This window comes from Microbacterium sp. GXF0217, assembly GCF_054798195.1.
The window spans coordinates 457,551-571,566 of the sequence record NZ_JBSJZG010000003.1 but is presented as its reverse complement, the minus strand read 5'-3'; the positions used below and the strand labels follow the sequence as shown (position 1 = coordinate 571,566).

Sequence of the window (114,016 nt, the reverse complement as noted above, 5' to 3'; positions counted from 1 at the left end):
GGCGCTCGACTCGAGAGTGCTTCCGGCCTGCGACAGGCGCGTCCGCAGCGCCTCTCCCCCGCCGACCAGGCGCTCGAAGAGGCCTCGCAGTCGCTCCCACCCGGTGCGCCCTGTCGCCGACAGCACACCGGCACTCGGCAGGATGCCGCGCGGCAGCAGCGCATCGGGGACCACGTCGCGCACGTACGGCGCGATCCGGACGCTCAGTGACGCCGCGCGCCACCGCGGCAGAGCGCCGAGGACGAAGAGCACACCGGCGGCGAACAGGCCGCCGAGCAGCACCGCGATCGCGAGGTCGGTGATCACCATCATCCGAACCACCGCTTCGGCTCAGGGAGGCGTCCGACCCGCATCATGATCCGGAAGGCCACCACCGAGACCGCGGCACCGGCGACGATCACGAGCACGCCCTCCGGCGTGCCGTAGGCGTCAGCGCCCTCCGGGCGCATCACCAGCAGACCGAGGATGACCCAGGGCGCGACGACGCCGAGCACCGCGGCCCCGTGGATCCAGGACTGCCGGGCCTCGACCTCGCCGCGCAGGGCCGCGTCGGCCCGCACGGATGAGGACAGCGCCCGCAGCACACCGGTCAGATCGGTGCCGCCGACCTGACGCGCCATCCGCAGCGTCTCGATGATGCGGTCCGCGATCGGATCAGCCAGCGTCGCCTTCAACCGGTCGAGGCTGGTCTCGAAGCGTCCGGTCGCCCGCAGATCCCTGGCGAACACGGCGAACGCGGGGCGGACCGCGTGCGGCGCCGAGTCCGCGAGGCCCGCCACGGCATCCGGCAGGGACAGCCCCACCCTGATCGCGGCGATCAGCAGGTCGCAGACATCCGGCCAGAGCTGGCGGCGCGCCTTGCGCAGCCGCAGTCGCCGACCGCGCAGGTAGGTCACGGGAGCTGCGGCCGCTGCTCCCGCCGCGAGCACGGCGAGCGCCGCGAGCCCCGTGAGCAGCCAGACGACGGATGCCGCGACGGCGGCCACCGCGACCATCACGATCATGAGGGTCCGCGCGCGAACCCCGCCGAGTCCTGCCTCCTCGAGCAGCGCGGTGAGCGCATCCGTGCGCTGCCTGGGCTCGACCACGCGTTCTCGATGCGGCCAGAGCCACGGCGATGCGCACAGCAGCAGGCCGGCGGCGAGGACGGCTCCCATGAGCAGCGTCATGCGCCCGACTCCGCTCGGTAGACCGTCCGGGTGATGATGCGACCGTCGACGAGCTCACCGGTCGGGGCGATCACCTCGGCCACATGGCGCCGGCCCGCGGCATCCCGTGCGCAGTGCACGACGAGCGACACCGAGGACGCGATGGCGGGTGCGATGAAGGAGCGATCGATGTTGCGCCCGGCCAGCAACGGCAGGATCGAGAGCTTCTCGAGCGCCTCAGCGGCCGAGTTCGCGTGGATCGTCGCCGCACCTGGCACTCCGGTGTTCAACGCGAGCACGAGGTCGAGCGCCTCCGCGTCACGGACTTCGCCGATCACCAGACGGTCAGGGCGCATGCGCAGCGCCTCCTTCACGAGGCGGCGAAGAGTGATCTCACCCGTGCCCTCGAGGCTCGCCTGCCGCCCCTGCAGGGCGACGAGGTCCGGTCCTTCGACGGCGAGCTCGAACGTCTCCTCGGCGGTGACGATGCGCTGCATGTCGGAGCAGGCGGTCAGAAGGGCTCCCAGCAGCGTGGTTTTCCCCGCGTGCGTCGCACCCGACACGAGCACACTCCGGCCGTCGTGCATGGCAGAGCTGAGCATGTCTGCCACATCCGGAGGCATGGCTCCCTGGCGGACGAGGGCATCGAGCGTCCGGTGGCGCGGCAGGAACTTGCGGATGTTCACCGCCCAGCCTCCGCGGACCACATCGGCGATCACCACGTGCAGGCGCGAGCCGTCGGGAAGCGACGCATCGACGAACGGCTGACTGATGTCGACCCGGCGCCCCGTGGGCTGCAGCATCCGCTCCACGAGGTCGCGGAGCACCGCATCCGTGAGGCGCAGCGGAATCCGCTCGGCGACTCCGCCGCGAGCGACGTGCACCTGCTCGGTGCCATTGATCCAGATCTCCTCGATCTCCGGGTCCTCCAGCAGCGGCTGGAGCGGCCCGTATCCGTGCACCGAGGCGAGAACCTCCCGCACCAGAGCGATCTCGTCGTCCACCATCGCCTCACCGCGGGAAAGGGCGAGGTCGTTGTGACGACGCACCTCGGCCTGCGCGACGCGTCTGGTCTCGACGGGGTCGATCGAGGGATCGGTGCGCTCCGCACGCAGACGTCGACGCACGCGGTCTGCGACGACGGATGCGGGATGGCTCACGCGTGCATCCTCGCAGGATTCGGACGCCAGCCTAGGAAGTTATCCACAGGACTCGTCCCGGCCGCATCATCCGAACGGCTATCGCATCGCAGCGCGGTGGACGACGCGGGGTCATCACGCACCATCGAGAATCGGATCATCACCCGTCCTCCGGAGGTCCGTCATGCGCCGCAGACCACACCTGCTCGTCCTCGCGACGGCGGTCGCGCTCGCGCTCGTCGCGTGCAGCGCCCCGGTCACGACCGCCGAGCAGACACCCGCCGAGGAGACCGGCATGCCGGACAGAACCCCCGAGTTGCGCGACGTGGATGCGTCCCCGATCGCGGCCGCGTGGGCCGATGACGTCCCCCGAGCAGCGAGGCGATGCCGCCGCCGCGCAGACGCTTGCGACCGCCGTTACCTCGCCCGCTCCCACCGACCCGAATGCCGCGCTGCTCGCGGCATCCGGATCCGGAGATGCGGATGCCGCAGCCCTCGCCATCCGGGCCGGAGCCGATCTCGAGACGAGGGATGCCGACATGCGACGCACGCCCCTCATGCACGCCGTGCTGAACGATCACGTGGCGCTCGCCCGGCTGCTCGACGCGATGGGCGCCGACCCCGGCATCCGCGATGCGAACGGCCGCAGCGCACTCGATCACGCACGCGAGAGCGGCTTCGACGAGATCGCCCTGATCCTCGGCGGATGATTCCGGGAAACCAGGGGGGAATCCCCCGGATCCCCCGCCCCCGAGACGTCCGAAGCCCCGGCTAGACTGGCATCGCGCAGCGCGGGAGTGGTGAAACTGGCAGACACGCAGGATTTAGGTTCCTGTGCCTTCGGGCGTGTGGGTTCAAGTCCCACCTTCCGCACGCAGAGGGCGCTGTCGCGCGCTCGACCGCCGATCGGCTCACACGACGGGACATCATGCATCACATCGCGCTCATCCCCTGGCTCGACCCGGCGACCATCATCGGTGCGGCGGGCCCCTGGGCCCTGCTGGTCGTGTGCTTCATCATCTTCGCCGAGACGGGTCTGCTGGTCGGCTTTCTGCTGCCTGGGGACACCCTGCTGGTCATCGCGGGGCTGCTGTCGCACCCCCAGCCGTACGCCGCGAACGGCGTCTTCGGCATCAGCGTCTGGTGGGTGGCGCTGCTCATCGGCCTCGCGGCCTTCATCGGCGGCGAAGTCGGCTACCTCATCGGCCACAAGGGCGGTCCCGCGGTCTTCGAGCGCAAGGAATCCGGCCTGTTCAGCCGGAAGAACGTCGAGCGCACGAACGCGTTCTTCGAGCGCTACGGGGGTCTCACGATCATCTTGGCGCGCTTCGTACCGATCGTGCGCACATTCGCTCCCGTCGCCGCGGGCGTCGGACACATGCACAAGGGAAAGTACACCCTCTACAACCTCATCGGCGCGGTGCTCTGGGGCTTCGGGCTGACGATGTTCGGCTACGCCATCGGGTTCATCCCACCGGTCGCGAGGTTCGTCGAGCACTACATCGACCTGATCCTGCTGGCCGCCGTCGGCGGCACCGCGATCGTCACGCTGTGGCACTACTTCTCGGAACGTCGCAAGGTCCGCAAGGAGCTCGCCGCCGGCGGCGACCCCGAGGTCGACGCCTCAGAGGCCGCAGCGCTCACGCTCGACGCCGAGGTCTTCGACCGCGCCCCCGACTTGGACGGCGACGGCAAGCACTGACCGCGCTCACGAGGCTCAGCCCGCGTCGCGCTTCTTCGATCGCGACTTCTCGACGCTGGCGCGCAGCGCCTCCATGAGGTCGATGACCTCGCCGCCCTTCGCGGTCTCCTCGCCCTCCTCGCCGAACGTCTCCGCCACGTCGAATGTGTCGCCGGCCTCGATCTTGGCGTCGATGAGGGTGCGCAGCTCCGTCTGGTACTCGTCGACGAACGATTCAGGGTCGAAGTCGCTCGAGTAGCTGTCGACGAGGCTCGCCGAGAGCTCGAGCTCCTTCTTCGAGATCTTCACGTCCTCATCCAACGAGTCGAACGACGCCTCCCGCACCTCGTCCGCCCAGAGCAGCGTCTGCAGCACCAGCACATCACCGCGCACGCGGAGGGCGGCGAGCCGTGTCTTCTGACGCAGCGTGAACCGAACGATCGCCGTGCGGTCGGTCTGTTCCAGCGTCTTGCGCAGCAGCACGTACGCCTTCGGCGACTTCGAGTCCGGCTCGAGATAGTAGGCCTTGTCGAGGGTGAGCAGATCCACCTGCTCGATCGGCACGAACTCGACGACATCGATCTCGCGGCTGCGCTCGGCGGGGAGCGCATCGAGGTCGTCCTTGGTCAGCACCACGCGCTGCCCGTCGTCCTCGTAGGCGCGGTCGATGTTCTGGTACGGCACGACCTCGCCGCACACCTCGCAGGTCCGCTTGTAGCGGATGCGTCCACCGTCCTCATCGTGCACCTGGTGCAGCGGAACATCGTGGTCCTCGGTGGCCGAGTACACCTTCACCGGGACGTTCACGAGCCCGAACGTCAGGGCGCCTTTCCAGATCGACCTCATGACACCAGTGAACACCGCGAGCCCCGTCCGTGGCCAGAGGCTTGCGGCTACGATTTCGGCATGCCCAGCAACGCGCAGCTCGTCGAGGTCGACGGTCGGCGCGTGCGGTTGACGAACCTCGACAAGGTGATGTATCCCGCGACGGGGACCACCAAGGGCGAGGTCATCGCGTACTACACGGCGGTCGCGTCCCGCATGCTCCCGTTACTGTCCGGCCGCCCCGTCACCCGCAAGCGCTGGGTGGAGGGCGTCGGAACAGCGGATGCCCCGGCTGACGCCTTCTTCACCAAGCAGCTTGAGCAGGGCACGCCGGGCTGGGTGAGCCGGAGGACGATCGAGCACTCCGACGGCCCGAAGGACTATCCGCTGATCGAGGACCTGCCATCGCTGGTCTGGTTCGCCCAGATCGCGGCGATCGAGCTGCACGTCCCGCAGTGGCGCTTCACGCCGGACGAAGACCGCGGCAACCCGGACCGGCTCGTGATCGATCTCGATCCGGGGCCCGGTGCGGATCTCGCCGCCTGCGCGCATGTCGCCGGCCTCGCCCGCGCCATCCTGCAGGACATCGGTCTGGACCCGGTTCCGGTGACGAGCGGGAGCAAGGGCATCCATCTCTACGCACGTCTCGACGGTACGCAGACCAGCGATGCGGCATCCGCCCTGGCGAAGGAGCTCGCCAGGTCAATCGAAGCGGATCACCCCGACATCGCCACGAGCGTCATGGCGAAGGCCGCGCGCGACGGCAAGGTGTTCCTCGACTGGAGCCAGAACAGCGCATCCAAGACGACGATCTCACCGTATTCGCTGCGCGGACGCTCGCATCCGACCGTCGCCGCCCCGCGCACGTGGGACGAACTGTCCGCACCCGGGCTCCGCCATCTCGAGTTCGACGAGGTGCTCGATCGGATGGATGCCGGCATCGATCCGTTCGTCGGCTTCGGCCCAGTCGCATCGCCGCAGCACCTCGCACCGTACTTGTCCAAACGCACCGCGGGACGCACACCGGAGCCGATGCCGGAGCTGCACGCCGTGGCGCCGTCGCCCCCAGGAGCCCCGCCGCGGTTCGTGATCCAGGAACATCACGCGCGGCGGCTGCACTTCGATCTGCGCATCGAACGCGACGGCGTGCTGGTCAGCTGGGCGGTGCCCAAAGGCATCCCCGAGCTCGGCGAGCGCAATCATCTCGCCGTCATGACCGAGCCGCACCCGCTGGAGTATCTCGAGTTCCACGGTGAGATCCCCGCGGGCGAGTACGGTGCGGGGAGCATGACGATCTGGGACACCGGAACCGTCGAGATCGAGAAATGGCGCGACGACGAGGTGATCGCCGTCTTCCGCGGACGCGGCCCACTGGGGAACGCGCGGCTGGCGCTGATCCGCACCGACGGCAGCGGCGAGAAGTCCTCCTGGCTGCTGCACCGGATGAAGGATGCCGGGGCGACGGCGCCCCGGCATCCGGTCGTCGCCGCATCCCCCGTCGCGCATGCGGAGGCCGAACCCGGCCGCGTGCCGGAGCCCATGCTGGCCGAGACGGGGACTCCGGGGCTCGCTCGCGGTCTCGGCGATGCGTGGACCGAGATCAAGTGGGACGGCATCCGTGCCCTGGGGGTCTGGCGGAACGGCCGCCTGCGCCTGTATGCCCGCAGCGGAACGGACATCACCGCGCGCTACCCCGAGCTCACCGCGGACGGCGCCCCGCACTTCGCGGTGTCGGATGCCGTGGTCGACGGCGAGATCATCGCACTGGATGCGTCAGGGCGCCCGAGCTTCAGCCGTCTGCAGAACCGGATGCACCTGACGAAGCCGCGCGAGATCGAACGCGAGGTGGTCCGCACACCGATCGCGTACCAGCTGTTCGACCTGATCCGCCTGGACGGGCATGATCTGACCAGAACGCCGCTGCGGGATCGGAGGCGACTGCTCGAGACGCTCGCCGAGAGCGCCGACGGCCCCCTCGGGGTCCCGCCGGTGTTCGATGACCTCGACGCCGCCCTGCAGACCAGCGGCGAACTCGGGCTGGAGGGCGTCGTCGTGAAGGACGCCCGCTCGGCGTATCGGCCGGGCGCGCGATCCGGTTCCTGGTTGAAGATCAAGCACACCCGCGCGCAGGAGGTCGTGATCGCCGGCATCCGACCGGGGAAGGGCAACCGCGCGGGCAGCATCGGGTCCCTGCTGCTCGCCATTCCGCACGACGGCGGGCTGCGCTACGTCGGCCGCGTCGGCTCGGGGTTCACCGACCGCATCCTGACGGACCTGATGGCCCGGCTGGCTCCGCTGCGCGTCCCGGACAGCGGGATCGACGGCGTTCCCGCGCCGGATGCGTCGGATGCCGAGTGGGTCAGCCCTGAACTCGTCGGCGAAGTCGAGTTCGCGAACTGGACACCGGACGGCATCCTGCGGCACGCACGGTGGCGGGGGCTCAGGCCAGACAAACGCGTCGACGAGATCGTCGTCGAGTCCTGAATCAGGCGTGCGCCTGCTCGCACCGGGCGGCATCGTCCGGCTCGATCTGGAACGTCGAGTGCTCGACGTCGAAATGCTCGGCCAGGCAGCCCTGCAGCTCGGCGAGCAGCGCCCCGGAGCGCCCCTGCGCGACGATCTCCGGGGCCACGCTGATGTGCGCGGTGAACACGGGCGCCCCGCGCGTCAGCTGCCACACGTGCACGTCGTGCACGCCGGTGACGCCGTCGAACGCCTGCAGATGCGCGCGGATGTCGGCGACCGTCATGCCCTTCGGCGCCGACTCCGCAAGCACGGAGAACACCTCGCGCAGCAGCGTGACGGCGCGCGGGATGATCAGAGCGGCGATGAACAGCGACGCGATCGCGTCCGCCGGCATCCACCCGGTGACGAGGATCACCAGCGCGGCGACGATGACGGCGGCGGATCCGATGAGATCGCCCAGCACTTCGAGGTACGCGCCGCGGACATTGATGTTCGTCCGCTGCGCGGAGCTCAGCAGCCACATCGAGACGCCGTTGGCGACCAGACCGACGACGGCCACAGCCAGCATCAGTCCTCCGGCGACCTCGGCCTCACCGGGATCGAGCAGGCGCGAAACGCCCTCGACGGCCACGACGACGGCCAGGACGATGAGGATGACGGCATTGATCAGCGCTCCAAAGACCTCGGCCCGCTGATAGCCGAACGTGCGCCGGTCGTCAGCGGGTCGCGCGGCGACGGCACTGGCGACGAGTGCGATCACGAGCGCCGAGGCATCCGTGAACATGTGCGCGGCGTCCGCGAGCAGCGCGAGCGACCCCGTGAACACCGCCCCGACGACCTGCACGATCATGATCGCAGCCGTCAGGCACAGCGAGATCGTCAGGAGACGGCGGCTGCCTGCTCCACGGATCCCGGTGGGATGGGCGTGATCGTGCATGCCTCCAGCGTACGAGCGCCCACAGCCGTCAGCGGCGATTTCCCGCAGTCGGGAATGGTGACGATTCTCAGTAGCAGCCGCCGTCAGAGCGTCGCGAGCAGCGGGATCAGCGCGTCGAACGCACGCGCGCGGTGAGACTGCGACTGCTTCTCCTCGGCGCTGAACTCGCCGACCGTCCGCTGCGCGCCGTCCTGCCCATCCGGCACGAAGATCGGGTCGTACCCGAATCCTCCGGAACCCGATGCTGCGTGCGCGAGCCTTCCCGGCCACCTGCCCTCGACGATGTGCTCATCGCCGTCCGGTGTGACGAGCGCGATGGTCGACACGAACTGCGCGGCGCGGTGCTCGTCTGCGATGTCCGCGAGCTGGTCGAGGAGCAGATCGAGATTCGCCTGAGCATCCTTCTTCTGACCGGCCCAGTAGGCGGAGAATACGCCAGGGGATCCGCCGAGCACATCGACGCAGATCCCGGAGTCATCGGCGAGGGCAGCGAGACCGGTGTGCTGAGCCGCTGCTCTGGCCTTGATCAGCGCGTTCTCGGCGAAAGTGACGCCGTCCTCGACCGGCTCCGGTCCGTCGTAGCCGACGACCTCGAGATCGGGCCGCGTGCGCGCGACGATCTGGGCGAACTCCGCGACCTTGTGCGGATTGTGCGTGGCGAGGACGACGCGCACCGTCACTCCCCCGCGAGAGCCGTGAGCTGCCGGCTCTTCAAGTCCTCGCAGCCGGCGACGCCGAGCTCGAGCAGAGCGTCCAGCTCGCGCTTATCGAACGGAGCGCCCTCCGCGGTGCCCTGCACCTCGACGAAGAGCCCCCGGCCGGTCACGACGATGTTCATGTCCGTCTCGGCGCGGACGTCCTCCACGTAGGCGAGATCGAGCATGGGCTCGCCGTCGATGATCCCGACGGACACGGCCGAGACCGAATCGAGCAGCGGCTTGGCGTTCTTGGCGATGAACTTCTTCTCCCGCCCCCACTCGATCGCGTCGGCCAGCGCGACGTAGGCGCCCGTGATCGCCGCCGTGCGGGTGCCGCCGTCGGCCTGAAGCACGTCGCAGTCGATGACGATCGTGTTCTCGCCGAGCGCCTTGGTGTCGACCACGGCGCGCAGGGCGCGACCGATCAGGCGGGAGATCTCGTGCGTGCGTCCGCCGATGCGGCCCTTCACGCTCTCCCGATCGTTGCGGCTGTTGGTCGCCCGCGGGAGCATGGCGTACTCGGCCGTGACCCATCCCTTGCCCTTGCCGGTGAGCCACCGCGGGACGCCGTTGGTGAAGGATGCGGTGCACAGCACCTTCGTTCCGCCGAAGCTGATGAGCGCCGATCCTTCGGCATGACCGCTCCACCCCCGCTCGATCGTGATCTCGCGGAGCTGGTCCGTGGCGCGGCCGTCGGAGCGGACGATGTCAGACATGGGATTCCTTCGTCTCGAGGGATTGTGCTTCGGGAAGTGTGATGACGCCGGTCTGCACCAGTTGGACGTCGCGGACCTCGCGACCCATGAGCCGGTTCGCGAGCGCGGTGAACTCGTCGGCGGAATCGCCGGTCGCCTCGTAGACGTACGTGGCCACGGCATCCGAGGAGGCGAGCAGATCGCCGCGGACGAGCTGGCGGTACACGTCGGCGGCCGTCTCTTCGTCGCTGGAGACGAGCGACACGCCCTCTCCCATGACGTAGCCGATCGCGCCGCGCAGGAACGGATAGTGCGTGCAGCCGAGCACGAGGGTGTCGACGTCGGCCTCTCGCAGCGGTGCGAGGTAGTCCTCGGCCGTCGCGAGCACCTCAGGCGAGCCGGTGATGCCCGCCTCGACGAACTCGACGAACCGCGGGCACGCGGCGGTGAAGACCTCAAGACGCTCGTTGACCTCGAGCATGTCCTGGTATGCGCGGGATCCGATCGTGCCGACGGTTCCGATCACACCGATGCGTCCGTTGCGCGTGGTCGAAACGGCTCGACGCACGGCAGGGCCGATCACTTCGACCACCGGGACGTCGTAGCGCTCGCGAGCATCGCGCAGCATGGCGGAGGATGCCGTGTTGCACGCGATCACGAGCATCTTCACGCCCTGTTCGACGAGCGTGTCGAGCACCTCGAGACCGTAGCGGCGGACGTCGGCGATCGGCTTCGGACCGTACGGAGAGTGGGCCGTGTCGCCGATGTAGACGAACGATTCGCGGGGCAGCTGGGCACGGATGGCCCTGGCCACGGTGAGTCCGCCCACACCCGAGTCGAAGATTCCGATGGGCGCGTCGTTCATGACTCACCAGCCTACCGTCCTCCCGCCGGAGTCCTTCGTCCGCTCACTAAGCTGAGCGCATGACCTCGTCGACGGCGCTTCTGACCGACCGCTACGAACTCACCATGCTTGGCGCCGCGCTGCGCGACGGCACGGCTGCGCGCCCGTGTGTGTTCGAACTGTTCTCGCGGCGTCTGTCCGGTGGACGCCGTTTCGGCGTCGTCGCCGGGACGGGACGCCTGCTGTCGCTGCTGCGCGAGTTCCGCTTCGGCGACGAGGAGCTGCGCTTCCTGCGCGACGCACAGGTCGTGGATGCCGAGTCGCTGACGTATCTCGAGAACTACCGGTTCACGGGGTCCATCAGCGGCTACCGCGAGGGAGAGCTGTACTTCCCCGGGTCACCGATCCTCACGGTCGAGGGCAGCTTCGCGGATGCGGTCGTCCTCGAGACGCTGGCGCTGAGCGTGCTCAATCACGACTCGGCTGTCGCGACCGCCGCATCGCGGATGAGCATCGCCGCCGGTGACCGCCCGCTCGCGGAGATGGGCTCGCGCCGCGCCGCGGAGCAGTCCGCTGTGGCCGCCGCACGGGCCGCGTACATCGCCGGTTTCGGCTCCACCAGCAACCTCGAGGCCGGACGGCGGTGGGGCATCCCCACGATGGGCACCGCCGCGCACTCCTGGACGCTGCTGCATGAGACGGAGGAGGACGCGTTCCAGGCGCAGATCGCCAGCCTCGGAACCGACACGACTCTGCTCGTGGACACCTACGACATCCGCGCCGGAGTCGACACGGCGATCCGCGTCGCCGGCACCGGACTCGGCGGCGTGCGCATCGACTCCGGTGATCTGCCGATCGTCGCGGCCGAGGTACGCGCGCAGCTCGATGAGCTCGGCGCGACGGGCACGCGCATCACGGTGACGAGCGACCTCGACGAATACGCCATCGCCTCCCTCGCCGCCTCGCCGGTGGACGCGTACGGCGTCGGAACGTCGGTGGTCACCGGGTCGGGCTATCCGACCGCGAGCATGGTCTACAAGCTCGTCGCCCGACAGGATGCCGCGGGTGGGTGGATCGGCGTCGCGAAGGCGTCAGCCGACAAGGCGTCGCAGGGCGGTCGCAAGGCGGCGTTCCGCACGCTCACCGACGGAGTCGCGACCGCCGAGACGGTGGTCGTTTCGGATGGCTTCGAAGAGCTGGACACGCCAGCCGAGCACCCGGACTCCCGCCCCCTGCAGGTGCTGTTGGTCGAACGCGGCGAGATCGACGCCACGCACGAAGGAGTCGCGGGGACGGCGGCGGCTCGCGCGCATCACCTGCGCGTGCGCGAAGAGCTCCCGGTCAGGGCGCTGGCGCTCAGCAAGTCGGATCCGGCGATCCCGACGGTCCTGATCGACGCGGTCTAACCGACCATCGACTCGTAGATCTCCTTGCACGTGGGGCAGACCGGGAACTTCTCGGGGTCGCGCCCCGGCGTCCACTTCTTGCCGCACAGCGCACGCACCGGCTTGCCGGTGATCGCCGATTCGAGGATCTTGTCCTTCTTCACGTAGTGGCTGAAGCGCTCGTGGTCGCCCGGCTCGATGTTCTCCTGGTTCAGGAGCTCTTCGAGTTCGCGATCAAGCGTTGCCACGCCGCCCTGATCGGGGCTGTCCAGCGGAGTACTCATGGGCCGATTCTAGCCGGGAGCGCGACATCGCGGGCGGCGATCATGCCGTCTCGACGAACTCCATCAGCCGCTCGCCGCTGCGCTCGAAGATCCGCCCGCCGATCGCGGTGCCGATGAGCAGCACGCCGAGGCCAGTGCCGATGCCGGCCCAGAACGCCGTCCACGTGTGCGCATCGCCTTCGATGACGGCGAGCGAGAACAGCCAGACCGTGGGCGAGGCGAGCAGGATGGCGCCGACGAAGACGCCGGCCTGGCCGAATGCTCCACGGGATGCCCCGCGCTGAGGCTGCTGGAACGGGCTGTCCCCCGGACGCGAGACCGCGTAGGGCGCGATCACCGAGACGACGCTGGAGAGCCCGAGCCCGGCGAAGAACAGGCAGATGGCGAGACCGCTGAGCGGAAGCAGCAGCCGCCAGTCGCCGGTGAGTGCCAGGGTGACGGGCACGGCGACAGCGAGTGCCGGAACGGCGACGAGGAAGATCGGGATGAGCCGGCCGAATCGGTCCGGCAGGCCGCGGACGCCGCTGGCCACGTGCACCCAGAAGGCGGTCGAGTCGTAGGCGATGTCGTTGTGCGGCAGCCAGCCGAAGAACAGGGCCATCACCGGCACCGGCACCAGCACCGCCACCTCGAACGGCACGCCCGCGACGAGCAGCGGGAACACTGTGAGCACCCCGGCGATCGGAACGACGACGATGTTGACGATGTATCGTCGGTCGCGCAGCCAGTACACGAGGCTGCGTGCGGCGATCGCGCCGAAGGCGTTGGAGGGGAGCAATCCGAACCATCCGAGTCCGGCGCGCTCCCGTGCCGTGACCGGGCGCTCGGTCGTCGTGAGCAGGTGACGCACCAGCCAGGTCCAGGCCGCGGCGACGCCGGCGAGTGTGGCGGCCGCCACGATGCCGCTGATCCACGCCGCAGCCGTGTTGCCCGAGGCGAGCGCGAACATCAGGCCGAGCGGCGCAGCGACCGGGGTCGCTCCCACGATCGTCGTCGCCGAGTCGACCACCGCGGGAACCTGGCCATCCCACTCCAACGACGCGAGGAACACCGCGACGGGGAAGGCGATGACGACGACCGCGAGCGTGAACAGCGCGGTGAGTTCGCGCGAGCGCCGCTCGGGCAGCCAGAGGGCGCTGACCGCCATCCCGACGCGCGCAGCGAGCACGGTGGTCGCGAGTCCCAGGAGTCCGGTGACCACGGCTGCGTATGCCGGCACGCCGAGTCGGATGCCGACGATCACGACACAGGTCGTCACCGCCATGAGCGCGAACGAGGGAACGCTGATGAGAGAGGCGAGCGCGAGGAGCCACGGCATCCGCCGCTCGTCGACGCCGAAGACGGCGAACCGTCGTGGATCGAGCTGGTCGACGGCGCCGGTGAGCATCGGTCCGATGAGGAAGGCGAGGAACAAGGCGGCCCCGCCGAGCACGATCACGGCTCGCGCCACCGGTGTCGTCGCATCTCCGAGGCTGAGCACGGCGATGCAGACGATCACGGTGGCGGCCACGATCGCCAGCAGACCGATGATCGTCCGCACGGCATGGTGACCGCGGAGCGCACCGAGCAGCAGCGCGAGCCTCAGCCGGAGAACGTGTGCAACCACTCCAGGCCCTCCACCTCGCTGCTGGAACCGGCGAGTTCGACGAAACGCGACTCGAGGGTCTGACCGGCGCGGACCTCATCGACGGTTCCCTCGGCGAGGACCTCGCCGCCGACGATGATCGCGACTCGAGAGCAAACCCGTTCGACGAGGTCCATGCCGTGGCTGGAGAGGATGACCGTGCCTCCGTGCGCGACATAAGCACGGAGGATGTCGAGGATGACGCCGGACGAGACGGGGTCGACGGACTCGAACGGCTCATCGAGCACGAGCACGCGCGGCGAGTGGATCATGGCGCCGGCGAGCATGATCTTCTTCGTCATGCCGGCGGAGTAGTCGGAGACGACACGGCTGAGAGCGCCCGTGAGATCGAACGCCCGCGCGAGGTCGGCGGCGCGCTTCTCGATCACGCGCGCGTCGAGTCCGCGCAGCAGACCGTAGTAGTGCAGCAGCTGCCGCCCGGTGAGCCGATCGAAGGTCCGCAGGCGGTCAGGCAGGACGCCCATCACTCGCTTCGCGGCGAGCGGATCCGCCTTCTGATCGATGCCCGAGACGTACACCGTGCCGCCGTCGGAGCGCAGCAGACCCGTAATGATCGAGAGCGTGGTCGTCTTGCCGGCGCCGTTCGGACCGACGATGCCGTAGAACGACCCGGCAGGCACGGTGAGATCGATGCCGTTGACGGCGCGCTGGTCTCCGAAGTCCTTGGTGAGTCCCCGGACGCGCAGTGCATCGACCGCCGCAGGAGCGTCGATGTCGACGAGCGCCTCATCGACGTCGGACGCGGCGTCCGGTTCCGCCACGTCGTCGACGTCCGCGATCTCTTCCATCTGCTCGTCGACGGACTCCGCCTGAGCGGCCGGATCGGTGTCCTCTGCGACGCTCTCGAGGTCGGCTTCGGCTTCGGCTTCGGCTTCGGCTTCGGCTTCGGCTTCGGCTTCGGCTTCGGCTTCGGCTTCGGCTTCGGCTTCGGCTTCGGCTTCGGCAGCATCGTTCTCGGCAGCGGTCTCGTCCTTAGACGCCGCCTCGGTCTCGGAGCTGACCTCGTCTTCGAAGGCCGCGTCGGCCGTGTGCACCGAATCGATCTGCGACTCGGCCGTCTCTGGCTGTTCGACGACCACCGTGGGCTCGGCCTCGGCGGCTGCCTCGACGGCAGACTCGTCGTTCGGCGCATCGATGAAGGAGGAAGCCGACTCGGCATCCTCCGGCGCGTTCGTCGGCGTTGCCACGGCCGCAGGGGGCGTGACGGTCTCGGCAGCAGCGGCCGCCGAATGAGCGGCGACGGCGCGTGTCGCCGCGGTGCGCGGCTTCCGCGGCTTCGCGACGCGCTTCGCCGCCGGCTTGTTCACGGGTGCCGCTGTCGGCTCGCCCTGTTCGAGCACGCCGCCGACGTTCGGATCCGCCTGCGCGGACTGCGCTGCGGCCTCCTTCGCCGCGGCAGCCTTCTCGGCGGCGACCTTGGCCGCTGCCGTCTTGGCCGCTGCCGTCTTCGCAGCACTGCTGCGTGCGGCGGACGTCCGGGCAGCGGTCTTGGCGGCCGTCGCCTTCGCCGCCGCGGTCTTCGCCGCAGCCGTCTTCGCGGCATCGTTCGCCGTCGCCGACTTCGCGGCCGCCGCCTTCGATGCCGTCGCAGCATTCGCTGTGCGCGCCTTCACCGCGGCGGTCCTCGCCGCGGCATCCGGCGCAGTCTTGCGAGCCGGGCGCGCCTTCTTGGCCTGAGCCGTGGCGGTCGCCTCGTCCAGCTGGTCGTCAGGGGAAGGAGTCACTGTATTACGGTATCAACGGGGACCGACTTTGCCCGGTTCCAGCGCAACATTCGGCGGGATCCGTACCAGGCCAGGCGCAACCTGTGAACTGGGTGTGCACTCGGTCACGAAATGACAACGGCACCGGACCCGACCAGGGCCTTTGCAGGAGCCGTCGCTAGCATGAAGGCGGCACGAAGAGGTGTCGGGTCGGTGAACCGGCCGTGAACACAGATTCTTTTAGGAGCTTTCGTGACTCTTCAGACCGTTATTCTCGCAGCCGGCATGGGCTCGCGCCTCGGGCGCGCGCTGCCCAAGCCCCTCACCGAGCTGAGCGACGGCCGCACGATCATGCAGCAGCAGCACGAGAACATCCGTGCCGCGTTCGGCAAGGACGCACGCATCACCACGGTCGTCGGCTACCGCGCCGAGACGATCATCGAGGCGTTCCCGCAGGTCAACTACGTGCACAACGAGCGCTACGACGAGACCAACACGTCCAAGAGCCTGCTGCGCGCGCTGGGCGCCACCGGCCGCGGCGGAGTGCTGTGGATGAACGGCGACGTCGTCTTCGACCCGATGATCCTCGGCCGTGCTCTCGAGTACATCGAGCGCGACCAGTCGTTCGTCACCGTCAACACCTCCAAGGTGAGCGATGAAGAGGTGAAGTACACGGTCACGTCCGAGGGCTTCATCAAGGAGCTCTCCAAGACTGTCACGGGTGGTCTTGGCGAGGCCGTCGGCATCAACTACATCTCCTCCGCGCAAAAGAAGGCGTTCATGCGCCAGCTGCAGCGCGTCGAGGACCAGGACTACTTCGAGCGCGGCCTCGAACTGGCCATCGCCGAGGACGGTCTGCTGCTCGAACCGATGGACGTCTCTGACCTGTATGCGGTCGAGGTCGACTTCGCCGAGGACCTCGAGCGCGCGAACCTCTACGTCTGAGTTCTGCTCCGACACAGCGTCGAAAGCCCGGCACCTCGAGGTGCCGGGCTTTCGGCTTTCTCGCGGCATCGGTCCATAGGATCGGGACATGGCCGACAAGGTGCACAAGATCCATTCGCTCCCGGACGGCGCTCCATGGGACAAGGGCGTGCCGCCGGTGGGATCGACCGAGCATCCGTTCGCGATCCGCGGCATCGACAGGGTGCTCGCGATCCAGCGCCCGCTCGTGCTCGCGCACATCCGCAGCATCCGTCTGCGCAATCCGAACGCCATGCCGTCCGACATCATCCGGATGCTGGAGCAGCGGTATCTCGCGGCGGTGACGGCCGGCGGTGCGACGGTGGGTGCGACCGCCGTCGTGCCGGGCATCGGCACGGGCGTGACGCTGGCGCTGTCCGGGGTCGAGACTCTCGGGTTCGTCGAGTCGACGGCATTGTTCGCGCAGTCGGTCGCCGAGGTGCACGGCATCCCGATCGAGAATCCGGACCGAGCGCGGGCGCTTGTCATGACGCTGATGCTCGGCAAGGAGGGCGTCGATCTGCTGTCGCAGCTCGCAGGCCAGGCAGCAGGTCGCGGCGGCCCCCGATCGGCCTACTGGGGCGAAGTCGTGACGAAGTCGCTCCCCCGCGCAGCAGTCGGACCGATCGTCGATCGTCTGAAGACGATGTTCCTCAAGCACTTCGCCGCCGCCGGTGGTGCCTCCTTCCTCGGGAAGGCGCTGCCGTTCGGAATCGGCGCGGTGATCGGCGGGGCGGGCAACAACATCCTCGGCCGTCGTGTGCTGGTGACCTCGCGTCGCGCATTCGGTACGGCACCCGACCTCCTGCCGCCGGAGCTCGAACCGGTGACCGGTGCCGAACGGATCGAAACCCGGGTCGCCCGCGGCGCGCGCTATGCGGGGTCGGCTGTTGCGGCGGCAGCGGGAACGACCGCACGGGGCGTGGGATGGGCAGGCCGCCGGATGACCGAGATCGGCCGGTCTCGGCATGCGAAAGCGGATGCGCCGGCGATCGAGGCGGACACCGACCGCTAGGACCGGGCGTGTCGCACTCTCCCTGCACAGCAGCGGTGCCGTGCAGAGTTGTGCGCCGCTCGGGGCGCGCCGTCCGATGCACCCGTTTCGGCGTCGGATGCCGTTCGTACTGTCGACGGCATGTTGAGACCGATCGAACCCGCAGAACTCCCGCCTCCCGTCGCGTACCGCGTGCCCTGGACCATCGACAGAACGGATGCCGCGCACCCCGGCGTCACGAACGAATCACGCGCCCCCGCTGACTTCGTGCGCGTGTTCCATGCCGATGCCGACGGCGAGGAGCGCACTCAGCTGTGGGGCCAGGTGCTCTCGGGCGAGCGGGTCGAGTTGTGTCTGTGCGCCGCGGATCTCGACGAAGTGGTCGTGACCGTGGCCTGGTTCCGACAGGAAGACGGGCTGGAGTACGTCTGGCGGTTCGACACCTGATGACTGTGAGAGCTTCGTCCTCCTCCTTTGTTGCCGAGCTCGACGGCGAGCCGCTCGACGCCCGGTCCGCCCACGGAACCCGCCAAAGGATCGGCCGCCCCGTTGTGCGAGGCATCCAACGTCGGCCGGCCTGGCGCTACTAGGGTGGAATCCGTGACGGACACGCCTGACCTCTCCACGACCGCCGGCAAGATCGCCGACCTCCGAGCTCGATACAACGAAGCCGTAGTCGACGCCGAGACGAAGGCGAAGGAGAAGCAGCACGCCAAGGGCAAGATGACCGCCCGCGAGCGCATCGAACTCCTCGTCGACCCCGGCAGCTTCGTCGAACTCGACGAGTACGTCCGCCACCGCAGCACCGCCTTCGGGATGGACCGCAACCGCCCGTACGGCGATTCCGTCGTCACCGGCATCGGCACCATTCACGGCCGGACTGTCGCCGTGTACTCGCAGGACTTCACGACGTTCGGCGGTTCGCTCGGGGAGGTGTCCGGCGACAAGATCATCAAGGTCATGGAATTCGCCCTCACCAGCGGCATGCCCATCATCGGCATCCTCGACTCCGGCGGAGCACGCATCCAGGAGGGTGTGCTCGCGCTGAGCAAGTACGGCGAGATCTTCAAGATGAACACCCGGTCGTCCGGCGTCATCCCGCAGATCTCGATCATCATGGGACCGGCAGCCGGCGGCGCCGTCTACGGTCCGGCGCTCACCGACTTCGTCATCATGGTCGACAAGACCAGCCAGATGTTCGTCACCGGCCCTGACGTGATCAAGACCGTCACCGGCGAGGACGTCGGCATGGAAGAACTCGGCGGCGCACTCACCCACAACACCCGCTCCGGGGTCGCGCACTACCTCGCCCAGGACGAAGATGACGCGATCGACTACGCGCGCACCCTGCTCAGCTTCCTCCCGGACAACAACATGGCCGAGATCCCGGGCTACGAGAGCGAATTCGAGTGGGAGACCACGGATGCCGATCGCACCCTGAACACGATCATCCCCGACTCGCCGAACCAGCCGTACGACATCCACACGGTCATCGAGCACATCGTGGATGCCGGAGAGTTCATCGAAGTCCAGCCGCTGTTCGCCCCGAATATCGTCATCGGCTTCGGCCGCGTCGAGGGGCGCTCGGTCGGAATCATCGCGAATCAGCCCTCGCAGATGGCAGGGACACTCAACATCGAAGCCGGCGAGAAGGCCAGCCGCTTCGTCCGCTTCTGCGACGCGTTCTCGATTCCGATCGTCACGCTCGTCGACGTGCCTGGGTACCTTCCGGGCACCGACCAGGAGTGGACCGGCGTCATCCGCCGCGGCGCCAAGCTGATCTACGCCTATGCCGAGGCCACGGTGCCACTGGTCACCGTCATCCTGCGCAAGGCCTACGGCGGCGCGTACATCGTGATGGGGTCCAAGCAGCTCGGCGCAGACGTCAACCTCGCGTGGCCCACCGCCGAGATCGCGGTCATGGGCGGCCAGGGTGCCGTCAACATCCTCTACCGCGGAGAGATCAAGAAGGCCGAGGAGAACGGCGAGGACGTCGCGGCCGTCCGCACCCGCCTCGCGAACGAGTACACCTACAGCGTGACAAGCCCGTTCCTCGCGGCTGAGCGCGGCGAGATCGACGGCATCATCGAGCCGGCGAACACCCGCGTGTCGATCGCGAAGTCATTGCGCGCTCTGCGCGGCAAACGCGCCGAGCTGCCGCCGAAGAAGCACGGGAACATCCCGCTGTGAGCGAGACCGACAGGGCCAGGGCGATCGACATCGTCCGCGGTCACCCCACCGAAGAGGAACTCGCGGCGCTCATCGCCGTCATCAGCGACTCCTACGTGCATGAGACCGCGGGCGCCGTCGCGGAGGAACCGCGCGTCTCTGCCTGGCAGCGCACGCAGCGCCCGATGCGCAGGCCGCTGCGTCGCGACATCCCGTGGGGACGCTTCGCCGGCTGAGGTCGACGGAGCGTCGATCTGCTCGACGAGCGAGAGGCCGAGCGCTCAGCGACCGAGAATCGGTGCGCGGAACCGCAGCGTCACCAGCTGGAACGGCCGCAGCTCCAGCTCGACGGACGCCGAATCGGCGGCGCGCACCGCGGTAACCTCCAGCTCCCGCTCGAGCAGATCCGTCTCGATCACCGAGGCGAACCCGAATGCCGTCGACAGCGTCGCTGCAGCGCGCCCGCCGTGCGCTTCGTACAGCCGCACGATGACGTCGCCGCTGCGGTCCTCGGCGAGCTTGATCGACTCGACCACGACGGCATCCGATGACACCTCGACCAGCGGACCGACGGGACCAGCGCCCGTCAGCCGACGCACCGGCAGGTTCAGCCGGTATCCCTCGCGCACGGCATCCGCGATGCCGGCATCCGGTCGGATGCTGACCCGGAACGTGTGCTCGCCCTGATCCGCCTCCGGATCGGGGAACAGCGGCGCGCGCAGCAGGGACAGCCCCACCGACGTCGCGACGCCGCCGCCCTGACGCGGAACGCGGGTGATGTCGTGGCCGTAGGTCGCGTCATTCGCGATCGCGATGCCGAAGCCCGCTTCGCCCACATGCACCCAACGGTGCGCGACCGTCTCGAATCGCGCCGCATCCCATGACGTGTTCGCATGCGTCGGTCGATGCACGTGACCGAACTGGATCTCGCTCGTCGCACGCTCCGCGTGCACGTCGAGCGGGAACGAGAGCTTGAGCAGCTTCTGCCGTTCGCGCCAGTCCACGATGGTCTCGATGTCGAGCGCCCGCGCCCCCGGTTCGAGCATGAGAGTCTGCGTGATCCGCGATGCCCCCCATCCGCGGACCACGCAGACGACGGCGGCAGTGGGATGCGGCACAGCATCGATCGACACCACGTCGAGCACCTCATCGCCGTGACGGCGATAGTGCTCGTCGATGTCCCAGGCGTCCCACTGCGTCGGCGTGTCACGATGCACCCGGAGGAGGTTGCCCCGCTCCCCTGGTGCGATCGCTTCACGGCCGGTCGTGCGCACGACGAGCGACGTCAACAGACCCGATTCGTCGACGAGCGCCGTGAGGTGCTCGTTCGACAGCGCGAATCCGCTCGTCGTGCGCGCGACCGATGCGGGTGCCGGATCCCCCTCGGCTGCGGCGGCGACCCCCGACGCCGCCGCTCCCTCTCCGGCATACGGCCCCGCGTTCGCGACAAGCGCGGTCGTCCCCTCGCTGACGACCATCTCCAACGCCTGCGCGATGATGCTCTCGGTCGAGGCGAGCACCTCGGCGTAGCGACGTTCTGCCTCCCGGTGCACCCAGCCGATGGAGCTGCCGGGGAGGATGTCATGGAACTGCTGGAGCAGCACCGTCTCCCACGCCGCCTCCAGCTCGGCGTACGGATACTCGGCGCCGCGCAACGCGGCAGCCGTGGCCCACAGCTCTGCCTCCCGCAGCGCGTGCTCGCTGCGCCGATTGCCCCGCTTCGTGCGGGCCTGCGACGTGTACGTGCCGCGGTGGAACTCGAGGTACATCTCCCCCGTCCACACCGGCGGGTTCTCGTACTCGGCCTCCGCGGCCTCGAAGAAGCGCGCCGGACTCGACAGCGTCACCGTCGGCGATCCCTCGAGCGAACGCAGCCGCGCAGCAGCCGCCAGCATCTCCCTGTTCGGGCCGCCACCGCCGTCGCCGTAGCCGAACGGCACGAGCGAGGTGTTGGCACCGCCCTTGTCGGCGAACTGACGCTCGGCCCGCGCCAGCTCCTCGCCCGAGAGCACGGCGTTGTACGTGTCGACCGGGGGGAAGTGCGTGAAGATGCGCGATCCGTCGAGCCCTTCCCACCAGAACGTGTGGTGCGGCATCCGATTCGTCTCGTTCCAGGACAGCTTCTGCGTCAGCATCCACCGGGATCCCGCGGCCCTGGCGATCTGCGGGAGCGCCGCGGAGTAGCCGAACGAGTCCGGGAGCCACACGTCCTGCGGCTCGACGCCGAACTCCTCCAGGAAGAACCGCTTGCCCCGCACGAACTGTCGCACCAGCGACTCTCCGCCGGGAAGGTTCGTATCCGACTCGACCCACATCCCGCCGGCCGGAACGAATCGTTTCTGCGCGATCGCGGTGCGCATGCGCTCGTACAGCTCTGGCTGGAACTGCTTCATCCAGGCGTACTGCTGGGCCGAGGATGCCGCGAAGACGAACTCGTCATCGTTCTGCTGGAGGGCGAGGACGTTCGAGAACGTGCGCGCCACCTTCCGCTGCGTCTCGCGCACCGGCCACAGCCATGCGGAGTCGATGTGCGCGTGCCCGACCGCATGCACGCGATGCGCGGACGCGGATGCCGGCAGCCGCAGCGCCTCGGCGAGCACCGCTCGTCCATCGGATGCCGTGCCCGCCACATCATCGGGGTCGACGACGTCGACCATCCGTTCCAGAGCCCGAAGCACCCCGGCCCGGCGCGCCGACTCCGGTAGCTGCCCCCAGAGGGACAGCAGCACCTCGGCATCCTGGATCAGCTCCCAGACCGTCTCGTCGAGCACGCCGATGTCGGCCTGGCGCATCACGTAGTGCGGGGCTTCTCCGGCGGTCTCCCACTCGCCGAGCGGCGTCGGCTGGAAGTGCACGAACCCGCCGCCGACATCCGGATTCGCCGCAGCTTCGATGAAGAGCTCGACCGGCGCACCGGCGGCGGCATCGATCGGGACATGCGCGTTGCGCGGCTCGATGGCCTTGATGATCGAGCCGTCGGAACGGTACGCCGTGCCCTCCGCCTGAAAGCCCGGCTGCGCGGCGCTGAAGCCGAGGTCGACCACCAGTTCGGCGCGCTCGCCTGGCGAGGTCGTCGGAACGGTTCCCGTCACGCGCAGCCACGTGGTTCCCCACGGGCGACCCCACGGCGTGCCCACCTCGAACGGGCGGAACTCCTGCGCGACCGCCTCGGTGAACGGCACCGGCTCCCCCGGCGCGTCCCAGCTCTCCAGCGTCACGGGCGCGAATCGGCGGTAGCGGGCCGGGCCCAGCCGCTCCGCCAGGAAGCGGCGGACACGTGCTTCGATCAGGGTGGAGTTCTCGTGCATGGAAGGGCGTACTCCGATGAGAGCGGACCAGGGATGCAGATATTACATCGACTGGAATAAACGCTGTCAAGGAACCCGCCGACATCGGATCAGGACGATCCGCCCTCGAGCAGCAACGAGGACGCACGCGGTGAGAGCACGTCGGCGAGGATCACGCAGCCTGCGCCCACCGCCCCCACATCGGAGCCGACGACCGAGCCGGCGACGGGAAGCCCGCGGACGCCGCGAGTCGCGCTCTGCCGGTCGAGCAGAGCAGGAAGAACACGGAGATACACGCCGGAGAGGCGACTCCAGAACGGGCCGCCGAGCACGACCCGATCGACGTCCAGCATGTTCGTCAGCGTCGAGATCAGAACCGACAGGTGCCCTGCCGCTCGCTCGAGCACGGCGAGCGCAGCCGCATCCCCCTGCTCCGCCATCGCACACAATTGGGAGAGTCTCTCGTCGACTGATGCGGCGTCGCTGCCGATCCGGTCGTCCGCGAGAGCACCGGCGCGCTCCGCCTGCTCGACGATCGCCTGCGGCGTGCACACGACCTCGACGCACCCGCGCTGCCCGCAGCCGCACGGCGCACCGTTCGGGTCCACGATCACGTGACCGACTTCGCCGACGTTGCGCGACCGCCCGCGGACGACGTCGCCGTCCAGCACGAGCGCCGTGCCGATGCCCGTGCCCAGGTAGACGAAGAGCAGCGAGACATCCGGCGGGTCGTCACCGGTCCAGATCTCGGTGAACGCTGCGGCCGTGGTGTCCTTCTCCAGCACCACCGGCAGCCCGACGGCCTCGGCCAGCGCCGCGCGCAGCGGCACCCGGTGCCACTGATGCAGCTTCGGCGGATCGATGACCGTGCCGCGTTCGGCGTCGAGCGGTCCGGGTGCGGCGACGCCGACCCCGGCGATCGATGCGCGTGCGACGCCCGATCGCGCGATCAGATCCTCGATGGCCGCGGCCATCGAACGGATCACCTGCATCGGATCGTTCGGGGGCGTCCTGCGCACGCTGCGCCCGATCACGGCGCCGCTGAGATCGAGCAGCACCACGGTCGTCACCGCGGGATCCAGATGCACTCCGAGCGACAGCCGGCTGCGCGGGACGAGACGGAGGGTCGTCCGTGGCTTGCCCGGACCGTTGATAGTGCGCCCCGCCTCCTCGATGAGCCCCTCGTCCAGCAGCCGACGCGTGATGTTCGTGACGGTCTGCGCCGAGAGGCCGGTGGCATCGACGAGTTCGATCCGGCTGAGTCCCTCGCCGGAGCGGCGGATCGCCTCGAGGATGACCGATTGATTGAAATCGCCCATCTTCGGGAGGTTCGTTCCTCGCCGCAGCACGCCCATCGCACCATCATCACGCATCCGCGGTCGGATCAGGACCGAACCCACCGGAATCATGTCCCCCAAATGGCCTACAGACAGATTCTCCCCGGCGCGTCAGACTGTTACCGACGCTATGCGTTCGGTTGGTCTCTCTGCCCCAGGGTAGGCGGACGATGACCGGCCAACAGCGGACAGTTTTCGGGTAACTGTGCCGCACCTGGCGAGGGGCGGGCGAATACGCCGCCCCTCGCCTCTTCTCTCACTCGGCCGCGGTGCGCGGGATCTCATGCCAGAGCAGCACCGAGTCCTCGTCGGCCGAGTTGCCCGCCGCCGCGCGACCGACGACCGTCACGGCGACGTTCGGATCGTGCGCTGCCCGGATGATCACCCGCCCCTCGTCGACTCCGGTGAGCACACCGGCGAGTTCGTCGCGGATCTCACCGCGGCGCTGCTCGTCGATGCCGTCGAGACCGCCCTCGTCGAAGACGGTGACGGACGCCCCGCGGCGACGGGCTGCCTCGATGGCGGTGCGGACCGCCTCATTGAGCAGGCTCGCGCCACGGAGCTCGTCGCGCAACCGCCCCTCCGCCAGACGCGCCTCGAGCCGCTCCTCCGCGGTGAGGATACCGTGCGCGGCGACGGTGCGCGAGAGCACGGGCCCGGCGACTGCGAGGGCGTACTGGGTACGCAGCCGACGCTCGCGCTGGCGCACCTGCTGCGTGGCGTGCCAGGCCGACACGGCCCGCTGGATGCCGGCGAGGCGTTCGGTGTCGGCGACCGCTCGGTCCCAGAAGAGCACGAGCAGCTGCGCGACCACGACCCACATCATCGAACCAACGAGTCCCAGCTCCAGCGCCACGAACGGGCCGAGGAACGAGGATGCGGCGATCGCCAGCTCGCCGAGCACGATCCAGCCGATCACGAACCGCCGCCGGACGATGCACACGACCGCCAGCAGTCCCATCGCACCGATGTACCACGTCGCGAACGGCGCAGTGAGGTCCTGCGGCTCGAGGGCGAAGCTGACCATGCCGGGGATCGCGAAGCCGGCGATCAACGCGAGGATCCCGGCCCACAGCGGCATCCTGACCAGCCGAGCCGCGTCGACCAGCACCGCGACGATCACGATCGTCAGGTAGGCGCCGATCGAAAGGAGCATGAGCGCGGGGTACGCCGGCGTCTCGATCCACCACAGCGCACGTGCCGCGAAATAACAGGCGAACCCGAGCGCGAGAACCGTGGCGACGGTGCGGACGGTGCGTCTCATTCCCGCTCCCAGGCGAGTTCGACCACCGTGCCCGATCCATCGGATTCGATGCGCGCAGAACCGGCGACGGCCGCCATCCGCGCCATGATCGACGCACGGATGCCGAGCCGATCCTCGTCGACGGCATCCAGGTCGAATCCTGGGCCCGTATCGCTGACCGTCACCGTGATGCCCTCGTCGCCGTGCGCGAGAGCGACGATGTGCAGGCCGCGCGCCCTGGCATGCGTGACCGAGTTCCCGATGGCCTGGCGTGCGGCGAGCACGAGCGCTCTGGCGGCGCGCCCTGGGATCAGCCCGACCCCGCCGCGTTCCTCGACGACGGCGTCAGCACCGGCCTCGGACAGCGCACGCCGCAGCTCGGCGACGATCTGCACCGAGCCGACCGGCTCATCGCTGCCCTCTTCGAGCACGGCGGCCTCGGTGTTCGCCAACCGGGTGAGCGCCTCGCGAGCCATGCCGACCGCGAGGTCTCTGGCCCGAGGGCTCTCTGCGCGCTCCGCTGCGATGAGCGCGGCGAGCACGCTGTCGTGCATCAGCGCGGCGACGGCGACCCGCTCCTCCTCGGCGGCGGCAGCAGCGGCGGCGAGCGCGTAGTCGGAGACCGCGCGCCCTCGGACGTCATCGACGCCGGCGGCGACGGAACGGAACATCCAGCCGAGCGAGACCAGCACGAGCCCGAGGATCACGGTGAAGGACACATCGAACGCGGTCGTGATCCAGAAGTCCCGTCCGAACTCGCCCTGCATCAACCGCACGACGCCGTAGACGAGGGGGACGGCGACCGCCCACACGTACTGCATCCGCAGTGCGAACGCGAGCATGGCGGCGACGACCCCGACGTTGACGAGGAAGAAGATCCAGGGCTGCTGGTGGGACGGTTCGTCGGCGGTCACGACGACGAGCGGCCAGGCCACCAACGCGCCGAGGTACAGGAACGCGAAGGCGGTCGATGACGTCCGCACACCGCGGCCCAGCACGCAGCACACGAGCATCGCCGTCAGCGGGACGAACACGATGACGATCGTCGCGATGTGCGCGGCATCCACGACCTGCATGCGGGACAGCGCTGCGAGCAGGGCCTGAGCCCCCGTCACTACGCTGCCGATCGCGACGACGGTCTGCAGGATCCGCTCCATGCGCTTGCCGGTGAAGCGCTCGAACTCGGTCTCCGCGGAGCCGGGAGACGGGATCTGCGTCCACGCCTGACGGATGCTCAGCGGTTCAGCCGACACTCGCCGTTCCGTCCGCCGAGACGGTGCCCCCCGCCGTCACGATGCCGTCCTCGATCGCGCGTCGCAGCAGGTCGACCTTGGTCGGCGCCGGACGCCCGACCTCGACGTACTTCACCCGGATGCGGTTGATGTTCTCCTTCGCGGTGGAGTATGCGACTCCGAGCCGGTCGGCGACGACCCGCATCGGCAGTCCGGTGGCGTACAGCCGCAGCACCTCGCGCTCACGCCACGACAGCTGCGCGTCGGCGAAGGCGCGATCGCCTTCGACCGCGCTCGCCCATTCCACGTTGTTGAGCGCTTCGCCCCTGGCCACGGTCCGGATCGCATCGAGCACGTCGTCCAATGAGGACGACTTGCTGATGATCCCCGCTGCCCCCGCGACGAGAGCCTCGCGCACGGCGACCGGCCGATCGGCGACGCTGTGGATGACGACGCTCGCGCCGTCGTCGACGAGCGCGGTGACGTTCTCGGTGACGGTGGTGCCGTCCCCGAGCGTCAGATCCAGCACAACGACATCCGCCGGCGGAGCGCTCGATGTCCGCCGCCAGTCCAGATAGGCGCCGACGGTGCTTCCGGAGAACACGACAGTCGCGGTGCCGTCGCGTCCGCACGCCGCCTCGAGTCCGAGCCGAACGGACTCGTGGTCGTCGATCAGGGCCACGGTACTCATGCCGTCAGCCTAGCCATCGTCCGAGCACTCGTTGCGCCGCGGGTCACCGCGTGAGCAGCGCCACGACCTCGAAATGGTGCGTGTGGGGGAACAGATCGAACGCGCGCAGCTCGGTCGGCTCCCACCCGTGGGACCGGAACGTGCCGAGGTCGCGCGCGAGCGCCACTGGGTCGCATGCGACGTACACGATGGCCTCGGGCGACAGCCCGGCCACGGCATCCACCACTCCGCGACCCGCACCGGACCGCGGCGGATCGAGCACGACCGCGCCGATCGGGGTCGCCGCGTCGAGGACGGCCCGCGGCGGCGCGGGGCGACGCGACGGACGGCGGCCGCGGACCGGACGCGCATCGCGCACCGGCGCCCCGAGGAAGCGGTCGACGCGCGCCGTGACGGCGGAGACGTCGAGCGGAGCGAGATTGCGCTTCGCGTGCTCGGTCGCGCGGAGATCCGACTCCACCGTGACGATATCGGTTGCACCGAGATCCGCGAGGCTCGCGGCGAAGAGACCGACGCCACCGTACAGGTCGAGGTGCTTCAGCTCCGGATCGACGCGTCCAGCGAGCATCCCGCGCACCGCATCGTCCAGCGCGGAAGCCGCGCCGTGATGGACCTGCCAGAAACCGGATGCATCGACCGCGAACGATCGGTCGCGCACGCGTTCCGCGATCTCCTCCGGCGCTGGACGGCGGCCCTTCTCAGGGACGGACAGCACGCGGACCTCTCCGTCGGCCGGCTCGACGAGTTCGATCCGGCCCGGCCGCGCCGCACCGATCCGCGCTGCGGCCTCGGCGACCGCGGGACGTGCCAGCGGGTGCGACGAGACGGGGATCACGCGGTGGCTGCGCGCCGCGAACGGACCGGCCACGCCATCTGCGTCGACGTGCAGCGTCACCCGCGTGCGCCACCCCGTGCCGTCCGAGTCATCCAGCCCCGCGATCTCCGGCGCGTCGATGCCGCCGCCGGCGAACCGGTCGAGCGCCTCAGACAGCACCTGCCGCTTGAGGACGCGCTGGTGGCCCAGCTCGATGTGCCCGAGATCCGCACCTCCGGGGCGCGCGGACGGGTCGTGCGACACGTCGGCCTCCGGCCAGACGTGCGGACGACGGTGCGGAGACGCCTCGAGCACCTCGACCGTCTCGGCACGCCAGAACCGCCGCGTATCCGACGCGGCGTCCGAGGGCGATTCGGTCAGTCGTGCGCGCACGCGTTCGCCGGGGATCGCGTCGGCGACGAACACCACACGCCCTTCATGACGGGCGACGAAGGTGCCGCCGTGGGCGATGCCCGTGATGTCGAGATCGAGCAGTTCGGCGGAAGAGGTCATCTCCCCAGGATCCCACGTCGCCCGCTAGCGTGAGTGCATGCGCGTCTGCCTCGCCTCCACTTCTCCCGCTCGTCTCATGCTGCTGCGTCAAGTCGGGATCGAACCGCTCGCGATCGCTCCGGACGTCAACGAGGATGCCGTGGCCGCAGCCGCCGCCGAATCCCGCGGCGGCGAACTGCCTCCCGGCGAGCTCGTGCTGCTTCTGGCACGCGCGAAGGCGGCCGACGTGGTGCGTCGTCTGGCGCAGGAGCAGCCCGATTTCGAGGGCCTCGTGATCGGCGGCGATTCGATGTTCGCACTCGGCGGCCGGGTGTACGGCAAGCCGTACACGCCGGAGGAGGCCACGCGGCGCTGGCACGAGATGCGCGGTGAGACCGGCATCCTGTACTCCGGGCATTCGGTCCATCGGGTCGCGCCAGGCACCGATCCGTCCGAGGCGACCGCCGTCGCCGAAGCATCCGTCGCCTTCGCGGAGGACGTGTCGGATGCCGAGATCGACGCCTACGTCGCCTCCGGCGAGCCGTTGCACGTCGCCGGGGCATTCACCGTCGACAGTCTCGGCGGCGCTTTCATCACGCGCGTCGAGGGCGACCCGTCGACCGTTGTCGGGATGTCGCTGTCCACGTTGCGCCGGCTCGCCGTCGAACTGGGGGTCACGTGGACCGACCTGTGGGCGCCGCGTTCCGCATCCTGATCCCGCACTCGTAGGCTCACCGACACGATCCGCGCGTTTTCTTGTGGAGGGTCGTCAAATCAGAGGGCATCCTTCTCGGTAGGCTGGCAATCATGCCCATCGAGAAGGTACTCATCGCCAACCGCGGAGAGATCGCTGTACGCATCATCCGCGCCGCTCGCGATTCGGGGATCTCCTCCGTCGCCGTCTACGCGGACCAGGACCGCGAGGCTCTGCACACCAGGCTCGCCGACGAGGCGTACGCCCTCGGCGGCGCGACGAGCGCCGAGACCTACCTCCAGATCGAGAAGGTCCTCTCGATCGCGCGGCGCTCCGGCGCCGACGCCGTCCACCCCGGCTACGGCTTCCTCGCAGAGAACGCCGAGTTCGCCCGCGCGGTCATCGGTGCGGGAATGACCTGGATCGGACCATCGCCCGACGCGATCGAGGCGCTCGGCGACAAGGTCACGGCGCGCCACGTCGCCGAGAAGGTCGGCGCACCGCTGGCCCCCGGCACACCAGGTCCCGTGGACGGCGCTGATGAGGTCATCGCCTTCGCGCAGGAGTTCGGCCTGCCCATCGCCATCAAGGCCGCCTACGGCGGAGGCGGGCGCGGTCTGAAGGTCGCCCGCGAACTCGATGAGGTCGCCGAGCTGTTCGAATCCGCCACCCGCGAGGCCGTTGCGGCGTTCGGGCGAGGCGAGTGCTTCGTCGAGAAGTACCTCGACAAGCCGCGCCACGTCGAGACCCAGTGCCTCGCGGATGCCGCGGGCAACGTCGTCGTGATCTCCACGCGCGACTGCTCGCTGCAGCGCCGCCACCAGAAGCTCGTCGAGGAGGCGCCAGCGCCGTTCCTCACGGAAGAGCAGAACCACCTGCTCTACACGGCATCCAAGGCCATCCTCAAGGAGGTCGGCTACGTCGGAGCCGGCACGTGCGAGTTCCTCATCGGCGCGGACGGCACCGTCTCGTTCCTCGAGGTGAACACCCGCCTCCAGGTCGAGCATCCCGTCTCAGAGGAGGTCACCGGGATCGACCTGGTGCGCGAGCAGTTCCGCCTCGCCGACGGCGGCACCCTCGACTACGAAGACCCCGCACCGCAGGGGCACTCGATCGAGTTCCGCATCAACGGCGAGGACCCCGGCCGCGGGTTCCTCCCCCAGCCGGGCCCTGTCCATGTCTTCAAGACCTTCGGCGGCCCCGGCATCCGCCTGGACTCCGGCGTCACCGCGGGCGACGCCGTGTCCGGCGCGTTCGACTCGCTGCTGGCGAAGATCATCGTCACAGGCAAGGACCGCGCCGAGGCGCTGGAGCGCGCACGCCGCGCCCTCGACGAGTTCGAGGTCGCCGGGCTCCCCACGGTCCTGCCGTTCCACCGGAAGGTCGTCCGCGACCCCGCATTCATCGCCGAGGACGGCGAGTTCGGCGTCTACACGCGCTGGATCGAGACCGAGTTCGTGAACGACATCCCCGCGTGGGACGGCGAGCTCGAGGCTCCTGCCGCCGCGGCCGCGCGCCACACGGTGGTCGTCGAGGTCGGGGGCAAGCGCCTCGAGGTGAGCCTTCCCGATCGCGTCGCCGTCGCACCTGGCGCAGCCGGACGCCCTGCCGCTGTTCCGCCGTCCCGGCGCAGCCACTCCACCAGCGTTTCCGCCGGAGCATCCGGCGACGCGGTGAAGTCGCCGATGCAGGCCACGGTCGTCAAGATCGCCGTCGAGGACGGGCAGCAGGTCGTCAAGGGCGACCTGGTCGTGGTTCTCGAGGCGATGAAGATGGAGCAGCCCCTGCAGGCCCACAAGGACGGCGTCGTCGGCAACATCAACGCGGATGCCGGGGCGACCGTCTCCGCCGGCCACCCGCTGCTGACCATCAGCTGACCCTTCGACACGCTCTGGGTCCTCATCAGGACCGAATGCACGAAAGGGCGCCCCACCGCGGTGGGGCGCCCTTTCTCTCATGTTGAGGAGCTACGAGATGTTCACCAGGTGCATCGCGCGGGAGGCATCCGTGATACTCGACGACAGCGACGGGTAGGCGGCGAACACGCGGGAGACCTGATCGACCGTCAGTCGACGCTCCACAGCCACCGCGATCGGGTAGATGAGCTCCGACGCCTTCGGCCCCACGATCACTCCTCCGATCACGGTGCCTGATCCCTTCCGGGCGATGATCTTGACGAAGCCGTCCTTGATGCCCATCATCTTGGCACGGGGGTTCGCCGCCAGCGGCAGCTTGTAGACGATGCCGTCGGCGACGCCGTCCTCGACGTCCTGCTCGCCCCATCCGACCGTGGCGATCTCGGGAGCAGTGAAGATGTTGGAGGTGATCTTCACCTTCTCCAGCGGGATGACGATGTCGCCGAGCGCATGGAACACCGCGGTGCGTCCCTGCATGGAGGCAACGGAGGCGAGCGGGAAGAAGTTCGTGCAGTCCCCCACCGCGTAGATGTTCGGCACCGCGGTGCGCGCCACCTTGTTCACGCGGATGTGGCCGCTCTCCGTGAGCTCGACGCCGGCGTCCTGCAGACCGATGGATGCCGTATTCGGAATGGACCCGACGGCCATGAGGCAGTGGCTGCCCTCAACCGTTCGACCGTCAGCGAGCGTGACCAGCACGCCCGTCTCCGTCCGCTCGACCGTCTCGGCGCGCGCCTTGGAGAGAACCTGCATGCCGCCGCGCTTGAAGACCTTCTCGAGCACGCGCGCGGCATCCTGGTCCTCGCCGGGGAGCACCTGGTCACGACTGGAGACGAGCGTCACCTTCGCACCGAGGTTCATGTACGCTGAGGCGAACTCGGCACCGGTGACACCGGATCCGACGACGATGAGATGCTCGGGCAGCGCCTTCATGTCGTACAGCTGCGTCCAGGTCAGGATGCGCTTGCCGTCGGGCTTGGCGGAGTCCAGCTCACGCGGCGCCGCACCGACCGCGATGATGATCGTGTCGGCCTCGACGCGGTCGAAGTCCGTGCCGTCGGGACCGGTGGCCACGACGATCGCGTTCGTGCCCTCGAGCCGGCCGTGGCCGGAGAGGATGCGGACGCCGGCTTCGAGCAGCGAGGAGCGCATGTCCTCGGACTGCTGCGCGGCCAGCGCCACCAGACGCTTGTTGACGGCAGCGAGGTTGATGGCGATCTCGGGCTTCAGCGGCTTGCCGTTCTCGCCCTTCGCGAAGAACTGCACGCCGAGGTCGGTGGCCTCCGAGATCGCGACCGCGGCATCCGCTGTGGCGATCAGGCTCTTCGACGGAACGACATCCGTGAGCACGGCCGAACCGCCCACTCCGACGCGTTCGACCAGGGTCACCTCGGCTCCGAGCTGTGCGGCGGCCAGTGCCGCCTCGTATCCGCCGGGACCGCCGCCGAGGACGGCGACACGCTGGGTGCGCTCGAATGGAGTTGAGGACATGACTTCCATTCTTCCGCAATCCTGGCCCCGACGCCGCACGCTTCCTAGAGTGGATCCATGACCGACATTCATGACAACCCCCTCGACGACCCGAACGCGAACCCGTTCGACGTCGCCGCCACGGCCGCAGCGGACATCGCGCGGATCACCGGCGTCGAGAAGCACGACATCGCCCTCACTCTCGGCAGCGGCTGGGGCAAGGCCGCCGACCTGATCGGCGAGACCGTCGCCACGATCCCGGCCACCGAGGTGACCGGCTTCTCGAAGCCCGCGCTCGAGGGTCACGTCGGCACGCTGCGCTCGATCCGTACGCCGGACGGCAAGAACGTCCTCGTGATCGGCGCGCGCACGCACTACTACGAGGGTCACGGCGTCCGCCGCGTCGTCCACAGCGTCCGCACCGCAGCGGCGACGGGGGCGAAGATCATGGTCCTGACCAACGGCGCCGGCGGAGTCAGGGAGACCTGGACACCCGGCCAGCCGGTGCTGATCAGCGATCACATCAACCTCACCGCCGACTCTCCTCTGGAGGGCGCGACGTTCATCGACCTGACGGATCTGTACGCGACTCGGCTGCGCGACATCGCGCGCTCGATCGACCCGTCGCTGGACGAGGGCGTCTACACGCAGTTCCGCGGCCCGCACTACGAGACCCCGGCCGAAGTCCAGATGGCGAAGCACATCGGCGGGAACATCGTCGGCATGTCCACGGCGCTCGAGGCGATCGCCGCGCGGGAAGCGGGCATGGAGATCCTGGGTTTCTCGCTGATCACGAACCTCGCCGCCGGCATCCAGAAGACACCGCTCAGCCACGCCGAGGTCATCGAGGCCGGGCGCGAGGCCGAGCCCGTGATCTCCGCGCTGCTGGCCAAGGTGGTCGAGGCGCTGTGAGCGCGGAGGATCTGCTCGCGACGGCTCGCGCCTGGATCCGCCAGGATCCGGATGCCGAGACGCGCGATGAGCTCGCCGGAGTCGTCACCCTGGCCTCCGGAGGGGATGCCGCAGCGCTCGCGGACCTCGATGACCGCTTCCGCGCCAGGCTCGCCTTCGGCACGGCAGGCCTCCGGGGCGCGCTGGGCGCCGGCAGCAATCGGATGAACCGGGTGCTCGTCGCGCAGGCAGCCGCCGGTTTCGCCGCGTACCTGCGCGAGCGCGCGCACGGCACGACGCCCACCGTCGTGATCGGCTACGACGGCCGACGCAATTCGCGTCGGTTCGCGCAGGACTCCGCCGAGCTGTTCGCCGGAGCGGGGCTCCGCGCGATCCTGCTTCCGCGTCTGCTCCCCACCCCCGTGCTCGCCTTCGCCGTCCGCCATCTCGGCGCGGATGCCGGGGTGATGGTGACGGCGAGCCACAACCCGCCCAACGACAACGGGTACAAGGTCTACCTCGGCGGCGCGGATGACGGCTCGCAGATCGTCTCGCCGGCGGATGCCGAGATCGCCGCGCACATCCAGCGCGTCGCCGACGCGGGTGATGTCGGACTGCTCCCCCGTGCCGAGCATTACGAGACCGCGGGCGAAGAGGTCGTGACGGCCTACATCCAGGCGACCGCGGCGGTCGCACCGGCCGGCGCAGGGGCCAAGGGTCTCCGCTGGGTCTACACCGCCATGCATGGCGTCGGCTGGGAGACGTTCGAGCGCATCGTGGCGGCCGCGGGCTATCCGAAGCCGATCGCGGTGCGCGCGCAGCAGCACCCGGATCCGACGTTCCGCACCGTCGCGTTCCCGAACCCCGAGGAACCGGGAGCGCTGGATCTGTCCTACGACGTCGCACGATCCTCCGGCGCAGAGCTCATCATCGCCAACGATCCCGACGCGGACCGGCTCGCCGTCGCGATTCCGGACTCCGCCGCACCCGGCGGCTGGCGCCGTCTCAGCGGCAACGACATCGGCCTGCTCCTCGGCGCACGCGCCGCGCGAGCAGCCGAAGGGACACCAGGGGCTTCGCTGGCGTGCTCGCTGGTCTCGTCCCCCGGGCTCGGCGTCATCGCACGTCACCACGGGCTGGGCTTCGCCGAGACGCTGACCGGTTTCAAATGGATCTCGCGAGCCGAAGGCATCGTTTTCGGTTTCGAAGAGGCTCTGGGCTACCTGGTCAACCCGGAGACCGTGCGCGATAAGGACGGCATCTCCGCGGCGGTGGCGCTGCTGGGGCTTGCCGCCGAGGCGCGCGAGCGCGGCGCCGACCTGGCCGACCTGCTCGCCGAGCTCGGTGAGACTTACGGTCATTTCTCCAGCGGACAGGTGTCGATCAGGGTCGAGGACCTCGCGATCATCGGGAAGGTCATGGCGTCGCTGCGCCAGTCACCACCGGCGTCCATCGGCGAGACCGCGATCGAATCGGCCGAGGACCTCCTGCGCGCACCGCACGGTGAGCCGTCCGGCGACGTGCTCCGCTACCGCCTGGCCGGCGGGGCGCGGGTCATCGTCCGACCGAGCGGGACAGAGCCCAAGCTGAAGGTCTACATCGACGCGCAGGCCGACTCTGCTCAGGACGCGACGGCCGCGGTCTCCGCGATCGAGACCGGAGTGCGTGCGCTGCTGGAGGAGCGCTCCTGAGCGCGGCAGGCCATGCCCAGCCGTCGCGTGAGGATCAGCGCCCATAACGGCGCGCACGCTCGCCCCGTCGCCGAGCTCGCCCGCCTGGCCATCGCGCACAGCGCACCGGTCACGCTGGCGACCTCCGGCGGGGCGGTCGTCGAGCTCGCCAGCGTCCTCGCGGTGATGGACCTCGCACTGGCCGAGGGCGATGTCGTGACCCTGGAGACGACGACCTCCGACGATGCGGATGCCGTGCTGGATGCCATGGTCGACGTCCTCGCGCCGCGATGACGCCCGGTGCGCTCAGCCGTCGATGACGGCGACGAGCTCGTCCAGGAACGCCTCGAAACTCGTCGCCCTGCGCACCAGCCGCTGCACGCTGTCGCGTTCGCTGAACACCTCGACGAGCTGCTCGAACACCGTCTGGAAAGCGGCCCTGTCGCTCTCGCTGAAGGCGGCGAGCGCCACCACCTGAACGCGACCGTCACCCCAGGCGACCGACCCGTCGGCGATGCCGATCGCAATCGCGGTGCGCTGCGCCGTCATGTGCAGCGAGTGCGGCACGGCGAGCGCGTCCGTGAACGCCGTTGACGACATGCGCTCGCGCTGGATGGTCTTCTCGACGTAGTCCTCGTCGATGAGGCCGGACCCGACGAGCATCCCGCCGAGACGACGGATGATCGCCTCGTCACCGGCATCCGGCAACGGGTGCAGGAACGCACTCGCGTCGAAGTACCGGGACAGCTCCGCCCGCAGCTGCGCCAGTCGCCGCCCGCGGCGCAGCCGTGCAGCCGCCTGCTGCACGCGCTCGACATCGGCCTCCCCGAGGAACGGCTGCACCCGCACGAACCGCTCCCCCGGTGCGCCGGGTTCGATCGTGGACAGCACCAGATCCGTGTCGAAAGCCGCCCAATCAGGATCGACAGAGGTGACCACGCGCGTGACCTCGATCGACGAGCCGAGCGAGCGGTCGACGCTGGAGCGCAGCAGTTCGTGCAGCTCGTAGTATCCGGGACACACGATCGTCGCGCTGAGGATCGTGTCCGACTTGCGGCTGCGCTCCAAGCGGCCGCCCACGTGCATGGCGACGTAGGCGATCTCGTCGTCGTTCACGGGCAGATCCAGCCGGTCGTGCAGACCGCTCGCGATCGAGACGGCGACCTCGAAGATCATCGGGTACGACGCCTTCAGAGACCGGGTGAGCGGGTTCCGGGTCCATGCCTGCTCCTCGGCCCGGCGCAGCAGGTTCTGCACGTGAAGGCTGAGACGCAGGATGAACGCCTCGTCTTCGAGGTCGACCTGATAGTCGCGTGCCGCGCGGGCGATCTCCGCCCGCACCGCCTCGTCGACGGCCGCGTCGACGCCGCTGCGCGCGGCGTCGACTGAGCTGCCCTGTCCCGGTGCGACCACCCGCGTCAGGACGAGCCGGGCGAGGTGTGTGCTGTCCCCGGCGCCGAGCCGCACCCCGAAGTGCTCCTGCGCCAACCGCCCGATCTGGTCGCCGACGCGTCCGATCTCGCCGTGCGCCCCGGCTGAGTGCTCGTCCGCGGCGTCCAGATCGAGCGGACGCCCCGCCGCCACCCGGTCAGCGGCGATCGCGATGTGCAGCAGCACGTCAGAGATCGCCAGCTCGTTCACGTAGTAGCCCAGCGCCCCCAGCTCGCGGACGAGCGCGGTCTTGAACCCGGCCACGGCCTCCGGTCCGACGACGTCTCCGGCGAGCGCGTATCTGACCGTCTCCGGGCGGAATGCCGCGGCCTCCATCTCATCGTGCGCGAGCCTGCTCAGCAGGCGCCGCTGCGCCGACTCGGTTCCGCGCAGCCGGACCGTCTCTCTGTCCCGCTCCAGCGCGAGGTCGGTGCCGTCCAGCAGAGTGCGCACGCGCGCGAGGTCCGACTCGACCGTCGCGTCGGACACGTGCAGCCGGTCGGACGTCTCGTAGAGGTCGATACCGCCCGGCGCATCCAGGAGCAGTCGGATCACGGCGTGCAGCCGCTCCCGTGGCGCTGACTCGTCCGCTCGCGCCCGCAGCGCGACGCGCGCACCGGGGCCGGCGCGGTATCCCGCGGGGCTCGAGTCGACGGCATCCGCTGTGGGAAGGCGGGAGTTGAGCGCGGCGACGTACGAACGGATGCTGCGCGGAGTGACCCCCAGCTGATCGGCGAGGCTGCCCGCGGTCGCCCAGCCGTCCTGACGCAGCAGGGCGGAGAGGAGCTGGTCCTGGCGCTGACGCGTCATGATCCTCCGAGTCTGTGTCGCCGGCTTTGTCGCTCTCTCATGATGCCAGCACGATGAGCGGAAAGGGCGGCTCCGGACATTCCGCAGGGGCGGAAAGGATCCTGGTGGTAGTGCTCACAGCGCGTTCCCAGAATGGACACATGGCATCGAAGAGGATCCTCGTGGTGTGCGGCGCAGGAGCGTCGAGCACCTTCGTCGCGCAGCGCCTCCAGCGCGCCGCGACCGATGCTCTGCTGCCGTGGGAGGCCACCGCCGGAACCGAGCACAGCGTCGGCACCAGCGCGACGGACCTCATCCTCGTCGGTCCGCACCTCGCCGACCGGGTCGACGCCCTGCGCGCGGACGCCGCGTGCCCCGTCATCGCCCTCCCCGACGACATCTTCTCCGACCGCGACGGCGCGCGCACACTCGCGCTCGTGCGGTCGGTGCTCACCGCCGAGAAAGGAACATCATGACCGCTGCATCCCGTACCGTCCGGATCGGATCGTCGCACGGCCTGCACGCCAGGCCGGCGAAGCTGTTCGCGCAGGCCGCGAAGGAATCCGGCATCGCCGTCACCGTCGCGAAGGACTCGGGCAAGCCGGTCAACGCCGCGAGCATCCTCGGCGTGATCGCCCTCGGCGTCGATCACGGCGATTACGTGACGCTCACCGCTGATGGCGACAACGCAGAGGCCGTACTCGACACGCTGACCGAGCTGCTCACGACCGACCACGACGACGAGTCGGCCTGATGGGCGCGCTGCGCGGAGTGGGCATCGGCTCCGGCGTCGCACAGGGGCCCGTGGTCCGCATGGCTGAGCCGCTCCCCGCGCCCGAGAATGCGAAGAGCGCGCTCGGCGCCGACGCGGAGCGCACCAGAGTCCGCGAGGCCATCGCGGCCGTCGCCGGTGAGCTGACCACGCGGGCGGAATCGGCCGGTGGCGCGGCGCAGGAGGTGCTCGAGGCTCAGGCGATGATCGCCGAGGACCCGACCCTGCAGGACGAGGTGGACGCGCGCATCGATGACGGCGCGACGGCCGAGTGGGCCGTGCACGATGCCTTCGCAGGGTTCAAGGCGACCCTCGAGGCCGTCGGCGGCTACCTGGGCGAACGCGCGGCCGACCTGGACGACATCGCGCAGCGCGTTCTCGCCGGGTTGCGCGGCGTCTCCGCCCCAGGGGTGCCGGATCCGGGGCATCCGTTCGTCCTCGTCGCCCGCGACCTGGCGCCGGCCGACACCGCGCTGCTCAAGCTCGATCAGGTGCTGGCGCTCATCACGTCCGATGGCGGCCCGACTTCGCACACCGCGATCCTCGCTCGGGAGAAGGGCATCGTCGCCGTGGTCGGCGTGACCGAGGCCGGCGCCCTCGCCGATGGCGAGACCGTGATCGTGGATGCCGCGGCCGGCGCTGTGACGACCGATCCGTCCGCCGAGGAGCTGGCGCGCGCCGCCGAGCGCGCATCGGCCAGGCTGAGCGCCGACGCGCTCCCCACGACTCCCGGCGCCCTCGCCGATGGCACCCCCATCGCGCTGCTGGCGAACCTGGGCAAACCCGCCGACGCAGCCGATGCCGTGTCACGGGGGGCCGAGGGCGTCGGGCTCTTCCGCACCGAGTTCCTGTTCCTCTCCGCCTCCCAGGCGCCGACGATCGCGCAGCAGCGCGCGTCGTACCGCGAGCTGCTGGCCGCGTTCGATGGGAAGAAGGTCGTCGTCCGGCTGCTGGATGCCGGTGCGGACAAGCCGCTCGCCTTCCTCAACGACGCGCACGAGGAGAACCCGGCGCTCGGGCTCCGCGGACTCCGTGCGCTGCGAGCCAGCGAGGACATCCTGCGCGAGCAGCTCACGGCCCTGGCGGAGGCGGATGCCGAGACGAACGCCGACCTCTGGGTCATGGCGCCGATGGTCACCACGGTCGAGGAGACCGCGTACTTCACGACTCTCGCTCGCGAGTACGGGCTGAAGACCGCCGGGGTCATGGTGGAGGTGCCGGCGAGCGCGCTGCTCGCGGATCGCGTGCTCGCGCACGCCGATTTCGCCTCCATCGGCACCAACGACCTCACGCAGTACACGATGGCCGCCGACCGCATGCTCGGATCCGTCGCCGGGTTCCAGAACCCCTGGCATCCTGCCGTGCTGCGCCTCGTCGGCGAAGTCGGCGCGGCCGGTGCTCGCGCGGGCAAGCCGGTCGGCATCTGCGGCGAGGCCGCAGCCGACCCCCTGCTCGCCGTCGTGCTCGTCGGCCTCGGCGCAACGAGCCTGTCGATGGCGCCCGCGGCCCTGGCCGACGTTCGCCTCGCGCTCTCCGAGCACACGCTCGAGGACGCACGACGCCTCGCCGAGATCGCACTGGCCGCCGACGACGCGGCCGGTGCCCGCGCCGCCGTGGCCGCAGCCTGACCCGTCCGCACCCGAACCCACAGCAGAAAGAGACGACATCATGACGACGACGTCACCCGCCGCCGCGAAGCCGAATGGTCTCCGCGTCGGCGTGCAGAGGCTGGGCACATTCCTGTCCGGCATGATCATGCCGAACATCGCGGCGTTCATCGCCTGGGGCTTCATCACGATGCTCTTCATCCCCGCAGGGTTCTTCGGCGAGGACAGCCCGTTCAAGTGGCACTGGTATCCGGTCGCCGAGATCATCGGCGGTGGCGGGGACTCCGCCGTGATCGGATGGCAGGGCGCCATGACCGGGCTGGCCGAGGGCGACGGCGGCAGCATCTTCGCCTACGTCGGGCTGGTCGGGCCGATGGTCACCTACCTCCTGCCGCTGCTGATCGCGAACACCGCCGGCCGAATGGTCTACGGCGAGCGCGGCGGCGTGGTGGCGACCATCGCCACGATGGGCGTCATCGTCGGCACGGACATCCCGATGTTCCTCGGCGCGATGATCATGGGACCGCTGGCCGCATGGATCACCAAGCAGATGGACCGGATCTGGGACGGTCGGATTCGACCAGGGTTCGAGATGCTGGTGAACAACTTCTCCGCCGGCATCCTCGGAATGCTCCTCGCCGTCGCCGGCTTCTTCGCCTTCGGCCCTGTGATGCTCGGCATCAGCACCGTGCTCGGTGCGGCGGTGGACTGGCTGGTCCTCTACAACCTTCTCCCCCTCGTCTCGATCATCGTCGAGCCGGCGAAGGTGCTGTTCCTGAACAACGCCATCAATCACGGTGTCTTCACTCCCCTCGGCATCCAGGAGGCGCAGGAGTTCGGCAAGTCGATCCTGTTCCTGATCGAGGCCAACCCCGGGCCCGGTGTCGGGCTGCTCCTGGCGTTCTCGTTCTTCGGCGTGGGCGCCGCGAAGGCATCCGCCCCCGGCGCTGCGATCATCCAGTTCTTCGGCGGCATTCACGAGATCTATTTCCCGTACGCGCTGAGCAAGCCGACCACGATCCTCGCGTTGATCGCCGGTGGAGCGGCGGGCGTCACCACGAACATGATCCTGGGCGGCGGACTGGCGTTCCCTGCGGCTCCGGGAAGCATCATCGCCATCACTGCCGCGGCGGTCGGCCCCGGCATCGGCAACCTGCTCGTCGTGTATCTCTCCGTCCTGATCGCCGCCACCGTCACGTTCCTCATCACCGCCGTCATCCTCCGCGCGTCCCGCAAGCGCGACCTGCTCGCCGAGGGCGATGCGTTCGGTGCGGCGATCGCGCAGACCGAGGCCAACAAGGGCAAGAAGTCCGCCGCGATGGATGCCCTGCGCGTGAGCGGCGACGCCGCATCCCTCGACGCAGCCGATGAGGCGCTCGTCAAGCTCGAGACCCAGGCCGCGACCGGTGGGATGGCCGACGGGGGCACACTCGCCACACGGCAGATCACCGACATCGTCTTCGCCTGCGACGCCGGCATGGGCTCCTCCGCCATGGGAGCGAGCGTGCTGCGCAACAAGTTCAAGAAGGCCGGCGTCGACGGCGTCACCGTCGTCAACATGGCCATCGCGAACCTCGATGGCACGGCCGATCTGGTCATCACCCAGCAGCAGCTGACCGACCGCGCCCAGACGAGGTCGCCGGAATCGATCCACATCTCCGTGGACAACTTCATGAACTCGCCGAAGTACGACGAGGTCGTGGAGATGGTCCGCGACCAGCGAAAGGAAGCATGATGAGCGTTCTCACCCTCGGCCAGGTCCGCATCCACTCCGGCTCCGCGACGCGGGAGGCCGCTCTGCAGGAGGCCACGGACATCCTCGTCGCCGCAGGCGCCGTCACCCCCGCGTACGTCGACGCCATGCGCCAGCGCGAGGAGACGGTGTCGACCTTCATGGGGAACGGCCTCGCGATCCCGCACGGGACCAACGATGCGAAGGATGCCATTCTCGCCTCCGCGCTCTCGGTCGTCCGCTACGACGGCGGAGTCGACTGGGCTGGCGACGAGGCGACGTTCGTGATCGGCATCGCCGGAATCGGCGACGAGCACCTCGAGATCCTCTCCCGCATCGCGATCCTCTTCTCCGAGGAGGACGACGTGGCCCGCCTGGCGGCGGCGCAGACACCGGATGAGCTCTACGCGCTGCTGTCGGAGGTGAACGAGGCATGAAGGCCGTCCACTTCGGTGCCGGCAACATCGGGCGCGGATTCGTCGGGCTGCTGCTGCACGAAGGCGGCTACGAGGTCGTCTTCTCCGACGTCGCCGATGCCCTCGTGGACGCCCTCGACCACGCCGACAGGTACACGGTCCGCGAGGCCGGTCCCGGCGGCGTGAACCGCGTCGTGACAGGCTTCCGCGCGGTCAACAGCCGCACGGACCCTGATGCCGTGGCCGATGAGGTCGCCACCGCCGACGTCGCGACGTGCGCGGTCGGTCCGACCGTGCTGCGCTTCATCGCACCGGCCATCGTCGAGGGTCTGCGCCGTCGCCCGGATGATGCGTCGCCGCTCGCGGTCATGGCCTGCGAGAACGCGATCGGGGCGACCGATCAGCTGCGCGCCGAGATCGAGCGGCTCGCCGGCGACGACGCGCCGGCGCTGACGGCTCGCGCCGCGTTCGCGAACACCGCGGTCGATCGGATCGTGCCGGCTCAGCCGGAGGGCGGAGGAATCGACGTCACGGTCGAACCGTACTTCGAGTGGGCGATCGAGCAGGGCCCGTTCCTCGGCGCGCTGCCGAGCATCCCCGGTGCGCACTTCGTCGACGATCTCGCCCCCTACATCGAGCGCAAGCTGTTCACGGTGAACACAGGGCACGCCGCGACCGCGTACTTCGGCGCGGCGGCCGGACACGAGCGCATCTCCGACGCGCTCGCCGACCCGGCGGTCGCCCTGGCGGTCGGCGCGGCACTCGAGGAGACCTCGGCGATGCTCACCGCTGTGCACGGCCTCGACCCGGCCGAACTCGCGGAGTACCGCGCGACGATCCTGGAGCGCTTCCGCAACCCTGAGCTCATCGACACGGTGCAGCGCGTCGGTCGTCAGCCGCTGCGCAAGCTCTCGCGTCACGAGCGGTTCATCGGACCGGCCGCGGAGGCCGCCGAACGCGGGCTGTCGACATCCGCGCTCGTCGGCGCCGTCGCCGCGGCCCTGTCTTTCGACGACCCGGACGACGAGCAGTCGGTCGAACTGCAGCGCCGCCTCGCCTCCGAGGATGCGGACGGCTTCACGGCATCCGTCACGGGCCTGGATGCCGACCATCCGCTCTTCGCCGCCGTGCGCGACGCGGTCGAGCACCACCAGCGGCGGCATTAGCCTGAAAGGGTGATGAAGAAACGCGGACGGCGGATCCTCGCCTGGATCCTGGGAAGCATCGGCGCCGTGATCGTCCTCGGCATCGTGGGCATCGTGGTGTGGAGCCAGGTCGGTGTCATGGCGGCCGAACCGGAACCACTCGCGAGCGTGCGCGAGAATCCGGATGTCGTGATCGATGACGCGGATCAGGGTATCGTCCTGTCCCCCGCCGATGGGGACAGCGACGTCGGGCTGGTTTTCATCCCCGGGGCCAAGGTCGATCCGTGGGCGTACGCCGCGATCCTCCAGGGCATCGTCGCGGAGGACGACGTCACAGTCGTGATCACCCGCCCATGGCTGAACCTGGCGTTCTTCGACCCGCGCGGCATGGACGCGTTCACGTCGGCCGTTCCGGACATCGACACGTGGATCGTGGGCGGGCATTCGCTCGGCGGGGTCCGCGCCTGCCAGCTCGCGTCGGATGCCGAGGCGCTGCTGCTGTTCGCCTCCTACTGCTCCGCGGATCTGTCCGACACCGCGCTGCCGGTGCTGAGTCTGGCCGGCAGCGAGGACGGCCTGTCGACGCCAGAGAAGATCGCGGATGCGCGTCCGCAGCTGCCAGCCGACGCCGAACTCGTCGAGATCGACGGCGCATCCCACGCCTCCTTCGGCGACTACGGTCCGCAGCCGGGCGACGGCACGCCGACCATCTCGGACGACGAGATGCACGCGACCGTCACCGACCTCGCCGGCCCGTTCGCCGACGCCCTCGGCTGAGCCGAAACGGCCTGTTCCGGCTCGCTCGACGCGCGAGTCGCAGCCGTGCGGTCAGCGAGCGTCCGGGGCACCGCCCAGCACGGGTTCCAGCAGCGGATGCAGGTGGCGCGTTCCGAGCACGGTCGACGCCGAGCGAGCGCCCGCCTCGAGCGCCTGCGACACCGGAGCACCGCGCAACCGTGCGTCCAGGACCCCAGCGAGGAACGCATCGCCTGCCCCGTTGGTGTCCTCGACCTCGACGGGCACGGCGGCGACTCGGTGCTCGAAGCCATCCGCATCCACGGCCACCGCGCCATCCGCACCCAGCGTGCACACGGCAAGCGACGCCCCGGCGGCGATGCGGCTGTGCAGGAACGCCACCGGATCGGCCAGCCTGTCCGCGTTGCAGAACACGGCATCCGCGACCGCGAGGAACGGGCGATGGAACGCGGCCTCGCCGTCGTAATCGTGCACATCGACCCAGATCGGCGTCGCGGTCTCGGCAGCCATCGGCAGCAGGCGCATCGGCTCGGCCGCGAGGTCCAGCACGAGGGCATCGGCATACGCCATCGCCTGTCGGAGTCGCACATCCTGCGCGCCATCCGATGCGGCCGGCGCCGAGAGATAGAGCGAGACGCGCTCCCCTGCCCTCGTCATGAGGTTGAGGTGCCGCTCGGTCTGCGCACTCGCGTCCCAGAGCGTCGGCACACCGGCATCCGACAGGGCGGAGCGGATGCGGCGTCCGTCCCCGTCGTCGGCGCTCAGTGCATACAGGAGCACGTCGCGACCGAGCGCGGTCAGGCTCAGTGCCTTACCGGCGCTGGTGCCGCCGACGGTCTCCCAGGAGTCCTCGGCGAACTGCATATGCGGCACCGGCTCGGGCAGTCGATCGAGCACGACCAGTCGGTTCCAGGATGCCGGGCCGGCGATGAACACACTCGGAGAAGTCATGGTCATCCGATCCGGGACTGGTGCCCGCACGGATACGCCATCACTTCGCGCGCACCGGAGATGTCGCGCGAGAACATCGGATCATGATCGATCTGCGCGAACGACCTGTCGGTCGGCACACGCCGAGGGGCACGAAGACGAGTGCGCGCGACGGCGCGAGCAGATGCGGCATCCATCGCGCGCCTGGTCAGTCCTCGAAGCCTTCGGCGATCATCTCCACGAGCTCTTCGCGTTCCTCGACCGGCAGGAACGCGGCCGCCGCGGCGTTGAACTGGAACGTCTCGAGATCATCGAGGTCGTAGCCGAACGCGTCGACGAGCAGCGACAGCTCACGGGTGAGCGAGGTGCGACTCATCGTGCGGTTGTCGACATTCACCGTGACGGCGAACCCGAGCTGGTAAAGCAGGTCGAACGGGTGGTCGGCCAGCTCGGTGCCCCACGCGGCGATCGCGCCGGTCTGCAGGTTGGATGACGGCGAGAGCTCGAGCGGGATCTCGCGGTCGCGGACCCAGCGCGCGAGGTCGCCGAACTGCACCTGCACTTCGTCGTCCTCGCGGTTGATGACCTGCAGGTCGGAGACGATCCGCACGCCGTGCCCGAGCCGCAGCGCGCGCCCGTCCAGCAGCGCGGAACGGATCGACGCGAGCCCGGCGGCCTCGCCGGCGTGGACCGTCACGGGGAAGAACTGCTCGGCGAGGTAATCGAAGGCGTCGCGGTGCAGGGATGCCGGGTAGCCGTCCTCCGGACCGGCGACATCGAAGCCGACGACGCCGTTCCCGCGGAAGCCGACGGCGAGTTCGGCGATCTCCCTCGCACGTCCGGTGTGGCTCATCGCGCTGAGGAGCTGACCGACGCGGATGCTGCGGCCGGCACGGTCCACGGCATCCTCGCCCTCTTCGATGCCCTGCTGCACGGCTTCGACGGCCTGCTCGAGGGAGAGACCGCCCGCCAGATGCTGCTCCGGTGCCCAGCGCACCTCGCCGTAGATGACGCCGTCATCGGCGATGTCCTCGACGAACTCGCGCGCGATCCGCGTCAGACCGGCGGCGGTCTGCATGACCCCGACGGTCAGATCGAACGTCTTGAGGTACTCCACGAGCGACCCGGAGTCGCTCGTCTTCGCAATCCAGTCGCCGAGCCGCGCGGGCTCCTTCTCCGGGAGAGCGAGTCCCGCCTCATCGGCCAGCTCGACGATCGTCTCCGGGCGCACGGCACCGTCGAGATGGTCGTGCAGCGAGACCTTGGGAAGGCTGCGCAACGAGACGCCCTGGACAGTGGCGTCACCGGTCTGCTCGATCGACATGGGGGACCTCTCAGCGGTGGGGGTGGATGTGCGGCTCACAGCCTACGCGGTGATGCGTTCGCGGACGAGCGGCCCGGTCCCGGGAGCGTCGGTTCCGATCTCCCACGCACCCTCCACGGCTTCGATCGCGCGGGCGAAGCGCGCCTCGTCATCGGCGGAGAGGGTGAACAGGGGCTGCCCCGCCACCACGCGATCGCCCGGCTTGGCGTGCAGATCGATACCAGCGGCGTGGATGACCGGATCCTCGGCGCGGGCCCGGCCGGCACCGAGCCGCCATGCGGCGATGCCGAACGGCAGCGCCTCCATGCGGGTCACGACGCCGTCGGCCGGTGCGGTGATGACATGCGTCTCGCGCGCGGTCGGAAGCGGAGCGTCCGGATCGCCGTCCTGCGCGCGGATCATCGCCTTCCAGCTGTCCATCGCTCGGCCGTCATCGAGAGCGGCTTCGACATCGGCATCCGGGTGGCCGGCGAGCGCGAGCATCTCGCTGGCGAGCGCGAGCGTGAGCTCCCGGATGTCCGTCGGGCCGCCTCCGGCGAGCACCTCGACGGATTCGCGGACCTCGTTGGCGTTTCCGATGGCGAGGCCTAGCGGCACGTTCATGTCCGTGAGCAGCGCGGTGGTCGCCACTCCCGAGTCGGTGCCCAGGGCGACCATCGTGCGTGCGAGCTCCCTGGCACGATCGATGTCCTGCATGAACGCTCCGGAGCCGAACTTCACGTCCAGCACCAGAGCGTCGGTGCCCTCGGCGATCTTCTTCGACATGATGCTGGAGGCGATCAGCGGGATCGCCTCGACCGTGCCGGTGACGTCGCGCAGCGCATACAGCTTCTTGTCCGCCGGGGCGAGCCCGGAGCCCGCGGCGCAGATCACGGCGCCCACGTCGGACTGCATCTGCGCGAACATCTCGTCGTTGCTCAGTGCCGCGCGCCAGCCGGGGATCGACTCCAGCTTGTCGAGCGTGCCGCCGGTGTGGCCGAGCCCGCGGCCGGACAGCTGCGGCACGGCGACGCCGAAGACCGCAACGAGCGGAGCCAGCGGCAGCGTGATCTTGTCGCCGACGCCGCCGGTCGAGTGCTTGTCGACCGTCCGCTTGCCGAGCGAGGCGAAGCTCATCCGCTCCCCCGAGGCGATCATGGCGTCGGTGAGCACGCGGATCTCATCCCGGTCCATGCCGCGCTGGAACACCGCCATCGCGAACGACGCCATCTGAGCGTCGGACACATAGCCGCGGGTATAGGCGTCGACCATCCAGCGCAACGCCGGTTCGGGGACGACCCCGCCGTCGCGCTTGGCCCGGATGACGTCGACCGCGTCGTGGGACTCGACGGCCATCAGCGCACCTCTTCCAGGTCACGAGGGCCGAATGCGTCGGGCAGCACCTCGTCGATCGTGCGGATGCCGGACACGGTCTCGAGCAGCATGCCGGGCGTCGCGTGCTCGAAGAGCAGCTGACGGCAGCGGCCGCACGGCATGATCGTCTGCCCCTCGCCGTTCACGCACACGAACGCGACCAGTCGGCCGCCTCCGGACATGTGCAGGTCGCCGACCAGCGCACACTCCGCGCACAGCGTCACGCCGTAGGAGGCGTTCTCGACGTTGCAGCCGGCGATGATCCGGCCGTCGTCGACGAGCGCGGCTGCACCCACCTTGTACCGCGAGTACGGCGCATACGCCTTCGTCATCGCCTCGGCGGCGACCGAGCGGAGCTCGTCCCAGTCGATATCAGTCATGTGTTCCTCAGCTCCTGGGGTGGATCAGCTCTTGATGTACGGCTTGCCGCTCGCGGCAGGTGCGCGGATCTGGCCGGCGAATCCGGCCACCGCGAGGAGCGTGACCAGGTACGGGAGCATCAGCATGAACTCGCCGGGGATGGGCGTCTTCAAGATCGTCAGCAGGTTCTGCAGGTTGGTGACGAAGCCGAACAGCAGCGCGGCCATGGTCGCGCGGATCGGGTCCCACCGGCCGAAGATCACGGCGGCGAGGGCGATGAAGCCGAGGCCGGCCGTCATCTCCTTGCCGAACTGCGGAACGGACACCAGCGTGAAGTACGCGCCGCCGACGCCGGCGATCGCACCGGCCAGCAGCACGTTCCAGAACCGGGTCGGGTTCACCCTGATGCCCACGGTGTCGGCGGCCTTCGGGTGCTCACCGACGGCGCGAAGGCGCAGACCCCATCGCGTGCGGTAGAGGCCCCAGGCGACGAGCGCGACAGTCGCGAACATCAGGTAGACGATCACGGTCTGGTTGAACAGCACGGGACCGATGATCGGGATGTCTCCGAGCACCGGGATCTTGATCCGAGAGAAGCGCGCCGCCGTGTTGAGCTCGGCCTCGTTCGGCGCCAGCAGCGCGCCGTACAGGAACCCCGTGAGTCCCGTGACGAGCACGTTCAGCACGACTCCGACGATCACCTGTTCGACGAGGTACTTGATCGCGAAGACCGCGAGCACGCTGGCCACGAGAACGCCGCCGATCATCGCGCCGATGAGTCCGACGAACGGGTTGCCGGTGATGCTCGACAGCAGAGCCGCCGAGAATGCCCCGAGCAGCAGCTGCCCCTCGATCGCGACGTTGACGACGCCGGCGCGTTCTCCGATGACACCGCCGAGTGCGCCGAACACGAGCGGGACCGACAACGACACCGCTCCGACCAGCAGGCTCGTGACCGGTACGAGACCGCCGGCGGCGGCCCACACCAGGAACGCGAACACCGCGACGACGCCGAAGACGGAGATCAGCCACAACGGGACGCTGCGGTAGTTCCACGCCTGGACGGCGGCGAGCGCCACCATGAGCACGAGCAGAACGATCAGCACCCAGGACGTGGCCGTCGTCGGCAGGGGTACGTCCGGCATCTCGATGACCGACGCCGGGTCTCCAAGGCGGAAGATGCTCGTGCCTGTTCGTGGGACGAGGAGGAACAGCAGCGCGAGGAGCACGGTCGCCACAGCGAGCACGATCGGCGTCTTCCAATGCCGCTCGCGCACGGTCGCGAGCCGCACCGTGCCGTCGGCGGCCTGGGTCTGCACGGAGGCGCTCATGCGGTCACCGCCTTCTTCGCAGCCTTGGCTCTCGCCTTGGCGGCCTTCTCGGCATCCGTCTTGGGGAGGAAGAAGACGGAGCGCAGCAGCGGCGGAGCCGCGATGAACAGCACGACGAGCGACTGGACGACCAGCACGATGTCGACGGGGATGTCCTGCGCCTGCATCGAGAAGGAACCGGCCTTCAGCGCTCCGAACAGGATGCCGGCGGCGAACGTGCCCCACGCGCGGCTGCGCCCGAGCAGCGCCACGGTGATCGCGTCGAATCCGATCCCGGCGTCGATCGTCTCGGTGATTCCGGTGGTGACCGATCCCTGCAGCTGGTTCATGCCCGCGAGGCCTGCGAGCCCACCGGCGAACAGCATGGCGTAGACGTAGATGCGCTGCACATTGATGCCGGCGGCACGGGCGGCATGCGGGTTCTCTCCGACCGCCCGCATGCGCATGCCGAGAGAGGAGCGTTCGATGAGCCACCACACGAACAGCGTCGCCGCGATGACGATCACGAAGCCGAGATCCAACAGCGGGAACTGCGCCCCGAACAACGGCGGGAACTGCGCGGTCTCCGGCGTCGGCGAGCCGAGGGCCTGGTTCGTCCCCGGCTTCTGCAGGAGTCCAGGTGTGCGGATCATCCACAGCAGCAGGTAATAGGCGATGTAGTTGAGCATGATCGTGAGGATCACCTCGTGCGCACCCGTCCGCGCCTTGATGAGACCCGCGATGCCGCCCCACAGCGCGCCGCCCGCGATGCCGACGATCAGCATCGCCGGGATGTGCAGCCAGATCGGCAGGTTCAGCTGGAACGTGAGAAGCCCTGCCAGAGCGACGCCGAAGAGCATCTGGCCGCGGGCGCCGATGTTGAACAGCCCGACCCGGAACGCCAGTGCGACGCCGAGACCTGCGGCGATCAGCGGCGCGGCGAAACCGAGCGTGTTGGTCAGCGGCTTGATCTGCGCCGCGAAGCTGTTGCCCCTGGCATTGAAGATCGCGCCGCGCACGAGCGCCTCATAGCCGTCGTACACCGAGCCCCACACCGCGACGAGGGTGTCCCCCGGCCGGGCGAAGAAGTACACGGATGCCTCTTGCACGTCCTTGTTCGTCACGGCGATCAGGACGCCGCCGACGATCAGGGCGAGCACGATCGCGAGGACCGTCGTCACGGCGTTGCTGCGCAGCATGTCCTTGATGATGACGTTGCCTCGGGGCGGGGCGAGTTCGGCCCGCTCGCTGCCGGGGATGCCGGAGCTCGGCGGCAGCTGCTCGGGCGGAAGCCCCTTCGTCGCGTCTCCCGCACCGGGTGTCGATCCGCTCACGCGGTCACCTCCGCATCCGCCACACCGGCCATCATGAGTCCCAACTTCTCGCGCGGCGTATCACCGGGGACGACCCCGATGATCGCACCGCGGTACATCACGGCGATCCGGTCGGCAAGCGCCGCGACCTCGTCGAGCTCGGTCGACACGACGATGACCGGAACTCCGGAGTCGCGCGTCTCGATGATCCGCTTGTGGATGAACTCGATCGATCCGACGTCCACGCCTCGCGTCGGCTGCGCCGCCACCAGCAGTCGCAGCTCCCGGCTCATCTCGCGAGCGATGACGACTTTCTGCTGGTTGCCTCCGGAGAGCGTGCCAGCGAGCGTCTGCGGGCCCTGCGCCCGGATGTCGTACTCGGCGATGCGCGCGTGGGCGAACTCCTCGAGCGCTGCACGCTTGAGAGTGCCCGCGCTGCTGAAGGCCGGGTCGTCCGACCGGTCGAGGACGAGATTCTCGGCCACGGTGAAGTTCGCGACCAGGCCGTCCTCGGTTCGATCCTCCGGCACGAATCCGACGCCGGCGTCGAGGATCGCGCGCACGCTCCGCCCGACGAGTTCGGCCCCGTCCAGCGAGATGGAGCCCTCCACGCGCGCCGCGAGGCCGACCAGCGCCTCGACCAGCTCGGTCTGCCCGTTGCCCTGCACGCCGGCGATCGCGAGGACTTCGCCCGGCCGCACGGTAAAGTCGACGTCGTCGACCACGATCGCGCCGGTCGGGGTCAGGACCCGCAGCCCGCGGACCTCGAGACCGCCGTCGCCGAGCTGCGGCGCCTGCTTCTGCACGGTGAGTTCGACGGCGCGCCCGACCATGAGCGTGGCCAGTTCGGCGTTGGTCGCCGTCGGGGATGCCTCGCCGACGATCTGCCCCAGCCGAACGATGGTGATGGTGTCCGCCACTTCGCGGACCTCACGGAGCTTGTGGGTGATGAAGACGATCGCTGTGCCCTCGTCGCGCAGCTGACGCATGATGCCCATCAGTTCGTCGGTCTCCTGCGGGGTGAGCACCGCGGTCGGCTCATCGAAGACGAGCACCTGCGCATCGCGGGAGAGCGCCTTGATGATCTCGACGCGCTGCTGCACGCCGACCGGGAGGTCGCCGACGACCGCATCCGGATCGATCTCGAAGCCGAATCGCTCGGCGACGGCGCGCACGTGTGCACGGGCCGCGGCGAGGTCGAGCACGCCGGGACCCTTCGTCTGCTCGTGGCCGAGCATGACGTTCTCGGCGACCGTGAAGACGGGCACGAGCATGAAGTGCTGGTGCACCATGCCGATGCCGGCGGCCATCGCGTCCCCTGGACCGCGGAAATGCTGAACGATGTCATCGAGGAGGATCTCCCCCTCATCGGCCTGGTACAGGCCGTACAGGACGTTCATCAGCGTGGACTTGCCTGCGCCGTTCTCACCCAGCAGCGCGTGGATCTGCCCCGGCTCGACCACTAGATCGATGTGATCGTTGGCGACGAGGCTGCCGAATCGCTTGGTGATGCCGCGAAGTTCGAGCTTCATATCTGCACCTTATCCAGAAGATTTCCTGAAGTGTCCGTTCACGGCGCGGGGCGAGCGGTCGCATTCGACCACTCGCCCCGTCCGAACTCACTCAGCTCACGGGGAGTTCTCGGACTCCACCGTGATGTCACCGGAGATGATCTGCTCCTGCAGGGTCGCGATCTCGTCGGTCAGGCCTTCGGGGAGCTCAGCCTCGAAGTCGCCGAAGCCGGAGAGCTTGACGCCCTCGTTCTCGAGCGTGCCGACGTACGGCGTCGCGTCGAACTCGCCTTCGGCGGCGGCGATCGTCGCGTCCTGGACGGCGACGTCGATCGCCTTCATGATCGAGACGAGGGTGAGGTCGGCCACGCTCGGGTCCGCGACGGCGAGGTCGCTGTCGACGCCGACCAGCAGCGTGTCCTTGCCGCTGTCGCGGATCGCGGCGGCCGCGCTCTGGTAGACCGGTCCGCCGACGGGGAGGATCACGTCGACGCCCTGGTCGAGCACGCCCTGCGCGGTGACCTTGGCGGTGTCGTTCGCGTCGAAGCCGCCCGTGAACGAGCCCTTCTGCGTCGCAGCATCCCAGCCGAACAGCTCGACCGCGCCCGACTTGTCCTCGTTGTACTTCTCGACACCGAGCTGGAAGCCGTCCATGAACACGGCCACGGACGGGATCTGCATGCCGCCGAAGGTGCCGACCTTGTTCACGCCGCTCTGCGCCGACCATGCGGCCGATGCGTACCCGCCGAGGTAGGCGGCCTGTGCGGTGTCGAACACCAGCGGCTTGATGTTCGGAGCATCCGTCTCGCCGTCGAAGTCGTTGTCGGCCCAGTCGTCGATGATCGCGTAGTTGATCTCGGGGTTCGCGAGCGCGGACTCGACGGTCGCCGCCGACAGCTTGAAGCCGACGGACACGATGAACGAGCAGCCCTCGGAGACAGCGGTCTCGAGGTTGGGCGCGTAGTCGTTGTCGTTGGCCGACTCGAACTCGAGCGGCTCGATGCTGAGCTCCTCAGCCGCGGCATCCATGCCCTCCTTGGCGGACTGGTTGAACGACTTGTCGTTCCAACCGCCGGCGTCGGAGATCAGGCAGGGCAGGAAGTCGGAGTCGACAGGTCCTGCGCCCTCCCCCTCGGTCTCCTCCGGAGCTGCACCACAGCCTGCGAGCGACAGGGCGACCCCGGTCGCCACGAGCGCGGCGAATGCGCGCTTTCGAGTGGAAATGGTCACGTAAGCCTCCACGACTACTGGCCTGCGCCGATCGCAAGGCCCCGAGGACAAATTACCCAGTGTTACGGGCGCCTGGCACACCAGTGCGGTTAATGGTTACAAACCCGAAACAGAGCGGTCTCTCTCGACGTCAGAGCACGTCGCCGCGACCGGTGAGCTTCAGTGACTCGACGACGCCCTTCACGCGCTGCGCGTGCTCGATCGTGGTGACCAGCAGCGCGTCAGGGGTGTCGACCACGACGATGTCCTGCACGCCGACGAGGCTGATCACGCGCGACGTCTGACTGACCAGGATCCCCGTCGCCGCATCCGACAGCACGCGCGCCTTCCGCCCGAGGACTGCGAGGTCGTTCTTGCGCCCGTTGGTGATCAGCTTCGTGAGCGAGGCGAAGTCGCCGACGTCGTCCCAGTCGAAGTGCCCGGGGATCACGGCGAGGCGCCCCTTCTCCGCTGCGGGTTCAGCGACCGCGTAGTCGATCGCGATCTTCTTCAGCCCCGGCCAGATGCGGTCCACCGCCGGGCCGCGCGCCGCGCGATCGTCCCACGCCTCGGCCAGCTCGATCAGGCCGGCGTGCAGCTCTGGTTCGTTGGCCGCGAGTTCGTCCAGCAGAACGCTCGCCTTGGCGATGAACATGCCCGCGTTCCAGAGGAACGACCGGTCGGCGTAGTACTCCTTCGCCGTCTCGAGATCCGGCTTCTCGACGAAGCGCTCGACGGTCGCCGCCTCCGGCGCGCCGTCGACGACGAGTTCGTCGCCCTTGCGGATATACCCGAATCCGACGGACGGCTCCGACGGCTGGATGCCGATGGTGCAGATGTATCCGGCGCGGGCGACCTGCACCGCCTGCAGGACAGCGAACTCGAAGGTGCGCGTCCCGCGGATGACGTGGTCGGCCGCGAACGAGCCGATGATGACGTCCGGGTTGCGGCGGTGCAGGATCGCCGCCGCCAGCCCGATCGCCGCGGCGGACTCGCGCGGCTCGGACTCCAGGAACACGTTCATGTCCGGGATGCCGGGCAGTTCGCCCTCCACGGCTGCCCTGTGCGCTCGCCCGGTGACGACGGCGATGCGCTCGGGGCCGGCGAGCGGCTCGAGCCGATCCCAGGTGTCGCGCAGCAGCGAGTTGCCCGATCCGGTCAGGTCGTGCAGGAACTTCGGCGCGTCCGCCCGCGAGAGGGGCCACAGACGACTCCCGATGCCACCGGCCGGAATCACTGCGTAGAAGTCGTCGATCGGCTCCGTCATGCCCCTCACCCTAGCGCGTCGATAAATCTCGACATCGAGATACTTAGGTTCGCCTTCCTCGCTCCCAGCGATTGAACAGGAATAGGATGGTCAGCGTTCGGGCGCGCCTGTGCGCGCTGCCGATACAGATCGATCAGGGAGGACGACCGTGTCCGCAAGCACTCGCTTGACACCGTCGATTTCGGAGACGACATCCAAGACCCCGCGCGGCACCCTTTATCGGGGCCGCGAAGGCATGTGGTCCTGGGTGCTTCACCGCATCACCGGCGTCGCCATCTTCTTCTTCCTCCTGGTGCACGTGCTGGACACAGCACTCATCCGGGTGTCTCCCGAGGCGTACAACGCCGTCATCGGCACGTACAAGAACCCGGTGATGGCGTTCGGCGAGGTCGTGCTGGTCGCCGGCATCGCCTTCCACGCGCTCAACGGCCTGCGCATCATCCTCGTCGACCTGTGGTCGAACGGCGCCCGCTACCAGCGCCAGATGTTCTGGATCGTCATCGGCCTGTGGGCGGTGCTGATGGCCGGTTTCGTGCCGCGCCATCTCGCACTCGCGTTCGCCGGCTTCGGAGGGGGACACTGATGACCGCCCAGACCGCGATCGCGCCGTCCGGCCGCCGCACGCGCCGCTTCAACCTCGAGAAGTGGGGCTGGATGTTCATGCGGGCATCCGGTGTTCTCCTGGTGATCCTCATCTTCGGCCACCTCTTCGTGAACCTCATGCTCGGCGAGGGCATCCACGCCCTCGACTTCGCGTTCATCGCCGGCAAGTTCGCCGATCCGTGGTGGCAGTGGTGGGACGTCATCATGCTGTGGCTCGCCCTCCTGCACGGCGCCAATGGCATGCGCACCATCGTCAACGACTACGTCACCCACCCCACCGCCCGCAAGGCGCTGACCTGGGCACTCGGCCTGGCCGCCGGCCTGCTGATCGTGCTCGGCACCCTGGTCGTGTTCACGTTCGACCCCTGCCTCGGCGTGACCGAGTCCAGCAGCCTGTGGGACATGTGCGTGGCCAACGGTTCGGTCGGGAACTGAGAGAGAGCTAGAGAGTGACCACCCAGACTCACGATTCCGTCGTCCGCGACGGCGTCCACTACCACCAGTTCGACGTCGTCATCGTCGGCGCAGGCGGCGCCGGCATGCGGGCGGCCATCGAGGCCGGCCCCGGCGCGAAGACGGCCGTCATCTCCAAGCTCTACCCGACGCGCTCCCACACGGGTGCTGCGCAGGGCGGCATGGCCGCGGCCCTCGCGAACGTCGAGGAGGACAACTGGGAGTGGCACACCTTCGACACCATCAAGGGCGGCGACTACCTCGTCGACCAGGATGCTGCGGAGATCCTCGCCAAGGAGGCCATCGACGCGGTCATCGACCTCGAGAACATGGGCCTGCCCTTCAACCGCACCCCCGAGGGCAAGATCGACCAGCGCCGCTTCGGCGGGCACACCGCCGAGCACGGCAAGACGCCGGTCCGCCGTGCGTGCTACGCCGCCGACCGCACCGGCCACATGATCCTGCAGACGCTGTTCCAGAACTGCGTGAAGCTGGGCATCAACTTCTTCAACGAGTTCTACGTGCTCGACCTCATCACGGTGAAGGACGATGCGGGTGCGACGCAGATCGCCGGCGTCGTGGCGTACGACCTCGCCACGGGCGAGCTGCACGTCTTCCAGTCCAAGGCCGTGATCTTCGCGACCGGCGGATTCGGGAAGATCTTCAAGACCACCTCCAACGCGCACACCCTCACCGGTGACGGCGTCGGAATCATCTGGCGCAAGAACCTGCCCCTGGAGGACATGGAGTTCTTCCAGTTCCACCCGACCGGACTCGCGGGCCTCGGCATCCTTCTCACCGAAGGCGCCCGAGGTGAAGGCGCGATCCTGCGCAACGCGTCCGGCGAGCGGTTCATGGAGCGCTACGCCCCCACGATCAAGGACCTCGCACCGCGTGACATCGTCGCCCGGTCGATGGTGCAGGAGGTCCTGGACGGACGCGGCGCCGGCCCGAACAAGGATTACGTGCTGCTGGACTGCACGCACCTGGGCGCCGAGATCCTCGAGACCAAGCTCCCGGACATCACCGAGTTCGCCCGCACCTACCTGGGCATCGACCCGGTCGTCGAGCCCGTGCCCGTCATGCCCACCGCGCACTACGCGATGGGCGGCATCCCGACCAACAACGACGCCGAAGTGCTCAGCGACAACACCACGGTCGTGCCGGGGCTCTACGCCGCCGGCGAGTGCGCCTGCGTCTCGGTGCACGGCTCGAACCGCCTCGGCACCAACTCGCTGCTCGACATCAACGTGTTCGGAAAGCGTGCAGGACGCAACGCCGTCGAATACGCGAAGAACGCGGAGTTCGTGCCGCTGCCCGAGAACGCCGCCGGCTTCGTGTCGGACATGATCGAGGGCCTGCGCACCAACGCCGGCACCGAGCGCATCGCGGTGCTCCGCAAGACGCTGCAGGACGAGATGGACAAGGGCGCGCAGGTCTTCCGCACGCACGAGTCGCTCGAGCACGTCCTCGGCGTGATCGCCGAGCTGCGCGAGCGCTACAAGAACGTGCACGTCGACGACAAGGGCCACCGGTTCAACACCGACCTGCTCGAGGCCGTCGAACTCGGCTTCCTGCTCGACCTCGCCGAGGTCGTCGTCTACGCCGCGCAGAACCGCGAGGAGAGCCGTGGCGGTCACATGCGCGATGACTTCCCGAAGCGCGACGACGAGAACTGGATGAAGCACACCATGGCGTACCTGACCGGCGACCCCCACTCGTCGACGCCGTCCGACCACATCAAGCTCGACTCGAAGCCGGTCGTCCAGACCCGCTACCAGCCGATGGAGAGGAAGTACTGACATGTCCACCGCTGTCGCAGAGGCGCACACCGCCGATTCCGCCGCGGACGCGGAGATCCAGTCCTTCCTCGTCACCTTCATCATCCGCCGCTTCGACCCCGAAGTGGATGCCGAGCCGCACTGGGTCGACTACGACGTGGAGCTGTACTCCACCGACCGCGTCCTCGATGCACTGCACAAGATCAAGTGGGAGGTGGACGGCTCGCTGAGCTTCCGCCGCTCCTGCGCGCACGGCATCTGCGGATCCGATGCGATGCGCATCAACGGCCGCAACCGCCTCGCCTGCAAGACGCTGATCAAGGACCTGGACATCTCCAAGCCGATCTACGTCGAGGCGATCAAGGGCCTGCCGCTGGAGAAGGACCTCATCGTCGACATGGAGCCGTTCTTCGCCTCCTACCGCGAGGTGCAGCCGTTCCTCGTCGCGAGCACGACGCCTGAGAAGGGCAAGGAGCGCACGCAGTCGATCGCGGACCGCGCGATCTTCGACGACACCACCAAGTGCATCCTGTGCGCTGCGTGCACCTCGTCGTGCCCGGTCTTCTGGACCGACGGCCAGTACTTCGGACCGGCCGCGATCGTGAACGCGCACCGCTTCATCTTCGACTCGCGCGACGACAACGCCGGCGTCCGCCTCGACATCCTCAACGACAAGGAGGGCGTGTGGCGCTGCCGCACGACCTTCAACTGCTCCGAGGCATGCCCCCGCGGCATCGAGGTGACCAAGGCGATCGCCGAGGTCAAGCAGGCGGTCCTGCGCGGCCGTCCCTGACCCTTCGCTAACCTGACAGGGTGAGCCGCCCCGACAGCACGCCGACGCCGACGCCCAGCGCGCGCGACCAGCGCGGCCTGGCCGATGTCGCCGCGCGCGAGGAGCAGAATCTCCGCGCCCGCTGGGATGAGACGCAGGCGAGTCTGCGAGAGCGGTTCGAGCAGCCGATCTCCCGCGCCACGGAGATCACGCATCGCACGCTCGCGTGGTTTCCCGTGCGCGTGTGGCGCAACTTCCTCCAGCACGAGGGCTTCCTCCTCGCCGCCGGTGTCAGCTATCAGGCGCTGTTCGCCGGGTTCGCCGCCGTGTACGTCGCCTTCGCGATCGCCGGACTCTGGTTGGGCGGCAACGCCGAGGCGGTCGACGGCCTCATCAACGTCATCAACAACTACGTTCCAGGGCTCATCGTGGATGGCGGGTTGATCACTCCCGACCAGGTGCAGGAGATCGCCAGCGGGACCACCGGGACCTTCAGCATCACCGGTGCGATCGCTCTCGGCACGCTGGTGTGGACCGCGGTCGGCGCCATCTCGTTCGCCCGCCGCGCGGTCCGAGGCGTCTTCGGCATCCCGCCCGATCGACGCAACTACTTCCTGTTGAAGGGACTGGATTTCCTGGCCGCGATCGTGTTCGGGGCTGGACTCGTCCTCGGCACCGCACTCGGCACGCTCGGAACCTGGGCACTCGAGTTCGTGTTCACGCTGATCGGGCTGGGCGGTGCGTCGACTCTGTCCTCCCTCACCGTGCGTCTGGTCACGATAGCGATCCTGTACATCGTCAACACCGTGCTGCTGGCCGGACTGTTCCGCTTCCTCACCGGCACTCAGCTCACGTGGCGGCGCATCATGCCGGGCGCGTTCCTCGGCGCGGCCGCGACGACGGTGCTGCAGCTCGGTTTCGGCCTGTTCCTCAGCTACACGCCGTCGAATCCGCTGCTCGCCACGTTCACGGTGTTCATCGTCATGCTGCTGTGGTTCCGCCTGATCGGTATCGTGCTCCTCGTCGCGGCATCCTGGATCGCGGTCGCCGCGCAGGACAACCACATCGCCCTGCTGCCGCAGTCCGAAGCGGAACGCCTGGCCGCCGAGCACAAGGCACTGCTCGTCGCCGCGCAGGTCCGGCTGCGGACCGCGCAGGAGGCGCGCACGATCGCGCCCTGGTACCGGATCTGGGCCGCGGACCGCGCCGTCAGGGAAGCGCAGGACGAACTGGAACAGGTCGAGGCCGCCGCTCCCCCTGCACCAACCAAACGGGTCCGTCCGTCAGCCCGGAAGACCATCGCCGACGGCGATGTCCGACGCTCCGAATAGGCTGGGCAGATGCCTCATCTGCGTATCGCCACAGTCAATGTCAATGGGATCAGGGCGGCCGTCCGCAACGGCATGAGCACCTGGTTGGACGCCGCGGACATCGACATCCTGACCCTTCAAGAGGTGCGCGGGCAGGACGAGCACCTCGAAGCGGCACTGCCGGGCTGGTCCATCGTCCACGACGAGGCCACGGCCAAGGGACGCGCGGGCGTCGCGATCGCGAGCCGGACGCCGGCAGCCGCCAGCCGGACCGCGTTCGGACCTGACGACTTCGATTCGAAGGGACGCTGGATCGAAGCCGAGTTCCCGCTCGGCGATCGGACGCTGACGGTCGTGAGCGCTTACGTGCACTCCGGTGAAGCCGACACCCCCAAGCAAGACGAGAAGTGGAAGTTCCTCGACGCCATGGAGCAGCGGATGTCGCAGCTGAGCGCTGACGGCGCTCTGGCGCTGATCACCGGTGACCTGAACGTGGGGCACCGCCCCCTCGACATCCTGAACTGGAAGGGCAACGTCAAGAAGTCCGGATTCCTGGCGCGGGAGCGGGCCTACTTCGACCGCTTCCTCGGCGCCGCGGGCGAACCAGTGGCCGGTCAGGAGGGCATCGGCCGAGGCATGGTCGGGCAGCTCAGCGACACGCGCCCCTACGCGCCGGAGGGCGACGGCACGGGCCTCGGCTGGATCGACGTCGGGCGCCGTTTCCACGGCGAGATCGAGGGTCCGTACACCTGGTGGTCGATGCGCGGCAAGGCGTTCGACAACGACTCCGGCTGGCGGATCGACTACCACCTCGCGAGCCCCGCACTGGCCGAGCGCGTGGAGTCTTACCAGGTGGCTCGCGCGGCATCCTATGACCAGCGCTGGAGCGACCACGCCCCCGTCGTGGTGGACTACCGCTACTGACGACCTGACAGGGCGGCATCCGACTATGCGGTGAGCAGGACCGCGAAGAGACCGACCGTGACGACGAGGAAGGCGGCCGCGCTCACGAGCCCGGCGGTCGCCCTGCGGCCTCGCGGGAAGATGAGCGGGACGCTCAGGGTGAGCGGAATCGCGAGCGCGATCGCGAACAGCGACCCGAAGATCAGCGCATAGCCGTGCGGATCGGAACCTGCTCCACCGAAACGGCTGCTGAGCGTCATACCCGCGAAGAGCACGAACGGCGGGCCGAACACGATCGTGAGCACGATCCCGGTGATCCGCACCGCGCGGCTCCCTCGCTCGCTCGTCGAGTTCATCCCCCGAGTGTGTCAGGAAGCATCAGCGCGACGCCACGCCGCCCTAGGATTGAGAGCGTGACGAAACCTCGCCTTTACTCCGGAATGCAGCCCTCAGCCGACTCCCTCCAGATCGGCAACTACATCGGGGCGCTGCTGCAGTGGCGGGATCTGCAGAATTCCTACGACGCCTACTTCTCGGTCGTCGACCTGCACGCGCTCACCGTCGCTCAGGACCCGAAGGAGCTGCGCGAGAAGACGCGCCGCACGGCGGCGCAGTACATCGCGGCCGGTATCGAGCCGTCGCAGTCCACCCTGTACGTCCAGTCGCACGTGCGCGCGCACGCCGAGCTCGCGTGGATCCTCTCGACGATCACCGGCTTCGGCGAGGCCGGGCGGATGACCCAGTTCAAGGACAAGTCGGCGCGGTACGGCGCGGACGCCACCTCGGTCGGCCTGTTCACGTATCCCGTGCTGATGGCCGCCGACATCCTGCTGTACCAGACGGATGTCGTGCCCGTCGGCGACGATCAGAAGCAGCACGTCGAGCTCACCCGTGACCTCGCCGAACGCTTCAACTCCCGCTTCGGCGAGACGTTCGTCGTCCCGATGCCGGTGATCCAGAAGGATACCGCCCGGATCTACGATCTGCAGAACCCGACGTCGAAGATGTCGAAGTCCTCCGAGAGCGACGCCGGCGTCCTGTGGCTGCTGGACGACCCGGCGAAGACGGCGAAGAAGATCATGCGCGCCGTCACCGACACCGAGGGCAGCGTGCGGTTCGATCGGGAGAACAAGCCCGGTGTATCGAACCTGCTGACGATCTACGCGGCCCTCACCGGCCGCCAGGTCCCCTCGATCGAGGACGAGTACGCTGGCCGCGGCTACGGGGACTTCAAGAAGGGACTCGCCGAGGTCGTCGTCAATGAGTTCGCACCGGTGCACGACCGCGCCATAGAGCTGCTCGACGACCCTGCCGAGCTCGACCGCATCCTCGCGGTCAATGCGGCGAAGGCGGATGCCGTCGCGGACAAGACTCTCGCGGCCGTGTACGACAGGGTCGGCCTCCTGCGTCGCGTCTGAATCCGAGCTGTCTCGTCGAGCGCACGGTCCCGTTCGTCGCGCACGGCGAGACATAGGATGGGTGCGTGACCGACCCGCAGCAGCCCGACGCCTTCCGCTCGCCCGCTCCCCCGGCCGCGCCGCCGGTGCCGCAGGCGCCGCCCGTGCCGCAGGCCCAGGAGTTCCCGGCGCCCGGATACCAGGCGCCGGGGTACCAAGCGCCCGGGTACCCGGTCTCGGCTCCTCAGGCCGCCGTGTACCAGGCTCCGGTCGGTGCGTATCAGGCCCCGGCGGGCGGGTACCAGAGCGCCGTCGGTCCGTACGCCGCACCGACGGCCCCGGAGCCGCAGTCGCGGACCACGGGTGCCGTCGCGCTGATCCTGTCGCTCGTCGCGGCGATCCTCGTTCCCCTCGTCGGCGCCGTCGCTGCGTTCGCCGTCGGCAGCATCATCCCCGGGGCACTCGAGGACGTCACCTCCGCCGATCTGGATTCGCTGGCGTTCCTGTCCCCCGCACGCGACGAGGTGCTGTGGACCGAGATCGCGTTCTGGACCGGCACGGTCGTCGGGATCGCCGCGTTCATCCTCGGCATCCTGGCGATCGTGAAGCGGCGCGGTCGTGGCCAGGGCATCGCGGCGCTCGTCGTCGCCGTCCTCGGCCCTGTGGTGTTCTTCACCGCCGTCTTCATCGCGCTGAGCGTGGGCGCAGCCGTCGGCGCTGCGGGGATGGCCTGACGCGTCAGCGCGGCGCGTGGTGCTTCTGCTGCGCGGCGAGCAGCCCGTCCGCGACGAGCGTCTCCACGGCATCCGCGGCATCCGCGATCAGGACCGGCAGGTTCTTGCGCTCGTCCGCGACGAACGGCGACAGGACCCAGTCCGCCGGATCCTGACGCCCCGGCGGCCGCCCGATGCCGACCCGCACCCGCGGGAACTCGGGCGTCGTCAGGGCGCTCGCGACGTCGCGGACTCCGTTGTGCCCTCCAGGCCCTCCGCCGATCTTGAGCTTGATCGAATCGAACGGGATGTCGAGTTCGTCGTGCACGATCACGACGCGCTCGGCCGGCACCGAGTAGAACCGAGCCAGAGCGGCCACCGGGGTACCGGACACGTTCATGAACGTGTTGGGCTTCGCCAGGATCAGCTTGTCGCCGCCGGGGCGCAGCCAGGTCTCGACCACCCTCGCGCCCGCCTTGTGCGCGCGGAACGACTCGTTCCGTCTGCCGGCGAGCTCGTCCATGACCATCTGGCCGACGTTGTGCCGCGTGGTCTCGTAGCGGGGGCCAGGATTGCCCAGCCCCACGATCAGCCACGTGTCCGCCACGTCCGGCTCCTCTCGAACATCGTCAGAATATGACAGAGGGGACACGATCGCTCGTGTCCCCTCTGTCGAAGTCGTGCCGGCGGGATTACTCCGCTGCGGCCTCGGCTGCCGGAGCCTCGTCTGCACCCTCGGCCTCGCCGTCGGTCTCCTCGGCGGCCTCAGCGGCAGCCGGGACGGAGATCGCGACGATGAGAAGCTCGGGGTCCGCGAGAAGCGACGCACCCTTGGGCAGCGCCACGTCGGCGGCGGTGATGTGCGCGCCCTCTTCCAGGCCCTCGACCGAGACCTCGAAGTGCTGCGGGATGTGCGTCGCCTCGACCTCGACGGCGAGCGTCGTGTTCTCGAGGTTGACGATCGTGCCGGCGAACGACTCGCCCGTGACGACGAGCGGGACGTCGACCTGGATCTTCTCGCCCTTCTTCACGACCAGCAGGTCGATGTGCTCGATGATCTGGTGCACCGGGTCCTTCTGGACATCCTTGACGAGCGCGAGGTGCGACTTGCCCTCGATGTCGAGCTCGAGCAGCGCGTTGGCGCGACGGATGATCAGGGCGACCTGGTGGCCGGGCAGTGCGACGTGCACCGGCTCCGTGCCGTGGCCGTACAGAACGGCGGGGATCTTTCCTGCAGCGCGCAGGCGGCGGGCGAAGCCCTTGCCGAAGCTGTCGCGCAGCTCGGCGATGACCTTGGTGTCGTCAGACATTGGTTCTCCTTCGGGGCACGCGACGAAGGGCCGCGTGGTGGTCTTGAGTTCGGCTTCTCGAGCAGACGCGAGGAAAACAGCCACGATGACAGCTTCGCCGCGTCGATCACGGATGCCGCGCACGCGAAGCATCCCTCGCCGAGGAACCACTCAAGCGTACCCGATGCACCGGTAGAGTGAAGACACTCGACGAAATCCCACGAATCTGGAGTCCTGCACAATGATCGACGGCGCCTTCCTCTCCCACGCGATCGCCTGGCTGATCGGTGCCATGACCGTCTGCGCAGGCGTGTTCACGATCGGCGCGCTGTTCTCGCTCGGCCGCTCCGGATACCGCAAGGACTGACCGCCCGCCGCGAGACGCGTCCGCGAGCTCGCGGACGAGCGTCCGAGCCGGCACGACGTCTCACCGACTCCGGTTTCATCACCTCCCGCGACACACGGACACGCCGAGGGTCCGGGCCGCGATAATCTGGGAGCAATCCCCTACTTCACGATCGAGGAGCATTCTGTGCCCGAAGCATCAGCGAACATCGGAGTCGTCGGACTCGCCGTCATGGGTTCGAACCTCGCCCGCAACCTCGCCAGCCGCGAGGGCAACACGGTGGCGATCTTCAACCGCAGCTACGAGAAGACGCAATCCGTCCTCGACGCCCACCCCGAGGCGGGCTTCGTCCCCGCGCAGACGTACCAGGAGTTCGCCGACTCGCTGCAGAAGCCGCGCACCGCGATCATCATGGTCAAGGCCGGCGGCCCGACCGATGCCGTGATCAACTCGCTCGTCGAGGTCTTCGAACCGGGCGACATCATCGTCGACGGCGGCAACGCGTACTTCCCCGACACGATCCGCCGCGAGAAGGCCGTCCGCGAGACGGGCATCAACTTCGTCGGCGCCGGGATCTCCGGTGGCGAAGAGGGCGCGCTGCTCGGCCCGTCGATCATGCCCGGCGGCTCCGACGAGTCCTGGATCACGCTCGGCCCGATCCTCAAGTCGATCGCCGCTGTCGCCGAGGGCGAGCCGTGCGTCACGCACATCGGACACGACGGTGCAGGTCACTTCGTCAAGATGGTGCACAACGGCATCGAGTACGCCGACATGCAGCTGATCGCCGAAGCCTACGACCTGATCCGTCGCGGCACGGGCAAGTCCCCGGCCGAGATCGCCGAGATCTTCGCCGAGTGGAACAAGGGCGAGCTCGAGTCGTACCTCATCGAGATCACCGCCGAAGTGCTGCGCCAGGTGGACGCCGAGACCGGCAAGCCACTCGTCGACGTGATCCTCGACCAGGCCGGCGCCAAGGGCACCGGCGCGTGGACCGTGCAGACGGCTCTTTCGCTCGGCGTCCCCGTCTCGGGCATCGCCGAGGCGACCTTCGCGCGTTCGCTCTCCAGCCACCCCGAGCAGCGCGCCGTCGCCGGCGCCCTCCCCGGACCCGACGAGGCGTTCACCGTCGCCGATCAGGCCGCGTTCATCGAGGACGTCCGCCTCGCGTTGTACGCGTCGAAGATCGTCGCCTACTCGCAGGGCTTCGACGAGATCCGCGCGGGAGCCGCCGAGTACGAGTGGTCGATCGACCTGGGCGCCGTGTCGAAGATCTGGCGCGGTGGATGCATCATCCGCGCCCAGTTCCTCAACCGCATCGCCGACGCGTACGCCGAGGACGCCGACCTGCCGGTGCTGATGACCGCTCCGTACTTCGCCGAGGCGCTCACGCGCGCGCAGGCCGCGTGGCGCCGCGTCGTCGTGTCGGCCGCGCAGGCCGGAATCCCGGCACCGGCGTTCTCGTCGTCTCTGTCGTACTACGACGGCCTCCGCGCCGATCGTCTGCCGGCGGCACTGGTCCAGGGCCAGCGCGACTTCTTCGGAGCGCACACTTACAAGCGCATCGACAAGGAAGGCACCTTCCACACGCTGTGGTCGGGCGACCGCACCGAGATCGAGGCCGAAGACACGCACTGACGTGACACCGCAGAAGGACCGGGAGCCAGCGGCTCCCGGTCCTTCTGCGTTCACAGCGCGATGTTGTGATTGCGCTGGAACAGGTTCTCTGGGTCCCAGCGCCGTTTGACCTCGAGGAGTCGCTCGTACCCTGGACCGCTGAACATGCCTGGCACATCCGCCGGTCGCTCCACCGGCGAGAAGTTGCCGTACTCCGCGATGCGGCCCCGCGCGATCCGCTCCCAGTCGGCGACGATCCGCGCCCGCGCGTCCTCATCGACCAGATCAGGGATGTCGAAGGCGCCGGCCATCACGAACCAGGCAGCCGCGCGTGCGGGGAACGCCGTCGATTCCTGCTCGACCTCGCCGAACGCGCCGCCGAGCGATCGCAGGAACACGACGGACACCGGATAGGCGGCGCGGAACGCCACCAGAGCGTCGATCAGCTCATCGTCGAGTCTGGCGAAGAGACCGTTTCCGCCGATGAACCCCGGAGGAGCCTGCTCCGCCCCCTCGGGGGGCGTCGGCGGCACCATCAGGATGTCGCGGTACGCGGGCGTCGTGATGGTGGTCGAGACGCCGTCGATCGCGCTGATCGGGGCGAGAGCATCCCGCAGGCGATCGGGCTCCGCCCCAGCCCACACGGCGCTGAGGCTCGCGCCGGCCGGCGCGCTCGGGTCCATCGGTGGGACGTCCATGTAGGTAACGGTGAGCTCGCGCGGCGCCGACCGCATGACGTCGCGCGTCGCGCGCAGCACTGTCGCCGGGTCGCCGGTGAAGGAGTTCTCGGCGAAGGCGATGCCGTCGAGCGCGTGGGCGGCGAAATCGAAGCGCGTGGCGACGCCGAAGTTGCCGCCGCCGCCCCTCAGCGCCCAGAACAGATCGGCGTTCTCCGTGGCGGACGTCTCGACGACCTCGCCCGTCGCCGTGACGACCTCGGCACCCACGAGCTGGTCCACGGCGAGGTCCCACGCCCTGACCATCCAGCCGATGCCGCCGCCGAGCGTGAGTCCGCCGACGCCGACTGTCGCGGTGTCACCGGAGCTGATGGCGAGCCCGTGCGGAGCGAGCGCGGAAGCGACGTCGCCCCACAGCGCTCCGCCCCCGACGTGGACGGTCGTTCCCTCGATCGTGATGTCGGCGAGCTCGGAGAGCTCGATGCGCAGTCCAGGCGACGAACCATGTGACCAGACGCCGTGGCCGCCGGCGACGACGGTCAGGGGTGCTGCTTCCGTACGAGCCCGCTGCACGACGGCGGCGACCTCCGAGACGGTGGACGGACGGACGATGACGGTATCGGTCATGCCACGACGTTAGACCCGGCCACGGACATCCGGCCACTGCTCTGGCCTCTTCGGATCAGTGGCGAACAGTGTTCACCACTCGGCCAGAGAACCGTCCGGATGCCGCCACACGGGCGTCTGCCACCGCTCCCATCGCGCCGAGGCATCCCGGACGGCGCGTTCGTCGATCTCGACCCCGAGCCCCGCTCCCGTGAGCCGAGCGAAATGACCGTCCACGAACCGCAGCGGCTCGGTGTCCGCGACGTAGTCGAGCACCTCGGCACCGGCGTTGTAATGGATGCCGATCGACTGCTCCTGAATCAGATGGTTCGGCGTCGCGAAGCCGACCTGAAGGCACGCGGCCAGCGCAAGAGGCCCGAGCGGACAGTGCGGGGCGATGACGGCATCGAAGGTCTCGGCGAGCGCTGCGATCCGGCGCACCTCCGAGATCCCGCCGGCATGGGAGACGTCCGGCTGCAGGATGGCCGTGCCTGCCTGCAGCATGGGGAGGAACTCCTGCCTGCTGTATAGCCGCTCCCCCGTGGCGATCGGGATCGTCGTGGCCTCGACCATGCGACCGATCATGTGCGAGTTCTCGGGGACGACCGGCTCCTCGATGAAGAACGGATGCAGCGGCTCCAGCAAGGGCGCGAGTCGGCGCGCGGTCGCGAGCGTGAAGCGGCCGTGCAGATCGACCGCGACATCCCGGTCGGGGCCGAGCACCTCGCGGGCGCTCGCGACGCGGGACACGACGCCGTCGAGCTCGGCGACCGAGCCGTTGCGGCTCATGCGACCGGAGGCGTTCATCTTCACCGCGGTCAAGCCGACGGCGAGCTGCGCGGCGATGTGATCCGCGACCTCGGACGGTTCGTCGCCGCCGACCCAACCGTACGCGCGGATGCGCTCGCGCACCGCGCCGCCGAGCAGATTGTGCACTGGGACGCCGAGCCGCTTGCCCTTCAGATCCCACAGCGCCTGATCGACACCGGCGACCGCGCTGGCCAGCACTGCTCCGCCGCGATAGAACTGCCCCTTGGAGAGCACCTGCCAGTGCTCCTCGATGAGACCGGCATCCTTCCCGAGCAGGTAGTCGGCGAACTGATCGACGGCGGCGCGGACGACGTCCGCGTATCCCTCCAGGGATGCCTCGCCCCAGCCCACCAGGCCCTCCGACGTCTCGATGCGGACGAACAGCCAGCGCGGCGCCACGGGGAACGCCTCGACCCGTTCGATGAGATCACTCATGCTGTCCTGCGCCTGCGTCACCCTGCTGCATCGTCACCTTCGGCGTTCCTCTCCTGGTCCTCCCGGAAGACTAATCGCATTGCAGTTCGCTATTCACAGCCAGCCCATAACGCGCTCCATAGAAATCACATAGGAGACTCCGCAGAATAGGGACATGACCACCGATCAGCCCGACCTCCGTCGCCCGGACGGCTCCCCCCTGCGCATCCTCGCCGTCGACGACGAGCAGATGCTCACCGACCTGCTCTCGATGGCGCTGCGCATGGAGGGCTGGGAGGTGCGCACCGCGGCATCCGGCCTCGAGGCCCTCCAGGTCGCGCGCGAGTTCGAACCCGACGCGCTGGTGCTCGACATCATGATGCCCGACCTCGACGGCATGGCCGTGCTCAAGCGCCTGCGCGAATCAGGCAACTTCGTGCCCGTGCTGTTCCTCACCGCGAAGGATGCCGTCGGCGACCGCATCGCGGGTCTCACCGCCGGGGGCGACGACTACGTCACCAAGCCCTTCAGCCTGGAGGAGATCATCGCGCGTCTGCGCGCGATCATCCGCCGCACCGGACACGCCACCGCCGACGACGCGCAGTCGATCCTTCGTGTCGCCGACCTGACGCTGAACGAGGACAGCCACGAAGTCGAGCGCGCCGGCGAGGAGATCGAGCTCACCGCGACCGAGTTCGAGCTGCTGCGCTACCTGATGCGCAACGAACGGCGCGTGCTTTCCAAGCCGCAGATCCTGGACCGGGTGTGGAGCTACGACTTCGGCGGCAAGTCCTCCGTGGTCGAGCTGTACATCTCGTATCTGCGCAAGAAGATCGATGCCGGCCGGACCCCGCTGCTGCACACGGTGCGCGGCGTCGGCTACATGATCAAGGCTCCGCAGTGACCTCGACGAGCCCGGCGCGGCGACCGCTCAGCCTGCAGACCCGACTGATGGCTGCCGTGATCGGGTTCGTCTCCCTCATCCTCATCGTCGTCGCGCTCATCACGAGCGCGACGCTGGGGCGCACGCTGGAGGATCAGCTCGACGAGAAGGTCCGGCAGTCGGCGACCCAGCTCTCCTACATCGTCTCGCAGCAGCCGGTGCAGCAGCAGCTCCTCGGCGACCAGTTGACCGCCGCCGATGTGCTGGCGGAGTGGCCGGCCCAGAACGGCTACGTCCTGTTGGCGATCGGCGGCAGCGGCATGAGCGCCAGTGGTGCCGTCGCGCAGCAGGATGCCCCGGTCGTGCTCACCCAGTCGCAGCTGCGCGAGATCGACGCGCACCTGCACGATGGGCCGCTCTTCACCGTGAACATCACTGATCTCGGCTCCTATCGGCTGACGGCGCAGCAGACCTCGCAGGGCATCACGGTCGTCACCGGCCTCCCCCGCGACGAGATCCAGAACACGCTCACGCGCCTGTTCACCGTCATCGCCATGGCGACACTCGGCGGACTCATCCTGCTCGCCCTGACGACCGCGATCACGATCCGCGTCGGACTGCGCCCGCTGCGCGCCGTGGCCGCGACGGCGACCCGCGTCGCGAACCAGCCGCTCGACCGCGGCGAGGTTTCCATCACCGAACGCGTGCCGGCCACCGAGGCCGACCCGCGCACCGAGACCGGACTCGTCGGAGCCGCGCTGAACACCCTGCTCGACCACGTCGACAACTCGCTGTCGGCGCGCCAGCAGAACGAGGAGCGCATGCGGCGCTTCGTCGCGGATGCGAGCCACGAGCTGCGCACGCCGCTGGCGTCGATCCGCGGCTACTCCGAGCTGTCCCTGAAAGCCCTCGAGAAGGCGGAGCAGGCCGGCACGACGACCGCCTCCGCCACGATGGAGAGCACGGGATCGGCACTGGAGCGCATTCAGGCGCAGTCGCTGCGGATGACCAGGCTCGTCGAGGATCTGCTGCTGCTCGCGCGCCTCGACGAGGGTCGCGAACTCGTGTACGGCACCGTGGATCTCACCCAGCTCGCCGTGGAAGGCGTCGCCGACGCCCGCCCCACCGCACCCGATCACGCGTGGGAGATCGAGGTGCCGGAGGAGCCAGTCACCGTCGTCGGCGACACCGGACGCCTGCACCAGGTCGTCACCAATCTGCTCGCTAACGCGCGCACGCACACCCCCGCGGGCACGCGCATCACGCTGACCGTGGCACGGGACGGCGACCACGGCATCCTGCGAGTGCATGACGACGGCCCTGGGATCGACCCTGCGGTCCGAGAGGAGCTGTTCGCACGGTTCGCCAGGGGCGACAGCTCCCGGGCGCGTCAGACCGGTGGCACGGGGCTGGGGCTGGCGATCGTGAAGGCGATCGTCGACGGCCACCACGGCGAGATCGTCGTCGACAGCGCACCGGGGTCGACCACCTTCACGGTCCGGATCCCGGTGAACCCGGCATCCGCCCAGCGGACGGACTGAGCTCAGTACCCGGCGAAGGCGTCGGTCGTGAGCGACCGCGCCTTGTGCAGCGCCGGCGCGAGATCCGCGATGAGGCGCGGCGGGCCCGAGATGAACGCATGCCGCGCCGCCAGGTCGCCCACGACGCGTTCCAGGTGCTCGGCATCCAGTCGGACCCCCTCGGCCCAGCTCCAGTGCTCGGGGAGCCCACCCGGCTCATCTCTGGTGAACACGATGACCTTCGCCTCCGTGGAGGCGAGCTCATCGCGGAACGCGAGCTCGGACGCATCGGATGCCACGTACACGAGCACGATGTCGCGCTGCTGCCCCGTCAGCTGCAGCTGACGCAGCTGCGAGACGAACGGGGTCACGCCGATGCCCGCCGCGACCATCAGCACCGGGGCGCCGCCGCGCGGCAGCAGGAAGTCCCCCCACGTCCCGGTGACCGCGAGCGTCGCGCCCGGCTCGGCCGCCGCGAGGGCCAGCTTGTAGCTGGACGGATGCTTCTGGTCGCCGTTCTTGTACGCGATCCGCAGGGTGGGCAGGTCGGCGGGCGCCGAGACGATGCTGAACTCGCGGCGGGTGCCCCTGGCATCCGGACGGCGATGGGGTACGTCCAGCTCGAGATACTGCCCAGCGACGAACGTGAGTCGTCCTCTGGCCTCGAATGTGAGTTCCTGCACGGTCGGAGTGATGAAGTCCCGCGCGCGGAGCGTCAGTCGCACCGAACTGCGCAGCGCGAAGGCGAACGCGATGAGGTTGCCGATGAGCAGCGCGCGCTCCTGCCCGACCGTGAAGAGCCCGGCGACCGAGATCGGCCATCCGGCGAGCACGCCGACCACGCCTGCGACCCAGATCTGCTGCCACCGCCGCGGCGGCAGGGTGAGCGGTTCGGACAGCATGAACGCCCCGAGGAAGAGGAACGGCGTCTGCAGCACCGCGAACGACAGCGCCGATCCGAGATCGACGGGGATGTCGAACTGCTGGGCCTGAACGAACTGACGCACCACCGCTGTCGCGACCGCGATCGCCACGAAGACGAGGACGACCCGCACCTTCTCGGTGCGCCAGAGCACGATGAGTCCGAGAACCGCGACCGGCAGCGCCATGGACGGCGTGCCGATCCACCAGGACGACGAGGTGCCGAGCCATTCGAACGCGCCGAACGAGCCGATGATCGAGACCACGGCCGCACCGAACGCCGCAGGGTTGAAGATGTGACGACCGCGCCAGGCGATGACGTACTTCGACAGGCTCGCCAACGCTCCGGCCAGCGCGAGGGCGAGGATGACCGGCGGTTCGTACCCCGGACGCAGCACGAACAGCAGGATCAGCGCGGTGACGAGCGACGATTCCACCCGCCATGGCAGCCTCAGGATGCGCTGGGCCGCGGCATCCACCGCCGAGATCACGGCGGTCAGCACGGCGAACGCGACCAGGATCTCCAGCGGCTCCGGCGAGACGATCACGCCGAGGCTCGACAGCACGAGCGCGATCACGGCCAGGGTCGCCAGTGCCGTCAGCACGAGGCGGTACATCGACAGGGCCGCGAGTCGTGCGAGGACCCGCTGTCGGAATGCGGTGAAGGACATCGTCACGTTACTCACTCTGCCGCATCTTCCGGTTCAGGATGCCGTGGTGAACAACTCGACCGGACAATCCGGCGAGCGCTGGACGCGGCCGTCGGTGCTCATGCGCACCCAGGAGACGCCCCAGTCGGCGGCGAGCAACGGCCCCCCGTCGAAGAACAGCGCGGTCGCCACGGCATCCGCGTGCATCGCGTCGGCGGCGATCGCCCAGGTCGCGGCCCACGTGCGCACCGGCTCTCCCGTCCTCGCGTCGAGCACGTGGTGCAGACCGTCGCCCCATGCGCGGCGATTGATCGCCGAGGCGCACAGGGCCTGATCCCGGATCGTGGCGACGCCGATCGCGCGCTTCGGGTCGTACGGATGCTCGAGGGCGACGCGCACGTCGTCACCGCGGACCGCGAGATCGCCAGAGGCGTCCACGACGAGCGCGCCTGCAACCTCTGCCAGCGCCTGCTGGACGAGGTCGACGAGTCGCCCCTTTCCGAGCGCTCCGATGTCGATGACGGCGGGCGCGGCGAGGGTCAGCCGATCCTCCCAGCCGAGGATCGACCGCCATTCGGCTGGCGCCGGCTGCGGATCGGATGAGGCCAACGAGATCGACGCGTCGTAGCCGAGGGCGGCGAGGCTCCCGCCGATCAGCGGATTGACCGCGCCGTCAGTGGCGTCGGACAGCTCGCGATAGGCGTTGAGCATGAGTGCGGCATCCGACGGCAGAGGCGCAGAGCCGCCGTCGGCGATCGAGGTCACGACCGAGTCGGCGCGGAACCGCGACCACTCGCGATCGAACCGGTCGATCACCGCGGTCGCGCGCGCGCGTTCCTCCTCCGTGAGCTCCCGCGCGCTCTCGATCTCCCAGCGGGTGCCGATCGCGTGGAACCGCCACACCGGCATGAGGCCCCTCAGGCCGCTGCCTGCTCTTTGATGTCGTCGACGGCGGAGTTGAACCCGCCGCTCGTCAGGGAGGACCCGGCGACCTTGTCGACGACGAGGTCGTCGATCGCGACGCCGACGACCTCGGCCTCGATGCCGTCGATGAACTCGCCCTGGTACTGCTCGGTCTCGGGGGCCTGGGGGTCGCCTGTCACCTCGACCTCGGTGACGACGCCGTCGGCGAGCGTCAGCGTGACCGAGATCGTCTCGACCGTCTCTGGCGTCTGGTACGAGCCCTCGGCGGTGTAGGTGCCGTCGGTGTACTCACCGCTCGCCGAGGACGTCGACCCGGACGACGTCGATTCCGACGCGGTGGAGTCCGCATCGGCATCGCCACCGGCATCCGTCGCCGTCGAGCATCCGGCGAGCAGGAGGAGTCCGGCGACGCCGGCGACGGCGGCGCCTTTGCGGGCAGAAGAGGGAACGGTCGTGCGCATCATGGCTGTCCTCCTGAAGGTGTCGGTTGCAGAGAGCCTAGGGTCGCAGACTATGGCTGGGCTGTGGTTCGGCCATGCTGTTCCCGACTCCGTGCGGAGGCGCCGCGATAGAGGCCGTCTACGCGTCTCCGCCGAACATGCTCGTGACGGAGCCGTCCTCGAAGACCTCGCGGATCGCGCGCGCCAGCAGCGGTGCGATCGGCAGAATCGTGAGGTTGTCCCAGCGGCGCGACTCGGTCAGCGGGATCGTATCGGTGACGACGACCTCGTCGATCGACGGATCCTGCAGGCGCTCACTGGCCGGGTCGCTGAAGATCGCGTGCGTCGCGGCGACGATGACCCGGTGCGCACCGTTGGCCTTCAGCGCCTGCGCTGCCTTGACGATCGTGCCGCCGGTGTCGATCATGTCGTCCACGAGCAGGCAGGTGCGCCCCTCGACGGTGCCGACGATTTCGTGCACCGAGACCTGGTTGGCGACCTTCGGATCGCGGCGCTTGTGGATGATCGCCAGCGGCGCCCCCAGGCTGTCCGACCAGGTGTCGGCGACGCGGACGCGGCCCATGTCGGGAGACACGACAGTGAGGATCTCGCGATCCTCCGAGCTGAGCGTGCGCTCGAAGTAGTCCAGCAGCACCGGCTTGGCGAACAGGTGGTCGACGGGGCCGTCGAAGAAGCCCTGGATCTGCGCCGCGTGCAGGTCGACGCTCATGACGCGGTCGGCGCCGGCGGTCTTGAGCAGGTCGGCGACGAGTCGGGCGCTGATCGGCTCGCGACCGCGGCCCTTCTTGTCCTGACGCGAGTACGGGTAGTAGGGGGCGACGACGGTGATCCGCTTGGCCGAGGCGCGCTTGGCCGCATCGATCATGATGAGCGTCTCCATGAGCCACTCGTTGACCGGCTCTCCGAAGGTCTGCACGAGGAACAGGTCGCAGCCGCGGATCGACACCTCGAAGCGTGCGTAGATCTCGCCGGAGGCGAAGGTGCGGTGCTCGGTCGGCGCAAGTTCGGTCCCCAGCGCCTCGGCGACCGCACGGGTCAGCTCCGGATGCGAACGACCACCGGCGACGACGAGCCGCTTCTTCGTCTTGGCGACGAGCCCCGGTGCTATGCCGTTGTCCCGATCCAGTTCAACGGTCTTCTTACTGCGCGCCATCGCCTGCCTTCTCTGCCGCATCGTGTGCACGGGATGCCGCGTCGGCCGCTCCCGTCCCTGCCCTGTTCTTCTCGACCCACCCCTCGATGTTGCGCTGAGGGGCCACGCTCATGGCCAGGGCACCTGCCGGAACGTCCTTTCGGACGACGGCACCGGCTCCGGTCTTCGCTCCAGCACCCAGCCTAACGGGCGCGACGAGCACCGTGTGCGAGCCGGTGTGCACCTCGTCGCCGATCTCAGTGCGGTGCTTGTTGACGTCGTCGTAGTTCGCCGTGATGGTGCTGGCGCCGAGGTTGACGCCACGGCCGATGGTCGCGTCGCCGACGTACGACAGATGCGGGACCTTGCTGCCCTCGCCGATCTGCGCGTTCTTGGTCTCGACGTACGCCCCGATCTTGCCGTTCGCGCCGAGGATCGTGCCTGGACGCAGGAACGAGAACGGTCCGACGGTGGCGCCGGCGCCGATGACGGCCAGGTTCGCGTCGGTGCGCTTGATCACGGCATCCGCTCCGACCTCGCAGTCGACCAGCGTCGTGTCCGGGCCGACCGTGGCGCCTTCGGCGATCACGGTGGCACCGAGGATCTGCGTGTGCGGCAGGACCGTGACGTCGGACGCCAGCTTCGCGTCGTCGTCGATCCACGTGGTGGCCGGATCGACGATCGTCACGCCGGCGAGCTGCCACCCCCGCACGATGCGCTCGTTGAGGAGGCGGCCGACCAGCGCGAGCTGCGCGCGGTCGTTGACACCGTAGGTCACGGTGACGTCGGAGACGACGGATGCCGCGACGCGATCGCCCGCCTGACGGAGGAGTCCAGGCACATCCGTGAGGTACTTCTCGCCCTGCGCGTTGTCGACGCCGACCGTGGGCAGGTACCGGCGGAGCGCCGACGCGCGGAACACGTACATGCCAGCGTTGATCTCAGTGACCGCCGTCTCATCCGCGGTGGCGTCCTTCTGCTCGACGATGCGGTCGACGTCGCCCGCGTCGTCGCGGATGACCCGTCCGTATCCGGTCGGGTCATCGACGATCGCGGTCATGAGCGTCGCTGCGGCGCCGGTGGCACGGTGCTCGGCGACGAACGCGCTCAGGGTGTCGCCGTCGGCCAGCGGGCAGTCGCCGGAGAGGATGAGCACGTCGCCGTCGAAGTCCGGGATGGCATCCAGCGCCACCTCGACCGCACGACCGGTGCCCGGCACATCGTCCTGGTCGACGAACACGGCTCCGGGGTAGTCCTCGGCGAGCGCCGCGACGACCTGGTCGCGCTCGTGACGCACCACGACCTCGATGTGCTCGGCCCCCAGACGCTGTGCCGTGGTCAGCACGTGTCCGACGAGGGGGCGCCCGGCGATCGGATGGAGCACCTTCGGCAGGCGCGAGCGCATCCGGGTGCCCTGGCCTGCGGCGAGGACGACGATGGCGAGGTTGTTCTGCGTCATGCTCCGCCGCCAGGACTCGAACCTGAACCTCACAGCTCCAAAGGCTGTCGTGCTGCCATTACACCACGGCGGACCACGGGCCTTCCTGCTCCCTGAGCATGTCGAAGCGCCCGCCCGTCAAGTCTGCCATGAGCGGCGGCGTGCGACCTGACAAGGTGCGCTCTCTGCGGAAGAGGTCAGTGCGACACCGGCAGCGAAGGGGCGAGCCGTCGCAGGCGATGGAACGTGGGCAGCAGCGCGTCGTAGATCTCGTCGAACACCGGCAGCAGCGAGCGGTACACCGCCGATTCGGCCGGGCGAGGCTTCACGACGCGCTCCACCGGCTGCAGCTGGGCTGCGACCTCGATCGACTCGATCAGGCCGAGCGCCTGCATCCCCAGCAGGGCTGCACCGAAGCCGGAGCCCTCCTGGCCGGCGAGCAGGCCGATCGGTGCGCCGAAGGCGTCGGCGATCGTCTGCTGCCAGAGCGGATGCTTGATCACTCCACCGGTCGCGCGGATCTCGTCGACCTCGAGCCCTGCCGCCCGCATCGACTGCAGCACGAGAGCGAGTTGGAGGGAGACGCCCTCCACGGCAGCTCTGACCAGATGGTCGCGCGTGTGCGCACGGGTGAGGCCGATGTACGCACCGCTGGCGATGCTGCTCCAGTGCGGCGCGCGCTCGCTGAGCAGGTACGGCAGCATGAGCAGGCCGCCTGAGCCGACCGGGACCTCCCCCGCACGGTCCAGCAGCTCCTCGATCGGGGTCGTGTCGTCCGCGATCTCCTGGCGCACCCAGTCCAGCGTGACGCCGCCGTTGTTGATCGCGCCGCCGATCACCCACCGATCCTCGGTGAGGGCGTAGCAGAACACGCCGCCGCGTGGGTCGACCACCGGCCGGTCCACCGCGACGCGCAGCGCACCGCTCGTGCCGATCGAGCATGCGGCGACTCCTGGACGCACCGCTCCGACTCCGAGGTTGGCGAGCGGCCCGTCGCCCGCGCCGACGACGACCGGCGTCGACATCGGCAGGCCCATGGCCGACGATGCCTCCTCGGTGAGGCCGTCGAGGACCGTGGTGGTCGGGACCAGTTCCGGAAGCTGCTCGGCGCGGATGCCGGCGAGCGACAGCGCCTCTTCGTCCCACGCCAGTCGATGGATGTCCATCAGGCCCGAGCTCGACCCCAGCGAATGATCGGTCACCAGCGCACCGCACAGGCGCAGAAGGACCCAGTCCTTCGCGTTCGCCCAGATCGCCGCCTCCTGACGGATGCGGGGCTCCTGCTCGCGGAACCACACGAGCTTCGGCAGGGGCGACATCGGATGCACCGGCGTGCCGGTGCGACGGTGGAGTTCGAGTCCGCTCGCCGAGGCGCGGATCCGCTCCGCCTGCACAGACGCGCGCGTGTCTGCCCACGTGAGCACCTGGGTGATCGGCTCGAGCTGCGCGTCGAGCGCCATCAGCGAATGCATGGCCGCCGAGAACGACAGTCCGGCGATGCGCGCCGTGCCGATCTCGGCGACGACCTCGCGCACCGTCTGATGGACGGCACCGAGGATCAGTTCCGGATCCTGGACGGCGTGACCGGGGTGCGGCTCCTCCAGGGGATAGCCCTGCGAAGCGGTCGCGACCTGCTCGCCGTCCACCGTGTATGCCACGGCCTTGGTCGCCGTGGTGCCCATGTCGACCCCGATGACGATGTCGCGTGCGGTGCCCTGATCGGGTGCGTTCATGTCGCCGTCCGGTCAGAAGATCGCGTATACCGCGAGAACGAACACGAACCCGATGACCGATTCGATCGCCTGCTGCACGGTCCAGGTCTTCAGCGTCATCTTGACATCCATGCCCATGAGGCGGCCGACGAGCCAGAAGCCGGAGTCGTTCACGTGGCTGGCGAAGACCGAGCCCGCCGCGGCGGCGAGCGTGATGGCTGCGACGTCGATCACGCTGAATCCGCCGCTGGTGACCGCCGGCGCGAGCAGGCCGGCCGTCGTCACGAGCGCGACGGTCGCAGAGCCCTGAGCCACGCGCAGGGCGACGGCGATCAGGTAGGCGGCGAAGATCACGGGCAGGCCGAGATCGTCCAGGCTGGTCGACAGCGCGTCTCCGATGCCGGACGCGCGCAGCACGCCGCCGAACATGCCGCCGGCGCCGGTGATGAGGATCACCGAGGCGACGCTGCCGAGGGTGCCCTCGACGAGCTTCTCCAGCGCGCTGCCGTTCTCGCCGCGGAACTTGCCGAGCACGAGCAGCGCGACGAGCGCCGTGATGAGCAGCGCGACGGGCGAGGTGCCGATGAGCATGAGCGCCTGGACCCAGGTCTCGTCGCGGTCTACCGCGCCGACGCTGCCGAGCGCGTTCAGGCCGGTGTTGAGGAAGATCAGCACCATCGGCAGCAGCAGGATCGCGACGACCGTGCTGACCTTCGGCGGGTTGGCCGGCTGGTCATCGTCCTTCTCGCCGAACAGCGCCGGGACGATCATCGGGTAGCGCTTGTTGACGAACTTGCCCCAGAGGTAGCCGGACAGGTACCACGTCGGGAACGCGAGGATGAGACCGAGGATGAGGACGACGCCGAGGTCGGCGCCGAAGAGCTCGGTCGCCGCGACCGGTCCGGGATGCGGCGGCAGGAACACGTGCATGACCGAGAACGCGGCAGCACCGCTGAAGCCGAAGAGCAGCAGGTTCTTGCCGCCGATGCGCCGTGCGACGGCGAAGATGATCGGCAGCATCACGATCAGGCCGGCGTCGAAGAAGATCGGGAACCCGAGGATGAGGGACGTGATACCGAGCGCGAATGCAGCCCGCTTCTCGCCGAAGATCGACACCATCTTCTCGGCGATGACCTTGGCGCCACCACTGGACTCGATGAGCCGACCGATGATCGCCCCCAGGCCGATGAGCAGCGCGACCGCGCCGAGCGTGCCGCCGAAGTTCGCGACGAGGACGTCGTTGACCAGGACGCCCATCGGCAGCCCTGTCGCGATCGCTGTCAGCAGCGAGACGACGATGAGCACGAGGAACGCGTGCAGTCTGACCTTGATGACGAGGAACAGGATGAGGAGCACTGCTGCCGCGGCGATGCCGAGCAGCGGGCCGGTCCCGAGGGTCTGGGTCCAGTCTTCCATGTGGTTTCTCCGTTGAAAGAGGATGAATTCGGCTCAAAAGTACTACTTATGAGAGCGCGGCGTCAATAGTAGTATCAATTCCGGATCACGGCCACCACCCCCACGGATCAGGAGCGACGATGCCCGCAGACCTGCACGGCGATCTCCTCGACGATCTCGGCCGCAGGATCGCCGTCGGCGAGCTCGCCGACGGCGAGGTGCTCACGCTCGCCCAGTTGGAAGCGGACTACAAAGCATCCCGCACGCTCGTGCGCGAGGCCGTGCGGGTCCTGGAGAGCATGGGGATGCTGGCATCCCGACGACGAGTCGGGATCACGGTGCAACCGCGCACCCGGTGGGACCAGTTCGATCCGAAGATCATCCAGTGGACGCTCGCCGGCCCTGACCGACAGCAGCAGCTCGAGGCGCTGATGGAGCTGCGCGTGGCCGTCGAGCCCTTGGCGGCCGGCCTCGCCGCGCAGCGCGCGAACGATGAGCAGCGCGCCGAGATCCGGCGCCTCGCCGAGGTTCTGGATGACCTCGGTCACCGCGGACTCGGCGACTCGACGGAGTATCTCGATGCGGATCTGCGCTTCCACGCCCTCGTGCTCACCGCGTCGGGGAATCCCCTCCTCGCCGCCCTCGAACGGCCGGTGCACGAGGTCCTGACCGGGCGCACCCGGCTCGGAATGCACCCGAGCACTCCGGCGTCCGGCACTCTGGAACAGCACCTTCGCGTGGCGATGGACATCGCCGACGGGGATGCCGCAGCGGCCGAAGAGCATTCCCGCGAGCACCTGCGCGGCGTCTGGCACGAGATCCTCCCCGAGTACCGATGAGCCTCAGCATCGAACGCGTCCTGGTCGCGACACCCGCCATCGCCGAGTTCATCGACGCGCACCACTCCGACATGATCGGCACCGCGCCGCCGGAGAGCCAGCACGCGCTGCCGCTGGACGGCCTGCTCACCCCGCACGTGCGACTGTACGCGGCGTTCGACGGCGGTGCGCCGGTCGCCACCGGCGCACTCGCACGCGTGGACGACGGCCATGAGGAGCTCAAGTCGATGCGCACGGACCCGCTGATGCGCGGCCGCGGAATCGGACGCACGATGGTCGCGTTCCTGATCGAGGATGCGCGCAGCCGCGGCATCCGTCGACTCTCGCTCGAAACCGGCGTCGATGACTTCTTCGCGCCGGCGCGGACGATGTACACGAGAGCCGGTTTCATCGAGTGCGATGCGTTCGGGCGCTACGCCCCTGATCCGCTCAGCACGTTCATGACGCTGCCGCTGGCCGCTCGTGGCCGGTCGGCCGACGGCCGCGCGCGATAATGAACGGATGAGCGAGGCTGATGAGGTCGATCGGATCGTCGAGGCGTGGAACGTGCAGCGCCCCGATCTGGACTTCTCGCCGCTCGAGGTGCTCTCCCGGATGGACCGCCTCACGCGACTGCTCGACCGCGCGCGACGCGAGGTGTTCCGTCGCAGCGAACTGGAGCCGTGGGAGTGGGACGTGCTGTCCGCTCTGCGTCGCGCCGGTGCACCGTTCCAGCTGAGCCCGAAGCAGCTGCTGCAGCAGACCCTGGTCTCCAGCGGCACGATGACGAACCGGATCGACCGGCTCGTGGCGCGCCGACTGGTCAGGCGCGAGGCCGACCCCGGCGACGGCCGCAGCGTTCAGGTCACGCTGACGGATGACGGCCGCATCCGCGTGGATGCCGCGATCACCCGCCTCGTCGACGTCGAAGCCGACCTGCTGCAGGCACTCTCCCGTGGCGATCGCGATCGGCTCGCGAACCTGCTGCGCAAACTGAGTCTGAGCTTCGACGTCTGATGCCGATGCCCTCTCCCCTGCCGGCGCGCGACGGCGTCGGCGCGACCCGCCTGCACGTGCCTCTGAGCGGCGAATGGCCGACCATCGCCGCGTACATGGTCGAGCGGTTCCACCACCTCGACGCCGAGCGGCTGCTCGCGCGCTTCGACGACGGAGAGATCGTCACGATCGACGGATCCGCCGTGCGACGGGATTCCCCGTTGGGCGCTGCGGAGTTCGTCTGGTACTACCGCGAGCCCTCCGTGGAGACACGCATCCCCTTCGAGATCGAGGTTCTGCATCAGGACCTCGACCTCGTCGTGATCGACAAGCCGCACTTCCTGCCGAGCACCCCCGGCGGCAAGTACCTGCAGAACTCCGCGCTCGTGCGGCTGCGCCGGATGCTGGGCAATGACGACCTCACGCCGATCCATCGCCTCGACCGTGCGACGGCCGGACTACTGATGTTCTCCGCGCGCGCCGAGACGCGCGGTGCGTACCAGCTCCTGTTCCAGAACCGGCAGGTCGAGAAGGTGTACGAGGCGGTCTCGGCGCGCCCCGCCGACGTTCCGGAGTTCCCACTCGTGTACCGCAATCACATCGTCAAGGAACGCGGGCACGTCTGCGTCCGAGTGGATGCCGGACGGGAACCGAACTCCGAGACCCTGATCGAGCTGCTGCCCGGTGACGAGCACGTCGTGCACACGCTGCTGCGACCGCACTCCGGCAAGATGCACCAGCTGCGTGTGCATCTCTCGGCGCTCGGGCTCGGCATCCTGAACGACGCCTTCTATCCAGAGCTGCTGCCGGAGGCCCCAGACGACTTCGCGCGCCCGCTGCAGTTGCTGGCGCGCGAAGTGCGCTTCGTCGATCCGCTCTCCGGCGCCGCGCGCGAGTTCATCACCCGACGCACGCTCGCCTTCGCGCCCTGAACCGACGAAGAGCGCTCGCTAGCGACGCATGGCCTTCCGCGCCAAACGCGTGCCGAGCGTCTGCACGAGGTGCACGAAGACGACGATCAGGATGATCGCGGCCCACATCACAACAGGCTCGAACTGGCGGTGGCCGTAGACGAGGGCGAAGGATCCGAGACCGCCGGCGCCGAGGATACCGGCCATCGCGGTCATATCGATGATCGCGACCACGACGAACGTGTATCCGAGGATGAGCGGGCCCAGCGCTTCGGGGATGACGACCGTGAACAGAATGCGCCACGGTCCGGCGCCCATAGCCCTGGCGGCTTCGATCACACCCTCAGGCACGGTGACCAGGTGCTGCTCCACGATCCGCCCGATCGCGAACATGGCGCCGACGGTGAGAGCGACGATCGCCGCATTGATGCCGATGCCTGTTCCCACGATCACTCTCGACAAGGGGATCAGGACGGCGATGAGGATCACGAACGGAATCGGCCGGAAGAAGTTGATCGCCAGGTTGAGCAGCGCGTTGACCGGCCGATTGGCCAGCAGGCCGCCAGCCCGAGTGACGTACACGGCCACACCGAGCAGGCCCCCGAGCAGGCCGCCGAACAGCAGCGTCAGGGACGTCATGTAGAGCGTCTCCGCCGCGGCGGCCCAGAATTCCGGGGCGAGTTCGATCAGACGATCCATCAGCGCGCCTCCTCTCCGGTGATCTCCGTCACAGTGACATGCGACCCGATGCGTGCGAGCGTGCTGTCGATCACGTCATCGGCTCCGCGCACGGCGAGGGTGAGGTGGCCGAACGCACGTCCACGAATGTCGTTGATCCCGCCGTAGACCAGTTCGAACTCCAGCCCGGCCGCCGCCAGATCGACGAAGACCTGTGCCTGCGACGAGTCGCCGTCACGGAACGAGAACGTCACGAGGCGGCCGCTGTGCCTTTCGCGCAGGACGGAGAGTTCGGCGGGCGACGGGATGCCTTTCACCACGGTGCCGACGAAACGCTGCGATGCGGGGTGCTGCGGCTCGGAGAACACCTCGAACACGTCGCCCCGCTCGATGACGCGGCCGGAGTCCATCACCGCGACCTTCGTCGCAATCGTCTGGATCACATCCATCTCGTGCGTGATGACGACGATCGTGATGCCCTGCTCCTCGTTGACGCGACGCAGCAGTGCGAGGACCTCGTGCGTCGTCTCCGGGTCGAGTGCGCTCGTCGCCTCATCGGCCAGGAGAATGGCCGGCCGGGTGGCCAGTGCGCGCGCGATCCCGACGCGCTGCTTCTGTCCTCCGGAGAGCTGCTCGGGGTATGACCGGGCCTTATCGCTGAGCCCGACGAACGCGAGGAGCTCGCTGACGCGCTCGTCGATGTCGCGCTTGGCCCACCCCGCGAGCTTGAGCGGGTAGGCGATGTTCGCTCGGACGCTCTTCGCAGAGAACAGATTGAACTGCTGGAAGATCATGCCGATGCCGCTGCGGACGCGGCGCAGTTCGCGCTCGGAGAGCGACGTGATGTCCACGCCGTCGACCAGGATCGAGCCGCCGGTCGCCGGCTCGAGGGCATTGATGAGTCGCACGAGCGTCGACTTCCCCGCGCCCGAGTATCCGATGATGCCGTAGACATCTCCCCGTTCGATGTCGAGCGTGACGTCATCGACGGCGATGACGGGATCTGCCTCCCGGCTCGTCGGAGGGTACCGCTTCGAGACGTTCGTCAGCGAGACGATCGGCATAGGGGCTCCGGTCTTTCGTGAGGAGACGACGAATCGGGCGGCGCATTGCGCACCGCCCGATTCTCTCGCATTCAGGAGGTCACTCGCTCGCGGCGATGTCCTCTTGCACCTTCTCGAGCGAACCCACGAGGTCTTCGACGGGCTTCTGCAGCGCAACCGCCGTGTCACCGGAGGACTCGAGAAGACCGGCCTGCACATCCTCATCGGTCTGGAAGATCTCGACCAGCTTGAGGTACGTCTCGTTGTCGGCGTCGTCTGCGCGCGCGGCGAAGATGTTCACGTACGGCAGCGCGTTGGGGTCTTCGGGGTCGTCCTGAGCGATCGCGTCCTCGAACGACAGACCGGCCTGCTTGACGAAGTCGTTGTTGATGATCGCTGCGGCGACGTCGGGCAGCGCGGTCGGGATGACCGAGGCCTCGAGCGCCGTCACCTTCACCGAGGACTTCGCCTCGTCGACGTCGGCCAGGTCGGAGAAGATGGTGCCGCCGCTCTTCAGTTCGATGAGGCCGGCCGACTGCAGCACGAGGAGCGCGCGAGCCTGGTTGGACGCGTCGTCCGGAACCGCGACCGTCTCACCCTCGGGGATGCTGTCGACATCGTCGTACTTGCTCGAGTAGAGCCCCAGCGGGTAGATGGCGGTCGAGCCGATCGGCTGCAGGTCTTCGCCCGAGGCGTCGTTGTACTGCGCGAGGTACACGATGTGCTGGAACTGGTTCAGATCCAGTTCGCCCTCGGTCAGCGCGGGGTTGGGGAGTTCGTATCCGCCGAAGTCGACGAGCTCGACCGTGATGCCTTCCTCTGCTGCGGCTTCGACGAAGGGCGCCCACTGGGCATCCGACTTGCCGACGACGCCGATCTTGACGGTCTCAGTGGATCCGCCGTCCGATTCGCCTCCGGCGGAGTCGTCGGCAGCGGTGGCGCAGCCGGCGAGCGCGACGAAGAGCGGGACCGCGGCGAGTGCGGCGATGACGGACGTGGTGCGTCGTGACATGTTTCCTCCTGGTGGGACTCGAATACGTTAGGCATCGAGGCCCGCGATCGCGGAATCCGGATGTCACAGAGCGTCACCGTGTCACAGGCCGATCACGATGCACCCGCGCACCCGTCGACATGCTGCCTTTGCGCGGCGCGGCGGCAGCGTCCACGATGGAGGCATGACCGAGACCTCGCGGCCCCCGGTGCTGCGCGATCGTTCGCGGCGCGCACCGCGCCGTCGGCTGAACCGTGTGGTGCTCTGGGCGGTCGGGGCGCTCATCGCGGTCGCGGTGGTCCTGGCCGCTGCGATCGCGCTGTGGCCGCGCACGGCACAGGATCCGGTCGCCTCCGGCGTCGCCGCCGTCGAGATGCCGCGCCGCACGCCGACGCCGACGCCGACACCGACTCCCACGCCCACCGGATTCCCCGCGGACACCGCCTCGTTCGATCTGACGGCGCTCCCCGAGGCGAACGTGTTCGCGATCCTGCCCGCACTGCCGACCGACACCGACGACAATCCCGACTTCACCGGCCAGACCGCCCGCGCGACCGCGGAGGCGATCCCGGTGTGGGCGGACCCCACCGCCGACCCTGTGGCCTGGCTCGGGCGCGACTACCGCTACGGCGGCACCACGGTGCCCGTGATCGAGCGTCAGGAGCACTGGGTGCACGTCCTGCTCACCGGACGGCAGTCGGTGCCATCCGCCGGCGACGCCGGGCAGGTGACCGGCTGGCTGCGCGTGCAGGATGTCGAGTTCGGCACGACGGACAGCCGGATCGAGGTCGATCTGTCCGACCGGACCGTCGACATCGTGAGCGCAGGAGGCACCGAGCGTGTCGCCACGGACTTCGCGTGGGGACGAGACGACACCCCTACCCCGATCGGACGGAGCTTCATCATGCTCGTCGAGACGGTCTCGTTCGCGTACACGCGCGGGCACCCCATGGTGTATCTATCCGTGCAGTCGCCGACCATCGACGACTTCGACGAATCGGATGCCGCCGTCACCGCGTTCCACTACCACGATGCCCGCACCGGAGCGATCTCGAACGGCTGCATCCGACTGGAGGGCGCAGCGATCGACCGTCTCGCACAGTTGCCGGTCGGCACCCCGGTGAGCATCCGGGAGTGACGGTCTCGCCCGCGACGGACGAGCGCTCTTCCTCGGCCGGAGCCGATGTGGTGGAGTGTTCTCGGACGCGGTTCCGCGTCGCGCAATCCGAAGGAAAGAGGAACCATGGCCGATAAGCCGAACATTCTCATCATCTGGGGCGATGACATCGGCATCTCCAACCTCAGCACCTACACGGACGGCCTGATGGGCTACCGCACGCCCCACATCGACCGCATCGCCGATGAGGGCGTGAAGTTCACCGACTACTACGGCGAGCAGAGCTGCACGGCCGGACGCGCCGCCTTCATCACGGGCCAGAACCCCTACCGCACCGGTCTGACCAAGGTCGGGATGCCGGGGGCGAAGCTCGGCCTTCAGGCCGAGGACCCGACGATCGCCGATGCGCTCAAGCACCACGGCTACGCCACTGGCCAATTCGGCAAGAACCACCTCGGTGACCGCGACGAGTTCCTGCCCACCGCGCACGGCTTCGACGAGTTCTTCGGCAACCTGTACCACCTCAACGCTGAGGAGGAGCCCGAGCACCCCGACTACCCGACGGACGAGGAGTTCCCCGGCTTCAGCGAGAAGTTCCGCCCGCGCGGCGTCATCCACTCGTGGGCGAACGCAGACGGCACGCAGAGGATCGAGGACACCGGCCCGCTGACGAAGAAGCGCATGGAGACCGTCGACGAGGAGTTCCGCGACGCGGCATCCGACTTCATCCGCAAGCAGGCGGACGACGACACCCCCTTCTTCGTCTGGTTCAATTCGACCCACATGCACTTCCGTACGCACACGAAGGAAGAGAGTAAGGGGCGCGCCGGGCGCTGGCAGTCCGAGTACCACGACACGATGCTCGACCACGACGACGTCGTCGGGAGCCTGCTGGACCTGCTGGACGAGCTGGGCCTGGCCGAGAACACCATCGTGATGTACTCCACCGACAACGGCCCGCACATGAACAGCTGGCCTGATGCCGGAATGACCCCGTTCCGCAACGAGAAGAACTCCAACTGGGAGGGCGCCTATCGCGTCCCCGCGATGGTCCGCTGGCCGGGGCGCATCCCCGCCGGCACGACGCTGAACGGCATGGTCAGTCACAACGACTGGTTCGTCACGCTGCTCGCGGCCGTGGGCGATGTCGACATCGCCGATCGCCTCAAGGAGGGCACGCAGCTGCACGGCACCGACTACAAGGCGCACCTTGATGGACACAACCAGCTCGACTACATCACCGGGGAAGCCGATCACAGTCCGCGACGGCACTTCTTCTACGTCTCCGACGACGGCGACCTCACGGCATTGCGCTTCGAGAACTGGAAGCTCGTCTTCCTCGAGCAGCGCGCCGTCGGCACGCTGCAGGTGTGGCAGGAGCCGTACGTCGAGCTGCGCTTCCCGAAGCTGTTCAACCTGCGCACTGATCCGTTCGAGCGCGCGGACATCACCTCGAACACGTACTGGGACTGGGTGCTCGATCACGTGTTCCTGTTCGTGCCGGCGCAGGCGTACGTCGCACGGATGCTGCAGAGCCTGCGCGAGTTCCCCGCACGTCAGGAGTCGGCGTCGTTCACGATCAACCAGGTGATGTCGAAGCTCGAGAACGCCACGACCGGCGCCTCCTGAGCCGATGACGACGAAGGCGGGGTCCGGATGCTTCCGGGCCCCGCCTTTCGTCGGTCGGCCGATCTGTTCGGTCGGCCGAGCCGTTCGCTCAGCCGATCCGCGCGTCAGCCGATCTGTTCGGTCAGCTCGAACCAGCGCAGCTCGAGTTCTTCGATCTCGTCCTGCTGCGCCCCGATCGCCTTCATCTTCTCGCCGAGGCCGGCGTAGTCGGCCTGATCATGCTCGGCGAGGGCCTGCTTCGCGCGGTCGACCTGGTCCGTCAGCTTCTGGATGCGGCGTTCCAGCGCGGAGACCTCCTTCTGCGCGGCACGCAGCGCAGAACCGTCCAGCCCCTTCGGCGCGCCAGCCGCGGAAGACGAGGCCTTCTGCGGCTCGGCATCCTGCAGCGCACGCAGGCGCAGGTACTCGTCCACTCCCCCCGGCAGGTGCCGTAGGTGTCCCCCGAGGACCGCGTACTGCTGGTCCGTGACGCGCTCGAGGAAGTACCGGTCGTGGCTCACGACGAGCAGCGTCCCCGGCCACGAATCCAGGAGGTCCTCGATGGCTGCGAGCATGTCGGTGTCCATGTCGTTGGTCGGCTCGTCGAGGATCAGGACGTTCGGCTGGTCGAGCAGCACGAGCAGCAGCTGAAGGCGCCGCTGCTGTCCACCGGAGAGATCCTTGACCGGCGTGGAGAGCTGGGCGGTGGAGAACCCGAGCCGCTCCAGCAGCTGCCCTGGCGTGAGGTCCTGGCTCTTCGAGCCGCTCCCGAACGTGTAGTCGGTGCGCAGACCGGAGATCACCACGCGCACGGGATCGTTCCAGTGCTCGGCGAGCTCGTCGATGCGCTGCGTGAGCGTGCGCACCTGGACGGTCTTGCCGCGCTTGACCCGCCCGCTGGTCGGCTCGATCGTGCCTGCGACCAGGCCCAGCAGGGTCGACTTGCCTGCTCCGTTCACGCCGAGGATGCCGGTGCGCTCCCCCGGCGCGATGCGCCACTCGACGTCCCGCAGCACTTCGCGTGCGGGCGCGGATGCGGTCGAAGGGTAGGTCACCCCGGCATCCAGGAGGTCGACGACATCCTTGCCGAGGCGGGCGACCGCGAGCGACTGCAGCGAGACGGTGTCACGGATCTCCGGGACGTCCTCGATGAGCTGGTTCGCCGCATCGATGCGGAACTTCGGCTTGCTCGTGCGCGCGGGGGCGCCGCGGCGCAGCCACGCGAGCTCCTTGCGGGCGAGGTTCTGACGCTTCGCCTCGGATGCCGCGGCCATCCGATCGCGCTCGACGCGCTGCAGGATGTACGCGGCGTACCCGCCCTCGAAGGGCTCGACGATCCGGTCGTGGACCTCCCAGGTCTCGGTGCACACCTCGTCGAGGAACCAGCGGTCGTGCGTCACGACGAGGAACGCGCCGGAGTTCGCGGCCCAGCGCTTGTTGAGGTGGGCGGCGAGCCACGTGATCGCCTCGACGTCGAGGTGGTTGGTCGGCTCGTCCAGCGCGATGATGTCCCAGTCCTGGGCGAGCAGCGCAGCGAGGGCGACCCGACGGCGCTGGCCGCCGCTGAGGGCGTCGACCGGTGCGTTCCAGTCCAGATCCCGCAGAAGCCCGTGGATCACGTCGCGGACGCGCGCGTCGCCTGCCCATTCGTGCTCGGGGGTGTCGCCGACGACGGCCTGCGCGATCGTCTGGGTGTCGTCGAGCGTGTCTGCCTGATCGAGGACGCCGATGCGGGTGCCGGCGCGCATCGTGACGCGTCCGGCATCCGGCTCCTTGCGCCCGGCGAGCATCGCGAGCAGCGAGGACTTGCCGTCGCCGTTGCGGCCGACGATGCCGATGCGGTCGCCCTCTTCGATGCCGAGGGTGATGGAGTCGAAGACGACCTTGGTGGGGTATTCGAGGTGGAGGCCTTCGGCCCCGAGAAGATGTGCCATGTCCCTCTCAGGGTAGTCGCCGCGCATGCGAAGAGCCGCCCCGGTCACTGACCGGGGCGGCTCCTGCTGTGCGCGTCGTGCTTACTGGTACGACTCGACGATCTCGAGGAGGCTCGGCACGTTGGCGTAGGCCTCGGCGGCGTTCTCCTTCGTGACGATCACCGGGTCGAGCAGGTAGGCGGGAACGACCTTCACGCCGTTGTCGTACGACTCGGTGTCGTTGACCTCGACCTCTTCGCCGGCCTGCAGCTGCTGCACCATCTTGATGGACTGCTCGACGAGCAGGGTGGTGTCCTTGTTGATCGTGGAGTACTGGATGCCCTCCATGATCGACTTGACGGACTCGACCTCGGAGTCCTGCCCGGTCACGACCGGAACCGGCTTGCCGGCCTGCTGCACCGAGGTGATGATGGCGCGGGCGAGCGTGTCGTTCGGCGAGAGCACGCCGTCGAGAACGGTATCGCCGCTGTACGAGCCGGTGAGCAGGGTGTCCATGCGGTTCTGCGCGTTCTCGGCCAGCCAGCCCTCGGTCGCCGTCTGGGCGATCTCGGTCTGACCCGACACGACGTTGAGCGTCTCGTCGTCGATCTTCTCCTGCAGGACGCTCATCGCGCCGTCGAAGAAGACGCGCGAGTTCGCGTCATCCGGCGAGCCGGAGAACAGCTCGATGTTGTACGGCGCCTCGTGCCCCGCGCGCTCGGCCAGACCGTCGAGCAGCGCAGTGCCCTGCAGCTCGCCGACCTTGAAGTTGTCGAACGCGACGTAGTAGTCGACGGCCTCGGTGTTCTCGATGAGACGGTCGTACGCGATGACGGCTGCGCCGGCATCGTGTGCGGCCTGGACCTGCGTGGCCAGCTGCTTGCCGTCCTTCGCACCGATGATGATGACCTTCGCCCCACCGGTGACCATCGCCTGGATCTGGTTCTGCTGCTCGGCGACCGTGTTGCTGGCCGGTGCGTACTGGACGTCGGCCTTGAATCCGGCCTCTTCCAGTCCGTCCTTGAACAGCTGACCGGCGAGCACCCAGTTCTCGCTGGTCTTGTCCGGAAGCGCGACACCGATCGTGGAGCCTGCTTCGAAGCCCGTCGTGGTCTCTTCCGTGCTCGAACCTTCATCGGTTCCGCCGCCTCGCTCGGAGGAGCAGCCGGTGAGGGCGAGCGCTGCTGCGGCGACCAACGCTGTCGCCGTCACTGCCATTCTCTTCATGCGATCTCTTTCTCTGATGGTTTCTCTGGTGGTGCGGGGACCGCCGTCACTCGGACGGAGTCTCCTTCTTCCCGCTCGCGGTGCTCGCGGCGGAGGTCGGGTAGTCGGTGAGGTTCGGCGCGTCCTTCTGGTGACGCCTGCGCGTGAGGTAGCCCCACAGCGACGGACGGCCCTGCTGCTTGTTCCAGACGTCGATGCCGACGGCGAACAGGAGCACGAGACCCTTGATCATCGCCACCACGTCGGCGCCCTGGCCGAGCAGTGCGAGACCGTTGTTGAGGAAGGCCATGACCAGACCACCGATGATCGAGCCGATCACGGTGCCGATGCCGCCGGCGACGGCCGCGCCGCCGATGAACACGCTCGCGATGGCGTCCAGCTCCCAGCCGGTGCCGTCGTTCGGACCGGATGCCTGCGAGCGGGCGACGAAGATCATGCCGGCCAGTGCGGCCATCATCGACATGTTCATCATCACGAAGAAGTCGACCCAGCGGTCCTTGACGCCGGACAGGCGGGCGGCCTGGCGGTTGCCGCCGACCGCGTAGATGTGGCGGCCGAAGATCGTGTTCCTGGTGATGAACGAGTAGATGATCACGAGCGCGAGCAGGATGAGACCCGGGACGGGGAAGCTCGTGCCAGGGCGACCCGTCGCGAACATCCAGCCCGCGGCGAGCACGACGACGGACAGCAGGACGACCTTCGTGACGCTCACCCAGAGCGGCGCCATCTCCGAGCCCATCTTGTGCTGGATGCGGCGGGTGCGGATCTCCCAGAAGATGATCCAGGCGACGCCGAGCAGCGCGAGCACCATCGTGAGCACGTTGAAATCGAGCGGAACCGCGAGCTCGGGCAGGTATCCGGTGCCGATGATCTGGAAGCCCTTGGGAACCGGGATCGTCTGCGCATCGCCGATGAACTGCTGGGCGCCGCGGAAGAACAGCATCCCGGCCAGCGTCACGATGAAGGCAGGGACGCCGACGTAGGCGACCCAGAAGCCCTGCCACGCGCCGACCAGCGCGCCGACGCCCAGACCGAGCAGGATCGCGATCGGCCAGGGGAGGTTCCACTCGGCCATCGACTTCGCCACGATGATGCCGACGAAGGCGGCGACCGAGCCGACCGACAGGTCGATGTGGCCCATGATGATCACCATCACCATGCCGATGGCCAGGATCAGGATGAACGAGTACTGGTTGACGACGTTGATGAGGTTGCCGGGGGTCAGCGTGGCGCCGTCCGGGTTGCGCAACACCGTGAGGATCTCGAACAGCGCGATGATGACGATCAGGCTGCCGAGGATGCCGAACTGGCGCAGCGAGGACGTGCTGCCGCCGAACATCTTCCTGATGTCGCCGAAGTGGAAGCCCTGCTTCGGTGCGGGGGTCGTCGTGGTGCTCATGCGTTCGCCTTCTGATTCGTGGAGGTCATGCTGCGCATGAGCGCCTCCGGAGTTGCCTGGTCGCTGGGGATGCAGTCGGTGACGCGTCCCTCGAAGATCGTGTAGATGCGGTCGGAGATGCCCATCAGCTCTGGCAGCTCGCTGGAGATGACGATGACGCCCTTGCCCGCGGCTGCGAGCTCGTTGATGATCGAGTAGATCTCGTACTTCGCTCCGACGTCGATGCCGCGGGTCGGCTCGTCGAGGATCAGCAGGTCGGGGTCGGTGAACATCCACTTCGCCAGCACGACCTTCTGCTGGTTGCCGCCGGAGAGCTTGCCCACGCCCTCTTCCACCGTCGGGGTCTTGATGCGCAGCGCCTTGCGGTAGCGCTCGGCGACCGCGTACTCCTCGCGGTCGTCGACGACGCCGCGACGGGAGATCTTCGACAGCTTGGCGGACACGACAGCGCGCTTGATCGTGTCGAGCAGGTTGAGACCCAGCACCTTGCGGTCCTCGCTCACATACGCGAGGCCGTGCCTGATGGCCGCCGAGACGTCGGGGAGCTCGATCTCCTGGCCGTCCTTGAACAGCCGACCGCTGAGGAAGTTCCCGTACGAGCGCCCGAAGATGCTCATGGCGAACTCCGTGCGCCCCGCGCCCATCAGACCGGCGATGCCGACGACCTCGCCGCGGCGGACGTCGATGCTCGAGCCCTTCACGACCATGCGCTCGTTCACCGTGGGATGCTGGACCCACCAGTCCTTGACCTCGAACAGCACCTCGCCGATCTCCGGCGTTCGATCGGGATAGCGGCTCTCGAGCGACCGGCCGACCATCCCGCGGATGATGCGGTCCTCGTTGATCTCGCCCTTGGTGATGTCGAGCGTCTCGACCGTGCGGCCGTCGCGGATGATCGTGATCTCATCGGCGATCTGCTCGATCTCGTTGAGCTTGTGGCTGATGATGATCGACGCGATGCCCTTGGCCTTCAGCCCGAGGATGAGCCCCAGCAGGTGCTGCGAGTCGTTCTCGTTGAGGGCGGCGGTCGGCTCGTCGAGGATGAGCAGCTTGACGTCCTTGTTGAGCGCCTTGGCGATCTCGATGAGCTGCTGCTTGCCGACGCCGAGGTGCTTGATCGGGAGGTCGGGGTCCTCCTGGAGGCCGACGCGGGCGAGCAGCTCGGTGGCCCGGCTCTTCGCCTTCTGCCAGTCGATGGCGCCGAAGTGCGCGATCTCGTTGCCGAGGAAGATGTTCTCGGTGATCGAGAGCTCGGGGATCAGCGCGAGCTCCTGATGGATGATCGCGATGCCCGCCTGCTCGCTGGCGGCGATGTCCTTGAAGCGCTGCTCCTGCCCGTAGAGCAGGATGTCGCCGTCGTAGGTGCCGTACGGGTACACCCCCGAGAGAACCTTCATCAGGGTCGACTTGCCCGCACCGTTCTCGCCGCAGATCGCGTGGATCTCGCCGGAGCGGACGGTGATGGAGACGTTGGAGAGTGCCTTGACGCCGGGGAACTCCTTGGTGATGTCGCGCATCTCCAAGATGGGCCCTGACACGACAGGCAACGTAGCTGTGCTGCTCACGGATCTTCCTCGATACTTGACGGCCACTCCCAATGTGACCGTTCACATGAAAGACAATATTGCGCCTCCGTCGGCCCGCTGTCAAGTGGACCTCGGATTCGGACGCGCTATCGGGGCGCGCTGGACGATCTGACGCGCAGCAGCGGCTCGACGGCGCCGAACTGCGGCACGGACTCATTGCGGATCTCGGCGAGCAGGATCGCCACGGCCCTGCGCCCCAGCTCGAGGAAGTCCTGATGCACGGTGGTGAGTGGAGGCCAGACGTGCGCCGCAACCGGGATGTCGTCGAATCCGACGACGCTGACGTCGCGCGGCACGTCGAGCCCGGCATCCCGGAAGCCGTGCATCAGCCCGATCGCCATCAGATCGTTCGCCGCGAAGACGGCAGTGAAGTCCTGTCGGCGCGCGAGTTCGGTCCCGGCGAAGTATCCGAAGTCCGCGGTCCAGTCCCCTCGGATCGGCGGGATCGTCGGCAGGTCGGCGTCCCGCAAGGCGTCGAGGTATCCCCGCATCCTGGACTCCGCCTCGATCCAGTCCTGGGGGCCGGCGAGGTGCAGGATGTCGGCGTGGCCCTGGGCGATCAGGTGCTCGGTCACGCTGCGGGCGCCAGCGACCTGGTCGGCCGAGTGCGTGAAGCCGTCCGACCCGGATGCCGTCTGGAGGCTCACCAGCGGCACCCCGACCGCCATCCCCCGCAGGACGTTGAACACGCGGACCTGCGGCGCGAGTGCGACGATGCCACTGACCTGCTCTCGGCCGAGCTGGCGGATCGCCTCGCCGATCGCCTCGGGCGATGTGGTCGGGAGGTTCACGGTGCTCACCGAGTAGCCCTCGGCACGTGCGGCGTCCTCGATTCCGGCGATCGACGACGTCGGACCGAACTCGCCGATCGTGGCCGACAGGATGCCAAGCGTCGTCGTCGTGCTCGTGACGAGCGCGCGCGCGGCGAGATTCGGCCGGTAGTCGAGCACGGCGATCGCGTCCTGGACGCGCTTCTTCGTCTCGGGGCGGATGCTGGGGTGATCGTTCAGGACGCGAGACACCGTCTGGTGCGACACACCGGCCAGGCGTGCGACATCGCGGATGCTGGGCACCCGTGCACGCTCGCCTGAGGCCGCCATGGCATCGCCTCCCTTGCGTGTGCACGGTCACATCTCATCCCATTATGTCGGCAAAAACGTGCAGGGTGCTCGCCTGGCCGTCCGCGCCGGGTCTGCGCGCCGCCGATCGGGCGCAGAGCAGCCGCCGACGTCAGATGCGCGGCGCGCGGGAGACCGGGTCGTTCAGCAGCGCCCCGAAGGCGAGTTCGGCCGGGGCGATCTGCATCAGGTGCGATCGCATGTGCGCGCGCTCCAGGCGCACGGTTCGCCCCTCGGCACCGACGGGATGGATCCGCACCGCGGCCGACAGCCGCTCACGGCTCGTCGCGAGCAGCACGCCGAGGTAGCCGGGCATCGCGGCCGCGGTGTTCTCGTCGCGGTCCAATGGCGCGCAGCCCGGCATGGGCAACATGTTCGAGCTCGACGTGATCGCGGCGTGCTTCATCGGCGGCGCCTCGACGATGGGCGGCGTCGGGCGCGTCGGCGGGGCGCCCGTCGGCGGCCTGGTGATGGCCGTGATGACGAACGGCATGCAGCTGATGGGTGTGCCGCAGTCCAGCCAGCTCGTGGTGAAGGGGCTCGTGCTGCTGCTCGCGGTCGCGTTCGACATCTACAACAAGCGCCGGGCCGGCACGGTCCGCTGATGCGCAGGAGGACGGGGCCGCAGCTCTGGCTGCGGCCCCGTTCCCGTGTCAGGCGGAGAGGATGCGCGCCCCGCTCACGGGTCCGTGCACGTGCAGCGCTTCGCGCCCGTGCGCCTCGAGCTCGTCCTGGACGTAGCGGGCCGATTCCGGCGTCTCGCACAGGAAGGCGATCGTCGGTCCCGATCCGGAGACGATGCCGCTGAGCGCACCGGCACCGAGTCCCTCGCGGATGATCTCCTCGAGCACGGGGCGCTCCTCGATCGCGGGCGATTCGAGGTCGTTGTGCATGCAGGCCGCGAGCGAATGCGGGTCCCCGGCGCGCAGCGCCTGCAGCACGGGGATGGGCACGTCCAGCGACATCGGCGGGTCGTCCGCCAGTGCCTCGCCGCGGGCGCGCTGCTCGTCGAGACGCTGGTAGATGACCGGCGTGGAGAGGCCCTCGTCGCTCGTCACGAGCACCCAGTCGAAGCGCCCGCGCGCCAGCGCAGGGTTGAGCTGGTCGCCTCGTCCTGTGCCGACCGCCGTCCCGCCGTGCAGCGCGAACGGCACGTCGGCGCCGAGGCGGCTCGCCAGCTCGTGCAGACGCGCGGGGGTGAGCCCGGTGCCCCAGAGCGCGTCGCACGCGAGGAGCGTCGCCGCGGCATCCGCGGATCCCCCGCCCATGCCGCCGGCGACCGGAACGCTCTTGCGCAGCTCGAGCGCGACGCCGCCGTCGTACCCGGTGGCCGAGGCGAGCAGCTTGGCCGCGCGCATCGCGAGATTGCGATCGTCCAGCGGAACGGATGCCGGGTCGGCCGCCCCCTTCACCACGATCGAGAAGTCGTCGGAGGGGCGTGCGATCACGTCCTCGTAGAGCGAGACCGCCTGGAACACCGTGGCCAGGGCGTGGTACCCGTCGTCGTGCCGGTCGCCCACGCCGAGGTAGACGTTGATCTTGCCCGGTGCTCGCACGTGGACGGCGTCCGGAAACGGCAGCAGGGTCATCTCAGGTTCCTCTCGGCGCGGCTGGTCGGCAACGCGGCGATCACGACTCCAGGCTAGCCGCCTGCGCCTGCGCGATCCTGACGAAGTCGTCGATGGTCAGTTGCTCGCCGCGGGCCGTCGGCGCCACCCCGGCGCGCTCCAGCACAGCGGATGCTTCGGCCGACGATCCTCCGAACACACCGGCGAGGGCCTGCCGCAGCATCTTGCGGCGCTGCTGGAACGCGGCATCGACGATCCGGAAGGTCGCCAGCCGGAGGGCTTCATCGCCGCGGGAGTCGGCGGAACGCTCGAATGCGACGAGCACGCTGTCGACGTTCGGCACAGGCCAGAAGACCTGACGTGAGATCGTGCCGGCCAGTCGCCACGGTCCGTACCAGGCGGCTTTCACGCTGGGGGTGCCGTACGCCTTGCTGCCCGGAGGCGCCGCCAGGCGCTCGCCGACCTCGGCCTGCACCATCACGACGCCGCGCTGCAAGTTCGGGAACGTCTCCATGAAGTGCAGCAGCACCGGAACGGAGACGTTGTACGGCAGATTGGCGACGAGCACGGTCGGGTCGCCGGGGAGCTCCGTGACGCGGAGCGCGTCGGCGTCCACGACCGTGAGCGCGTCCGCAGGGACGCCGTGCTCGGATGCCGTCTGCGGCAGTCGGGCGGCGAGCCGGTGATCGATCTCCACCGCGGTCACCGAGGCGCCGGCTTCGAGGATCGCGAGCGTCAGCGATCCGAGCCCCGGGCCGACCTCGACGACCCGCTCCCCCGGTTGCACGCCGCCGGCCTGCACGATCTTGCGGACGGTGTTGGCATCGACGACGAAGTTCTGCCCGAGCTTCTTCGTGGGGGTCACGTCGAGGTCTGCGGCAAGCCTGCGGATCTCGGTCGCACCGAGCAGAGTGACGGTCATCCTCCCATTCTCCCCCACGTCGGTACTCTGGACGGATGCCCTCCCTCGGTGACCTCGTCGCGCCTCGCCGGATGGGCCGGGACTTCCGCTGGCTGCTGGCGTCGTCGTGGACCAGCAACATCGGCGACGGCGTGGCGCTCGCTGCGGCGCCGCTGCTGATCGCGTCCATGACGTCCTCTCCCATCCTCGTCGCGGCCGGCGCCGTACTGCAGTTCTTGCCCTGGCTGATCTTCGGTCTGCATGCCGGTGCCATCGCCGACCGGTTCGACCGCCGTCGGCTCGTCATGTTCGCGAACGCGGCGCGGGCGATCGTGCTCGCCGCCCTGTGCGTGTTCCTCGTCACGGGCACAGCGAACATCTGGATCGTGCTGGCCGTCGCCTTCCTGTACGGCACCGCCGAGGTCTTCGTCGACACCGCGGGGAGCACGCTGCTGCCGATGATCGTGAAAACCGCCGACCTGGGAATCGGCAACGCCCGCCTCCAGGCGGGGTACCTCGTCGCGAACCAGTTCGCCGGCCCGCCGCTGGGCGCGTTCCTGTTCGCCGCGGGGACCGCGTGGCCGTTCCTGGTCGAGGTGCTGTGCGTCACGCTCGCGATCGTGCTCATATCGCGGATGGCGCGTACTCCAGCGCCTCCGCGCGAGGAGCACGCACCGGTGCACACGGACATCGCTCAGGGCCTCAGGTGGCTGTGGCGCAACCCGCCGGTGCGCACGCTCGTGCTCATCATCCTCGTGTTCAACGTCACGTGGGCGGCACCCTGGGGCATCCTCGTGCTGTACGCGACCGAGCACTTGAACATGGGCGCTGTCGGCTACGGCGCGCTGACCACGGCATCCGCCGCCGGAGGCCTGCTGGCGACGCTCAGCTTCGGATGGCTGGAGAAGCGGATCTCGTTCGCGACCCTGATGCGGGTGTGCCTGTCGCTCGAGGGGATCATGCATCTCGCCTTCGCGCTCACCACCACAGGGTGGGTGGCGCTGGCGATCATGGCCGGGTTCGGGTTCTACGCGTTCATCTGGGGCACGATCTCGACCACGGTGCGCCAGCGGCTCGTGCCGAAGGAGCTGCAGGGCCGGATCGCCTCGGTGAACATGGTCGGCGTCTTCGGCGGCATGGTGCTCGGCAACGCGCTCGGCGGTGTGATCGCCCAGATCTGGGGGCTGACGGCGCCTTGGTGGTTCGCCTTCGTCGGGGCCGCGATCACGCTGCTGCTGGTGTGGAAGCCGATCTCGCACATCGTCAGCGCGAAGCCGGCGGACGACACGGAGGCCGAGCAGGTCGCGTGAGCGTCAGTCCCCGAAGGCGCCGTACACCGCGATGGTGTTCGCGGCCAGCTGCGCGCTGAGCTCATCGACCTCGAGGCCGAGCTCTGCAGCCATGAAGCGCACGGTGATCGGCACGAGGTACGGCGCGTTGGGACGCCCGCGCAGCGGCACGGGCGTGAGGAACGGCGCGTCCGTCTCGACGAGGATCCGATCGAGCGGTGCGGCCTTCAGCGCGTCGCGCAGGTTCTGCGCGTTCTTGAACGTGACGTTGCCGGCGAAGGAGAGGTAGTACCCGGCATCCGCCGCGATGCGCGCCATCGCGTCGTCGCCCGAGAAGCAGTGGAACACGGTCCTATCCGGCGCGCCGACGCGGGTCAGCGTGTCGAGCACCGCGTCGTGCGCTTCGCGATCGTGGATCTGCATCGCGATGCCGTGGTTCTTCGCGAGTGCGATGTGCGCCTCGAAGCTCTCGAACTGCGCGGGTCTTCCTTCCTCGTCCGTGCGGAAGAAGTCGAGACCGGTCTCGCCGATGGCCCGCGTGCGCGGATGCGCGGCGAGCTCGTCCATCACGGTGAGCGCCTCGTCGAGCCGGCCGGCGGCCGCGTAGGTCGGCGCGTCGTTCGGGTGGATCGCGACGGCGGCGAGGACCCGGTGGTCCTGCTCAGCCGCCGCGACGGCCCAGCGCGAGGATTCGATGTCGCCTGATGCCTGCACGACGCCGGCGATGCCGACGGCCTCGGCACGATCGAGCTGCTCCGTGAGACTCAGCGGGTCATCGCCGTCGACGATCTCGAGATGTGCATGGTTGTCGTACACCGGCACGGTCAGCGGATCCGGCGCCGCCGGGTACCGCAGATCCTTTCGACCGCTCGTCGAGCGCTCACGGACGTAGGTTTCGGGCTCGCTCATGCGTTTCGACTCCTCGCTGCGCGCGTCGCTCGACTCGCGCTGACGTCAGGCCTGCGACTCCACGCGCGGGAACAACGGGGCCAGCCCGTTGACGCTGGCGCCCGGCTTCAGGATGCCCCAGGCACCGGCTTCGCGGATCGGCTGGTCCTGCAGCCGGCCGATGCTCTCGGCCGCGCCCAGCGCGATCCACAGCTTCTCGGTGGACTGCGGCATGACCGGCGAGAGCAGCACCGCCAGCGCGCGCAGACCCTCGGCGCACGTGTACAGCACGGTGCCGAGGCGCGAACGCTGATCCTCGTCACGGGCGAGCGCCCACGGCTCATTCTCGGTGATGTAGCCGTTCAGCGCATCGACGATCGTCCAGATCGACTTGATCGCCTCGTCGATGCGGAACTGCTCGATCGCGGCATCCGCTTCGGACGCGGCATCCGCCACGATCTTCTGGATCGCCAGATCCGCCTCGGTGTACTCTCCGGCCGGAGGCACGATGCGCTCGAAGTAACGCTCGATCATCGCCACCGTCCGGGAGGCGAGGTTGCCGAAGCCGTTCGCGAGCTCGGCCTGGTAGCGGGCGGACAGGTCCTCCCAGCTGAACGAGCCGTCCTGACCGAACGCGATCGCGGACAGGAAGTAGAACCGGTAGGCATCGGAGCCGAAGACGTCCGTGATCTCGGTCGGCGCGATGCCGGTGAGCTTGGACTTGGACATCTTCTCGCCGCCCACGAGCAGCCAGCCGTGCGCGAAGACGCCCTTGGGCACCTCGAGCCCTGCGGCCATGAGGAGCGCCGGCCAGATGACGGCGTGGAAGCGCAGGATGTCTTTGCCGACCACGTGGTACGCCGGCCAACGGCGCTCGAACTGCACCTCGTCCGCGCCGTAGCCGACCGCGGTGGCGTAGTTGAGCAGCGCATCCACCCACACGTAGATGACGTGCGACTCGTCCCACGGCAGCGGGATGCCCCAGTCGAACGTCGACCGCGAGATCGAGAGGTCCTTCAGCCCCTGGCTCACGAAAGAGACGACCTCATTGCGCGCCGAATGCGGGCGCACGAAGTCGGGCTCGGTCTTGTAGAGCTCGAGCAGGCGATCCTGGAACTCGCTGAGCTTGAAGAAGTAGTTCTTCTCCTGCAGCAGCTCGAGCGGCTTCGAGTGGATCGCGCAGACCTTGAGGCCTTCGAACGGCCCAGTGCCGTCGACGATCTCGGACTCCGGCTTGAACTCCTCGCAGCCGACGCAGTACAGCGCCTCGTACTCGCCCGCGTAGATGTAACCGGCGTCGTACAGACGCTGGAAGAACACCTGCACGTTGGTCTCGTGGCGCTCCTGCGTGGTGCGGATGAAGTCGTCGTTCGCGACATCCAGCGTGTTCAGCAGCGGGAACCAGCTCTCGGTGACGAGCTTGTCGACCCATTCCTGCGGCGTGACGCTGTTCGCCGCAGCGGCGCGCAGCATCTTCTGCCCGTGCTCGTCCGTGCCGGTGAGCATCCAGGTGTCATCACCCGACTGGCGGTGCCAGCGCGCGAGCGTGTCGACCGCCACCGACGTGTACCCGTGCCCGATGTGCGGCACATCGGAAGGGTAGTAGATGGGCGTGGTGATGTAGAAGGATTCGCCTGCGGGCATGGGGTCAATTCTATGTGCGTGCGGCGCGGGGTTACGCGCTCCGGGGAAGGCAGGGCGCAGGGATGCCGCTTCGCTCGCAGAGCGGGTCCGCGGCATCCCTGCACGCTGCGTCAGACGGAGAGGCCGTTGCGGCGCGCGACCTCGCCGAGCCAGGCGAGGCTGGGCTTGGGGCGGCGCTCGAACGTCTCCTTGTCGAACCCGATCAGACCGAAGGTCGGCGCATAGCCGCTCGCCCACTCGTAGTTGTCCAGCGCACTCCAGTGCTGATAGGCGCGCACGTCGATGCCGTCCGAGATGGCCCTGTGCAGCCCCTCCAGGGCGCCCCGCGTATACGCGATGCGCCGGGTGTCGTCGCCGGTGGCGATGCCGTTCTCCGTGACGAGGATCGGCACTCCCCCGCTCAGCTCCCACGCGCTGCGCACGCCGAGCTCGAGCGCCTCGGGGAAGAACTCCCAGCCGGTGAGCGTCGTCTCGACGTCGGCGGAGACCGGCTGCGGGCCCTCCGGCCCGATGAACGTGCGCGTATAGGCCTGCACTCCGACGAAGTCGTCGCCGGCTGACTGCTCCAGATACCAGAAATCACGCGGATGGCCGTACTCGTGCAGCATCTCGTCCGCACCCGGTTCGCCGGTCGAATGGAAGGCCTGCGTCGCGATCGTCCACCCCGCCTGCGCGCCGGGGACCGTGTGCACGAGGTCGGCAGCGCGGCGGTGCGCCGCGAGCAGCGTGTCGGCCACAGCCAGATCCGGGTTGGGGAGGCCGTAGGCGACGAGATTCGCCGCGTCCTCTCCGCCGGCGAGCATGGCCGCGATGTTGGGCTCGTTGATCGTGCACACGTACTTCACGCCGTCGAGGATCGGCAGAACCGTCTCGACATATCGGCCGAAGAGGTCGACGGCATCCGACGCGCGCCAGAAGCCGTCCCGCTGGAACCACTCGGGCACGGTGAAGTGGATGAGGGTGACGGTCGGATCCAGACCGAGCTCGCGCGCGGTGTCGATCATGCGGCGGTAGTGATCGATCATCGCCCTCGAGACGAAGCCGCGCTCCGGCTCGATGCGCGCCCACTCCAGCGAGAACCGGTACGAGTTCAGACCCGCATCCGCGAGCAGGCGCATGTCCTCCGGATACCGATGGAAGTGATCGGCGGCATCACCGGACGGTTCCACCATGGGCGAACCGGGAGCGTGCTCCATGGTCCACCAGTTGCTGGTCGTGTTGTTCCCCTCCACCTGGTGGGCCGCTGTCGCGGCTCCCCAGAGGAAGCCGTCGGGGAAGGTGAGCACAGGTGCTCCTCTCGTCAAAGGGTGGTCGAATCGCGGGGTGGTCGAATCGCGGGCTGCGCCGCGTCAGCGGGCTGCGCGCGCTGGATTGGGCACGGCATCCAGAAGCTGGACGGTGTAGGGATCCTCGGGATGCTGCAGCACGGTCGCTGTCTCGCCGCGCTCGACCACGCGGCCGCTGTTGAGGACGAGGATGTTCTCGGTGACCAGTCGCGCGCTGAGGAGGTCGTGCGTGATGTACAGCATGCTGATGCCCCAGCGCTCGCGGAGGTCTTCGAGCAGGGCGAGGACCCCGGCGCGCAACGACACGTCGAGCATCGAGACCGGCTCGTCGGCGATGAGCACCTGCGGGTCGCTCGCGAGGGCGCGGGCGATCACGACGCGCTGGCGCTGACCACCGGAGAGCTGATGCGGCAGCTTGGCCGCGAACTGCTCGACCGGCGTCAGTCCGACCGTCTCGAGAAGTTCCAGGACGCGCGCCCTGGCCTCGAGGCCGCGCAACCGGGTGTAGTTGCGGATCGGTCGGCTGAGCGTGTACTCGACGGTATGCAGCGGATTCAGCGCGGAGTAGGGGTCCTGGAACACCATCTGGACGTCCTTGCGCAGATCCCGCAGACCGCCGCGGCGCAGGGACGCGACATCCACGTCGCCGAAGCGCACGGACCCTGCGGTCGGCTTCTCGACGCCCGTGATGAGCTTCGCGATCGTCGACTTTCCCGAACCGGAGGCACCGACGAGCGCGAGCGCCTCCCCCGGCTCCAGCCGGAACGACACGTCGTCGACGGCGGTGACCGCGTCCTGTCCGCGTCGCGGAGCCGGATAGAGCTTCGAGACGCCCTCGAGCACGATCGCGGCATCCGCCCTGCGCTCGTCTCGCTCTGAGACGGTCGGCAGCGTGTCTGTCAGTTCCGCGCGGGAGGTCCCCTCGCGGCGCCGGGTGCCGAGGTCGACGAAGCCGGGGATCGAGAGCGACTCCGCCCGCGGGTCCGCATAATGACTGAGCAGCATCCGGGTGTACTCGTCCTGCGGACGCTCCAGGATGTCGCGACTCGGTGCGTCCTCGACGATGCGCCCCTCGTGCATCACCATGACGCGATCGGTCGCCTCCAGGACGATGCCGAGGTCGTGGCTGATGAGGATCGCCGTGAACTGCTCGGCGCGCTGCAGCTCCTGAATCGTCTCCATCACCGCGTGCTGGACGAGCACGTCGAGCGCGGTCGTCGGCTCGTCGAACACCATGAGCTGCGGCTCCAGTGACAGCGCGATCGCGATCGACGCGCGCTGACGCATCCCACCGGAGAGCTCGCCGGGATAGCGGTCGAGCACCTCGGGTCGGAGCCCGACCTTTCCGACCAGGTCGCGAGCGCGCTGTTCGCGGTCGTTCGAGGAGATGTGGCCGTGCGCGGCGAAGACGTCGAAGAAATGGTTCCGCACGGTGCGCACCGGATTGAGCGCGTTCATGCCGGACTGCAGCACCATGGCGAAGCCGCCCTGCCGCTGGCGGCGCAGTTCCTCGGCATCCAGACCACGGATGTCGCGGCCTCCGAACAGGATCCGCCCGCCGCTGATGCGCGCCGGCGGCTTCTGCAGACGCGTCAGCGCGAAGCCGAGCGTCGATTTGCCCGAGCCCGACTCGCCGACGAGTCCGACGAACTCGCCTCGGCGCAGCGTGAAGGACACGTCCTCGACGGCTGAGACGGGAGTCGTTCCCGGCGAGGCGTATTCGACGGACAGGCCCTGGACCTCGAGCAGGACGTCCTGTGCGTCCGCGGATGCGGCGGCATCGATCGTCGGGTTCATCGTCCCTTCCCTTCCCGCAGGCGCGGATTCGATATGCCGTCCACGCCGAAGTTGATGAGTGTGAGACTCAGCGCGAGCAGGGCGATGCAGAGTCCGGGAGCGAACAGCAGCAGCCACTGCCCCGTGAGCAGAGAGTTCGAGTTCTGCGCCCAGTAGAGCATCGTGCCCCAGCTGACGATGCTCGAGTCGCCGAGCCCGAGGAACTCGAGGCCCGCCTCGGCGAGGATCGCCGCCGTCGCCGCGCCGAACAGCGTTCCGGCGATGATCGACGTCATGTTCGGGAGGATCTCGCGGAAGATGATGCGAGCAGAGCTGTCGCCGGAGAACTGCGCCGAGGCGACGAAGTCGTTGCCCCGCAGCGACTGCGTCTGGCTGCGGAGCACCCGCGCACCCCACGCCCACCCCGTGACCACGATCACGGCGATGATCATGAGGATGCCGCCGTTCTGAAGGTACGCGGCGATGACGATCATGAGCGGCAGACCGGGGATGACGAGGAACAGGTTGACGAAGAAGCCGACCGTCTCGCTGGCGATGCCGCGCAGGTAGCCCCAGCTCAGTCCGATGAGCACGGCGACGATCGTGGAGAGGATGCCGGCGGCGAAGCCGACCAGCAGGCTGACCTGCGCACCGTGGATGAGCTGGCTCAGCACATCCTCGCCGGCTGCCGTGGTGCCGAGCCAGTGCTCCGGGCTCGCCCCGGCGTTGCGCTCGAAGCCGTTCTCCTTCGGATCGTAGGGAGCGAGCCACGGGGCGAACACGGCGACGAGGACGAACAGGCCGAGCAGGCACAATCCGATCCGCGCCTTGCCGTTCCCCCAGAGGGTCCCGACCATGCGCCCGAGGGCGCGCCATCTGCTGGGCGCCGCGATGCGGGAGGAGGGCACTTTGACGTTCATCGTGGAGGTCATCGGCGGGTCCTTGGGTCCAGCACGCCGTACAGGATGTCGACGAGGAAGTTGGCGATGAGCACGCTGACCGTGATCATCAGGAAGAGCGCCTGCATGAGCGGATAGTCCTGTCCGATCACGGCGTTGAACAGCAGGTACCCGATGCCCGGATAGCCGAACACCTGCTCGACGAGGATCGATCCTCCGACCACGCCGCCGAGCGTGAGCCCGAAGCCGGTGAGGTTGGGCAGGATCGCGTTGCGGGCGGCGTAGCGCAGTGCGATGGTACGCCCGCGCAGGCCGTTGGCCTCGGCGAACGTGACGTAGTCCTCACCCAGTGTGTTGATCATCGCGTTGCGCATGCCGATGATCCAGCCGCCGAGAGATGTCAGCAGGATCGTCAGCGCCGGCAGAGCCGCGTGCTGGATGAGGTCGACGAGGAATTCGAGCGTGAAGCCGGGTGTCGTCGTCGCCGAGTAGGCCCCCGTCGTGGGGAACCAGTGCAGCACGTAGCCCAGGAAGAACAGCAGCAGCAGCGCCGTCCAGAAGTACGGGAACGTGCTGAGGAAGGACCCGGTCAGTGTCGGGAGCGAGTCCATCCACGTGCCGCGACGCCACGCGGCCGCGACGCCGATGAGCGTGCCGATCACGAACGCCAGCACCGTGACGACGCCCACCAGGACGAGCGTGTACGGCAAGGCCGTGGACACCATGCTCGCGACGGTCTGCGGGTAGAAGGTGTACGAGACGCCGAAGTCGAGTCTGGCGACCTGACCGAGGTACGTCACGTACTGGTCCCACAGCGATCCGGTCGGGACTCCGAGCTGCGCTTCGATGGCCGCTCGCGTCGCCTCCGAGACCGGCCCGTTCTGAGCGAGCTTGGCGATCGCGGCATCCGCAGGGGATCCGGGCATCATCCTCGGGAGGAAGAAGTTCAGCGTGACCGCCGCCCAGAGCGTGAGGGCGAAGAGGCCGAGTTTCTGGAACGCGTACTTCACTGGTCCTCTCCCTTCACGCGCTCGAGCCGCGGGAAGATCCCGAGCGGCGCCGAGTCGTAGTTCTGCGGGATCATGTAGGGGTCTTCCTCGGAGGGCCAGCCGGTGAATTTCGCGTCGCTGAAGAGCCCCCAGATGCCGCCGTAATAGAGGCCGATCACCGGCAGCTCGTCGTAGACGATGTTCTGCAGCTCGCGCACGATCTCGTCCTGCCTGTCCGGATCCACGGTCGATCGGAACTCGGCCAGAAGGGTGTCGGCCTCGTCGGAGCGATAGCGCTGGAAGTTGTTCGACGTCGTCTCGCCTGCCGGGACGTAGAAGTCGCTCGAGAGCAGACTGTTGAACGCCTGGTAGACGTCGCCGTTGCCCATGCCTCCGATCGCCATTTCGAAGTCGCCGTTCCCGATCGCGCTCTGATAGCCGGCGGGCTGCGGGAGGTTCAGCGTCACCTTCACGCCGACGTCGGCGAGCTGGCGCTGCACGGCCTGCGCCGCCCTGGTCCAGTCGGAGTAGCCGTTCGCCGTCGTGAGGGCGAACTCGAGCTGCGCGCCGTCCTGGTCGACCAGCTCGTCGCCCTGCAGCGTGTAGCCGGATTCGGCGAACGCCTCCAGCGCGGCATCCTGATCCTGGGAGATCATGCCCTGGTCGGGGATCGCTGGGTCGAGATACTGCTCCTGGTTGGGCAGGATGAGTCCGGTCTGCCCTGCCGGTTCCATGTAGCCCTCGGATGCCGTCTCGGCGATCTCCTCCCGGTCCAGCGCGAGCGCGATGCCGCGGCGGACGTTCACATCGTCGAACGGAGCGACCTCGAGGTTCGGGACGAGCGAGATCACGCCTCCCGGCGGGAACCACCAGTTGTTGTCCGGACTGGCCGCACCCCACGTGCCCTCGACATCGGAGATGAAGGAGTACGCCCAGTCGTAACCGCGCGTGACGGTGTCGAGCTGCGAGTTCGTGGCCGGAAGGATGACGTGCTCGATCTCGATCGAGTCCGCCTGCCAGTAATCCGGGTTCTTGTCCATGGAGTACTGCTGGTCGTTGTAGTTGCCCAGGACGAACGGGCCGGTGCCGACCGGATCCTCGTTGCGCCAGGTGCCTGGGTCCTCGACGTCCTCCCAGAGATGTTCGGGAACGATCATCGTCTGTCCGATGATCGAGAGGGACGGAGCGTCCTCGCTCTTCAGATGGAAGACGATGTCCTCCCCGTCGACCTCGACGCTCGACAGGTGCTGCCAGGCGCCCTTGATGTCGAGCGAGGGGTTGTCCTCGAGCAGATCGAACGTGAACGCGACGTCGTCAGGGGTGAGGCTCTCGCCATCGCTCCAGTCGACGTCGTCGCGGATCGTCATGACGATCGTGCGGGCGTCCGGCTGCGACCATTCGCTGGACAGCCACGGGATGCGCTCGCCGTCGAGCGGGTTGATGAGGATCAGCGGCTCGTAGATCCACCTGGCCGCCGTGCGGGTGTTGGTGAGATACGGGTTGAAGTTCCGCGTGAAGAACGGGTTGCCGTGATCCGCGTTGATGAGCATCGTGTCGTCGCCGATCGACGGATCGGGCTGAGAGGTGATCTGGATGCTGCAACCGCTGAGTGCGATCGCGGCCGCTGTCAGGCCGACGACTGCGGCCCTTCTCCAGCGCTGGAACCTGCGCTTCTTCGCCACCCTGGAACCTCATGTCGTCTCTGTCATGACGGGCATCCCCCGTCGGAATGCCCCCGCGGTGCATGACCGCTGCTGCGATTGTAAGCGCATACATTTTGGGATCGCAACCCCTTGACCTTCGATCACCCGCTCGGACGGACGCTCGGACGGACGCGATCAGGGGCGCCGCAGCGAACTCTCGCGCAGCGCGATCGTCAGCGGCAGGCGCACGAACATCGGGTCGGCATCCGGCTGCTCGAGCCGGCGGGCGAGCACCTGAACGGATGCCCTGCCGAGGTCGATCATCGGCTGGCGGATCGTCGTCAGCCGCGGGACGGAGAGCGCGGCAGCGTCGATCCCGTCGAACCCGGTGACGAGCAGATCGTCCGGCACGTGTACTCCGGCGGAACGGAACGAATCGAGGGCGCCCAGCGCCATCTGGTCGTTGGCCGACATCAGCGCCGCCGGCAGATCGCCGGACAGCAGCTCCGCAGCGGCTCGTCGCCCTGACGCCCGCGTGAAGTCGCCCCGCAGGACGGTGACGTCCTCGATCGCGATCCCGGCGTCCGCGATGGCCGAGGCGAAGCCCTGCCACCGCTGCGCGCCGTCGGGAGAGTCCTCCGGACCGGCCAGGAAAGCAGGCGGCCGCCCGTCCGTCTGCGCCAGCACGTGACGGGTGAGCTCCGCCATCGCCTCGACGTTGTTGACCGTGACGTGGTCGTAGCGGTCGCCGCGCGGAGGCCCCGCGAGCACCACGACCGGGATGCGGCGGGCGAGGCGGGCGAGGACGTCGTCCGGCACGCTGCGCGCGAGCACCACGAGGCCGTCCACGCGCCCGGCCATGTCGCGCACGGTGGCCCGATCCGGGTCGTCGCGGCCGACGCCGATCATGAGCACGAAGCCCTGCTTCCAGGCTTCGAGCTCCGCTCCGCGCAGCACGTCGTCGAGGAACAGGTTCGACGGGTGGTGTTCGCCGGGCGCCGCGTCGTCGTCGACGACCGTGAACGGCCGGGCGTCTGCTCTCCCCGCGGAGAGCACATCGAGTGCCGGCGCCTCCTCAGCCGCGTCGAAACCGGGGAAGTACAGCCCGAGGACACCAGTGCGCCGCTCCGCGAGTCCGCGGGCGCTGCCGCTGGGGACGTAGCCGAGCGCCGCGACCGCATCCAGGACGCGATCGCGGGTGACGGGCCGCACGGCATCCGGGGTGCGCAGCACGCGGGAGACGGTCGCGATCGACACGCCAGCGCGCTCGGCGACGTCGTAGACCGTCGCTGCCTTCGTCACCATGAGATCCCTTCGCCCCGGGCTGTCCACCAGGGTACCCAGGTCGATTGCTGCGCGATGACGCCGCGTCAGGCGCGCCGCGCGATGAGGGCGCCGTGCGGCCGGACGCTGGCCTCACCGACTGCCCGCTCGCGGCGTTCGGAGCTGATGACCGCGAATCCGGCATCCTGCAGCAGCGCGCTGAGAGCGGCGGCATCCCAGAAGTAGGCGGTCGTGACCGCATGCGCGAACGGCTCTCGCGGTGCGCCGTCGAAGAAGCCAACGAGCACGGACCCGCCAGGGGCGAGCACGCGGGCGAGCTCGGCCAGGATCGAGGGCAGTTCCGCCGGCGGGGTGTGGATGAGCGAGTACCAGGCGAGGATGCCGCCGAACGACGCATCCTCGAACGGCAGGTCGTGCAGCGACGCGCGCGTGAGATCGAGGTCGGGGAAGCGCGTGCGCGCCGCGTCGACGAGCTCGGACGAGAGGTCGACGCCGACCGCTTCGCGGCCGCCGTCATGAAGAAAACGCGTCCAATGCCCTGGCCCGCACCCGGCATCGAGAAGCACGCCGTGGCTCGAGTCCCGCCATGTGTCGATGAGCTGCCGGTCGGCGTCCATCTCGTCGACGGACCCGAGGAGCTCGATGTACTCGGCTGCGCGGGCGTCGTATGCGGCGGCGATCGAGGCATCGGTCATAGGCCGAGCCTAGGCACGAGCGACGGCGCGACGCGCGTCCCGCCGCCGTTCCGTCGGAGAAATCCCGAATGTCGGGCGCACAACGCGGATTCCGTCCGACCGCGCGGTTTTCTCCATCGGTCCGACCGTGCGTCAGCGGGTACGACCCTGCGTCAGCGGCTGCGCGCTGCGAGCGCTTGCTGGTAGAGGTCCCGGGAGCTCAGGCCCGTGGCAGCGGCGACTTCCGCGCAGGCATCCTTCAATCGGATGCCTGAGGCGACGAGCGACTGCACCTGCGCTGCGGCATCCTCCGCCGAGATCTCGATCGCCGCCGCGCCATCGACGACGACGACGATCTCGCCTTTGACTCCCTGCTCGGCCCAGGCGACGAGATCGGATGCCGTCCCCCGCCGCACCTCTTCGTACAGCTTCGTCAGCTCACGGCAGACCGCGATGCGCCTGCCTGGGCCGAAGGCCGCACCCATGTCGGCGAGAGACGACGCCAGCCGCGACGGCGACTCGAAGAAGACCATGGTGCGCGGTTCTGCGGCGAGCGCCAGCAACGTCGAGCGCCGCTCCCCCGGCTTGCGCGGCAGGAAGCCCTCGAACGTGAAGCGGTCAGTCGGCAGCCCCGAGATCGCCAGTGCCATGAGCACCGCGCTCGGACCAGGGATGGCGGTCACGGTCACGCCGGCCTCGACCGCCGCAGCGACGACGCCGTAGCCGGGGTCGCTGACCGCCGGCATCCCGGCGTCGCTGACGAGCACGATGTCCTGGTCGACGGCGAGCGCGACCAGTTCGGCCGCCTTGTGCTTCTCGTTGTGGTCGTGCAGCGCGATCAGCCGAGGACGATTCTCGATCTGCAGGCCCTTCAGCAGCCGCTGAGTCGTGCGGGTGTCCTCGGCGGCGACCACTTCGGCGTTCTCGAGCACTTCGATCAGGCGCCGCGACGCGTCGCCGAGATTGCCGATCGGGGTGGCGGCCAGGATGATCACACGTTCAGCTTAGGCGGCACGATCTAGGCTTGAGCCGTGACCGCCCCCGTGCCCCTGCTGCCGCCTCCGGCCCAGCGATCGACGCTGTGGGGGCGCTTCGGCACCCGCTTCCTCGAGGATCCGGAGTGGACACGGCTGCTGCGCTGGTTCGTTCCGCTCCTCATCACCGCGCTCGCGGCGGTGCTCCGGATGGTGAACCTCGACCGTCCGGACACGCTGGCCTTCGATGAGACCTACTACGTGAAGGACGCCTGGGCGCTGTGGGTCCAGGGATACGAGGGCGTCTGGGGCGACGGCGCGAACGAGCAGCTGACCTCCGGCGACACGAGCGCGCTGGGCGACGAGGGCAGCTTCATCGTGCATCCGCCTCTGGGCAAATGGCTCATCGCCCTCGGCATGGCACTGTTCGGGCCAGGCTCGAGCGGAGGCTGGCGCCTGGCGACGGCGATCCTCGGCACCGCGACGGTGCTCGTCGTCTACCTGATCGCCCTCGCGATGACCCGTTCGATCCCGGTCGCGGCGATCGCGAGCGGGATGCTGGCGATCGACGGCCTGAGCATCGTGATGAGCCGGATCGCGCTGCTCGACGGCATCCTCGCCTTCTTCCTCATGCTGGGGTTCCTGTTCGTGATCCTGGACCGACGGCGCACGATCCCCGATCTGGAGCGGCGGGATGGCCAGGCGCCGGACCCCCTCTGGGGCCGCATCCTGTGGCGACGCCCCTGGATCGTCGCGGCGGGTCTCGCCCTGGGGGCGGCGACGGCCGTCAAATGGTCCGGCCTCTACGCACTCGCCGGCCTCGGCATCTACCTGGTCGTCACGGATGCGCTCGCTCGACGTCGCGCCGGCGTCGTGTTCTGGCCGACGGATGCCGCTGTGCGCCAGGGGCCGATCACGTTCCTGCTGCTCGTGCCGCCGGCACTGCTCGTGTACCTGGTGTCCTGGACCGGATGGCTCGTGACGAGCGCGGGGTACGACCGGACGAGCGATCCGAACCCCCTGACGGCGCTGTGGAACTACCACCAGGCGATGTACGGATTCCACGTCGGGCTCGCCACCGGCCATCCGTATGCGAGCCCGGCCTGGCAGTGGCCGCTGCTGCTGCGCCCCACGGCCGTCTGGGTGGACAGCTCGGATCAGTCCTGCTGGGGAACCGACCATTGCATCGCCGTCATCACCGCGTTGCCGAATCCGCTGATCTGGTACGCCGGCGTCGCCGCTGCCGCGTACCTGCTGTACCGATTCATCCGCGGTCTGATCGTCCGCAAGCCGATGCCGTGGCAGTACGGCATTCCGCTCGTCGGACTCGCGGTCACGTACGTGCCGTGGCTGCTGACGCCAGGGCGGACGATCTTCCAGTTCTACACGGTGGCGATGATGCCGTTCCTCGTGATCGCGCTCGCGCTGGCGCTGCGGGATCTCGCCGGGCGTCGACGAGATCCGCTGCACCGGCGCCAGGCCGGTGAGCGCACCGTGATGGTGTTCCTCGTTCTGACGGCGCTCGCGTCGGCGTTCTTCTACCCGCTCTGGGTGGGACTCAACGTGCCGTACACGTTCTGGCTGGTGCACAACTGGCTGCCGGGGTGGGTGTAGCGACCGACGCGAGGTTGCGCATGGTCAGGCCGCCGCACGTCGTCGTCGAGGAGGGATGGCGAGGTGCGGTGAGCGGGCGCGGTGCCAGCTCTGGTGCAGGTCCCACCAGGCGGGGCCGCGGATCTCGGGGACGCCGCGGTTCATGCGGATGACCCATTCGGTCAGGTGCAGCGTGCGGTGATGCCACCAGCACAGCAGGACGCCGTTGTCCGTGCGAGTCGGACCGCCCTCGGCGTGCTCACGGACGTGATGGACCTCGCACCAGGTCGCCGGGACAGTGCACCCCGGAATCACGCATCCGCCATCGCGCACGGTGATCGCCCGTGCCCACGCTCTCAGCGCGCCGCCGGAATCTCCGCGGCATCCGACACCGGCAGCCGGCACACGAACGATCGGCAGTCATATGCGACGGCATCCGCTCCGGCCTTGCCCTCGAACAGTTCGAACCCGGCATCCGCGAACGCCTGCGCCTGCGCAGGTGTCACCACGGCGACCACGTCGGCATCAGCCCCGCGAGCCGCGGCGGCCAACGCGGACGACGGGTCCGACGTCACCACCACCAGCTGACGCGGCGCCTCCTCGAGTCCGGCCGCCACCCGCAGCAGGCTGCCGTGCCCGAACGGATGCCGAAGCGCGGCCTCCGCCTGCGCCCGCACATGCGACTCCGCCGCGGCTCGATACCGCTCGCCCGCACCGAGGCGCCACGCCGTCAGGGCTGCCTGCGCGATCGCCGAGCCGCCGGAGGGCAGGTCGCCATCCGTGTGATCCGGCGCAGCCGCGATGCCCCGCGCGGTCAGCAGCGGGTCGATGTCCGCACCGTCTGTCAGGATGCCGTCGAGCAACGACAGCGCGGTCACGGCCCACGAGGCCTCCCCCGTCGCCGTCGCCAGAGAGAGGAGTCCGTCCGCCAGCAACCCGAGATCGGCCGCCGTCGCGACGGCGCGCGATGCCGAGCCGTCCAGCGACAGCCGCACGAGGCGTCCGTCGTCCCCGCGATTCGTCGCCAGCACGAAGGATGCCGCAGCGACCGCGGCCTCGACCCACGCCGCCTCCTCGAGCGCCGCGCCCGCACGGGCGAGTGCGCCGATCGCCAGACCGTTCCATCCCGTGATGACCTTGCCGTCGACGGCGGGCGGCTCGAGCCCTGCGCGCTCCGCGCAGTCGCGCAGGTAGTAGCCGCCCTCGCTGCGCTCACCGTCGATCCAGGATTCGGAGTCCTGCGCAGCGCCGAACCCTCCGCCGTCGACACGGAGGGTCTCGAGCAGGAACGGCGCGATTCCGCGGGCCGTCGCGTGATCGCCCGCGCGCAGGGCGGCGTCCAGCAGCTGGGCGTTGTCGGTCAGCATCCGCTCGTAGTGCGGAACCGTCCAGTTGCGCTCGGTCGCGTAGCGGAAGAACCCGCCGTCCGCATCGTGCAGCGCGGATGCGGACATCGCCGCGAGCGCACGAGACGCGGCGGCCGCGGCATCCGGAGCGTCGGCCCGCACCAGCGGCGTCTGCAGGAAGGCGAGCGTCGTCGCGACGGGGAACTTGGGCGCCCCGCCGAACCCGCCGTGCGCACGATCCTCCTGCGCGGCGATCGACTCCGCTGCCGCGACCAGCGCCGCCGTGGTCGGCAGCTCGCTCGACACGGAGGCGGATGCTTCGGCGAGCGCATGCGCGACGGCATCCGCCGACTCCACCACTCGGTCGTGACGCACCGTCCACGCCTCCTGCACCGCGGCGAGCACATCGCGGAACGAGGGAAGCTGCCCGCGCGACTGGGGCGGCCAGTAGGTTCCGGCGTAGAACGTGCGCCCCTCCCCCGTCGCGAACACGGTGAGCGGCCAGCCCAGGTTCTGCGTGAAGGCGGATGCCGCGGCCATGTACGCGCCGTCGACGTCCGGATGCTCCTCGCGATCGACCTTGACGTTCACGAAG

At 68.8% G+C, this 114,016-nt stretch carries 103 protein-coding genes, 2 tRNA genes and 2 pseudogenes (2 of these 107 only partly in view); 43 read left to right on the top strand and 64 right to left on the bottom strand.

The features are described from left to right. The 3 genes in view from ACWAT3_RS08835 to ACWAT3_RS08825 are tightly spaced (each overlapping or abutting the next) and all read right to left on the bottom strand, a layout consistent with a single transcriptional unit that may run on beyond the window. On the bottom strand, nt 1-312 hold the 5' portion of the coding sequence (locus tag ACWAT3_RS08835; RefSeq protein ID WP_460797642.1) for a type II secretion system F family protein. 627 nt of this gene lie to the left of the window's left edge; 312 of the gene's 939 nt are visible here — the first part of the coding sequence; its start codon is at nt 310-312; its stop codon lies beyond the left edge, outside the window. Beyond that, nucleotides 309-1,169, bottom strand: a complete 861-nt coding sequence (locus ACWAT3_RS08830; RefSeq protein WP_460797640.1) for a type II secretion system F family protein — start codon at nt 1,167-1,169, stop codon at nt 309-311. The genes ACWAT3_RS08835 and ACWAT3_RS08830 overlap by 4 nt, the downstream gene beginning before the upstream one ends. Then, entirely contained in the window at nt 1,166-2,308 is a 1,143-nt protein-coding gene (locus ACWAT3_RS08825; protein ID WP_460797638.1) for a CpaF family protein, read from the bottom strand. Before ACWAT3_RS08825 ends, ACWAT3_RS08830 begins: the two co-directional genes overlap by 4 nt. 338 nt (nt 2,309-2,646) lie before the next feature. Between ACWAT3_RS08825 and ACWAT3_RS08820 the strand changes: the two genes are divergently transcribed. From ACWAT3_RS08820 to ACWAT3_RS08810, 3 genes are all read left to right on the top strand, one after another. Then, nucleotides 2,647-2,997 (top strand): ankyrin repeat domain-containing protein, encoded by a 351-nt coding sequence (locus tag ACWAT3_RS08820; RefSeq protein ID WP_460797637.1) that lies wholly within the window; start codon nt 2,647-2,649, stop codon nt 2,995-2,997. A gap of 81 nt (nt 2,998-3,078) precedes the next feature. Next, nucleotides 3,079-3,160, top strand: a tRNA-Leu gene (locus ACWAT3_RS08815). A gap of 55 nt (nt 3,161-3,215) precedes the next feature. After that, the gene (locus ACWAT3_RS08810) at nt 3,216-3,989 is read left to right on the top strand and encodes a DedA family protein (protein ID WP_460797635.1); all 774 of its coding nucleotides are present in this window, start codon (nt 3,216-3,218) and stop codon (nt 3,987-3,989) included. 30 nt (nt 3,990-4,019) lie between these two features. On the opposite strand, the pseudogene ku reads toward ACWAT3_RS08810, so the two are convergent. Continuing rightward, nucleotides 4,020-4,814, bottom strand: a pseudogene (ku, locus tag ACWAT3_RS08805) (non-homologous end joining protein Ku); the annotation flags it as partial. A 60-nt stretch (nt 4,815-4,874) separates the two neighbouring features. Here ku and ACWAT3_RS08800 point away from each other — a divergent pair. Continuing rightward, complete coding sequence (locus ACWAT3_RS08800; protein WP_460797634.1) at nt 4,875-7,277, top strand: ATP-dependent DNA ligase; 2,403 nt, start codon at nt 4,875-4,877, stop codon at nt 7,275-7,277. A gap of 1 nt (nt 7,278) precedes the next feature. On the opposite strand, the gene ACWAT3_RS08795 is transcribed toward ACWAT3_RS08800, so the two are convergent. From ACWAT3_RS08795 to murI, 4 genes are all read right to left on the bottom strand, one after another. Beyond that, complete coding sequence (locus tag ACWAT3_RS08795) at nt 7,279-8,196, bottom strand: cation diffusion facilitator family transporter (protein ID WP_460797632.1); 918 nt, start codon at nt 8,194-8,196, stop codon at nt 7,279-7,281. 83 nt (nt 8,197-8,279) lie between these two features. Further along, complete coding sequence (gene rdgB, locus ACWAT3_RS08790; protein ID WP_460797631.1) at nt 8,280-8,876, bottom strand: RdgB/HAM1 family non-canonical purine NTP pyrophosphatase; 597 nt, start codon at nt 8,874-8,876, stop codon at nt 8,280-8,282. Then, nucleotides 8,873-9,610: a ribonuclease PH gene (gene rph / locus ACWAT3_RS08785; RefSeq protein WP_460797629.1), complete on the bottom strand. Its 738-nt coding sequence runs from the start codon at nt 9,608-9,610 to the stop codon at nt 8,873-8,875. Before rph ends, rdgB begins: the two co-directional genes overlap by 4 nt. Beyond that, nucleotides 9,603-10,454 carry a glutamate racemase gene (gene murI, locus ACWAT3_RS08780; RefSeq protein WP_460797627.1) on the bottom strand — a complete coding sequence of 284 codons (852 nt, stop codon included), beginning with the start codon at nt 10,452-10,454 and terminating at the stop codon, nt 9,603-9,605. The genes rph and murI overlap by 8 nt, the downstream gene beginning before the upstream one ends. A gap of 59 nt (nt 10,455-10,513) precedes the next feature. Here murI and ACWAT3_RS08775 point away from each other — a divergent pair, with 59 nt between their 5' ends. After that, a complete protein-coding gene (locus ACWAT3_RS08775; RefSeq protein WP_460797625.1) occupies nt 10,514-11,839 on the top strand; it encodes a nicotinate phosphoribosyltransferase in 1,326 nt (441 codons plus the stop codon). Here the strand turns inward: ACWAT3_RS08775 and ACWAT3_RS08770 are convergent. The 3 genes from ACWAT3_RS08770 to ACWAT3_RS08760 are packed head-to-tail and all read right to left on the bottom strand — an operon-like array spanning nt 11,836 to nt 15,471. Further along, on the bottom strand, nt 11,836-12,102 hold the full coding sequence (locus ACWAT3_RS08770) for a DUF3039 domain-containing protein (RefSeq protein ID WP_264155266.1): 267 nt from the start codon (nt 12,100-12,102) through the stop codon (nt 11,836-11,838). The two genes, ACWAT3_RS08775 and ACWAT3_RS08770, sit on opposite strands and share 4 nt — an antisense overlap. A gap of 40 nt (nt 12,103-12,142) precedes the next feature. Continuing rightward, nucleotides 12,143-13,708, bottom strand: coding sequence for a hypothetical protein (locus ACWAT3_RS08765; protein ID WP_460797623.1), 1,566 nt, complete (start codon nt 13,706-13,708; stop codon nt 12,143-12,145). Beyond that, a complete protein-coding gene (locus ACWAT3_RS08760) occupies nt 13,684-15,471 on the bottom strand; it encodes an ABC transporter ATP-binding protein (RefSeq protein WP_460797621.1) in 1,788 nt (595 codons plus the stop codon). The genes ACWAT3_RS08765 and ACWAT3_RS08760 overlap by 25 nt, the downstream gene beginning before the upstream one ends. A 231-nt stretch (nt 15,472-15,702) precedes the next feature. On the opposite strand from ACWAT3_RS08760, the gene ACWAT3_RS08755 reads away from it, so the two are divergent. The 5 genes from ACWAT3_RS08755 to ACWAT3_RS08735 all read left to right on the top strand — a co-directional run bounded on the left by ACWAT3_RS08755 (nt 15,703) and on the right by ACWAT3_RS08735 (nt 19,812). Beyond that, entirely contained in the window at nt 15,703-16,395 is a 693-nt protein-coding gene (locus ACWAT3_RS08755) for a phosphocholine cytidylyltransferase family protein (protein WP_460797619.1), read from the top strand. Nucleotides 16,396-16,483: 88 nt separating this feature from the next. Beyond that, nucleotides 16,484-17,428, top strand: coding sequence for a hypothetical protein (locus ACWAT3_RS08750; protein ID WP_460797617.1), 945 nt, complete (start codon nt 16,484-16,486; stop codon nt 17,426-17,428). Nucleotides 17,429-17,548: 120 nt separating this feature from the next. Next, nucleotides 17,549-17,854: a hypothetical protein gene (locus tag ACWAT3_RS08745; RefSeq protein ID WP_460797616.1), complete on the top strand. Its 306-nt coding sequence runs from the start codon at nt 17,549-17,551 to the stop codon at nt 17,852-17,854. A 144-nt stretch (nt 17,855-17,998) separates the two neighbouring features. Beyond that, nucleotides 17,999-19,597, top strand: a complete 1,599-nt coding sequence (locus ACWAT3_RS08740) for an acyl-CoA carboxylase subunit beta (RefSeq protein ID WP_460797614.1) — start codon at nt 17,999-18,001, stop codon at nt 19,595-19,597. Beyond that, on the top strand, nt 19,594-19,812 hold the full coding sequence (locus ACWAT3_RS08735) for an acyl-CoA carboxylase subunit epsilon (protein WP_460797612.1): 219 nt from the start codon (nt 19,594-19,596) through the stop codon (nt 19,810-19,812). Before ACWAT3_RS08740 ends, ACWAT3_RS08735 begins: the two co-directional genes overlap by 4 nt. Nucleotides 19,813-19,857: 45 nt before the next feature. Here the strand turns inward: ACWAT3_RS08735 and ACWAT3_RS08730 are convergent, their stop codons facing one another. The 6 genes from ACWAT3_RS08730 to ACWAT3_RS08705 all read right to left on the bottom strand — a co-directional run bounded on the left by ACWAT3_RS08730 (nt 19,858) and on the right by ACWAT3_RS08705 (nt 28,693). Continuing rightward, nucleotides 19,858-22,884, bottom strand: coding sequence for an alpha-mannosidase (locus tag ACWAT3_RS08730; protein WP_460797610.1), 3,027 nt, complete (start codon nt 22,882-22,884; stop codon nt 19,858-19,860). Nucleotides 22,885-22,973: 89 nt separating this feature from the next. Beyond that, nucleotides 22,974-24,182 carry an ROK family transcriptional regulator gene (locus tag ACWAT3_RS08725; protein WP_460797608.1) on the bottom strand — a complete coding sequence of 403 codons (1,209 nt, stop codon included), beginning with the start codon at nt 24,180-24,182 and terminating at the stop codon, nt 22,974-22,976. Nucleotides 24,183-24,456: 274 nt separating this feature from the next. Beyond that, a complete protein-coding gene (locus ACWAT3_RS08720) occupies nt 24,457-25,464 on the bottom strand; it encodes a hypothetical protein (RefSeq protein WP_460797607.1) in 1,008 nt (335 codons plus the stop codon). After that, nucleotides 25,461-26,696, bottom strand: a complete 1,236-nt coding sequence (locus ACWAT3_RS08715) for a sensor histidine kinase (RefSeq protein ID WP_460797605.1) — start codon at nt 26,694-26,696, stop codon at nt 25,461-25,463. Before ACWAT3_RS08715 ends, ACWAT3_RS08720 begins: the two co-directional genes overlap by 4 nt. Next, nucleotides 26,686-27,366 (bottom strand): response regulator transcription factor, encoded by a 681-nt coding sequence (locus ACWAT3_RS08710; protein WP_460797603.1) that lies wholly within the window; start codon nt 27,364-27,366, stop codon nt 26,686-26,688. Before ACWAT3_RS08710 ends, ACWAT3_RS08715 begins: the two co-directional genes overlap by 11 nt. A 43-nt stretch (nt 27,367-27,409) precedes the next feature. Further along, entirely contained in the window at nt 27,410-28,693 is a 1,284-nt protein-coding gene (locus ACWAT3_RS08705; protein ID WP_460797601.1) for a class I SAM-dependent RNA methyltransferase, read from the bottom strand. A 37-nt stretch (nt 28,694-28,730) separates the two neighbouring features. Between ACWAT3_RS08705 and ACWAT3_RS08700 the strand changes: the two genes are divergently transcribed. Together ACWAT3_RS08700 and ACWAT3_RS08695 are read left to right on the top strand one after the other, a co-directional pair. Continuing rightward, on the top strand, nt 28,731-29,387 hold the full coding sequence (locus ACWAT3_RS08700; RefSeq protein ID WP_460797600.1) for a Maf family protein: 657 nt from the start codon (nt 28,731-28,733) through the stop codon (nt 29,385-29,387). Nucleotides 29,388-29,479: 92 nt separating this feature from the next. Further along, nucleotides 29,480-31,243, top strand: coding sequence for an acetyl/propionyl/methylcrotonyl-CoA carboxylase subunit alpha (locus tag ACWAT3_RS08695; RefSeq protein WP_460797598.1), 1,764 nt, complete (start codon nt 29,480-29,482; stop codon nt 31,241-31,243). A gap of 90 nt (nt 31,244-31,333) precedes the next feature. Here ACWAT3_RS08695 and ACWAT3_RS08690 read toward each other — a convergent pair whose 3' ends face one another. Continuing rightward, nucleotides 31,334-32,782, bottom strand: coding sequence for an NAD(P)H-quinone dehydrogenase (locus ACWAT3_RS08690; RefSeq protein WP_460797596.1), 1,449 nt, complete (start codon nt 32,780-32,782; stop codon nt 31,334-31,336). Nucleotides 32,783-32,830: 48 nt separating this feature from the next. Between ACWAT3_RS08690 and ACWAT3_RS08685 the strand changes: the two genes are divergently transcribed. From ACWAT3_RS08685 to ACWAT3_RS08675, 3 genes are read left to right on the top strand one after another with little or no spacing between them, the layout of a single operon-like run. After that, nucleotides 32,831-33,664 carry a purine-nucleoside phosphorylase gene (locus ACWAT3_RS08685; protein ID WP_460797595.1) on the top strand — a complete coding sequence of 278 codons (834 nt, stop codon included), beginning with the start codon at nt 32,831-32,833 and terminating at the stop codon, nt 33,662-33,664. Then, complete coding sequence (locus tag ACWAT3_RS08680) at nt 33,661-35,334, top strand: phospho-sugar mutase (RefSeq protein ID WP_460797593.1); 1,674 nt, start codon at nt 33,661-33,663, stop codon at nt 35,332-35,334. Before ACWAT3_RS08685 ends, ACWAT3_RS08680 begins: the two co-directional genes overlap by 4 nt. A gap of 12 nt (nt 35,335-35,346) precedes the next feature. Beyond that, nucleotides 35,347-35,607 (top strand): HPr family phosphocarrier protein, encoded by a 261-nt coding sequence (locus ACWAT3_RS08675; protein ID WP_460797591.1) that lies wholly within the window; start codon nt 35,347-35,349, stop codon nt 35,605-35,607. 12 nt (nt 35,608-35,619) lie between these two features. On the opposite strand, the gene ACWAT3_RS08670 is transcribed toward ACWAT3_RS08675, so the two are convergent. Beyond that, the gene (locus tag ACWAT3_RS08670) at nt 35,620-37,554 is read right to left on the bottom strand and encodes a BglG family transcription antiterminator (RefSeq protein ID WP_460797590.1); all 1,935 of its coding nucleotides are present in this window, start codon (nt 37,552-37,554) and stop codon (nt 35,620-35,622) included. 140 nt (nt 37,555-37,694) lie between these two features. Here ACWAT3_RS08670 and ACWAT3_RS08665 point away from each other — a divergent pair, with 140 nt between their 5' ends. Genes ACWAT3_RS08665 through ACWAT3_RS08635 form a run of 7 tightly spaced genes read left to right on the top strand, consistent with a single transcriptional unit; the run spans nt 37,695 to nt 43,982 of the window. Continuing rightward, a complete protein-coding gene (locus tag ACWAT3_RS08665; protein WP_460797588.1) occupies nt 37,695-38,009 on the top strand; it encodes a PTS sugar transporter subunit IIB in 315 nt (104 codons plus the stop codon). Continuing rightward, nucleotides 38,006-38,287 carry an HPr family phosphocarrier protein gene (locus ACWAT3_RS08660; protein WP_460797586.1) on the top strand — a complete coding sequence of 94 codons (282 nt, stop codon included), beginning with the start codon at nt 38,006-38,008 and terminating at the stop codon, nt 38,285-38,287. The genes ACWAT3_RS08665 and ACWAT3_RS08660 overlap by 4 nt, the downstream gene beginning before the upstream one ends. Next, complete coding sequence (gene ptsP, locus ACWAT3_RS08655; RefSeq protein WP_460797584.1) at nt 38,287-39,933, top strand: phosphoenolpyruvate--protein phosphotransferase; 1,647 nt, start codon at nt 38,287-38,289, stop codon at nt 39,931-39,933. Before ACWAT3_RS08660 ends, ptsP begins: the two co-directional genes overlap by 1 nt. A 40-nt stretch (nt 39,934-39,973) precedes the next feature. Next, nucleotides 39,974-41,647: a PTS mannitol transporter subunit IICB gene (locus tag ACWAT3_RS08650; RefSeq protein WP_460797582.1), complete on the top strand. Its 1,674-nt coding sequence runs from the start codon at nt 39,974-39,976 to the stop codon at nt 41,645-41,647. Next, nucleotides 41,647-42,081 (top strand): PTS sugar transporter subunit IIA, encoded by a 435-nt coding sequence (locus ACWAT3_RS08645; RefSeq protein WP_460797581.1) that lies wholly within the window; start codon nt 41,647-41,649, stop codon nt 42,079-42,081. The genes ACWAT3_RS08650 and ACWAT3_RS08645 overlap by 1 nt, the downstream gene beginning before the upstream one ends. Further along, complete coding sequence (locus ACWAT3_RS08640; protein WP_460797579.1) at nt 42,078-43,226, top strand: mannitol-1-phosphate 5-dehydrogenase; 1,149 nt, start codon at nt 42,078-42,080, stop codon at nt 43,224-43,226. The genes ACWAT3_RS08645 and ACWAT3_RS08640 overlap by 4 nt, the downstream gene beginning before the upstream one ends. A gap of 12 nt (nt 43,227-43,238) precedes the next feature. Then, nucleotides 43,239-43,982, top strand: a complete 744-nt coding sequence (locus ACWAT3_RS08635) for an alpha/beta hydrolase (RefSeq protein WP_460797751.1) — start codon at nt 43,239-43,241, stop codon at nt 43,980-43,982. 51 nt (nt 43,983-44,033) lie between these two features. Here ACWAT3_RS08635 and ACWAT3_RS08630 read toward each other — a convergent pair whose 3' ends face one another. The 9 genes from ACWAT3_RS08630 to ACWAT3_RS08590 form a co-directional block, all read right to left on the bottom strand. Then, nucleotides 44,034-44,912: a carbohydrate kinase family protein gene (locus tag ACWAT3_RS08630; RefSeq protein ID WP_460797577.1), complete on the bottom strand. Its 879-nt coding sequence runs from the start codon at nt 44,910-44,912 to the stop codon at nt 44,034-44,036. 187 nt (nt 44,913-45,099) lie between these two features. Then, nucleotides 45,100-46,215, bottom strand: coding sequence for an adenosine deaminase (locus ACWAT3_RS08625; protein WP_460797576.1), 1,116 nt, complete (start codon nt 46,213-46,215; stop codon nt 45,100-45,102). A gap of 42 nt (nt 46,216-46,257) precedes the next feature. Further along, nucleotides 46,258-47,550 (bottom strand): thymidine phosphorylase, encoded by a 1,293-nt coding sequence (locus tag ACWAT3_RS08620; protein ID WP_460797574.1) that lies wholly within the window; start codon nt 47,548-47,550, stop codon nt 46,258-46,260. Continuing rightward, nucleotides 47,550-47,948 carry a cytidine deaminase gene (locus ACWAT3_RS08615; protein WP_460797573.1) on the bottom strand — a complete coding sequence of 133 codons (399 nt, stop codon included), beginning with the start codon at nt 47,946-47,948 and terminating at the stop codon, nt 47,550-47,552. Before ACWAT3_RS08615 ends, ACWAT3_RS08620 begins: the two co-directional genes overlap by 1 nt. A gap of 24 nt (nt 47,949-47,972) precedes the next feature. Beyond that, nucleotides 47,973-49,259, bottom strand: coding sequence for an ABC transporter permease (locus ACWAT3_RS08610; RefSeq protein ID WP_460797571.1), 1,287 nt, complete (start codon nt 49,257-49,259; stop codon nt 47,973-47,975). After that, nucleotides 49,256-50,572, bottom strand: coding sequence for an ABC transporter permease (locus tag ACWAT3_RS08605; protein WP_460797569.1), 1,317 nt, complete (start codon nt 50,570-50,572; stop codon nt 49,256-49,258). Before ACWAT3_RS08605 ends, ACWAT3_RS08610 begins: the two co-directional genes overlap by 4 nt. Continuing rightward, nucleotides 50,569-52,083, bottom strand: coding sequence for an ABC transporter ATP-binding protein (locus tag ACWAT3_RS08600; RefSeq protein WP_460797567.1), 1,515 nt, complete (start codon nt 52,081-52,083; stop codon nt 50,569-50,571). The genes ACWAT3_RS08605 and ACWAT3_RS08600 overlap by 4 nt, the downstream gene beginning before the upstream one ends. 96 nt (nt 52,084-52,179) lie before the next feature. Beyond that, nucleotides 52,180-53,292, bottom strand: coding sequence for a BMP family lipoprotein (locus ACWAT3_RS08595; protein ID WP_460797565.1), 1,113 nt, complete (start codon nt 53,290-53,292; stop codon nt 52,180-52,182). Between the two features lie 130 nt (nt 53,293-53,422). Continuing rightward, entirely contained in the window at nt 53,423-54,538 is a 1,116-nt protein-coding gene (locus tag ACWAT3_RS08590; RefSeq protein WP_460797563.1) for a mannose-1-phosphate guanylyltransferase, read from the bottom strand. 148 nt (nt 54,539-54,686) lie between these two features. Between ACWAT3_RS08590 and sdhC the strand changes: the two genes are divergently transcribed. From sdhC to ACWAT3_RS08560, 6 genes are read left to right on the top strand one after another with little or no spacing between them, the layout of a single operon-like run. After that, the gene (sdhC, locus tag ACWAT3_RS08585) at nt 54,687-55,121 is read left to right on the top strand and encodes a succinate dehydrogenase, cytochrome b556 subunit (protein ID WP_460797561.1); all 435 of its coding nucleotides are present in this window, start codon (nt 54,687-54,689) and stop codon (nt 55,119-55,121) included. Continuing rightward, the gene (locus ACWAT3_RS08580) at nt 55,121-55,576 is read left to right on the top strand and encodes a succinate dehydrogenase hydrophobic membrane anchor subunit (protein ID WP_460797559.1); all 456 of its coding nucleotides are present in this window, start codon (nt 55,121-55,123) and stop codon (nt 55,574-55,576) included. The genes sdhC and ACWAT3_RS08580 overlap by 1 nt, the downstream gene beginning before the upstream one ends. 14 nt (nt 55,577-55,590) lie before the next feature. Next, entirely contained in the window at nt 55,591-57,396 is a 1,806-nt protein-coding gene (gene sdhA / locus ACWAT3_RS08575; protein ID WP_460797558.1) for a succinate dehydrogenase flavoprotein subunit, read from the top strand. Nucleotide 57,397: 1 nt separating this feature from the next. Continuing rightward, nucleotides 57,398-58,168, top strand: a complete 771-nt coding sequence (locus ACWAT3_RS08570; protein ID WP_460797556.1) for a succinate dehydrogenase iron-sulfur subunit — start codon at nt 57,398-57,400, stop codon at nt 58,166-58,168. A 20-nt stretch (nt 58,169-58,188) separates the two neighbouring features. Then, on the top strand, nt 58,189-59,478 hold the full coding sequence (locus tag ACWAT3_RS08565) for a YihY/virulence factor BrkB family protein (RefSeq protein WP_460797554.1): 1,290 nt from the start codon (nt 58,189-58,191) through the stop codon (nt 59,476-59,478). Nucleotides 59,479-59,487: 9 nt separating this feature from the next. Beyond that, the gene (locus ACWAT3_RS08560) at nt 59,488-60,381 is read left to right on the top strand and encodes an exodeoxyribonuclease III (protein WP_460797552.1); all 894 of its coding nucleotides are present in this window, start codon (nt 59,488-59,490) and stop codon (nt 60,379-60,381) included. 23 nt (nt 60,382-60,404) lie between these two features. On the opposite strand, the gene ACWAT3_RS08555 is transcribed toward ACWAT3_RS08560, so the two are convergent. Further along, complete coding sequence (locus ACWAT3_RS08555; protein ID WP_460797550.1) at nt 60,405-60,716, bottom strand: hypothetical protein; 312 nt, start codon at nt 60,714-60,716, stop codon at nt 60,405-60,407. A 57-nt stretch (nt 60,717-60,773) separates the two neighbouring features. Between ACWAT3_RS08555 and trpS the strand changes: the two genes are divergently transcribed. Further along, on the top strand, nt 60,774-61,778 hold the full coding sequence (trpS, locus tag ACWAT3_RS08550; protein WP_460797549.1) for a tryptophan--tRNA ligase: 1,005 nt from the start codon (nt 60,774-60,776) through the stop codon (nt 61,776-61,778). Nucleotides 61,779-61,843: 65 nt separating this feature from the next. Beyond that, on the top strand, nt 61,844-62,491 hold the full coding sequence (locus ACWAT3_RS08545) for a hypothetical protein (protein WP_460797547.1): 648 nt from the start codon (nt 61,844-61,846) through the stop codon (nt 62,489-62,491). 4 nt (nt 62,492-62,495) lie between these two features. On the opposite strand, the gene pth is transcribed toward ACWAT3_RS08545, so the two are convergent. Both pth and ACWAT3_RS08535 read right to left on the bottom strand, forming a co-directional pair. Beyond that, a complete protein-coding gene (gene pth / locus ACWAT3_RS08540) occupies nt 62,496-63,077 on the bottom strand; it encodes an aminoacyl-tRNA hydrolase (RefSeq protein WP_460797546.1) in 582 nt (193 codons plus the stop codon). Nucleotides 63,078-63,162: 85 nt separating this feature from the next. Then, nucleotides 63,163-63,780, bottom strand: a complete 618-nt coding sequence (locus tag ACWAT3_RS08535) for a 50S ribosomal protein L25/general stress protein Ctc (protein ID WP_460797544.1) — start codon at nt 63,778-63,780, stop codon at nt 63,163-63,165. Nucleotides 63,781-64,000: 220 nt separating this feature from the next. Between ACWAT3_RS08535 and ACWAT3_RS08530 the strand changes: the two genes are divergently transcribed. Then, nucleotides 64,001-64,126 (top strand): hypothetical protein, encoded by a 126-nt coding sequence (locus ACWAT3_RS08530; protein ID WP_460797542.1) that lies wholly within the window; start codon nt 64,001-64,003, stop codon nt 64,124-64,126. Nucleotides 64,127-64,291: 165 nt separating this feature from the next. Further along, a complete protein-coding gene (gene gndA, locus ACWAT3_RS08525) occupies nt 64,292-65,740 on the top strand; it encodes an NADP-dependent phosphogluconate dehydrogenase (RefSeq protein ID WP_460797540.1) in 1,449 nt (482 codons plus the stop codon). A 50-nt stretch (nt 65,741-65,790) separates the two neighbouring features. Here the strand turns inward: gndA and ACWAT3_RS08520 are convergent, their stop codons facing one another. Together ACWAT3_RS08520 and dgoD are read right to left on the bottom strand one after the other, a co-directional pair. Beyond that, a complete protein-coding gene (locus ACWAT3_RS08520; RefSeq protein ID WP_460797538.1) occupies nt 65,791-67,023 on the bottom strand; it encodes an FAD-binding oxidoreductase in 1,233 nt (410 codons plus the stop codon). A 72-nt stretch (nt 67,024-67,095) separates the two neighbouring features. Continuing rightward, on the bottom strand, nt 67,096-68,247 hold the full coding sequence (dgoD, locus tag ACWAT3_RS08515; RefSeq protein WP_460797537.1) for a galactonate dehydratase: 1,152 nt from the start codon (nt 68,245-68,247) through the stop codon (nt 67,096-67,098). 154 nt (nt 68,248-68,401) lie between these two features. Here dgoD and ACWAT3_RS08510 point away from each other — a divergent pair, with 154 nt between their 5' ends. Continuing rightward, a complete protein-coding gene (locus ACWAT3_RS08510; protein WP_460797536.1) occupies nt 68,402-69,130 on the top strand; it encodes a response regulator transcription factor in 729 nt (242 codons plus the stop codon). Next, on the top strand, nt 69,127-70,650 hold the full coding sequence (locus tag ACWAT3_RS08505) for a sensor histidine kinase (protein WP_460797535.1): 1,524 nt from the start codon (nt 69,127-69,129) through the stop codon (nt 70,648-70,650). Before ACWAT3_RS08510 ends, ACWAT3_RS08505 begins: the two co-directional genes overlap by 4 nt. A 2-nt stretch (nt 70,651-70,652) precedes the next feature. Here the strand turns inward: ACWAT3_RS08505 and ACWAT3_RS08500 are convergent, their stop codons facing one another. The 8 genes from ACWAT3_RS08500 to ACWAT3_RS08465 all read right to left on the bottom strand — a co-directional run bounded on the left by ACWAT3_RS08500 (nt 70,653) and on the right by ACWAT3_RS08465 (nt 79,283). After that, nucleotides 70,653-72,221 carry an FAD-dependent oxidoreductase gene (locus tag ACWAT3_RS08500; protein ID WP_460797749.1) on the bottom strand — a complete coding sequence of 523 codons (1,569 nt, stop codon included), beginning with the start codon at nt 72,219-72,221 and terminating at the stop codon, nt 70,653-70,655. A 33-nt stretch (nt 72,222-72,254) separates the two neighbouring features. Next, nucleotides 72,255-73,109: an FAD:protein FMN transferase gene (locus ACWAT3_RS08495; RefSeq protein WP_460797533.1), complete on the bottom strand. Its 855-nt coding sequence runs from the start codon at nt 73,107-73,109 to the stop codon at nt 72,255-72,257. Between the two features lie 8 nt (nt 73,110-73,117). Further along, nucleotides 73,118-73,588 (bottom strand): FMN-binding protein, encoded by a 471-nt coding sequence (locus ACWAT3_RS08490; protein WP_460797532.1) that lies wholly within the window; start codon nt 73,586-73,588, stop codon nt 73,118-73,120. Nucleotides 73,589-73,703: 115 nt separating this feature from the next. Next, entirely contained in the window at nt 73,704-74,738 is a 1,035-nt protein-coding gene (locus ACWAT3_RS08485) for a ribose-phosphate diphosphokinase (protein WP_460797530.1), read from the bottom strand. Beyond that, nucleotides 74,725-76,176: a bifunctional UDP-N-acetylglucosamine diphosphorylase/glucosamine-1-phosphate N-acetyltransferase GlmU gene (glmU, locus tag ACWAT3_RS08480; protein WP_460797528.1), complete on the bottom strand. Its 1,452-nt coding sequence runs from the start codon at nt 76,174-76,176 to the stop codon at nt 74,725-74,727. Before glmU ends, ACWAT3_RS08485 begins: the two co-directional genes overlap by 14 nt. A 1-nt stretch (nt 76,177) precedes the next feature. Beyond that, a tRNA-Gln gene (locus tag ACWAT3_RS08475) sits at nt 76,178-76,249 on the bottom strand. Between the two features lie 103 nt (nt 76,250-76,352). Continuing rightward, entirely contained in the window at nt 76,353-77,888 is a 1,536-nt protein-coding gene (locus ACWAT3_RS08470; RefSeq protein WP_460797526.1) for a gluconokinase, read from the bottom strand. 12 nt (nt 77,889-77,900) lie between these two features. Beyond that, nucleotides 77,901-79,283, bottom strand: coding sequence for a GntP family permease (locus ACWAT3_RS08465; RefSeq protein ID WP_460797524.1), 1,383 nt, complete (start codon nt 79,281-79,283; stop codon nt 77,901-77,903). Between the two features lie 119 nt (nt 79,284-79,402). Here ACWAT3_RS08465 and ACWAT3_RS08460 point away from each other — a divergent pair, with 119 nt between their 5' ends. Genes ACWAT3_RS08460 through ACWAT3_RS08445 form a run of 4 tightly spaced genes read left to right on the top strand, consistent with a single transcriptional unit; the run spans nt 79,403 to nt 82,008 of the window. After that, nucleotides 79,403-80,101 carry a FadR/GntR family transcriptional regulator gene (locus ACWAT3_RS08460; protein ID WP_460797522.1) on the top strand — a complete coding sequence of 233 codons (699 nt, stop codon included), beginning with the start codon at nt 79,403-79,405 and terminating at the stop codon, nt 80,099-80,101. Then, entirely contained in the window at nt 80,098-80,595 is a 498-nt protein-coding gene (locus ACWAT3_RS08455; RefSeq protein ID WP_460797520.1) for a GNAT family N-acetyltransferase, read from the top strand. Before ACWAT3_RS08460 ends, ACWAT3_RS08455 begins: the two co-directional genes overlap by 4 nt. 7 nt (nt 80,596-80,602) lie before the next feature. Further along, nucleotides 80,603-81,097 (top strand): MarR family winged helix-turn-helix transcriptional regulator, encoded by a 495-nt coding sequence (locus ACWAT3_RS08450; protein WP_460797518.1) that lies wholly within the window; start codon nt 80,603-80,605, stop codon nt 81,095-81,097. A 5-nt stretch (nt 81,098-81,102) separates the two neighbouring features. Then, entirely contained in the window at nt 81,103-82,008 is a 906-nt protein-coding gene (locus ACWAT3_RS08445) for a pseudouridine synthase (protein ID WP_460797516.1), read from the top strand. Nucleotides 82,009-82,026: 18 nt separating this feature from the next. Here the strand turns inward: ACWAT3_RS08445 and ACWAT3_RS08440 are convergent, their stop codons facing one another. The 3 genes from ACWAT3_RS08440 to ACWAT3_RS08430 all read right to left on the bottom strand — a co-directional run bounded on the left by ACWAT3_RS08440 (nt 82,027) and on the right by ACWAT3_RS08430 (nt 84,720). Beyond that, nucleotides 82,027-82,686: a methionine ABC transporter permease gene (locus tag ACWAT3_RS08440; protein ID WP_460797514.1), complete on the bottom strand. Its 660-nt coding sequence runs from the start codon at nt 82,684-82,686 to the stop codon at nt 82,027-82,029. Next, complete coding sequence (locus ACWAT3_RS08435; RefSeq protein ID WP_460797512.1) at nt 82,686-83,729, bottom strand: methionine ABC transporter ATP-binding protein; 1,044 nt, start codon at nt 83,727-83,729, stop codon at nt 82,686-82,688. Before ACWAT3_RS08435 ends, ACWAT3_RS08440 begins: the two co-directional genes overlap by 1 nt. 79 nt (nt 83,730-83,808) lie before the next feature. After that, entirely contained in the window at nt 83,809-84,720 is a 912-nt protein-coding gene (locus tag ACWAT3_RS08430) for a MetQ/NlpA family ABC transporter substrate-binding protein (protein WP_460797510.1), read from the bottom strand. A gap of 163 nt (nt 84,721-84,883) precedes the next feature. Here ACWAT3_RS08430 and ACWAT3_RS08425 point away from each other — a divergent pair, with 163 nt between their 5' ends. Beyond that, nucleotides 84,884-85,837: a L,D-transpeptidase gene (locus tag ACWAT3_RS08425; protein ID WP_460797508.1), complete on the top strand. Its 954-nt coding sequence runs from the start codon at nt 84,884-84,886 to the stop codon at nt 85,835-85,837. 105 nt (nt 85,838-85,942) lie between these two features. After that, nucleotides 85,943-87,445, top strand: coding sequence for an arylsulfatase (locus ACWAT3_RS08420; protein ID WP_460797506.1), 1,503 nt, complete (start codon nt 85,943-85,945; stop codon nt 87,443-87,445). 104 nt (nt 87,446-87,549) lie between these two features. On the opposite strand, the gene ACWAT3_RS08415 is transcribed toward ACWAT3_RS08420, so the two are convergent. The 6 genes from ACWAT3_RS08415 to ACWAT3_RS08390 all read right to left on the bottom strand — a co-directional run bounded on the left by ACWAT3_RS08415 (nt 87,550) and on the right by ACWAT3_RS08390 (nt 95,073). Next, the gene (locus ACWAT3_RS08415) at nt 87,550-89,358 is read right to left on the bottom strand and encodes an ABC-F family ATP-binding cassette domain-containing protein (protein WP_460797504.1); all 1,809 of its coding nucleotides are present in this window, start codon (nt 89,356-89,358) and stop codon (nt 87,550-87,552) included. An 81-nt stretch (nt 89,359-89,439) separates the two neighbouring features. Next, the gene (locus tag ACWAT3_RS08410; protein WP_460797503.1) at nt 89,440-90,564 is read right to left on the bottom strand and encodes a substrate-binding domain-containing protein; all 1,125 of its coding nucleotides are present in this window, start codon (nt 90,562-90,564) and stop codon (nt 89,440-89,442) included. A gap of 46 nt (nt 90,565-90,610) precedes the next feature. Beyond that, complete coding sequence (gene mmsB / locus ACWAT3_RS08405) at nt 90,611-91,963, bottom strand: multiple monosaccharide ABC transporter permease (protein WP_460797500.1); 1,353 nt, start codon at nt 91,961-91,963, stop codon at nt 90,611-90,613. Then, on the bottom strand, nt 91,960-93,480 hold the full coding sequence (gene mmsA, locus ACWAT3_RS08400; protein WP_460797747.1) for a multiple monosaccharide ABC transporter ATP-binding protein: 1,521 nt from the start codon (nt 93,478-93,480) through the stop codon (nt 91,960-91,962). The genes mmsB and mmsA overlap by 4 nt, the downstream gene beginning before the upstream one ends. A gap of 155 nt (nt 93,481-93,635) precedes the next feature. Further along, nucleotides 93,636-94,649 carry a LacI family DNA-binding transcriptional regulator gene (locus ACWAT3_RS08395; RefSeq protein ID WP_460797498.1) on the bottom strand — a complete coding sequence of 338 codons (1,014 nt, stop codon included), beginning with the start codon at nt 94,647-94,649 and terminating at the stop codon, nt 93,636-93,638. Between the two features lie 130 nt (nt 94,650-94,779). Then, entirely contained in the window at nt 94,780-95,073 is a 294-nt protein-coding gene (locus ACWAT3_RS08390) for a hypothetical protein (RefSeq protein ID WP_460797496.1), read from the bottom strand. Here ACWAT3_RS08390 and ACWAT3_RS08385 point away from each other — a divergent pair. After that, nucleotides 94,979-95,272, top strand: a pseudogene (locus tag ACWAT3_RS08385) (ABC transporter permease subunit); the annotation flags it as partial. The gene ACWAT3_RS08390 and the pseudogene ACWAT3_RS08385 overlap by 95 nt on opposite strands. A gap of 48 nt (nt 95,273-95,320) precedes the next feature. Here the strand turns inward: ACWAT3_RS08385 and ACWAT3_RS08380 are convergent. Both ACWAT3_RS08380 and rsmA read right to left on the bottom strand, forming a co-directional pair. Further along, a complete protein-coding gene (locus ACWAT3_RS08380; RefSeq protein ID WP_460797495.1) occupies nt 95,321-96,256 on the bottom strand; it encodes a 4-(cytidine 5'-diphospho)-2-C-methyl-D-erythritol kinase in 936 nt (311 codons plus the stop codon). A gap of 40 nt (nt 96,257-96,296) precedes the next feature. Continuing rightward, nucleotides 96,297-97,157, bottom strand: coding sequence for a 16S rRNA (adenine(1518)-N(6)/adenine(1519)-N(6))-dimethyltransferase RsmA (rsmA, locus tag ACWAT3_RS08375; protein ID WP_460797493.1), 861 nt, complete (start codon nt 97,155-97,157; stop codon nt 96,297-96,299). 35 nt (nt 97,158-97,192) lie between these two features. Between rsmA and ACWAT3_RS08370 the strand changes: the two genes are divergently transcribed. After that, entirely contained in the window at nt 97,193-98,446 is a 1,254-nt protein-coding gene (locus ACWAT3_RS08370) for an MFS transporter (protein WP_460797491.1), read from the top strand. A 3-nt stretch (nt 98,447-98,449) separates the two neighbouring features. Here ACWAT3_RS08370 and ACWAT3_RS08365 read toward each other — a convergent pair whose 3' ends face one another. The 10 genes from ACWAT3_RS08365 to rsmI all read right to left on the bottom strand — a co-directional run bounded on the left by ACWAT3_RS08365 (nt 98,450) and on the right by rsmI (nt 110,503). Next, nucleotides 98,450-99,334 carry a TatD family hydrolase gene (locus tag ACWAT3_RS08365; RefSeq protein WP_460797489.1) on the bottom strand — a complete coding sequence of 295 codons (885 nt, stop codon included), beginning with the start codon at nt 99,332-99,334 and terminating at the stop codon, nt 98,450-98,452. 45 nt (nt 99,335-99,379) lie between these two features. After that, on the bottom strand, nt 99,380-100,957 hold the full coding sequence (gene metG / locus ACWAT3_RS08360; protein ID WP_460797487.1) for a methionine--tRNA ligase: 1,578 nt from the start codon (nt 100,955-100,957) through the stop codon (nt 99,380-99,382). Between the two features lie 110 nt (nt 100,958-101,067). Then, the gene (locus tag ACWAT3_RS08355; RefSeq protein WP_460797485.1) at nt 101,068-102,243 is read right to left on the bottom strand and encodes a glycoside hydrolase family 1 protein; all 1,176 of its coding nucleotides are present in this window, start codon (nt 102,241-102,243) and stop codon (nt 101,068-101,070) included. Nucleotides 102,244-102,306: 63 nt separating this feature from the next. Next, nucleotides 102,307-104,040 (bottom strand): ABC transporter ATP-binding protein, encoded by a 1,734-nt coding sequence (locus ACWAT3_RS08350; RefSeq protein ID WP_460797483.1) that lies wholly within the window; start codon nt 104,038-104,040, stop codon nt 102,307-102,309. Continuing rightward, the gene (locus ACWAT3_RS08345) at nt 104,037-104,951 is read right to left on the bottom strand and encodes an ABC transporter permease (protein ID WP_460797481.1); all 915 of its coding nucleotides are present in this window, start codon (nt 104,949-104,951) and stop codon (nt 104,037-104,039) included. Before ACWAT3_RS08345 ends, ACWAT3_RS08350 begins: the two co-directional genes overlap by 4 nt. After that, nucleotides 104,948-105,928: an ABC transporter permease gene (locus ACWAT3_RS08340; protein ID WP_460797479.1), complete on the bottom strand. Its 981-nt coding sequence runs from the start codon at nt 105,926-105,928 to the stop codon at nt 104,948-104,950. Before ACWAT3_RS08340 ends, ACWAT3_RS08345 begins: the two co-directional genes overlap by 4 nt. Further along, on the bottom strand, nt 105,925-107,589 hold the full coding sequence (locus ACWAT3_RS08335; protein WP_460797476.1) for an ABC transporter substrate-binding protein: 1,665 nt from the start codon (nt 107,587-107,589) through the stop codon (nt 105,925-105,927). Before ACWAT3_RS08335 ends, ACWAT3_RS08340 begins: the two co-directional genes overlap by 4 nt. 156 nt (nt 107,590-107,745) lie before the next feature. Beyond that, nucleotides 107,746-108,855 carry a LacI family DNA-binding transcriptional regulator gene (locus ACWAT3_RS08330; protein ID WP_460797474.1) on the bottom strand — a complete coding sequence of 370 codons (1,110 nt, stop codon included), beginning with the start codon at nt 108,853-108,855 and terminating at the stop codon, nt 107,746-107,748. A 65-nt stretch (nt 108,856-108,920) separates the two neighbouring features. Then, a complete protein-coding gene (locus ACWAT3_RS08325) occupies nt 108,921-109,529 on the bottom strand; it encodes a class I SAM-dependent methyltransferase (protein WP_460797472.1) in 609 nt (202 codons plus the stop codon). Nucleotides 109,530-109,681: 152 nt separating this feature from the next. Then, complete coding sequence (gene rsmI, locus ACWAT3_RS08320; RefSeq protein WP_460797470.1) at nt 109,682-110,503, bottom strand: 16S rRNA (cytidine(1402)-2'-O)-methyltransferase; 822 nt, start codon at nt 110,501-110,503, stop codon at nt 109,682-109,684. 36 nt (nt 110,504-110,539) lie between these two features. Between rsmI and ACWAT3_RS08315 the strand changes: the two genes are divergently transcribed. Further along, the gene (locus ACWAT3_RS08315; RefSeq protein ID WP_460797468.1) at nt 110,540-112,096 is read left to right on the top strand and encodes a dolichyl-phosphate-mannose--protein mannosyltransferase; all 1,557 of its coding nucleotides are present in this window, start codon (nt 110,540-110,542) and stop codon (nt 112,094-112,096) included. A gap of 24 nt (nt 112,097-112,120) precedes the next feature. On the opposite strand, the gene ACWAT3_RS08310 is transcribed toward ACWAT3_RS08315, so the two are convergent. Both ACWAT3_RS08310 and ACWAT3_RS08305 read right to left on the bottom strand, forming a co-directional pair. Next, on the bottom strand, nt 112,121-112,390 hold the full coding sequence (locus ACWAT3_RS08310) for an HNH endonuclease signature motif containing protein (protein ID WP_460797466.1): 270 nt from the start codon (nt 112,388-112,390) through the stop codon (nt 112,121-112,123). Between the two features lie 41 nt (nt 112,391-112,431). After that, a protein-coding gene (locus ACWAT3_RS08305) for a thioredoxin domain-containing protein (protein WP_460797464.1) crosses the window boundary here: on the bottom strand, nt 112,432-114,016 show its 3' portion. Its footprint extends 218 nt past the window's final position; the window shows 1,585 of its 1,803 coding nt (coding positions 219-1,803); the start codon falls outside the window, past its right edge; its stop codon occupies nt 112,432-112,434.

Bases quoted from the DNA above. Each gene is read 5' to 3' on its own strand.
- ACWAT3_RS08830 (WP_460797640.1), bottom strand. From the start codon at position 1,169: ATGACGCTGCTCATGGGAGCCGTCCTCGCCGCCGGCCTGCTGCTGTGC.
- ACWAT3_RS08820 (WP_460797637.1), top strand. From the start codon at position 2,647: ATGACGTCCCCCGAGCAGCGAGGCGATGCCGCCGCCGCGCAGACGCTT.
- ACWAT3_RS08810 (WP_460797635.1), top strand. From the start codon at position 3,216: ATGCATCACATCGCGCTCATCCCCTGGCTCGACCCGGCGACCATCATC.
- ACWAT3_RS08800 (WP_460797634.1), top strand. From the start codon at position 4,875: ATGCCCAGCAACGCGCAGCTCGTCGAGGTCGACGGTCGGCGCGTGCGG.
- ACWAT3_RS08795 (WP_460797632.1), bottom strand. From the start codon at position 8,196: ATGCACGATCACGCCCATCCCACCGGGATCCGTGGAGCAGGCAGCCGC.
- rph (WP_460797629.1), bottom strand. From the start codon at position 9,610: ATGTCTGACATCGTCCGCTCCGACGGCCGCGCCACGGACCAGCTCCGC.
- murI (WP_460797627.1), bottom strand. From the start codon at position 10,454: ATGAACGACGCGCCCATCGGAATCTTCGACTCGGGTGTGGGCGGACTC.
- ACWAT3_RS08775 (WP_460797625.1), top strand. From the start codon at position 10,514: ATGACCTCGTCGACGGCGCTTCTGACCGACCGCTACGAACTCACCATG.
- ACWAT3_RS08770 (WP_264155266.1), bottom strand. From the start codon at position 12,102: ATGAGTACTCCGCTGGACAGCCCCGATCAGGGCGGCGTGGCAACGCTT.
- ACWAT3_RS08750 (WP_460797617.1), top strand. From the start codon at position 16,484: ATGGCCGACAAGGTGCACAAGATCCATTCGCTCCCGGACGGCGCTCCA.
- ACWAT3_RS08745 (WP_460797616.1), top strand. From the start codon at position 17,549: ATGTTGAGACCGATCGAACCCGCAGAACTCCCGCCTCCCGTCGCGTAC.
- ACWAT3_RS08730 (WP_460797610.1), bottom strand. From the start codon at position 22,884: ATGCACGAGAACTCCACCCTGATCGAAGCACGTGTCCGCCGCTTCCTG.
- ACWAT3_RS08725 (WP_460797608.1), bottom strand. From the start codon at position 24,182: ATGGGCGATTTCAATCAATCGGTCATCCTCGAGGCGATCCGCCGCTCC.
- ACWAT3_RS08720 (WP_460797607.1), bottom strand. From the start codon at position 25,464: ATGAGACGCACCGTCCGCACCGTCGCCACGGTTCTCGCGCTCGGGTTC.
- ACWAT3_RS08710 (WP_460797603.1), bottom strand. From the start codon at position 27,366: ATGAGTACCGTGGCCCTGATCGACGACCACGAGTCCGTTCGGCTCGGA.
- ACWAT3_RS08705 (WP_460797601.1), bottom strand. From the start codon at position 28,693: ATGACCTCTTCCGCCGAACTGCTCGATCTCGACATCACGGGCATCGCC.
- ACWAT3_RS08700 (WP_460797600.1), top strand. From the start codon at position 28,731: ATGCGCGTCTGCCTCGCCTCCACTTCTCCCGCTCGTCTCATGCTGCTG.
- ACWAT3_RS08695 (WP_460797598.1), top strand. From the start codon at position 29,480: ATGCCCATCGAGAAGGTACTCATCGCCAACCGCGGAGAGATCGCTGTA.
- ACWAT3_RS08690 (WP_460797596.1), bottom strand. From the start codon at position 32,782: ATGGAAGTCATGTCCTCAACTCCATTCGAGCGCACCCAGCGTGTCGCC.
- ACWAT3_RS08685 (WP_460797595.1), top strand. From the start codon at position 32,831: ATGACCGACATTCATGACAACCCCCTCGACGACCCGAACGCGAACCCG.
- ACWAT3_RS08675 (WP_460797591.1), top strand. From the start codon at position 35,347: ATGCCCAGCCGTCGCGTGAGGATCAGCGCCCATAACGGCGCGCACGCT.
- ACWAT3_RS08670 (WP_460797590.1), bottom strand. From the start codon at position 37,554: ATGACGCGTCAGCGCCAGGACCAGCTCCTCTCCGCCCTGCTGCGTCAG.
- ACWAT3_RS08665 (WP_460797588.1), top strand. From the start codon at position 37,695: ATGGCATCGAAGAGGATCCTCGTGGTGTGCGGCGCAGGAGCGTCGAGC.
- ACWAT3_RS08660 (WP_460797586.1), top strand. From the start codon at position 38,006: ATGACCGCTGCATCCCGTACCGTCCGGATCGGATCGTCGCACGGCCTG.
- ptsP (WP_460797584.1), top strand. From the start codon at position 38,287: ATGGGCGCGCTGCGCGGAGTGGGCATCGGCTCCGGCGTCGCACAGGGG.
- ACWAT3_RS08650 (WP_460797582.1), top strand. From the start codon at position 39,974: ATGACGACGACGTCACCCGCCGCCGCGAAGCCGAATGGTCTCCGCGTC.
- ACWAT3_RS08645 (WP_460797581.1), top strand. From the start codon at position 41,647: ATGAGCGTTCTCACCCTCGGCCAGGTCCGCATCCACTCCGGCTCCGCG.
- ACWAT3_RS08640 (WP_460797579.1), top strand. From the start codon at position 42,078: ATGAAGGCCGTCCACTTCGGTGCCGGCAACATCGGGCGCGGATTCGTC.
- ACWAT3_RS08635 (WP_460797751.1), top strand. From the start codon at position 43,239: ATGAAGAAACGCGGACGGCGGATCCTCGCCTGGATCCTGGGAAGCATC.
- ACWAT3_RS08630 (WP_460797577.1), bottom strand. From the start codon at position 44,912: ATGACTTCTCCGAGTGTGTTCATCGCCGGCCCGGCATCCTGGAACCGA.
- ACWAT3_RS08625 (WP_460797576.1), bottom strand. From the start codon at position 46,215: ATGTCGATCGAGCAGACCGGTGACGCCACTGTCCAGGGCGTCTCGTTG.
- ACWAT3_RS08620 (WP_460797574.1), bottom strand. From the start codon at position 47,550: ATGGCCGTCGAGTCCCACGACGCGGTCGACGTCATCCGGGCCAAGCGC.
- ACWAT3_RS08615 (WP_460797573.1), bottom strand. From the start codon at position 47,948: ATGACTGATATCGACTGGGACGAGCTCCGCTCGGTCGCCGCCGAGGCG.
- ACWAT3_RS08610 (WP_460797571.1), bottom strand. From the start codon at position 49,259: ATGAGCGCCTCCGTGCAGACCCAGGCCGCCGACGGCACGGTGCGGCTC.
- ACWAT3_RS08600 (WP_460797567.1), bottom strand. From the start codon at position 52,083: ATGAAGCTCGAACTTCGCGGCATCACCAAGCGATTCGGCAGCCTCGTC.
- ACWAT3_RS08590 (WP_460797563.1), bottom strand. From the start codon at position 54,538: ATGACGGAGCCGATCGACGACTTCTACGCAGTGATTCCGGCCGGTGGC.
- ACWAT3_RS08580 (WP_460797559.1), top strand. From the start codon at position 55,121: ATGACCGCCCAGACCGCGATCGCGCCGTCCGGCCGCCGCACGCGCCGC.
- ACWAT3_RS08570 (WP_460797556.1), top strand. From the start codon at position 57,398: ATGTCCACCGCTGTCGCAGAGGCGCACACCGCCGATTCCGCCGCGGAC.
- ACWAT3_RS08560 (WP_460797552.1), top strand. From the start codon at position 59,488: ATGCCTCATCTGCGTATCGCCACAGTCAATGTCAATGGGATCAGGGCG.
- ACWAT3_RS08555 (WP_460797550.1), bottom strand. From the start codon at position 60,716: ATGAACTCGACGAGCGAGCGAGGGAGCCGCGCGGTGCGGATCACCGGG.
- ACWAT3_RS08535 (WP_460797544.1), bottom strand. From the start codon at position 63,780: ATGTCTGACGACACCAAGGTCATCGCCGAGCTGCGCGACAGCTTCGGC.
- ACWAT3_RS08530 (WP_460797542.1), top strand. From the start codon at position 64,001: ATGATCGACGGCGCCTTCCTCTCCCACGCGATCGCCTGGCTGATCGGT.
- ACWAT3_RS08520 (WP_460797538.1), bottom strand. From the start codon at position 67,023: ATGACCGATACCGTCATCGTCCGTCCGTCCACCGTCTCGGAGGTCGCC.
- dgoD (WP_460797537.1), bottom strand. From the start codon at position 68,247: ATGAGTGATCTCATCGAACGGGTCGAGGCGTTCCCCGTGGCGCCGCGC.
- ACWAT3_RS08510 (WP_460797536.1), top strand. From the start codon at position 68,402: ATGACCACCGATCAGCCCGACCTCCGTCGCCCGGACGGCTCCCCCCTG.
- ACWAT3_RS08500 (WP_460797749.1), bottom strand. From the start codon at position 72,221: ATGTCCTTCACCGCATTCCGACAGCGGGTCCTCGCACGACTCGCGGCC.
- ACWAT3_RS08495 (WP_460797533.1), bottom strand. From the start codon at position 73,109: ATGCCGGTGTGGCGGTTCCACGCGATCGGCACCCGCTGGGAGATCGAG.
- ACWAT3_RS08490 (WP_460797532.1), bottom strand. From the start codon at position 73,588: ATGATGCGCACGACCGTTCCCTCTTCTGCCCGCAAAGGCGCCGCCGTC.
- ACWAT3_RS08485 (WP_460797530.1), bottom strand. From the start codon at position 74,738: ATGGCGCGCAGTAAGAAGACCGTTGAACTGGATCGGGACAACGGCATA.
- glmU (WP_460797528.1), bottom strand. From the start codon at position 76,176: ATGACGCAGAACAACCTCGCCATCGTCGTCCTCGCCGCAGGCCAGGGC.
- ACWAT3_RS08470 (WP_460797526.1), bottom strand. From the start codon at position 77,888: ATGAACGCACCCGATCAGGGCACCGCACGCGACATCGTCATCGGGGTC.
- ACWAT3_RS08465 (WP_460797524.1), bottom strand. From the start codon at position 79,283: ATGGAAGACTGGACCCAGACCCTCGGGACCGGCCCGCTGCTCGGCATC.
- ACWAT3_RS08460 (WP_460797522.1), top strand. From the start codon at position 79,403: ATGCCCGCAGACCTGCACGGCGATCTCCTCGACGATCTCGGCCGCAGG.
- ACWAT3_RS08455 (WP_460797520.1), top strand. From the start codon at position 80,098: ATGAGCCTCAGCATCGAACGCGTCCTGGTCGCGACACCCGCCATCGCC.
- ACWAT3_RS08450 (WP_460797518.1), top strand. From the start codon at position 80,603: ATGAGCGAGGCTGATGAGGTCGATCGGATCGTCGAGGCGTGGAACGTG.
- ACWAT3_RS08445 (WP_460797516.1), top strand. From the start codon at position 81,103: ATGCCCTCTCCCCTGCCGGCGCGCGACGGCGTCGGCGCGACCCGCCTG.
- ACWAT3_RS08440 (WP_460797514.1), bottom strand. From the start codon at position 82,686: ATGGATCGTCTGATCGAACTCGCCCCGGAATTCTGGGCCGCCGCGGCG.
- ACWAT3_RS08435 (WP_460797512.1), bottom strand. From the start codon at position 83,729: ATGCCGATCGTCTCGCTGACGAACGTCTCGAAGCGGTACCCTCCGACG.
- ACWAT3_RS08430 (WP_460797510.1), bottom strand. From the start codon at position 84,720: ATGTCACGACGCACCACGTCCGTCATCGCCGCACTCGCCGCGGTCCCG.
- ACWAT3_RS08425 (WP_460797508.1), top strand. From the start codon at position 84,884: ATGACCGAGACCTCGCGGCCCCCGGTGCTGCGCGATCGTTCGCGGCGC.
- ACWAT3_RS08420 (WP_460797506.1), top strand. From the start codon at position 85,943: ATGGCCGATAAGCCGAACATTCTCATCATCTGGGGCGATGACATCGGC.
- ACWAT3_RS08415 (WP_460797504.1), bottom strand. From the start codon at position 89,358: ATGGCACATCTTCTCGGGGCCGAAGGCCTCCACCTCGAATACCCCACC.
- ACWAT3_RS08410 (WP_460797503.1), bottom strand. From the start codon at position 90,564: ATGAAGAGAATGGCAGTGACGGCGACAGCGTTGGTCGCCGCAGCAGCG.
- mmsB (WP_460797500.1), bottom strand. From the start codon at position 91,963: ATGAGCACCACGACGACCCCCGCACCGAAGCAGGGCTTCCACTTCGGC.
- mmsA (WP_460797747.1), bottom strand. From the start codon at position 93,480: ATGCGCGACATCACCAAGGAGTTCCCCGGCGTCAAGGCACTCTCCAAC.
- ACWAT3_RS08395 (WP_460797498.1), bottom strand. From the start codon at position 94,649: ATGGCGGCCTCAGGCGAGCGTGCACGGGTGCCCAGCATCCGCGATGTC.
- ACWAT3_RS08390 (WP_460797496.1), bottom strand. From the start codon at position 95,073: ATGAAGCACGCCGCGATCACGTCGAGCTCGAACATGTTGCCCATGCCG.
- ACWAT3_RS08380 (WP_460797495.1), bottom strand. From the start codon at position 96,256: ATGACCCTGCTGCCGTTTCCGGACGCCGTCCACGTGCGAGCACCGGGC.
- rsmA (WP_460797493.1), bottom strand. From the start codon at position 97,157: ATGACCGTCACTCTGCTCGGTGCGACCGAGATCCGCAGGCTTGCCGCA.
- ACWAT3_RS08370 (WP_460797491.1), top strand. From the start codon at position 97,193: ATGCCCTCCCTCGGTGACCTCGTCGCGCCTCGCCGGATGGGCCGGGAC.
- ACWAT3_RS08365 (WP_460797489.1), bottom strand. From the start codon at position 99,334: ATGAGCGAGCCCGAAACCTACGTCCGTGAGCGCTCGACGAGCGGTCGA.
- metG (WP_460797487.1), bottom strand. From the start codon at position 100,957: ATGCCCGCAGGCGAATCCTTCTACATCACCACGCCCATCTACTACCCT.
- ACWAT3_RS08350 (WP_460797483.1), bottom strand. From the start codon at position 104,040: ATGAACCCGACGATCGATGCCGCCGCATCCGCGGACGCACAGGACGTC.
- ACWAT3_RS08345 (WP_460797481.1), bottom strand. From the start codon at position 104,951: ATGACCTCCACGATGAACGTCAAAGTGCCCTCCTCCCGCATCGCGGCG.
- ACWAT3_RS08330 (WP_460797474.1), bottom strand. From the start codon at position 108,855: ATGGTGACGAAGGCAGCGACGGTCTACGACGTCGCCGAGCGCGCTGGC.
- ACWAT3_RS08325 (WP_460797472.1), bottom strand. From the start codon at position 109,529: ATGACCGATGCCTCGATCGCCGCCGCATACGACGCCCGCGCAGCCGAG.